A 115002-nucleotide genomic window follows, 5' to 3' on the forward strand; every position below is an offset into this window, starting at 1 on the left:
GCAGGGAAATGAGCGCTTACATTGGACGGGAAGATTACACACAAATGACGCAAGCCTCTTATATCAATATACGGTTTCTCTCTTCTGTGGCTTCGGAGGATGAAGCCGCAGAGCTTGGACGGAGCCTTATGGATGCATTTCGAGATCTTGGGAACATAGTTGCCTTTGAGGTTAAAAAGTACTGGAAAATCCCGGAATGTTATGAGTGCTCAATGGAGTTACATGCAGAAGCCATATCGGACGCGACGCTTCCAATCCTAATAGAGCGGCTAGGTCATGGTTGGGAACGCGTTAGTTCTGCGTGCTTTATTTGGAACCGCTCAGAAGAGTTCCGTTTTGCGGATGAGCGCGTAAATTGGGCTGAAGTCGAGTTCATCGAAGTATGATTGCGCGGCTCAGAGGGTTTTTTCGAAGATCCTCTTGCTCTTTATCACTGTCCTTGGGCAAGGCAATTTTTTCGACGCACAAGGTATATCGCAGAAGCTAAGCTATCCAGCCATGGGCAGGAATTGAATGCGCCGCCGGTCGGTCTGGCGAACACCGCCCGCGCTCTAACAGCCACCGGTGCAAATGGGATGGCCACCGGCACTGCATTCACGTGCTCTGATCTCGGAAAACTCTAGCCCACCTCGAGGGCACGTTGGGTAGCACTCCTGATATTCGGACAGCGCAGAACATGATCATTGATATGGAGGATGCACTTGCTACCCCAAGACCGTGAGTCCCTTATTGATACAAGCTTTCGCTTTGTAAGCTGGTTAGCAAAGAATTTTCCTAGTGTGAAAGATAGCTCTTTGCCTTCCTATTATGACTCATTTGGTGAGCTCATCCGAGAAGCTCCAACTGTGTTTTGGGGAGCGGTCGGTGGGCGAGATTATGCTGAACTTGCCACTAAATCCGCATTTGGTGAAAGTGTTCTTGATCGTGTGGTTGCAATTGTGAAAGACTCTTCGCCAGAAGTTCAAAATGAAATCCTTGTTGGTTTTGTAGAGGCGCATATGTTCCCGCGCCCTGGCTCACCATTGGCTAAGGAGATGGGTGAGGCGCTTGGCATGGATCTGAGCGGTCTATGTTGACTGCAATGCGCCACTTTTTCCGAGTTTTCGTTACGCTCATTTTGTCGGCAATAACTGCTGCGCCAATTGTGGCGTCACCTTTAGATTGGTCTCAAATTTGACCTGCTCCCCTGAAATTTCCCCGTTTTGAGGTTAGTCCGCAGTATTGAACGGATACCAGGAGGAACGCTAGCCCAAGCTGACGCAGATTTTGATGCATTGAAACTATCCAATGTTCTTACGATTGATACTGATCGTCGTATGGGAAGACTACCTCACGGAACGAAAGTAATTGTGCGTCCGAGCCACGATGGGCGACCGACCATCGAATTTCAATGGACTAACGACGCCGGGAACGTTGGTACAACTCGAGAAATTCGATATGGTGATTAATTGCAAGACTTGGACGTTATTGAGGAGTGCAATTAAAGATAAAGATCTTATATCTCCAGATCTGGTGAAGAGCCATTGCTGGAAGTTGGTTGTAATAGACGATAATAATGTAAGTGACGATGTTGTTCGCTGTCTCAGTGAGGCGCTTATGAAATTAGGTATATCTGAGTATTATTCGGTGCCGATTAATGATCTATCTTTAGAAGTTACAAAAGCGCACATTAGAAAATATAACTCTGATGATGTGAGCTGGAGTAGCTTCTTTAATTTTGACGAGAATGGCAAAGCAGATTATCTCGAAAGCTGTATTTTCTTTTCTGATCCCATTAAATTTCTTTTACTGCGAACCGGAGATGTCCGGCACATGATCTACGCAGGTCCCAGCGATTTTTTGCAGGTCGCCACGGGGATTGATATGGAAAAAATGGAAGCGGTCGCTGTGGGTTCCTATTGGCCCGACGAAAGAATCGAAAAGCTCTATAAGCCGCTCAAGCTCCTTTCGCTTCCGTCAGGTATCACCTAACTCCCTTTGCACTAAATGAGTAACCCACGGGCTATTCAGACTATGTTTCTCGAATTCCTACAAGGACGGAACCATACTGATGATCGATGATCTTCTAATGCAAGCAATCAAGAAGGCTCTCTCCGATCTTGAAATGAGGGGAGATATTGTTGTCTGCTCAGAGATTGCCGGGGGGCCTGCAAAATATCTTCATGATGCTGTGAGTGCATTTGTTCCGAATAGTGCTCTCACGTACTCAGAACTTTCCGGCATCAGATCCCTAATTTTTCACGCGGTTGATGACAAACGTTTTTTCGATTGGGAGATGCCCACCTTGACGGGTTTCAATGCTGACGGCTTCCGAAAAATTGCTGAAAAGCTGCCAACTGGATGATGATTTTTATCCCGGCTTTCATTGTGTTCCCAGTCCACTATCCAATCTACGAATAGGCCAGGATGTTGTAAGTCTCTAATCTGGCCTTCGCCGCCCGGACCCCTCCTGCTGGTGATATACACCCGACAACTGGACAATCTGTGGTTAGAGACAACACCACAGGAGATATTTTTCGCGTAGGTGGACCTGGGTATGTCTATGAATAGCCGAGTGAAAGCATACGTACGTTTGCTAGACGAAGGAATAGACGTTTGGCGTCCTTGCTATGTGCGCATGGTAAGGAAAGGGGTAGCAATAGTTCTGCCTGATGAGTATTTACCCGAAGATTTTAGTGAAGAGTGGGAGTGCAAGCCGGGAGATATTGTTTCAATAGAAATAAAAGGGGATAAAATGCGCATTTTTCCACTGTAGTTAAAATCTCTCTGGGTAATATATGCTACAAAGAGGACGCAAATCATCGATGAACTATTGGCGGGTGGTGCCAAGATCACACTGAATAGCCCCGTGTTTTCTAGACGCCCTCGGCTTTCCTTTTCTGCTGCTGACCCGCTCCCCCGAAACTTCCCCGTTTTGAGGTTAGTCCGTTTCCAATTCGCACTTTATCCAACTTCACCGCGTCGAGCTTGCCTGTTCCGGTCATATCCCCGTTGCTGGATGTAGTCGCGGAGCAGGCCCACCCGGTTGGGGCGGAAGCTTTCGGTGCCGGGCGCCAGTGAGGCGATCCGGCTGACGTGGAAGTGGCGGTAGTCTTGCCGCAGGCGGCAATGGGCGAGCAGCAGCAGCGAGGTTTCGCTGTAGGAAAGACCCATCGGCCAGATTTCCCGGGTTGTCGTCCGCTCCTGCAGGTCGCGGTAGGTGATGACCAGGCTGAACTCCTCCCAGCAGGCCTCGCGCAACAGGTCGAGATCCACCGTCACCGGCGGGCGCTTGTCCGGCTGCCGCCAGCTGCGCATCACCGTGTGCATGGCCTGGCGCGCCTGCCGGTCGGGCAGGGTGGCGATGATGCGGGCCATGGCGTTGCGGCCGGCCTTTTTCAGTGTCTCGTCGCCGATCTGGTCCAGCCCGCTTTGCGCCAGCATCAGCGCCTCGATTTCCAGCCGGGAGAAACTCTGCGGCGGCAGCACGGGATCTTCCGTCAGGGTGTAGCCGACGCCCGCGGCCCCGTCGATCAGGGCGCCGCCCGCACGCAAGGTGGCGATGTCGCGGTAGAGCTGGCGCAGGGAAACGCCTGTCTCTTCGGAAAGGCGCGCGGCGGTGACCGGTTGGGGAAGGCGCCTGAGGGTATCCATCAGACGCATCAGCCTGTCCATGCGGGCCATTTTTGCTCCTGCCGTAAATTGTCAGCAGGGGGAAGCTATACCTCTGGCATCACAAAGAAAAGGAGCTTTCCCATGTTGACGCTTTACCATTCTCCCAACAGCCGGTCTTCGGCGATCGTGACCCTGATCGAAGAGCTGGGCGCCGACGTCGAGGTGAAGGAAGTGACGGTTCGCCGGCAGGATGGCTCGGGCGGGCCGGATGCATCCAACCCGCATCCGGAAAAGAAGGTGCCCTACCTGGTGGATGGTGCCGAGGGGATCCGCGAGCGCGGCGCGATCATGCTTTATCTCACCGACAAGTTTCCCGAAGCCGGGCTTGGGCCGATCGAAGGCCAGCCGGGGCGCGGGGACTATCTGTCCTGGCTGTTCTACTATCAGGGCGTGATGGAGCCGGTCATCATCCTGAAATTCGCCCAGTTTACGCATCCGGCCGTGGAGGCGAGCCTGCGCGATTTCGACACGATGGTCGCGCGGCTGGCGGAAACACTGGAAAAGCAGCCTAACCTGCTGGGCGAAACCTATTCCGCCGTCGACCTGTTGTGCAGCGGCCCGTTCCTGTGGCTGCCGGACATGTTGCCGGACAACGAGGCGATCCGTGACTGGGTGAAGCGGTGCAGCGAACGCCCGGCCACCGTGCGGACGCTGGAGCGTGAACGCCAGGCGGCCTGAGAGGTTTTGAACCTCCGCTGACGATATGGCCTGCCGGGTTTTGCCCGGTGGGCCATATCTGTTTGCGCAGGTGTCTTGAAAACGGCCCTGAAACGGGATGAATGGCCTGCGCGGCTTTCCAGGTGGCGCCCCCCGTCCGTTTCTGCCGGCGAGGGTGAAGGTGAGGGCAAGGGCCGTCAGTCCGGCCTCGTCCGCAACTGGCCCTCATAGTCGCGCTTGCCGATGGGCACGCCGCGCGTGCGCAGGATGTCGTAGGCGGTGACGGCGTGGAAATGAAAGTTCGGCAGCAGGAAGGACAGGAGAAAGGTCTCCGATGTCAGGGGCATCGGCCTGGGGCTGATGTGAACCAGATCAAGGTCGAGAGGCCGGCCCGACCAGTCGTTTACCTCGGCAGGCGTATAGGCCTCCAAGCGTGTCACTGTCTGCGCGATCCGGTCCTGTAGAGCCGCATATGGGGCTGGTCCGACAAGCGGCGGAGGGGTGAAGGCACCCGTTCTCATTGCTTCCAGGCCCCAGACGGAAAAATTGTCGACGCACTCGATCTGAAACCAGAACTGAGCCATGTCCGGATAAAGCCGCGCGGTCGCGAAGTCGTCCGGATGGGTGCCTGTCTGCTGGCAATGGATTGCCGCCTTTTGAAGAAACCCGCTGACGGCACGTGCCGTTTGCAGGAAGGTTGGCACGCTTATGTCGTAGAGGGTGGTCGCCACGGGCTGTTTCCTGGTCATGATCCGGGTTCGAAACACGCCTTGGCGTGATCTTCAAAGGGTACGACGCGGAGGCGGATCATATCCAGGAATTTTGAGCGCAGGTGTGGAAGCCGGCATTCTGCCTCGGGCGGCAGGGTGCACTTGCTGGCTGTCTGTCGAGCACCGCGAAGAGAAAGGGTGTCTGAAGTATTTCGCCGCGCGCAGCGTATCAGCGTCTCTTGCCGAAGGTCGGCTTGCCGGCGCCGGCACTTGCGTCCTGCCGGTTGCGACGCACGGAGGTGCGCTCGTCGGCATGCGGTTCGTCCTGGTGGCGGCGCTGGAAAAAGTTGTCCGGGCTGTCGCGGCGCTCGTCGAGTTCGCTTCTCAGCGCTTCTTCGGAGCTTTTCAGCACTTGCGCGCGCTGCGCGGCAACATGCCGTTTCTCGCCGATGAACTGGACGCCGCAGCGAAGGCCTTCCTCCCAGCGGCGTTCGCAGGTGACTTCATAGTCTTCCAGGTCGATATGAAGGTCGAATTCCTTGGGCAGCATGTAGGCCTGCTCGAATTCCAGCAAAGCGCCGCCTTCGGAGATGTTGCGCACCATGCAGGGAATGGATCTCAGTCCGTTTTGAAAGACCATCTTGCCTTTCTTGAACACGCGTGCCCGCCGCTCCCGCGGCATCTGTTCGCTGGCGCTCTCATCCGCAGGTGCGTGCGGGAATGGTTTGGCGTCCGACATGGGTTTCTCGCATTCTCATGGTGTCCAAGGGCACTTTAACCCCCATTTGGGGTAAGTTTAGGCGCAAAGCCCTTGCCAATCGGTGAATCCACGTATGGATCAGTCAGGTAAAGCCCGGCATAGGACCATGTTGGGAGCAACAAAAGCTCCCTTGCGACGGTCAGAGAAACCTGAGCTTTTTGTATTCAGGCGAAAACGTGGAACACCATTCCTTGAATTGATACACTGTACCTTTCTATTTACGGGACAGCCACGCGGGCGGACAGCGCGGGGGGCAATATTTCCCGGCGCGAATTGAGGCATCAATGACTGAAGACCAGATATCTTTCTTGAACCTGCTGGCCCTGAGGGCCGGAGAGGAAATCCTCAAAATCTACGCGGAACCTTTCGAGGTCGAGAACAAGGTCGACGGGTCTCCGGTGACCAAGGCCGACGCGGCAGCCGAGGAAATCATTCTTGCGGGCCTTGCGGAAAAGTTCCCCGACATTCCGGTGGTGGCCGAAGAAGCGGTCGAAGCCGGCAAGCTGCCTGCGGCAGGTGCGCGGTACTTCCTGGTCGACCCGCTCGACGGAACCAAGGAATTCCTGAAGAAGAACGGCGAGTTCACCGTCAACATCGCCCTGATCGAGGATGGCCGCCCGGTGTTCGGCGTGGTTTCCGCGCCAGCCCTCGAAGAGATCTATTGGGGTGGGGAATTCCGGGAAAACGGCAAAACCGAAACCAGGGCGTTCAAGGGAACCATCGCGAACGGCAGCATCAGCGATGTTGCGCCCATCTCCGTTCGCACGCCTCCGGTGGACGGCATCAGCGTGCTCGCCAGCCGCTCTCATCTTTCGGAAGAAACCTCTGCCCTGATTTCACGGCTGAGTGTCGCCGAGCAGCTTAACGTCGGCTCGTCGCTGAAGCTGTGCTGGGTGGCCGCCGGCCGGGCCGATTTCTATCCCCGTCTTGCGCCCACGATGCAATGGGACATTGCCGCCGGCGATGCAGTTGTACGCGCCGCCGGCGGGGCGGTCGTTCTGGCTTCAACCGGCGAGGACTTTGTCTACCGGGTGCCGGAAAACGCCCGCAAGGACGACTTGCGGAACCCGTTTTTTCTGGCAGCCGGGTGCAGGAACCTCCTGCGGGATGTCGCGCCCGCTGCCTGACGATTTGCAAAATTGCGCGGGCGGTTGGCCCGTGACGAACGATTGATACGGCCGGTTCGCCGGCCAAACGGAAAAGCGAACATGAACATGCAATCTCACGGGATCTCGCCCGAGCGCCTCAGCAATCTGAAGCGGCTGGAAGCAGAAAGCATCCACATCATCCGCGAAGTCGCGGCCGAATTCTCCAATCCGGTGATGCTCTATTCCATCGGCAAGGACTCCGGCGTCATGCTGCACCTGGCGATGAAGGCATTCTATCCGTCCAAGCCGCCGTTTCCGCTGCTGCATGTGGATACGACCTGGAAATTCCGGGACATGATCACCTTCCGTGACGAGACCGCCGCGCGTCTCGGCATGGACCTGATCGTCCATACCAATCCGGAAGGGCTTGAAAAGAATATCGGCCCGTTTTCCCACGGCTCCTCGGTTCATACGCACATCATGAAGACCGAGGCGCTGAAACAGGCGCTGAACAAATACGGCTTCGATGCCGCCTTCGGCGGCGCGCGCCGGGACGAGGAAAAGTCGCGCGCCAAGGAGCGCGTCTTCTCCTTCCGCAATTCCAATCACGGCTGGGACCCGAAGAACCAGCGGCCGGAACTGTGGAACCTCTACAATGCCCGTGTGGCAAAGGGCGAGAGCATCCGTGCGTTTCCGCTGTCCAACTGGACCGAGCTGGATATCTGGCAGTACATCCTGACGGAAGACATCCCGATGGTGCCGCTCTATTTCGCTGCAAAGCGCCCGGTCGTGAACCGCGACGGCATGCTGATCATGGTCGACGACGACCGCATGAAACTGCAGCCCGGCGAAGAGATCGAGGAAAAGATGGTCCGCTTCCGCACGCTCGGCTGCTACCCGCTGACCGGCGCCATTGAATCGGATGCCGATACGCTGCCCGCCATTGTCCGCGAAATGCTGATTGCCCGTACATCCGAACGCCAGGGCCGCCTCATCGACAAGGATGAAAGTGCGTCGATGGAGAAGAAGAAGCGGGAAGGATATTTCTAAGATGACGATCGAGAACATTCAGGAAGCTGCAGAGACAGCCGTCACCGAATATATCCTGGCACAGGAAAGCAAGGACCAGCTCCGCTTCCTGACCTGCGGATCCGTTGACGATGGCAAGTCGACCCTGATCGGCCGCCTGCTGTACGACACCAAGCTGATCTTCGAAGACCAGTTGGCCGCGCTGGAACGCGATTCCAGAAAGCATGGCACCGTGGGAGAGGACATAGACCTGGCACTGCTGGTCGACGGTCTTGAGGCCGAGCGCGAGCAGGGCATCACCATCGACGTTGCCTACCGGTTCTTTGCGACCGAAAAGCGCAAGTTCATCGTTGCCGATACCCCGGGCCACGAACAATACACTCGCAACATGGCCACCGGCGCTTCCACCGCCGACCTTGCCGTGCTGCTGGTTGATGCCCGCAACGGCCTGATGGTCCAGACCCGTCGCCACGCGTTCATCGCGTCGCTGCTGGGCATCCGCCACGTCGTGCTGGCGATCAACAAGATCGACCTTGTCGGCTATTCTCAGGAACGATTTGAGGAAATCCGCAAGGAATTCGAGGTCTTTGCCAACGGCTTTGATTTCGAAACCCTGCAGGCAATTCCGATGTCGGCGCGCTATGGCGACAACGTCACCGGGCGCAGCGACAAGATGGACTGGTATTCCGGACCGACCCTTCTGGAGCACCTGGAGACGGTTCAGGTGGGCGAGCATGTGCTGGAAGCCCCGTTCCGCTTCCCGGTGCAGTGGGTCAACCGGCCCAACCTCGATTTCCGCGGCTATTCCGGTACGGTGGCCAGCGGCCAGGTGTCGGTTGGCGACGAACTGGTGGTTGCCGGTCCGGCAAAGCAGTCCAAAGTAAAGTTGATCATCGGCGCAAGCGGTGAAGTCAGCTCCGCCCGGGCAGGCGAGGCAGTCACCATTTCGCTGGAAGATGAAATCGACATCTCCCGCGGCGATCTTCTGACATCGACCGCACATCGCCCGGATGTTGCTGACCAGTTTGCCGCCCACGTCATCTGGATGTCCGACGAGCCGTTGCTGCCGGGCAGGCCCTATCTCCTGAAGATCGGCACTCGCACGGTGACGGCGACGGTCTCCGAGATCAAGCACAAGATCAACGTCAATACGTTCGAGCATGTGGCCGGCAAGACGCTGGCATTGAATGAAATCGCGTTCTGCAATTTCTCACTGTCCTCCGCGGTGCCGTTCGATCCCTATGAGGCCAACCACACGACCGGTTCCTTCATCCTGATCGACCGGATGAGCAACTCGACGGTTGGTGCGGGCATGGTCTGGTTTGCGCTGCGCCGGGCAAGCAACATTCACTGGCAGGCCCTCGACGTCGACAAGAACGCCCGGTCTGAAAAACTCGGTCAGAAGCCGGCAGTCCTTTGGTTCACCGGCCTCTCCGGGTCCGGCAAGTCGACCATCGCGTCGATCGTCGAAAAGAAACTGCATGTCGACGGGCGGCACACCTATACGCTCGACGGCGACAACGTCCGCCATGGCCTCAACAAGGACCTGGGCTTTACCGATGCCGACCGGGTGGAAAACATCCGCCGTGTCGGCGAGGTGGCCAAGCTCTTTGCGGACGCAGGCATGATCACGCTGGTATCCTTCATCTCGCCGTTCCGCTCGGAGCGGCAGATGGCGCGCGATCTCCTGGAAGACGGTGAGTTCATAGAGGTCTTTGTCGATACGCCCATCGAGGAATGCCGCAAACGCGACCCGAAGGGCCTTTATGCCAAGGCCGACCGGGGCGAGATCAAGAACTTCACCGGTATCGACAGCCCCTATGAAGCGCCGGAAAATCCGGAACTTCATATTCGCAACGTCGGCCGGGAACCGGAAGAAGTTGCCGAGGAGATCGTTGAATATCTGCGCAAGCGCGGGTTCCTGAACAGCTTCTCCGCCGACGGCGGCGGCATCTGACAAGAGGCCGAAAGTGACCTTGCCAGGCTGATGACCTGCCCAAGCATGCGAAAGACAGCCATCCGCGTTGCAAGGACGCGGGTGGCTTTTTCGTGTATGGGACCGATGCGATATCCCGGCCAGGCGAGCTGGAATTTCGTTCGTTAACAGGTCGTTTTTCAGAAGCTCTGTGGGCGTGTCACGCCGCGGTAATCCATTTTGTACTAGGTGTTGTGGCGTCTGTAAGTGTCGCGGTTCCAGGTGGCCAAGAGGGTTCGGGCAGACTTCGCCATTGCCCGAACCTTCGAAGCCTTTTAATAACTTGGCTGACCTACTTACGCGTTTTGTAAAATGAATTTTTGATCGAAAGGCTTTGGGCAAATCATGAAAACCGTTCTGGTGACCGGCTCTGCGGGGTTTATCGGCTTTTACCTGTGTACCCGACTGCTGAAGGACGGCTTTCGGGTGATCGGCCTCGATGCCATGACGGATTACTATGATGTCCGCCTGAAGGAACGCCGGCAGCAGATGCTGATGCAGAACGAGCATTTCAAGCCGGTGAACGACCGCGTTGAGGCGCCGGACCTGCTGATGTCCCTGTTCCGTACGGAGCGGCCGGATTTTGTCATTCATCTGGCAGCGCAGGCCGGTGTCCGCTACTCCATCGAAGCGCCGCGCTCCTACCTGGAAAGCAATATCTGCGGAACGTTCGAGCTGCTCGAGGCAGCCAGGGCCTTCCCGCCGGAACACATGCTGCTGGCGTCCACGTCGTCAGCCTATGGCGCCAACACCGAAATGCCCTATGCGGAGACCGATAAGGCTGACCACCAGATGTCGTTCTACGCGGCGACCAAGAAGGCAACAGAGTCGATGGCGCATTCCTATGCCCATCTCTACGACCTTCCGGTGACGATGTTCCGCTTCTTCACCGTCTACGGTCCCTGGGGACGGCCCGACATGGCTCTCTTCAAGTTCACCAAGGCGATCCTCGAAGGCAAGCCGATCGACGTCTATAACTACGGCGACATGAAACGGGACTTCACCTATGTGGAAGATCTCGTCGAAGGCATCCGGCTGCTGATGGACGCAGTGCCTGTTCGCCCGGCCGAGGGAGAAGGGGTGAAGGAAGGCGACAGCCTTTCACCGGTTGCTCCCTGGCGAGTGGTCAACATCGGCAACTCGACCTGCGTTCAGCTGACCGAGTTCATCGAAGCCATTGAGGTAGCTACGGGCCGGACCGCCGAACGCAATCTCATGCCGATCCAGGCCGGCGATGTTCCGGCGACATGGGCCAATGCGGATCTGCTGCAAAGCCTCACGGGGTACCGCCCGAAGACCACAGTGCAGGAAGGCGTTGCCAGGTTCGTCGAATGGTACCGGGACTATTACCGGGCGTAACGCCTGGCAGACACCGGGCGAATGTCTGGCTTCATGTGGCTCTTATGCCTGCTGCGACGCATCCTGCGGCGGCTGGCAGACATCCACCCATTCCGCACCGGTGATTTCCGCCATGCGCTCCGGCGGTATCCTGACAGCGGCATTGGTCGCGCCGGCGGCGGGAATGACCACGTCATATTCCTTCAGCGAGACATCACAGTAGACAGGCAACGGCTGGGCAAGGCCGAAAGGGCATACGCCGCCGACGGGGTGTCCCGTCAGCGTTTCCACTTCATCAAGGCCCAGCATCTTCACCTTGCCACCAAAGGTTGCTTTCGCCTTCTTGTTGTCCATGCGGGCATCGCCGCGGGCAACCACCAGAAAGATCTTGTCCTTGAGCTGAAACGACAGCGTCTTGGCAATCTGACCGGGCTCGACCCCATGTGCCTTGGCGGCAAGGTCAACCGTGGCACTGCTGTCTTCCGTCACGATGACTTCAAGTTCGGGGGCGGCACTGGCAAGGTGGTTGCGAACGCTTTCAAGGCTCATGCTGCAGGGCTTCCTTCAGGTCGGATCAAACAAGACCGGCAGGGAGGGACGCGCAAGAGCTGCGCGGGCCGGGCCATAATTTGTGCATATCAACAATTTCATTGTGCTGTAAATTAAGAAAAGATTCATGTTAATCTTAAACGGGTTTTAACCATTTACGACGTAAACGGTACTGTGTGTGGCCGATGGAAATGGGTTCCAGATGGCCATTGGTTAAGTCGTTCAAGGATTGCCGAAATGGCGAGAGCAGCTACAGCCGGAACCGAAGTTGAATCCTCTGGGGTGGAGAGGAGGAAGCAGGCTGACTATGCAGCTCATCAGGGTGGGTCTATGAATTTGCCATTTTTGGTGGCGAAAAATCTCCTGTTCTGGGGGACGATTTCGCTCAGCCTTTACGGTCTTTACGCGGTGGTTGCTGCCATCTAGGCAGCAGGTGCGTAAACCGATTGTGATTGAAAGAACCGCGTCAAGTTCGCGGTCATGTCACATCACCTGCAATCGCATATACAACCCTTCATTGCATGCGCGTCGTCGGCTTTTGCCGTCGGCGATTGCGTGAACGTGAGTTCCTTTAGCGATCTGCGTCCAGTCTGCCGCTGCCGAAGTGGTGTGCCGGGCGGAATGTCTCTGGCAGAGGAACAACAGGTTCTCTGCCGGTCATCTCCGCCACCAGAGCATCCGCTATCAGATGTGCAATCCCGAAGGATATCTTGAAGCCGCCTGTTGCCGCGAAGGCGGTGTCAAAGCCAGGCAGTCTTCCAGCCAGCGGGTCCCGCCTGTGATTGCGGGGCCGGATACCGGCCCAGTCGGAAAGAACCTCGCGGCCCTTCAATAGCGGACAAAAGGCGGTGGCGCGTTCCAGCAGTTCGGCTGAACGGACTGGAGAGGGGGCGGCGTCTTCAAAATCCCGGTCGGATGTGCTGCCAATGGCGACGGTACCGTCGTCATGCGGCACGACGTAAAGCCCGTCGCAATAGATCGCTGGCCTGTCTTCCAGTCCCTTGCCCTCCAGCACAAGGGCCTGGCCTTTCTCTCCACGTCCGATGCGTTCGCCGGTCAGCGTTTCGATCAGGTCGAAGGCCGCAAATCCACCCGAAACGACGAATTGCCGAGTCTGAATCGAGGTCTGCCCGTCGGCGAGCAGAACGGTCTGTGTTGCATCGTCATAACCGACCGCTTCAACGCCTTCCCGCAGGATGCCGTTCTGGCGGACGAAGCTGGCAAGGCTTGCCAGATAAGCCCTCGGGGAGATCCGCGCGGCAAGGGTTTCATAGACGATGCCGAAGGGAGCGGCTTTCGCGTCCAGCCAGTCAGACCGGCTTCCGGCAGGTTCAACCACATAGGAAAAGCCGGTTTCCTGAGGTTGCCAGCGCAGCTTGCTTTCTTCCGCTCGCTCCAGATGGTGCTCCAGCTTGTCGGCTGTCGTCAGCGGCAGGATGCGTCCACAGCGGTGATAGCCGCAGGGAAGCCCTGTTTGGCTTTCCAGTTGGCGGATGCGGTCTTCCAGACACAGCAGGGCCTGGAACTGGAATTCCTTCTTGGGGTTCCAGCGTGCCGGCATGTGCGGCATCAACGCCCCCAGCACACCTCCACTGGACCCGGCGCCGACGTGGCTTTTCTCCAGAACTACCACCTTCAGTCCGGCCTCGATCGCTGCCCGGGCAACAGCGAGACCGAAAATACCGGCTCCGGCAATGGCAACATCGAAAGTTTCGGCGTCGGTTGCTGCCATGGGGCGGGGTCCTTTGAGATTGATTGATCCTGCCGGCTCTCTTATGAGAACGCGTTGCAAATGGCAAAGGCTGATGGGTGCGCCCCGAAGGAAACCTCAAGATCATGTCGATCAAGGCACCGGATCTGGAATGGCTGCAGGGCGATGTGCCCCGGGCTGAAGGCTTCAACGACACGTATTTTTCCAAGGCCGGGGGGCTTGCGGAAACGCGTCATGTGTTTCTGCAAGGAAACGGCTTGCCTGGCCGCTTCGATGGCTGCGAGCGTTTCACCATTGCAGAGTTCGGCTTCGGGACAGGCCTCAATTTCCTCACCACCCTTACGGCATGGCAGGAAAGGACCAATCGGCCGGACCTGACCTTCCTGACCTTCGAACTGTTCCCGATGTCGGGAGAGCAACTGGCACGGTCCCTCGCGGCCTTTCCCGAACTGGCCCCGCTGGCAGAAGAGCTGCTGCAGGCCTGGTCGCCTGAGCCGGGTTGGAACAGCCTGAAAATTGCCGGAGCCAACCTCCAGATCGGCATTGGCGATGCGCGTGAGCTGATCGGTGAGCTGAACGCCGGAATGGCAGGTGAGGGCGAGGGAGGAGAACCGGCAATTGCCCCCATCGATGCCTGGTTTCTCGACGGTTTCAGTCCGGCTCGCAATCCGGAGCTCTGGGACGCGGACCTTCTGAAGGTGGCGGCTGACCTGACGGCCCATGGCGGAACACTGGCAACTTACACGGCTGCCGGCTGGGTTCGCCGCAATCTTCAGGCTGCCGGGTTCGAGATTGAAAAGGCTGAAGGCTTCGCCGGCAAACGCGAAATGGTGAAGGGTCGAAAACCTTGAGGTGGGCGATTGCCTCCATTTACTCCGTAACTGTCTCCAGCATCCACAAGCGGAACTTCTGCATGGCGCTGGTCTCCTCTCGCGACTTCAGCCAGGTCAGCCAGTAGCTTCCCGTCAGGACACTGGTCTGGAAAGGCTGCACGATCGCGCCGGACGCGAGGGGGCGGCTGAACATTGCTGTCGGCACCAGTGCGACGCCTGCGCCCTGCGTGACGGCTTCAACCATCGCAAGAGAACTGTCGAACATCCAGCCACGCGCCCGTGGTGGCGGCAGTTTCGCTGCCTGGAACCACATGGCCCATTCATCCAACCTGTAGGATCTCAGCAAGGGCTCGTGCACAAGGTCTGCCGGCTTGGATAGCCGGGCAGCGATTCCAGGTGAACAGATAGGCGATAGCGGGGCGTCCATCAGCTTGACCGCGTTGGTGGCATGCCAGGCCCCGTCGCCGAAGCGCAGGAAACAGTCGAGACCATCTGCCAGAATATCCGCGCGGTTGTTGTTGGTTTTCAGCCGGAGATCGATCTGCGGATGGGCCCTGGCAAAGCCGGAAAGGCGGGGCAACAGCCAGCCAGTCGCGAAAGTGGCGACGGCGCCGACTGTCAGCACCTCCCGGTAGTTGCCATCCTCGAACCGGCTGAGCGCATCGCTCATCCGCCGGAAGGCATCGCTCAGTACAGGTAACAGCGCCAGTCCTTCATCCGTCAGGGCAACGCCGCGCGGAAGGCGCTCGAACAGCGACACCTGCAACACGTCCTCCAGCGCCTTCACCTGGTGGCTGACGGCAGTCTGCGATACCCGCAGTTCCAGGCCGGCGCGTGTAAAGCTGCAGAGCCTTGCAGAGGCTTCAAAGGCTCTCAAGGCATTGAGCGGAAGTTTCGAGACGTCCATCCGGATCCAACTTAGGCCAAGTTTTACTCATGTCTAACCTCAGTATTCATCATTTGCGTTATATCTGAGGCAGCGGCACTGTCGCGGTGTCCCGAAGACGAATGGTGCGGGGGGGCGACACACCACACCGGTTCGGGCTGTTTGTATTCATCATTGGAGTTGAAGATGAAACTCTGGACACGCCGTAACGCGTTGACGCTTTCCCTTGCCTTTTTTGCCGGGTTTCCGGCGATTTCCGGATTGGCACACGCCGCCGGGTTCGATCCCGCACCACTTGAGAAAACCGTCACCGGTGCCGAGAGCCGACTGTCTGCCCGGATCGGGGTTGCGGTGCTGGATACGGAAACCGGCAAGACCTGGACCCACCGCGCCGACGAGCGTTTTCCGCTCAACAGCACCTTCAAGGCCTTTCTGTGTGCGGCCCTTCTGGAAAAGGGCGAGCAGGGAGAGGTTCAGCCGGAACGCCGCGTGAAGATCCGCTCGCAAGACCTCGTCTCCTATTCGCCGGTTACCGAGAAAAAGATCGGCTCCGGAGGAATGACCTATCTGGAACTGTGTGAAGCGGCCGTTGCGATCAGCGACAATGCGGCGGCCAATCTCGTGCTGGAAGCTGTCGGTGGACCGGCAGGACTGACGGATTACCTTCGGGGTATTGGCGACACCATCACCCGGCTGGACCGGACGGAGCCGGGTCTCAATGAAGGCCGGCCGGGCGATGCCCGTGACACCACCACCCCGGCAGCGGCAGTTGCCACGTTGCAGAAACTGGTTCTGGGCAATGCCCTTTCGTCCACCGCCAGGGCCCAGCTGACAGGCTGGCTGCTGGACAACAAGGTGGGCAACGCGACCCTGCGTGCCGGGCTGCCGGAAGAATGGCCGGTCGCCGACAAGACCGGGGCTGGGGCAAATGGCTCGCGCAACAACATTGGCGTGATCTGGCCCGACGACCGGGAGCCCGTCGTGATCGCGGTCTATATCACGCAGACCGACGCTTCCTTTGACGACCGCAACAAGGCGATTGCCGATATCGCAGCCGCACTTGCCGAAAGTCTCCACGACTGAGTTTTCTTGTCCGGGCGGATCCCTTCATTCGCCCGGGCGCCTCTGCCTCTGGAAATGTCCTGCCGCTTCCGACGGAGTCAGCCTTGTCCGTTCCAAGAACCTTGTTTGCCTTGCCGTTGGCGCTTGTCGCGGTAGCAGCCGTTTTCTCCCAAGCATCTGCCGAGGAAACACGCGAACAAAAGCGCGCCAGAAGATGCGCCTACTACCAGGAGATCGTCCGGGTGGCGTTCGAAAATGTCAGTCGTTCGCAAATGCGGCCCGGTTTCGTTGCCGAACATGATGCCTTTATTGAAGGGGGGTGTTTCGCGGCGAAAGCCGTTTGCCCGAAAACACCCGCCGAATTCGCCTTTGCCGACATTCTGACGATGATGACCGTCAGCGCAAACATGGGCAGTACCTTTACACCGTTCAGGTGCCCGGCCAGAGCAGAGGAATGAGAAGGTTCAGTTTTGGGCCTTTCCTCAGCAACAGGTGTTTCGATGCGGACCGGCCCGGAAGGGGCCGGCCCAGGGTGCTGGCGGAGGTTACGTCGCCAGCCACCTTCTGCGACCTGGGATGTCGTCTTCTGCCGTTGCGAGGTACCCCGAGCAAACGGGCCACTTCCGCAGGCAAACTGGACCCGCTGACGGATCCGGGCGAACAGCCGGTGTTGAGTAGGCTTCTGAACGCATTCGTCTTTTGGTTCACCAGCCGCCCCAGTCGGCATCCCGGCGTGGTTTATGTGGTCTGATGGATCCACGCCTATCGGGTAAGCGCATCACAAGCAGAAGGGATGCGCTTGATCCATAAACCTAAGGCACAAGTCGGGCGTGTCAAATACTGAGCTGGGAAAAGAATCGAGTCGGGCTGCCTGCAGCCCTGGCACGCCCTCAATCTCAGCGCATTTCCGGCACTGGTGTTATGGCCGCGCCAGTTTCGAACCAGCTTTTCAGGTTGTCGACCACGAGCTGACCCATGGCATTGCGGGTCGCCTGCGAGGCGGAACCGACATGCGGCAGTACGGTGACCCTTGGCAGTTTCAGAAGGGCTTCGGGCACATGCGGCTCGTTCTCGAAGACGTCGAGACCGGCACCGTAGATCGTGCCGTTTTCAAGGGCCGCGATCAATGCGGCCTCGTCGATGACGGTGCCACGGCCGATATTGATGACGATGCCATCCGGCCCGAGTGCTTCCAGCACCTCTGCATTGACCGCATGTTTCGTTTCCGCGCCACCAGGCGCCACCACCATCAGCGTGTCGCAGGCGGCAGCCAGCGCCTTCGGCGTCGCGTGATAGGGGTAGGAGACGTCGTCCTGTTTGCTGCGTCCATGGTAATGGATCTTCATGCCGAAGGCTTCGGCCCGCTTGGCAATCGCCTTGCCGATGCGCCCCAGACCAAAGATGCCGAGCGTACGTCCCTGCATGGTCGCCCCGGTAAGCCTGTAGGGCCCCTTGCTTTCCCAATTGCCCTGGCGAAGCCACTGTTCGGCCTGGCCGAATTCGCGGATGGTCATGATCATCAGCCCGACCGCCGTATCGGCAACTTCTTCCGTCAGCACATCGGGCGTATGGGTCACCATCACCTTCGCCGCCAGGCAATCGTCCGTGTTGACGTGGTCATAGCCGACACCGAAACTGGAGACGATCTCCGCGTTCGGGATTTTCGCAAGCAACTCGGCGTTGACCGGCCCGAATGCCATGGCAACCCCACGGATTTTCCCGCCGATTTCCGCCAGCAGCGCCTCCGGATTGTCGGCCTCGTAGAGCCGGTGCACGGTAAAGGCGGCATCAAGCTGCTCCTGAACGATCGGCAGCATCGGGCGGGGCATCAGAATATCGATGGAGGTCATGGCAGGTCCGGTGGGGTGATGAAGAAAGGTGAGGTGACCTTAAGGTCTTCGGTTGGGGGAGAAAAGAGCCGAATGGGCAGAGTTGGTACGCAAATTTCGTCACCCTCGAAGCGCTTTCGGCTCACTTCGTCAGTGAAACGGCGTATTCCGCCGTCATTCCGGACAAGTGAGACAGGTGTCGAGCGCCGATCCGGAATCCAGAGATATGTCGCGCCATGCGCGGCAAATTGAGTGTTCGCTTTGCTCACGCTGACACGCTGGGTTCCGGATCGGCATGCAGCGTAGCTGCACTTGTCCGGAATGACAGGGTGGGCAGGTTCTTGGGCGTAACTGCAATTCTGAATATAGCGGCCGGCGTTTAACGCGAGTGGGGCGGCGTGCTTTCTGGAAACTTTGGTAATCGGAGTCGGTCCGTAAACTGTCCAATGAAAAGGACACTTATCCCAAAGCGAGGGTGGCTGGAAGTTGGCCAAGGAAGAGGTCTAATTGCGATTGCACAGGTAATGCCTGATTGCGAGACGAACTCTACAGGCGTTCTCAGGCAAATCCCCCCATTGCCCCCAGGCGCCATTTCCCCTAAAAGACGCCGCAGAATTCCTGAGAATCCCATCAGATTTTGAAAGCGGAGAAGCGGAGCCCCATGGCGCGCCAGTTCATCTATCACATGCATGGCCTGTCCAAGGCCTATAACGACAAGAAGGTTCTCGACAACATCCATCTCTCGTTCTACCCGGACGCCAAGATCGGTATCCTGGGCCCGAACGGTGCGGGTAAGTCGACCCTTCTGAAGATCATGGCCGGTATCGACAAGGAATATACCGGTGAGGCCTGGGCGGCCGAGGGTGCGAAGGTCGGCTATCTGCCGCAGGAACCGCAGCTCGACAACACCAAGACCGTGATGGAAAACGTCATGGAAGGTGTTGCCCACAAGCAGGCAAAAATCGACCGCTACAACGAGTTGATGATGGACTACTCGGACGAAACCGCCGAGGAAGCCGCACAGCTTCAGGACGAGATTGACGCGCAGGATCTGTGGAACCTGGAAAGCCAGGTGGAAATGGCGATGGAAGCCCTGCGCTGCCCGCCATCAGATGCAGCCGTCGACAATCTTTCCGGTGGTGAGCGCCGCCGCGTCGCGCTCTGCAAGCTGCTGCTGTCCGAGCCGGACCTGCTGCTGCTGGATGAGCCGACCAACCACCTGGACGCTGAAACCGTTCACTGGCTGGAGCGTCACCTGCGTGAGTTCAAGGGCTCCGTCCTGATCATCACCCACGACCGCTACTTCCTCGACAATGTCACGGGCTGGATTCTGGAGCTCGACCGCGGTCAGGGCATCCCTTACGAAGGCAACTACTCGGTCTATCTGGAAAAGAAGACCAAGCGCATGGAGCAGGAAGGCCGCGAGAACATGGCTCGCTCCAAGGCGATTGCCCGTGAGCGCGAGTGGATGGGCATGAGCCCGAAAGGCCGTCAGACCAAGTCGAAAGCCCGTATCCGGGCCTTTGAAGACCTCTTGACCGCCCAGGAAGAGCGTCAGCCGTCCATCGAACAGATCCTCATCCCGGTTGGCGAGCGTCTCGGTGCCAACGTCATCGAAGTCGATGGTGTTTCCAAGGGCTTTGAAGACCGTCTCTTGATCGACAACCTGTCGTTCAAGCTGCCGCGCGGTGGCATCGTCGGCGTGATCGGCCCGAACGGCGCCGGCAAGACGACCCTGTTCAAGATGCTCACCGGTCAGGAAACGCCGGACAAGGGCAAGGTCGTCGTGGGCGACAGTGTGCACCTTGGCTATGTTGACCAGTCGCGCGATGCGCTCAACCCGAACAACACGGTCTGGGAAGAAATTTCCGGCGGTGCCGAGGTCATCTACCTCGACGACAAGGAAATCAACTCCCGTGCCTATTGCTCGTCCTTCAACTTCAAGGGAGCTGCCCAGCAGGCCAAGGTCGGCGACCTTTCCGGCGGTCAGCGCAACCGCGTGCATCTGGCCAAGGTCTTGAAGAAGGGCGCCAACGTTCTGCTGCTTGATGAGCCGACCAACGACCTCGACACCGAGACGCTGGCAGCTCTGGAAGACGCGTTGGAAAACTACGCCGGCTGCGCCGTTATCATCAGCCACGATCGTATGTTCCTCGACCGTCTGGCCACACACATGCTCGCCTTTGAAGGCGACAGCCATGTGGAATGGTTCGAAGGCAACTTCGAAGACTACGAAAAGGACAAGGTCCGCCGCCTTGGCGCGCATGCCGCCGACCCGCGCCGGATCAAGTACAAGCCGCTTACGCGCTAAGCGAACGGCCTGGAAGCTGAAATGGGGGGCGTGCCCCCTGTTTCCCGAATGTGCCGGCCCCGGAAACGGGCCGGCATCTTTTTTGCCCGGCGGTATAAACCGGCCACCGGCAATTTTTGTCCTTGCGAGCGGCACAAGGCATGTTCCACAGAACTCTCGTCTGTCTGTTTGCGGCCTTCGCCATCGCCGTTCTCGCCTCGTTTCTGGCGGCAGTCGGCTGGCCCGTCGATCTGCTGGCTCATTTTCAGACCCAATATGTTCTTGCCGGACTGCTGTTTGCTGCAGGGTTCGTCTTCTTCCGGAACTGGAACATGGCGGCACTGGCTATCTGCCTGTCGGTGGTCGCTCTCATGCGCATGGGCATCTTCGACAACGGACGCTTCGCCCCAACCGCCAATGCGGCAGAACCGGCGATCAGCGTCGTCACCGCAAATCTCTTCGGCAGCGCCGCAGCGCTCGGCAATCTGGTTGAGGAAAACAGCGCCCGCGGCTTCGATCTCATGATCCTCACGGAGCTGCCGGTACCTGCCGACCAAGGGCTGCTCGACCGGTTTGAAGGCATGCTGCATGTGGCCGGAACGCCCGATCAGGCGCTTGGTGGACGTCCCGCCGCAGTTATCCTCTCGCGCACTGCGCCGCACAGCGTTGAACTGATCCCTGTAGGCGGGAACCCATACGCGATTACAAAAGCGATTTACTGCGGTATGCAGGCGGAGCCCTGTGTGAGTGTCCTTGCAGTTCACACACTGCCGCCTTTCAGGCGTGACTTCTATCTGCACCAGGCGGACATCCTTCAGAAGCTTGCATCCGAAGTGTCGAGGACGCCGGGACCTGTTCTTGTTGCCGGCGACATGAACGCCGCCTCCTGGGCGCCGCTGCTGAAACGGTTTCAGGAAACGGCAGGGGTGCGCAAGGCAGTCTGCGGCAGCCGTTGGACCCCGACTTGGCTTGCCCCTGTTCCGGGCATCGGTCTCGAACTCGACCATTTTTTCGTCAGGAGCGGGCTTGCGGTCAAAAACTGCGAACTCGGACACTTCAACGGTTCCGATCACTGGCCGGTCTTTGCCGAATTTACTGTTGTCGACGGCAAGTCGTCCGACTGATCTTCGGCGGCAAGCCTGCGTCCACCCGGTCAAAGCGCCATGGACACGAGACAATGCAGTCCGCATAAAAGATTTCCATTCAGAACGTCGGGGATTTTGCCCTGAAGAGCCGGGTTCAAGTCAGACAGATGCTGCAAGCCGCTTCGGACATAAAGACAAGTCTCCTGCGCACGGATCCCGGCGGCCTGCGGCTGATGCGCGGCGTTCATCTGATGCTGACCGTGCTCGGAGCGGTCTTCCTGGCAAATGTCGTGGCAAGCTTCGTGCCCGGTCAGTCGGCCTTCAAACTGGCCGTTCTGGCAGCCGCGAGCGGCGGCCACTGCCTGATGTTCACGCCGGTTTCCACCAGAAAGGCCGAGGTCCTCGGTATCCTGAAGCTTGGCGTTCTGCTGACGACCCTGTTTGCTCTTGGCGCTGTTGTCGCCGAGATGTCGGGGAAAAGCGCCTCAACCGTTCTGCAAGGGCTCTGGATCGCCGCGATCATGCTCGGCTTTGCCATGCAGGGGCTTGGTCCCTTCTGGCAACGCGCTGGGCGCAGCATGGCGATTTGCTGGCTTTTCGTGGTCCTCGGCAACGTCGGAGGATCGCCCGGCCTCTGGCTTCCGGTCATGGCGGTGCTTGGAATGGTGACAGCGCTCGTGGTTCGCACAGGGCCCTGGCGGCCTTCGACATACCGAACCTACCTGCGGGTCGAGGCTGCAAATCGTCAGGCGATGGCAACCTATCTGAGGCAGCTGTCAGGCCGGGCGACCGGTTCGTCCGGCGATGCGGCCGTTCGGATCAGGGATCTGGCGAAGCTGCGCATGGAGCTTCAGGTCTGTGCCGATCTGCTCAGACCGGAAGGTGAGTTGCAGGGCATGTCGCCGGAAGCGGCTATCATGGTGGAACTTGCCCTGGAAGTGGTGGGCGATGCGCGCGACCAGCTGTCCCGGGACGCACGCACCCGACTGGCACAAGATGACGGCTTTGGCCGTGCGGTCGACCGGCTTGTCCATCGCCTTGAAACCGGTGAGGGCGTTCCGGAAGAGAGCGATGTCGGGGAAGGCAAAACCGGCGAAAGCGCACCTGCCGCGAGCTGGCTGCAGGCCGATGCGGCAGTAACGGCACATGACCGGTTTCAGGAATTGCGCATTGCCCAGGCTTTCAAGCGTCTGTGGCTGCTGGCGGCAAAAGACCAGCCGGTTCGCCTGAGCCTCGGTACGGATGACGACAGCCGCGAGGGCGGCTGGTTGCGGAAGCTTTCCTGGCGCTTGTCACTTCAGGCAGGTGTCGCAGCCGGGATCGGCTTTTCCCTTGGGCTCGCGTTCGATCTCAATCACGCCTATTGGGTCACGCTCACCATCATCATCGTGCTGTCGAACAGCCTCGGGGCGACACTGCTCCGAACCGCACAGCGGATAGGCGGGACGGCGGGCGGCGTTGTTCTGGCCATGCTGGTCGACCCGGCCCTGGCGGAGTTTCCGTCCGTCAGGCTGGTACTGGTTGTCATTGCCATACCCGGGGTCATCGTTTTCCTCGACCGCAATTACGCCATCGCCTCCGGTATCATCAGTTTCCTGGTGGTCATGGGGCTTCAGACGCTTGAAGGTCTGCCCATCGATGAACTCTGGTCGCGTCTCTACGACACGATGATTGGCGCAGGCGTGGGGCTTGCCGCGGCATGGCTGCTGTTTCCCAACCGCACTGGCGCAAGCTTCAAGGAGCTGGCGTCCGATTACCTCAACGCCTGCCGAAGTTGCCTGCGGGCGGAAGGCGGCAAGGCGGATACGGACCTTCAGGATCTCGCCCGGCTTCGAACGGCAGCGAGCACGCTGATCGCCACCGCCAGGTCCTATCGGATCGAGCAAGCTCCCTGGTCGTCGTTCACACGCTCCGCCAGCGACCTCAACATGCTGGTAATCGTGCTGGCCCAATACGTGGTGCTTTACCGCGAAGCCCGTTCCGACGTCACGCGGGAAACGGTGGAAGCTCAGGCCAGGTCGGGGATAGATGCGCTTGTCGCTCGCATGGACAAGCGTCTGGAAGATGAGTTCTCGGCTGTCCTGGATGGACGCCCGCGGCAGACCGTCCCGGGCCTGGAGGATGACTGGATGACAGCCATGCCCGAGGGCGCAACAGGCAATCTTGCGCTGGAAACCGGTTGGGTTGCGATGCTCTACCACGCGCGGAAAATCGTCCGATGCCTGGACGGCTTGCGCAAAGAGAAATTCCTCTCCGAGCCAACCTGAAAAGAGCCGTATCCGGTTCAAATCTCGAGCGCAGCGGATCGATCTTTCGCGCTTATGAAATCATCAATGAGTTTTGTTGGTCAGGAAGGCGCCAGCGCCCTAGCATCGCCTCTCGACAGTGACAGGAAACCCCGCATGACAGACCAGCTTCAGCTTCTTGCCAATGATTTTCGGATTACGCCTGCATTCAGGACAAGCGGCAAGGTGGAGGGCGTTTTCAGGACAGTCTCTGCGGAAGACTTCAGGACCACTGCAACGGATGCTTTGGAGATGACGTTCGAAGGCATTTCGGGAGACCGGCATGGCGGATACACCCGGAGGTCCGGTGGCCGCGAACCCTGGTATCCGCGTGGCACCGAAATGTGCAATGAGCGCCAGATATCCATCCTGTCCGCCGAGGAACTATCGTTGATTGCCACTCGCATGGAGATTGCCGAACTGAAAGCCGAATGGATCGGCGGCAACATTACCTTGTCCGGCATTCCCAACCTTACGATGGTGCCACCGCGCACCCGGCTGGTGTTCGAGGGCGGTGTGGTTATACGTGTGGACGGTGACAACAAACCCTGCCGTTTCGCAGGCGAGGCGATTGCCGAAGCCAATCCCGGCCGGGAAGGACTGGACCTGTTGTTCCCGCAAAAGGCAAAGCGCCTGCGAGGCCTTGTTGGCTATGTCGAAATCCCGGGGAAGGTTGCGGCGGGCGAGGCGGTCACCGCTCATGTTCCCGAACAGTGGATCTACGAGCGCATCTGATTTTAAGGCTCGCAGCGATGGAAACCTGTTTCCCGAGGGGCCCGATATTCTCTAGTCTGGATGCTCTGTCATAACCTTCCAACAGGAGCCTCCATGCTGCCGATCCACCACATGATCGACCAGGCGCCACAGCCGGTCGCGCCATTCTCCCATGCCGTCGAAATTGACGGCTGGGTGTTTGTAACCGGCCAGATGCCGACACTGCCGGACGATCCGGACGCCCCGCTACCGGAAGGCATAGAGGCGCAGACTGTGCGGGTGATGGAAAACCTGAAGCTCGTTCTGGGCGGCCTCGGGCTCGGCCTTGAAAACACGACTTTCATTCGTGTCTATCTGACTGAATTCAAGCGCGATTATCAGGCTATGAACGACACCTACCGGTCATTTTTCGAACCCGGAAAATTGCCGGGTCGTACCTGTATTGGCGTGTCGGGCCTTGCCGTCGATGCATTGGTCGAGATCGATTTGATCGCCCGGCGGCCGTAACGGCCGGCTACCCGCAAATCCCATCCGGGGTTGTGTGTGACGGACACGGATCCGCTTTAAGCACCGGTGTCAGTCCTCGGTTGGGGACGTATCGTCAGCTTCCAGGCGTTTCGCACATCCCCAGGAGCTCAGAACGTCATTCATTTCGTCCAGCACGAAGAACCGGGCAGCGTCACGGTCATAACCTTCGTCCAGTAACGTGTCGTAGTCGGTCAGGGCGTGCCGGACATGACTGGTAGTGGCCTGCCAAAGGGCAATGCCGGGCGGCAGATGGCGCAGGTGTCCGGCGAGCGCAATTTCGAGAATGGCTTCAGCATCTGAAAAGGGAACGCGCGGCAGCAGGACCCGCAAGGCCTTGCGCATGTCTTTTTGCCGCTTGGTGCCGCCGGTCATGAACAGGTCCCGGTTTTTCGTGGTTGAGACCGGAGAGGTAAACAAATCCCGGACGGATTAGAAGAGGTCTGGTGGAATTGGTCCGGATCGCCGGTCAGGCGCGAAAGAACTGAAAGCTGCTGGCTCCGGCAGTACCGGACAGGGGAAGCCCTGCAACCCTTCCATTTTCCCTGGCATCGGCAAGAAGGTCCTCGAAAGGCAGGGGAGCGCTGAAATGGTATCCCTGGACCAAACGGCAATGCATCGCTTCCAGAAGTTCCAACTGGTTGCTTTCTTCAACGCCTTCCACCACGCACTGCATCTTCATGGACCGGCACAGGTTGACGATGGAGGTCACGACGCCGCTCGCGATCGGGTCCTTGATACCGGCAACGAAACTGCGGTCGATCTTGACGCAGTCGATAGGCAGTCGGTGCAGGTAGCCAAGGCTGGAATAACCGGTGCCGAAGTCATCGAGCGCGAGTTTGACACCGGCATTGCGAAGAACCTGCAGACAGGTTTCAGCCGCTTCATAACTGCCGATCACGGAAGTCTCGGTAATTTCGAAGGTGATCCGCCGCGGGTCTATCGCCGCGCGGCGGATGATCTCGAGCAGCGCAGCCACTGTCTCGGCGGAGGTGACGTCATGTGCGGACAGATTGAAGGATAGCGAGAGCGTTCCGGGCAGGGCCTTGATCTGCTCGACCGCCTTTTCGAACAGCGACAGGGTCAGCCTGTGGATCAGGCCGGCGCGCTCGGCAATGGGAATGAACTTGTCGGGGGCAATCCTGCCAAGCTGCGGGTTGTCCCACCGCGCCAACGCCTCGAAGCCGACAACGAACCGTTCCGGCAACTGGACGACAGGCTGGAAATAGACCTGGAATTCGCTGGCAAGATCTGCGCTTTGAAGCGCGGCCTCGATGGCCCGTTCCGAGCGGATGCGGGCTTCATGTTCAGCCGAATAGACCGTCGTCCGGCCGCGCAGGCTGGTCTTGGAATTGTAAAGGGCGTAGTCGGACCGGTCGAACAGAACATGGGCAGAAGTGCCGGCGTCAGGATAGAACGCAATGCCGCAGGACGCGCCAACGGAAACCTGCAGTTCACCGATCCGATAGGGGCGGCTGATCAGTTCGCAAATAGACTGCCCCGTCGAGGCTGCCTCGTAGATGTCTCCGAGATAAAGGAAACCGAACTCGTCGCCGCCGAGACGGCAGATCTCGACATTCGGCAGTCCAAGGCTTTTCAGGCGCGAGCCGACTTCCATCAGCAATTGGTCGCCCAACTGGTGGCCGTAGGTGTCGTTGATGGGCTTGAACCGGTCCAGGTCGACGACGCCGACCGCAAACTGCCGGTCCGTGCCTTCCACTTCGCTGATCAGGGCTTCAAGCCGGTTGAAGAAATAGCGTCGGTTCGGCAGGTCGGTAAGCGCGTCGGTTTGGGCAAGCTTGGAGTTTTCTGCGTTGAGACGCTCCGTTTCTTTCTGTTTGGCGGCGAGGTCCGACTGCGATTCAATCAGTTTGCAGAACCCTCGATAGCCGTTCAGGAGAACCTGCAGGACAACCAGGCACACCAGGAAGATATTGAGCCCTATGGCAATGTAGACGTCCTGGTTCTGGCCGAGATAGTGCACCAGATAAGGGATCGTCACGATCACCATGACCATCAGGGCAGCCTGCGGCAAATGCATCAGGCAGAAGATACAGCCGATGACGGTGATGGCGATGAAAAGCGCCACATGACCGCGCTCCGCAGGTCCGCCATAGCCGTCCAGGCTCAGCGACCAGGCAATGTAGATGACGGACACCAGACTGCCGAGAATGACAGTCTGCCGCATCTTGCTGATCGCTTCTTGCGGTGTCGGGTCAACTTTGCGGGCGCGTATCCAGGCCACCATGCGAAAGGTCGTGATCAAGAGGATCGGCGCAAGAATTCCGACGGTCAGATAAGTCGGCGCGATATCGAAATGGGTATAGGCAACGGCAACCGCATTGACCATGAGGAGGGCATAGAGCGACGGAATCTGGGTCTTGAGCTCATTGTACTGAGCCTGTGCAATTTCCGGATGGCGAGGATCGATCATCATCCATCTCAGGAAAGCCCTGATTTTTTCCATCATTTTCTCCATTGATATTTCTTCTAATCAAAATGAGATAAAGAATTGTTATGAAGGCGACTTTCCTGACTTTGCGTCGCATTGGGGTTCTTGAAGAGTTAAAGCGCCTATAGGAAATGCTGACGCGACGGTTACGAAATATTTCAAGGCGAAAACCGTGTGATCGTGCAATCAGGCACTAAGTTGGGCCGGCGCCGGACAACGGTTCATCGCAGGATATTATAGTGACATTTCTTGCATGCTCCCGCCACGCTTGGCAAATAAACGTGGCTGCCAAGGCAGGCTTGTCGGCGGGAAATGCTCTGGTCGCTTCACAATAAGATAAGCAGACTATTTTTTTATCTTTGAAATACGCTATATAGACGGCTATGGCAGATCGTACTCGAACCCGGCTTTTGAACGCGCTGAAATCCTCCGGCCCACAGACTGCGGCAGATCTTGCCAGCGGGTTGAAGGTGACGTCAGTGGCTGTTCGCCAGCATCTGGACGGCTTGCTGCAGGACGGGCTGGTGGACTTCGATGATCAGAAAGGTTCGGTCGGCCGGCCCAAGCGGGTCTGGGACCTGACACCGGACGGGCACAAGCAGTTTCCCGACAACCATTCCAACCTGGTGCTCGGGTTGATTTCCGGTCTGAACGATATTTTCGGCGAAGAAGGTGTCGACAAGCTTATTGCTCACCGTGAAGCGCAAAGCCGGAAATCCTATTCCGAAGCGGTTGGCAAGGCACCGGATCTGCGCGGCAAGCTGGAAGTGCTTGCCGATCTGCGCAACCGGGAAGGCTACATGGCCGATCTTGTTCCCGAAGGGGCAGGCTATCTGCTGATCGAAAATCACTGTTCGATCTGTGCCGCGGCAACGGCCTGTCAGGGGTTCTGCAGGTCGGAGCTCAATCTTTTCAAGGATGTACTTGGGCCCGGTGTCTCGGTCGAACGTACCGAACATCAGCTCTCGGGCGGTCGTCGCTGTGTTTACAGGATTGAGCCCGCGGCCTGATCAGGCGTCGGTCTCAGTCGAGGAGTGTTTTGCGTGTCAATCGCCAGGCCGCTGCTTGCGCGGCTCATCGACCGGTATTTCCATCCGTTCGAAACCCACATCAAACCGCTGGAACTGCCTGTCACGCCTCTTCCGGATGAAGGGCCGCTGAAGCTGGTCTGGCATTTCGCGATGATGTTCCGCTGGCAACTGGTAATCGTTTCCTGTCTGGCGATGATCTCCTCCGGTCTGGGTCTTGCGGGCATCTGGGCGATAGCTTTCGTGGTCGACGGTGTGACCGAGGCAGGTGCGCAGGCGTTTCTGAAAGACAACCTCACCATCCTGGCCGGTTTCTTCCTCCTCTTCGTGATTATTGATCCGCTCGCCTTTCTCCTGCGCCAGACCTTTGCCTTCCAGACCGTGCGCATTCTATTGCCGGCGGCAATGCGCTGGCAGGCGCACAAGGCCGTGGAAGCCCAGGACCTGGCTTTCTTTGAGGACACATTCGCCGGTCAGGTTGCCTCCCGCATTGCCCAGGTCACCATGTCGGTCCACCGTCAGATGATGCTGTCCATCGAGACGGTTCCATTCCTGGTCATTCAGTTTGGCGGTTCGTTCCTGCTGCTTCTGGCCATGGCCTGGCCGCTGGCCATTCCGGTATTGTTCTGGATCTGCGCGAATATCCTCGTCGCCTGGTTGGCGATCCCGGCCTATCTGCAGCGCTCTGCCAAGGTGGCGGCTGCAAATTCCAAGGCCACCGGCGCGATGACCGACGTTTATTCCAACATCGCGATGGTCAAGCTGTTTGCGGCGGAAGATTCGGAAGCCGGTGCCATTCGCAAGGTTATCGGCGAAACAATCGACACCAGGCACAGTGAGAACCGGTCCTATATCCTGACCGACAGCGGCGTCTATTTTCTGAACGTGCTGCTTATCCTGGCTGTGGTGGTCATTGGTTTCTGGGGCATGATGGAGGGGTGGGTCTCGATTGGCGACTTTGTCGCCGGGCTGACCGTCACACGCTCGCTGTCCCACGCTTCATCCAGCTTCATAGGGATCGGACAGTCGATCACCAGCACGCTCGGTACGATCCGCGATGCCATGCCGATCATGACGAGCCGGCCGGCAATCATCGACCAGCCGGATGCCGGCGAGCTGAATGTCAGCGCCGGGGAAATCCGCTTCGACAACGTGTCCTTTGCCTATCAGAGCGACCGCAAGCCGGTCCTGGACAAGTTCGATTTGATCATCAAGCCGGGTGAACGTGTCGGTCTGGTTGGCCTGTCTGGCGCCGGCAAATCGACCGCTGTGTCTTTGCTGATGCGCTTGCGGGACGTGACCGAGGGCCGGATTTCGATCGACGGACAGGACGTGCGCGATGTCACCCAGGCATCTCTGCGCAGCCGGATCGGCGTTGTCACCCAGGACATCTCCCTTTTGAACCGGTCGATCCGCGACAACATTCGCTATGGCAGGCCGGAAGCCACCGACGAGGAGATCCGTGCGGTTGCCCGTGCTGCCGAAGCGCTCGATTTCATTGAGGAGCAGAAGGACAGCAAGGGCCGGACGGGGCTGGATGCCCATGTGGGCGATCGCGGTGTCAAACTCTCCGGCGGTCAGCGCCAACGTATCACGATCGCCAGGGTGCTTTTGAAAGATGCGTCGATCCTGATCCTCGACGAGGCAACCTCTGCCCTCGATAGTGAAGCCGAGCTTGCCATTCAGCAGAACCTCACCCGCATGATGGAAGGGCGCACCACGCTGGCCGTTGCCCACCGTCTGTCGACCATTGCCGCAATGGACCGGCTCGTGGTGATGGATCAGGGCCGGATTGCGGAAGAAGGTACACACCGCGAGCTGCTTGCCTCCGGTGGTCTTTACGCTGCGCTCTGGGAACGTCAATCAGGTGGTTTCCTGGCGCTCAGCGCTGCTGAATAGGGTCTGGTGAAAAGCTCCCTGCTTGCGTGAGCTTCCCACAGGCTGGTGCTTCGGGAAAATGTCAGCTTGTGTTGATTTTCCGAAATCCGGCTGACAATACTCCTCTCATGGACAAGAGAGACCGCGCCGTACTTTTTCGCGAACGCCTGTCGGATGCCTTGCGCAGCCGGGATATGAACCGATCGGATCTGGCACGCGGTGCCGGGCTCGACCGGTCGACCGTTTCCCAGCTGTTGTCGGAAGATGCACCCCGCCTGCCAAACGGGCAGGCATTGGCTGCCATTGCGACAGCGCTCAGCGTTTCTTCCGACTGGTTGCTTGGTCTTTCCACCCACCGCGGGGCCGCGGCCGAAATCCTGGATCAGGCAGTTCAGGTGGCCGAGACCGAGCGGCACCCGGTCGATGAACATCTGCTCGCCTGGTACCGCGATGCGGTCGGGGCGAAGATCCGGCATGTGCCCGCTAACCTGCCGGATGTCCTCAAGACCGAAGCTGTTCTGGCTTTCGAATACTCCGGCGAAACGTTGCGCACCGCCGACCAGGCCATAACCGGCACCAGGGATCAGAGGGCACTCCTCAGCCGGGCGGAATCCGACATGGAAATCGCCCTGTCGAAAGAGGCGCTGGAAGGTTTTGCGCGCGGGGAGGGGCTATGGCAGGGGCTTCCGGTTGACCTGCGTCGCGAACAGCTGGAGGTCATGGGGCTTACCTTGAGCGAGCTTTACCCCTCGCTACGACTGCACCTCTTCGGCGCGACCGACCGGTTCTCCGCACCTTTCACGGTCTTCGGGCAGAAATGGGCGGCACTCTACCTCGGGCAGCGCTACCTGGCGTTTTCCAACACGCGCCACGTCCAGCTCTTCTCCAGCCACTTTGACGACCTGGTTCGCCACGCGGTCATCCGCTCGCATGAGGCAGGTGATTTTGCCGTTCAACTGGCGCGCCAGCTCGACTGACGTCTGTTCGTTTTTAGCTGCAAGAAATGGTCACCTTGCAGCCATGGATATCTTGTGAGCCGCAGGCACAGCCCGGTTGGGTCGATCAGCAGCAGGCGTGCGCCTCGAGAAAGCCTGTTTCCCGGAAACCTTCACCTTGAAGGACGACGCAAGGCCCCCGCTGACGCTTTGATCCTAGGCGTGGGCGGACTTCGCGGCTTCCACCGACTTGGCTGGATGAAAGCTTTCCGCTTCGGCCATTTCCCAATAGGTCGAGTAGCCCGGAATGTTGTGCGACTTTTCCAGGAGGGCCCCCTTCTTCAACCAGGAGAGCGCGACGCTGGCCGGCATGATTTCGCGAAGACCTTCGTGCAGGTAGAAATGTTCCGGCTTGAACTCGCGCGGATGGCTGAGCCCGGCGGCGGCAGAAAAATCCCGAAGGGACTTCAGCGTGTTGCGATGAAAATTCGCGACGCGCTGTGCCTTGTCGGGAACAACCAGGGCCTGCTGGCGCTTGGGATCCTGCGTGGCGACGCCGGTGGGGCAACGATTGGTGTGGCAGCTCTGGGACTGGATGCAGCCGACTGCGAACATGAAGCCGCGCGCAGAGTTGACCCAGTCAGCGCCCAAAGCCAACGCCCCTGCAATGTCGAATGCGCTGATCAGCTTGCCGGCGGCACCGATCCGGATATCTTCGCGAAGACCCGTGCCAACCAGGCAGTTGTGTACGAAGGTCAGACCCTGGCGCAGAGGGGTTCCCAGCCTGTTGGCAAATTCCACCGGTGCGGCGCCTGTCCCGCCTTCGGCGCCGTCGACCACGATGAAATCCGGCTTGATGCCGGTCTTCAGCATGGCCTTGACGATGGCCATGAATTCCCAGCGATGACCGATGCACAGCTTGAAGCCGACCGGCTTGCCACCTGAGAGCTCCCGCAACTGAACGATGAAATGCAGCAGTTCAACCGGGGTCGAGAAAGCGGAATGAGAGGCAGGTGATATGCAGTCGGTGCCGATCGGAACGCCGCGAGCTTCGGCGATTTCTTCCGTCACTTTCGGTCCGGGCAGCACACCGCCATGACCAGGCTTGGCCCCCTGGCTCATCTTGATTTCGATCATCTTGATCTGCGGTTCGACAGCCTGCTTGGCGAACTTTTCGGCATCGAAAGTGCCATCGTCCGCGCGGCAGCCGAAATAGCCGCTGCCAAGTTCCCAGACCAGATCGCCACCACCTTGCCGGTGATAGCGCGAAACGCTGCCTTCCCCGGTGTCGTGATAGAAACCGCCTGCCTTGGCGCCCTTGTTCAAAGCCAGAATGGCATTGCCGGAGAGCGAACCGAAGCTCATGGCCGAAATGTTGTAGAGGGAAGCCGAATAAGGCTGTTTGCAGTCCGGTCCGCCAATCGTCACGCGCATGTCTTCATGGTTGTGCGGTTTGGGACAGATCGAATGGTTCACCCAGCCATAGGAAGTGTCGTAGACGTCAAGTTCTGTACCGAACGGCAGAACATCCTCGATATCCTTCGCCCGGTCATAAACCATGGAGCGCCGCTCCCGCGAAAACGGTCTGCCGTCCTGGTTGCTTTCAAAGAAATACTGGCGCAGTTCCGGCCGGATCGCTTCGAACAGGAAACGGAAATGACCGGAAACAGGATAGTTGCGCAGGATCGCATGTCGGGTCTGGCGGACATCGAGATAACCGATCGCCGAGAGCACTGCAAAAACCAGAAATGGCCAGACGAAGTAGCCGCTGAGGGCAAACGTCAGGACAAGTGCAACCAGGGCAAGTACGATACAAAGAATGAAAACGGTATAGCGGGCGGGAAACACGGACGGGTGACTCCTATTCGGCGGGCTGTCTAGTTGTGTCAGGCTGCGGCCAAAAAGGAAAGAGCGATCAACACTGTTGATCGCTCTTGCATGGAACCGATTTGAACTCAGACCATGTGGTGCACGTTCAGCTTGTTGCCGTCCAGGTCCCGAAAATAGGCGGCATAAAAGCCGTTGTCGGCGCGCTGGCCGGGCTTGCCTTCGTCCGCCGCGCCAAGCTCGATGGCTTTGCGGTAGACCGCATCGACCTGTGCCCGGTTCTGGGCGGACAATGCGACCATGACGCCATTGCCGACGGTCGCCTGTTTGCCGTCATAAGGAATATGCACGGAAAAGGCTGACGTGGTCGGCTGGTTCGCCCAGACGATGAAGTCATCGAACTCCATCAGCCGCTGTGCGCCGAGTTCAGCCAGCAATGCGTCGTAAAACGCTGCTGACCGCTTCAGGTCGTTGGTTCCCAAAGACGTATATCCGATCATGATTTTCTCCTGAAAATTGGTGTGTGCGGTGCCGGCGTGATGGATTTAGGTGTTTGCAAAAATGTTTGGAATAGGCAGATTTAAGGTGGAAGTTTTCAAATTTGAAAGAACATGATGGATTGGAACTACCTTCGAACGTTTCACGCGGTCGCCGAGACCAGCAGTCTCGGCAAGGCTGCTGAAAAGCTCGCAATCAGCCATGCCACGGCGTTCAGGCACATCCGTTCTCTGGAAGAGCAGCTTGGCTCCAGATTGTTCGAAAAGGTGAAGGGCCGTTACAGACCGACCGAGGCTGGTGCCGAAATTCTGGACCTGGCGCAGTCTGTTGTCGTTGCCATGGAGGACATCGATCGGCGAATATCCGGGGCGGATCTGGCTTTGAAGGGGCGAATTCGATTGACGGCCCCTGCAAGTTTCGCAGCCCATTTCCTTCCCGGTTATCTGCGCGACTTCAGAGCCCGGTTTCCCGACATCACCGTTGAGCTGCTGACTTCCAACGAGGAGATCAACATGTCCAGCAGGGCTGCGGAGATTGCCTTGCGGGTCACGTCATCTCCGCCCGAACACCTGATCGGACGCAAGGTCGCAGATATTCCCTGGGCCTATTTCGCAAGCCAGACCTATCTGGAGCGCAAGGACGCGCCGTCGAATTCGGCCGATCTCACAACACATGACCTGATTGGCGCAAGCGGACTGCTGTCCCAACGGCCTGGCTTCCAACAGATGGACAGGACGCATCGCGACAGGATCGCGGTTCGAAGCGATGATCTGATGACCATGGCTGCATTGGCGCGCAAGGGGTTGGGGATATGTCTCGTTCCGGTGGATGTCGCACAAGGCGGCTTGCAGAAACTGGCCCTCGCCAATGATGTACCAGCAAATGAGCTCTGGGTGCTGACCCATCCCGACCTTCGCTCTGTCGAACGGGTCGCCTGCATGACGCGGTTTCTGGCAACAGCCTTCGGGGCCGAAGCCGCGTTTTCAGATACGTAGCTTGGTTTTAGACATCATAGTCTAATCAGATCCTGTCAGCGCCGATCATCGATAGGAGCCGTTCTGCCGTACCTCGCGCACCCGGTTCGCTTGCCATGATGTCTGCCACCCGTTTGGCGCCGACACGATACACAGGGTCTTCGAGCTGCATCAGCGCCCGGGCGAGTTTCGAAGGAGTGAGCGACTTTTGCCGGATCGGTGCAGGCCCGGCTCCGATCTTGTGAACCTGGGCGCCCCAGAAAGGCTGATCGCCAAAGACGGGACAGACCAGCGAAGGTTTGCCCCAGCGCAGGGCTTCGTGGGTGGTGCCGGCACCACCGTGGTGGACGATTGCCGCGCAACGCGGGAAAAGCCAGCTGTGAGGTGCTTTATCCAGCAGGAAGACGCGGCCTGAAAGTGTCCGCGGCAGGCTTTGCCCGGACAATCCTCCCCAGCCCGTCGCCAGGATCGCACGTTGGCCGGTTTGTTCCAGGGCTGCAAGCACGGTTTCTGTCAGCTTTGCCGGGTTCCTGCTCGGCATGGAGCCAAAGCCCAGATAGATTGGCTCCGGGCCGTTTTCCAGAAACGAAGCCAGATCTTCCAGCGGAACGTAGTTCGGATCAGGTTCGGTCAGCCAATAGCCGCAGGCCCAGTTGTTCTCCGGCCAGTCTGGTGGTGTTGGCACGAGACCGCGGGAAAAAGCCTGAAGGGACAGCGGCGATCCTCCGCCGGGCATATGGCCGTCCATCAGATCGCCCGAATGGGCAGGGGCATCCTTCGTCCCCGCTTCCGCGCGGACGGCCTTTGCGAGCGGCGCGATACCCAGCCGCATCAGGGAGCGACCGATGGCAAAACTTTGCCGATTCAGGAAGGGACCGAGGTCGGGCAATCCAAAAAGCGGTAGCGGAAAGGAACCCGTTGCCGCGCTCACCGGCTGAAGCGCTGTCGGCAGGGCGGGTACGTCGAGATGACGCGCCACAAGCGTCAGGACAGTTGCCTTGAGATTGAACAGGATAAGGTCCGGTTTTTCCTGCATGCCGATCTGCCAGAGGCGCCGGGCGGCCTCCTTCTGCAGATCGATATTCTTGCGGGCTGCACGGATTTTGCCCTTCAACGTGAACAGCGCAGCCTGAATGTCCTCATTTTGCAGAAGGGCTTGATAATCGAGTGGAACCGGCCGTGACCGGGCACCGGCGGCGGTGATCATGTCATCGAAACCTTCTCCCGTCGTCACCACGACGTCGGCTCCCATCTTTGCCAGGTCGTGTGCCAAGGCAACATAGGGCTGAACGTCTCCGCGCGTGCCCAGAGAGGCAATGAGGATCTTCTTTCGGGGAGTTGGCATCAGGGCCTCGGTTCGGAAAACTGGCGGGGCTTCGGTAGGCTTCCCTCAGATGGCGGCCCGCAGCTGCAATTGCAACCGTAGCGTGGATCGCCTAAGCCAGTGCGAAGCGGCAAATGGTCCTCGGAGGAAACGATGCAAACCAGATTCGCAATTGGTACCCGCGGGCAGGGCCTTTACGAATTCACCTCGTCGGTGGCTGAATGGCTTGCAGAATCGGGTGCGGAAGACGGCTTGCTCACACTGTTCGTTCGCCACACATCCTGTTCGCTGCTGATCCAGGAGAATGCGGATCCGGATGTGCAGCGCGACCTGAAGGCGTTTTTCGAACGCCTGGTTCCGCCCGCAGATCATCCTTCCATGAATTATCTGGTGCATACCCTGGAGGGACCGGACGATATGCCTGCCCACATCAAGGCGGCGATGTTGCCGGTTTCGCTTTCCATTCCCGTCTCGGCAGGGCGCATGGCGCTTGGAACCTGGCAGGGAATTTATCTGTTCGAACATCGGACCCGAGCCCATCAGCGTCAGATCGCCGCTCATTTTCTGCCTGACAGTTAATCGGATGTTTTGTCTGCGCGATCGATGACCGTGATTGAGAAAAAAGGCGCTTTCGGAAAATTTGTGACGATTATCACATCCTGAAAAATTGAAGCCGGTAGAGTGGTTGCATGATCCGGAAATCCGTCTCCGAAAACCGGAAGTCGGTTGCGTTTCAGGGAGATAGTCAGATGCGCACCACCCTTTTCCTTGCCGCACTGTTCCTGGCTGGTCCCGCCATTGCCGATAACGACCCGAACCGCCCAACCGACAGGATCGCGGCAGACCTCGGTATAGAGGAGGCGGTCTTCATCGAGTGTTTCAAACCCGTCAATCCGGAGCCGGGCAAATATCCCAGCGGTGCCCAGCAACGGGCGAACAAGGCGCTCCTGCTGCCGTGCCTGCAAAGGGCCAACTCTGCCATCACCAATGATCGCCTGGACGCGGTCATGGACCAATACCGGCCTGAGGGCGCTTTCCGGAAAGAAGATTGTTCCCGCAAGTCCGCAAACCGGCCCGTTATGCAGCGTTGTGTCTTCCTGAAAGTCGAGTAACGGTCACTTACTTGCGAAGTGCCGGAAGACCAACCCCGGTGCTTTCAAAACCACCATCGGAAGCAATCACCTGCCCGGTGACGTAACTCGCCTGCTCGGAGCATAGAAAGGCGATTACTTCGCCAATTTCCGTTTCCGAGCCATAGCGGTTGAGCGGGATCGCGTCGTGATAGGCATCGATGATGTCCTGGCTGTGCACCGCCATCGCCAGCTTGGTGCGCACGGGGCCCGGGCAGACACAGTTGGCACGAATGCCGTATTCGCCAAGTTCCGCTGCCTGTTGCTTGGTGAGCTGGATGACGGCGGCCTTGGAGGTTCCATAGGCAACTCGCAACGTTGACGCGCGCAGGCCGGAAATGGAGGCGATGTTGACGATGGCGCCACGGGTTTTCTTCAAGGCGGGAACGACAGCTTGAGAAACCAGAAACACGCCGTCGAGATTGGTCTCCATGACCCGCCGCCACATGGCAAAATCCGTCTCCTCGATCGGGCCGAATTCGGCGACGCCGGCATTGTTCACGACGGCATCCAGCTGATCGAATTTCTGCAAGATGGCAGGGATGGTTGCCTCGACCTGCTCTGCGATGGAAACGTCACAGATAAACGGAACGGCACCTGCCAGACCTTCGGACGCAATCGCGAGTTCGTCGACATCCCGGTCAAGCATGGCAACTTGCCAGCCGCGGCTCAGCATGAGCTTTGCCGTCGCAAGGCCGATGCCCCGGGCAGCACCGGTGATGAGGATGGTTTTCTGGGTCATGGGGGGAGATCCGTTCAGGGCAGGGGAAGGGGAAGCGGGCCTGTTGAGAGGGTCAGCGCATTGAAATACAGACGCGAATGGAACCGGCATTGTCCGGCAGCGCGATATCCTTGTCGTTGATGCGGAAGGCATAGACACCGGCCGGATCGCGCGAGTTGACGGCGAGCGCGGCAAACTCCGCGAACGGCACAATGCGGCCCGCCTGATCTCGCACAAGCATCTCGCCGAAAGCGTAGGATTGGTCAAACTTGTAGCCGTAGAGCGGGCCTAGCCGGCGGGCGTCTTCGCCCGTGTAGCCACGCGGGCCGACAGCCTTGTACATGCCGGCAATCACGCTCCAGCCGCCGGAATACTGCACGCCGGTGATCTTGCCGCCGGGCAGGGACAGTTGCTGCCAGCCGCGTTTCGCCTGAACATCGATGCAATGATCGGCGGCAAATGCTTTGGACGAGAACAAGAGGGGCAGAAGCAGGCAAAGGCGAACAAGGGGCATGGGCTGATCCGAAATGAACTTGCCCCAGAAGATAACAGCCCCGCGTGCGGGTCAAGCTGTGCCCGGGAGCGCTGGTTCCGGATCACGCAAGCCTCACACAGGCTTGCCTTGCAACTATTTGCGTGAAGACCCACATCGTAGGGTGAACGATGAGGGTCGTTCCTCCCCAGACTGGCGCCGGGCTTTTACGAAAAGCTGCGGCGCCTTCTTTTTTCAACTCTTTGTCGATATGCTGACCGTGTGGGCGACAAGGTCGCCAAAACCGGAAATGTGCTCCACTGCGCTCCTGGTGGGCCGGGACGTTGTCCTGGAGAGCTGCATGTGGTGGCCCGCGCCGTCGGACGGGGACGGCGCGGGCTTTAACACCGGCCTGAAAAGGAGGGGCTCAGGACACGGTGTTAGCCGTTGCCGCCAGGATGGCAGCAATCTGGTCTTTCAGATTTAGTCTCTTCTTTTTCAGGTCTTCCAGGACATCGTCGGATGCCGGTTCCACATCTGTCTCGATGCGGTGCACTTCGCGATTGACGGTGTGATATTCATCCGCCAGCCGGGCGAAATGGGCATCACTTGTTTTCAACGCATGCAAAGTGTCTGCGGCTTCCGGAAATTCTTCATGTAACTCGTGTGGCACGTGGCTCATTCTTGCCTCCTTGTAAGAACCACAAGGTGCCGCCAACCTGTTCAATTCACCTTGAGACAGATCAATCGTGCTCGAAATTGCATCGGAGTTTTTGTGGTGGCACCGGTTTGCGCGCACGCGCGAGGCTGGAAACCTGGAAAAGCAGGCGATCGGCGCTGGAACGGGTGTCAGCCGCTGACAGGCTTGAGCTTTGCCAAGCGTCCGCTCGTCGGCATCTTTTCCTTCAAGGTCTGTTCCAGAAGGTAGAGGGAGAAGTCACGGATAGGCATCGGTTTGGCAAAGAAATAGCCCTGGGCGTAGTCCACATCTCGGTTCCTGAGGGACGCAAGCTGGTCCATCGTCTCGACACCCTCCGCACAGACTTTCATTCCATGTGCCGAAGCAATGCCGAGGATCGCCTGAACAAAGGCGCCGCGGGCCGTATCGGTGGTGCTACCGAGATCATCGACGAACATCTTGTCGATCTTCACCAGATCGGGCTTGAGCGCCTTGATCTGGGCAAGGTTGGAATAGCCGGTGCCGAAGTCGTCAATTGCGATCAGGCAGCCGATGCTGCGCAGGTATTCCAGCGATTTTGCGATGCTGGTACCGGACCGGATCCCGGTTTCCAGGATCTCGCAGCACAGGGAAAGACCGGCTTCCGTCGCCATTGCAAAAACCGGCGACTGAATAACGGACTGGATCTGTTCGTCTTCCAGGTCCGCCTGGAAGAAATTGACGGACACCTTGAAACCCGGCCGTCCCGCAAGCAGCGGTTTCAGGTCGCGCAGTGCCTTGGCGATGATGATCTCGGTAAACTCCCAGGTCAGGTTCTCCTGCTGGATTATGTTCACGAATTCATCCGGGAAAAGCTTGCCCTGGGCATCTTCGAACCGGGCCAGAACCTCACAGCCTTCGCATTTCATCGTGTCGAGCGACAAGATGGGCTGGTAGTGCGGCTCGAAACCTTTGCCGCCGTTGGCGATCGCGTGACGGATCCGCCCGGCGGGACTGTGGCGGTCACGCACGATCCGTTTCACCCGCAGGAAAACGAGCGCGCCGGTGACGATGCCGAAGACTGCAAAAATTGCGAGCAGGCCGATATTTTGCTGAACGATCCGGCTGGCAGGGATCATGGTCAGGTAACACAGCCTGACATCGCCTTCGCCGCAGGCCTGTGCGTAGACGTTGCCGAACATCGGACCGTAGTTGTCGCGGTATTGCTTCAGAAGGCCCGCGTTTCCATTGGCGTGGAACAGAACCGTGTAAGGGTCTTCAACACTCGACACATAGAACATGTCGTCGGCGGCCGTTGCCAGGTTGCCGGTCTGGTAGAATGAAACGCCGTAGCGGCCCTTCTTGATCACTGTAACGCTGTCGACACCCTCGGCCTTGTCGAAGGGCACCCTGTACCAGGTCTCTCTGCCATCGCGGAACAGTTGCGCCTTTTCAGGCGGGCCGAAATCGTGGGCAGGTTCGAAACGTCCGAAGCTCGAAGAGCAGGCGGCGTTCGTGTCGCCGTTCGGAAAAAACCAGATATTGGTAATGTGATTGTCGTTGTAGACGAGTGTGTTCAGCGTTTTCAGGTGCGCGTCGCTGCAATCGTCTTCGGGAAGTCTTTCCAGGGCTCCGTAGAGCTTGTTTCCACGGTCTATGTTGGACTGCCAGATGCCAAGAAGGTCTGCTGTCTGTTTCTGCAGTTCGCTCTGCCCGTCATAGGCGACACCGGCCCAGGCTATAAGCAACATGACGGCAACCGTCGCGAGGCCTGCAAGAGAGCCTTTTAATAGTGGGCGGGTATTGGGCGAGGTACCGTGACGAGCCATTTCATTGCCAATTATTATTCCGCCCAAGTTGCACGGTCGGGATTAAGAACAAGTCAATTGTTAGAATTAACGGCGCTTAACCCGGCAGATTAATCGGCTTTTTATGTCTTTTTAGGGTGTTTTTTGCCTGAAAAGGCCATGAGGTGTCCTCAAGTCAGGCCGAAATCAGCAATCCGGGCAGGCGCTCGATGACCCACCAGGCCGACAGGATCGCAATCCCCGACAGAGCGCCGAGCCTCAAGGGTTGCAGGGCGGGTTTAGCTGTCTTTCGCAGAAGCAGGACGATGGAGAGCGTTACGGCGAGAATGATCAGCTGGCCAAATTCGATGCCGAGATTGAATGCCAGCAGCGCGGGTATGAGGTCCGGTGCGCCCCGGCCGAGTATGTCCGCAAGAACGAAGGAAAAGCCGAGGCCGTGCAACAGGCCGATCGCGGCGAAGACGATCACCGAGCCCGACTTCCGGACCATTGCCGCGATGGCCGCATAAAGAACGGAAGCGGCAATGGCCGTCTCCACCAGCGGGATGAACCATGGCCAGGAAGGTGTTGCCCCGAGGAAGGTGGCAATCAGCGTGACTGAGTGCCCGATCGTGAAGGCGGTGACGAGGTAAATCAGTCTCCGCGTTGCCCCGACGCCCAGAGCCAGCGCAATCACCAGAAAGACGTGATCGAGGCCTTCCAGAATATGCAGGGTGCCCTGGTGGATGAAATGCAGAAACGTGCTGAGCCGGGATCCGTCGAACCGCGCAGGTTCTTCCAGTTGCCCGGGAGCCGTGGTCGAAACCGAAGGGGTGATGCGGGTATCAATCAGGTGGTTGTCGATGGCTATGCCGGGCCCCGGGATCAGGGGAGCGTACCCGGACTGCACCTGAAGGACACCGGTCGGATCGCTGCTTTCCAGCCTGAGCGCGTAGTCGATGACTGCCGTACCAAAGAGCGGGTCTTCATTCGGGAAAGCTTCGCTCAACGCGGATTGGGCGGCAACAGCTGTGTCGATGTCCTGATCAGGTCGACTGGCGTGAACCGTAAACCCGATGATCTCCACCGGCAGGGCAAGGCCCGCCTGCGAAAAGACGAGGGCGTTGCGCAGCCGGTTTTCAAAGGCAGATCGATTGCTGTCGATTGCACCGAGATCAACCCGGTAGCGCTCACCGTCCGGGTTTTGCTCCAGGCGAAGAAACGGCGAGACCAGTGGTACCTGTTCGACCTGCGAGCGACCGACGAGATCCGAGAAGACAAGCGGAGCGGGCACCCGCACATGAACTGTAAGCGTGTCACCTTCACGGGAGACCAGAAGCGTGCGCACCTTGGTACCTTCCGAAAAATGCGCGAAGGCAGGCGTGAAGTTTGTCAGCAGAAGCAAGAGGCTGAAAAGGATCATCTGCCAGCGTTTCATGACCTCTCCTTCCGGTTGTCACACCGCCTTGGTCTGCGTCCCGGCCCATGCAGTTTAGCTGTGAGGGCGTGTTGCCGGCTAATTGTCATCAGCCTCTTTTCCAAATTCATCTGTGAGACGAAATTTGCAGGTGTTTACTTGACCTTGCGTCATATATGTTTGTCACTCTCTCCTGACAGAATGCTGTCAGGAGAGGTTTGATAAGGTGATCCTCATCACAGCGCCTGAGGAGACTTTCCATGACTTTTGCACCCGATCACTTCAACGTCTGGATGGAGATTCCCGTCTCCGATCTGGACAAGGCGGTCAGCTTTTATAACGACGTTTTCAAAACGGAGCTTAGACGTGTCATCGACATGGGACCAAATGAGATCGCAATCTTTCCGACCAAGGAGCAGGGTGGGATTGCAGGTCACCTTTACCCGGGAAAACCCGCGCAGAACGGAACCGGACCAACCATTCATCTCGCCTGCCCGGACACCCTGGAAGAAACGATGGAACGGTTCGCCGCCAAGGGGGGAGAGATCATTTCCGATCCGGCTGCCATTCCGGCGGGGCGCTTTGCCTATGGCATCGACCCGGACGGAAATTCCATCGGCATGTTCGCACGCTGATTTGAGACTGACAGGATGTCGGCTTCGCAAGGAGCCGGCATCATGAGACGCGCCGACCGCCTTTTCCAGATCGTGCAATATCTGCGCGGCGGCCGGCTCGTACGGGCACGTCAGCTGTCCGAATGGCTGGAAGTATCCGAACGCACCATCTATCGCGATGTTGCCGACTTGCAGGCATCCGGCGTGCCGATCGAAGGTGCGGCTGGTGTCGGCTACATCATGCGCGATGGCTATGAACTGCCACCACTCATGTTCACCCGGGATGAAATTGTTGCTCTACTCGCCGGTGCGCGTCTGATCCGTGCCTGGGGCGGGGCCGCCATGGCCCGGGCCGCCGAAGAGGCGATGATCAAGATTGACGCTGTCCTGCCGGAAAAGATGCGGGTGCGTCAGAACGAAGTCGAGATCCACGCGTTCGCGCCAGAGATGACACCGCAAATCCGCGCTCATATCGATTTTCTGGAGGCGGCTGCCGATGGCCGCAGGCGCTTGTTCGTGGCGTATTGCGACAGCAAGGGAGAGCCGACCGATCGTACGATCCGCCCTCTCGGACTGTGGTTCTGGGGCAAGGTCTGGACGCTGGTGGCCTGGTGCGAATTGCGCCAGGACTTCCGTATGTTCCGTCTGGACCGAATTTCCGAAATGCGGGAGACGGGAGACAGGTTTGATCCGGAACCCGGCAAGACGCTGAAGGATTTCTACCGGGGCATGGAGGCGGAAAACTACGGCAACACCGGGGGGTGACGGCCTGGCCGCAGGAGAAGGGCACCGTTACCGCGTTTTTATGGCACCTGCACGATCATATCGAGCCATGTCGCAATCGCCTGCAATGCGGTTGGATCGATGGTCGTTGCTATCCGGATATACTCGTTGATACGTCCGGTTTGCGTTGGTTGGAACAGGTGATTGAGGCCAGGCAGCGTTCTGACATCCGAGAGCGGGTGGGTGAGGGCTCTTCGCATGACAGGTGAATTCTCGCTGGCGGAAACCTGCAAGTCGTGCTCACCGAAAAGGGCCAGCACCGGAATGGTCAGGCCTGCCAGCTGCTCAAGCGGATCGTGCCGCGCGTAGGCGGAGGCCCAGGGCGTCGCCCAGACGGCCAGGTTTTGCCTGATCTGGGAACCGCTCGCCCCCGAGTTCTTCAAGGCCTTCGTGATGTCCTCGCGTAATTCTGCCGGTGTTCCGGATTTCAAAAGAGCGGAGCTGATCTCATTCACCGCGCGGCTCTGTCCGGCAATGACTTCATCGGACAGGCCTTCCGCACGCCCGATATCCTGAACCTGAGTGCGCATGACATCGGGAACAAGCGGCAGGGCAGGGCCTGCAAGATAAACATGAAAGGCGGCCGGTTCGATCTGCTGCGCGATCGGCGCGAGATAGCCGCCTTCCGAGTGGCCGATGTATCCGGTTTTTTCGGAAACAACACGCGGATGAGACTTCACATAGGCAAGCGCGGCGGCTGCGTCGCTCGCGAGATCCTGCGGGGTTGCTGTCGCAAAGTCTCCCGTGCTCCGGCCCACGCCGCGGTCGTCGTAACGCAGCACGGCATAGCCGGATTTCGTCAGGTGATCTGAAAGCACGAGAAAAGGTTTGTGGCCCGCAATTTCTTCATTCTTGTCCTGTGGGCCGGAACCGGTGATGAGTACCACTGCAGGAACGCGCCCCCTCCCTTTTGGCAAGGTCAGCTCGGCATCCAGAACGGCGGTGCCGGACGCAGTTCTGATCTGGACGGTTTCAATGGGGTAGTCGCGGACCTTCGGGTCCTGTGGCCGGTCGTTCAGTCCGAAGACCGCCAGATAGCCGGCAAACGTCGCCAGAAGCAGATCAATGTTCATCGTGGTGTTCCCCTTGGCTGGAACCTGCAGGCGACTGCATTTGAGTGTCGGATTGATCCATGGGAAGAGCCGTATCGCGCGTCGGTGTCCAGCCGGGAGGTTTCATGAGCATCTTCAGAGCCTGGGCGAGGGAAGGGGCATTGAGCGCATCTGTGCCAAGACGAATGAAGTCTCGAAAGTTGATGGTGATCGGATTGGATGTGTTGAGCGGATCGGTGATCCCGTAGACAACCTTGGCACGCTCGGGTGTGTAGGTTCCAAAGAGCCGGTCCCAGACGATCAGGATGCCGCCATAGTTCTTGTCGAGATACTCCGGATTGCTGCCGTGGTGCACGCGATGATGCGACGGTGTGTTCAGAATGCTTTCAAGCCATCCGAGCCGTCTGACCTTTTCGGTATGGATCCACGATTGATAGGCCACCACGACGGCAAGTCCTGCGATCACCTGTACAGGGTCGAAGCCGACAATCACCATGGGAATGAAAAACATCCACTCGAACAGCGCTTCGGTCCAGGCCAGACGCAGAGCCGTCGTGAAGTTGAACTCAGGCGAGGAATGATGAACGCTGTGATAGGTCCAGAATAGCCGTACCCGGTGCTCGCAGCGATGCATCCAGTAGTACGTCAGATCAGCGACCACGATCGCAAGCACCCATGTCAAGCCGTTCATGGGCAGGTCCCAAAGCGCGAACGGTTCTGCAAGGAAAACGGCAATCACGAGGATCAGCCCGTATGCGGTTCGTTCCAGCAGACCGTAGACAAGACCGATAATCAGATTTGCGCCGGTTTCCGATAGCGATTGACGGTAGCCGGTAAACCGGTCCCACACGGTTTCGGAAGCCAAAACAAGAAGAAAGACCAGCGCCAGAATTTCAATACCGTTGAAGACACCAGCCGCCTCCTGAAGGCGAAGTTCCAGATCAGAATACATGACACCTCACAAAGAACGAACGTTCGTTCTTTAATTGGGCGCGCGGCCCAGGATTGCAAGACGGCAACGAACCTGAAATGAACAGAGCAGAAGAAGAAGTCGGGCTACGGTCTTTCTTCGTAGCGTCGCACAGGAGATTCCCGATGGCCGAAACCAGGCCGCAATCCACCAGCCGTCTGGAAAAATCCGCTAAGCGTCGGCAGATGATCGTCGAAACGGCTGCGGGTCTTTTTATCGAAAAGGGGTTTCACCAGACGGGCATGCGCGACATCGCGGGAAAGGCGGGGATCAGCCTCAGCAATCTCTATAATCACTTCAAGGGCAAGAACGAGATCATCGCAGCCATCTCGGAGCTGGAAACTGTCGAACTTGATCCCTTGCTGAGGCGGCTTGAAGACACGTCAAAAAATCGGATGGAAAGACTGCTGGAATTTGGGGCGGAGTATTTCGATCTCTGTTCGTCGCCGGCACATGCCGCGTTGAGCGCGGAAATCGTTGCCGAGGCCTTCAGAAATCCCGAGATCGGCGGCCTGTTCGAACAAACCCGGGCCCGGCTCGTTCAAGCGGTTGCCAACTGCCTGCCAACGTTTGAAGAAAACCCTGCCACGTCGGCCGAACTGGTTCTTGGTTTGATCGAACGCGGTGGCCAGAATGCCGTTTCCAGAGATGTTTCGACCAGAAAACAGCTCAGGCAATCCATGTTGGCTTTTGTCGAACGCGCAGTTGGCACAGAGCTGAAACACGGTTGATCAACTGCTGGCAGTGTGCTGTTGGCGCGTTTTCTGATGAACGGCAGGCTTTGGCTGTGGAGATCAGCACTGCCAGGTCAGGCTGGTTCATTGAACCTGGAAGGAATGTTCAAGGGGGTGACCACCTGAATATCGCTCGTTTCGCCGGAGGGAGACGTGCCGATGCCGTGGTATGCCAGGAGATGACGAAACGCCGTGTGCATGTCTGACTGCAGGTCGTGATGAAGCACCAGCGTCAGCTGCTCCTGCCGGAGAAGCTCGAGATTGTCCTTGTCCAGATCGTGCGCGACATAGACCCCTGGTATCTGGCCCACCTCGGACAAGGCCTGCAAAATGGCCCTGTTGCCGCCTCCCATGGAGTAGACGCCGGAAATCGGCGGAGAGGAACCCAGCTTCTCGGCGACCTCCCGCCGTGTTTCGGGATTGAGACCGCCGCCGCCGCTGGCATCCACCAATCTGCATTCCGGGCGCAGACGATCCAGTTCCTGCCTGAAACCCTCGTAGCGCTCTTCCTCGCCCTGAAAGGTGTGCTGGCTGAGCGTCGTCAGCACCGTTCCGTTTGCCGGCAGGAGCTTGTGCATGAGATAGGCTGCGGTTTTGCCGGCGCTGCGATTATCCAGGCCAACATAGGCAAGCCGCCGGGATGCGGGAAGGTCGGTAAAGACGGTGACGACAGGGATTCTGCGGTCTGCCAGTCCTGCGATCATATGCCGGACTTCCTCTGTATCGCGCACCTTGAGGCAGATGCCCTGGCTGCCTCGCTTTGCGATCCGCTGCAGAATCGCGCTGCATTCGGCTGCCGACATGGTTTCGGTGAAAGTGAACCTGGGGCGGATCGCGATCGGATGCAGGTCTGTCAGCACGCTTCCACAGGCGAGACGCACTTCTCTGCTGAACCTGTTCGGCGCTTCCATAACCACATCGAAGAAAAGCCGCCGCCCTCTGGCAGCCAGCTGACCTTCCTGTTGTTCCAGTTCTGCAATCGCATCCTCAACCCTGCGACGGGTTTGCGGGCTGACATGTGCACGCCCGTTCATCACGCGGTCAACCGTGGCAGTGCTGAGGCCTGCCTGAAGGGCGATTTCCTTGATCGGGAAGCGATGGGTCATTTGATGGATTCTTGATGGAAAATGCCGATCCGATCAAGACCGATCCTGATAGCATTGCAGCCAACAAAATCTGGGAGGGGATCATGGACAAACGGGTCGATCATCTGGCGTATTTCAACGCCACCAGCTGCGATGTCGAGGACTTCAGGCAACTCGTGTCGCAAAAACTGGACGACGGCATCGTGCCGCACGCCTACAAGGTGGTTGCCGGTATTCCCGTCTACCGGGTTGCCGATCTGGAGACCGTACTCGCAGGTAGCGAAAGCCGTAGCCGGTTGATGGCAGAGTGGGCGCAGGTTATGCGGCAGCACTCGGGTGTGCTGGTGCTGGAGGGGGCATATAAGGATGTCACCCCGATAGACCGGGCAACGCAGGTCTACAACCGGATCATCGCCGAGGAGAAAGCTGCTTCAGGCGGCGGTGCGGATCATTTTGCAGCTGCCGGCGCAAATGACCGGATCTGGAACTCACTGCAGAAACTTTGCCTGGAAGCCCCCGATGTCTTCGTGGACTATTTTGCCAATCCTGCCATCGATGCCGTCTGTGAAGCCTGGCTCGGGCCGAACTACCAGATGACGGCCCAGGTCAATCTTGTACGTCCGGGCGGCAAGGCGCAGCAGGCACATCGGGATTACCACCTTGGTTTCCAGTCTGAAGAAGACTGCGCACGTTATCCGGCTCATGTGCACGACCTGTCGCAGGTCATGACCCTGCAAGGGGCGGTGGCGCATACAGACATGCCGATTGAAAGCGGTCCCACGAAGCTCTTGCCGTTTTCACAGCTTTATCGTCCGGGCTACGCTGCCTACCGGCTGGAGGCATTCAAGGAGTTTTTCGAACAGCATTACGTGCAGATGCCATTGCGCAAGGGCGATGCGGTGTTCTTCAACCCGGCACTGTTCCACGCCGCCGGCGACAACTCCAGTGCCGATATCCAGCGCATGGCAAACCTGCTTCAGGTGTCCTCGGCCTTCGGACGCGCCATGGAAAGTGTGGACAGGGATGCCATGTGCCGGGCGCTCTATCCCGTGCTCCTGGCGAAAACCGGACAGGAAACAATGTCAGGGACCAGACTGGAAGCGGCTGTTTCCGCGTGTGCGGAAGGATATTCCTTCCCGACCAATCTGGATCGGGATCCGCCTGTAGGCGGACTGGCTCCCGAGACACAGAAGCAGCTTTTCCTCAGGGCCCTGCAGGACAGAATGCCGGCAGCCGATTTCGAAGCGGCTCTTTTGGCCCGGGCGGAGCGCCGGCAAGCCTGAAGCTTATTTCAGCGCAGGGAAGCGTAGCCGCTGCCGAAGATTTCCCGCAGCAGTTTGCGCTTCATTGCCTCGGCGTAGTCGTCATAACTGGCTGCAACCTCGACAAAGGCACCCGGACCCCTGATCACATGGGTCCGATAGTAGCGCACCGGCGCTTCATCGGCCCCTGAAATCACCAGCCCGTTGACCGTAACGTCCTGGAAATCGAAGGCCCTGTAGGCGCTTTCCGGGCCGAAACCGTCGTTGTTGATGCCATCACCGGCAACATCTATGACCTTACGAACACAAGGTGCAGGTGCCTTGCGCATCAGGGTTGCCGCATGGCCGAGTGCATAACCGAGGGCGGTTGGAAATTCGGTGTAGCCTCGTGGTGAGCGTCGCAGGGTTTCGGCCGCATTCGCAGCGCTTTGCGCATCGGAAAGATGGCTCCACCCAAGCTGGAGCAATTGCTGGTATCGGCCGCTCCATTCGAAACTTGTAACCCAGATCCCGCCAACGGCCTCGATGGCCTGAACGACGTCCGGGTCTTTCAAGGCATCTGCCAGTCCGTTGAGCTGCAAGGTGTGTTCGCGCGCATCGACGCTGGCCGAACCGTCCATCGCCAGAACCAGCGACAGGGAACACGCGGCTACAGGACCTGGCAGGAGCAGCAAGGAAAGAAAAGAGAAGAGACCAATGACCTGACGAAAAGTCTTGCGCGCCGCGCTTTGTCCGCGGTGGCAGTCGGTATGTGAGATCCAACAGCAGTCCGTCATGAACCCATTCTAGAGGATAGGGGCGACAAGGGAATGCTTTTACGACGCGCTTTTGGCTCAGAAACGATCATATTCTAGGCATAGAGCCGAGCGCAGCGGGCCAGCTGAAAGGGCGGGATCCAGCTGTTTCTGTTCCATACCGCAAATCGTTCCGGAAATGCCGCCAGTCATCAGGCAGGATGCGCAAAGGGGTGATATTGTTCGTCCGAGCCATGTTGCACTGCAAATTTTTTGGCTTAGGCTCTTGATCCTGCTGAAACATCTGGGCAGGGTTAGGGCATGTATGCATCCCATGGATTTCTGCGGTCGGACATTGGCGACGTCGATGTCGTTTATCACGACGGCATCTATCATCTGTTCCATCTGGTGCTGCCCAATCACGATTTCATCGCGCACGCCGTCAGCACGGACGGCATGACATGGCGCCGGGTCAAGAATGCACTTTTCGTCGGTGAACCGGGCGAATGGGATGATGACATGCTCTGGACGATGCATGTGACGCCCGATCCGGACCGGCAGGGCGAGTGGCGCATGTTCTACACCGGCCTTGCGCGGGCGGAATATGGCAGGGTGCAGCGGGTCGGGTTGGCGCGGTCCAAGGATCTCTACACCTGGGAACGCTGCAATCACGGCAATTATCCCCTGCAGGTGCCGGGCCCGCTTTACGAGAGCACTGTAGACGAAGGCCGGAAGTGGGTCAGTTTCCGCGATCCGTTCTTCTATGTCGACCAAGACACAGGCGAACGCCTGCTGCTGGCCTCTGCCCGTGTCAAGGAAGGGCCGGTCATACGGCGCGGCTGCGTCGGGCTCGCCCGCGAGACCAAACCGGACAAATTCACGTTCGAGCCACCTCTTTATCGGCCCGGTCTTTATGACGACGTCGAGGTGCCGAACCTGTTTCGTCTCGACGGCCGCTATTACCTGATGGGATCGATCCGCGAAGACACCAAGATCCACTACTGGTATGCGGAGACGATTGAGGGCCCATACCAGAACTTCTTCGACAACGTGATCCTGCCGACGGGCAATTATGCCGGCCGTATTTGCCGAACCAGCGACCGTTTGCTTCTGTTCAATTTCTTTTCCAAGACCGAATACGTCTACGGGCGCGAGGTCGTGAAGAAGCTGTTGCCGCCGCCGAAGGAACTGGTGACGGACAGTGCCGGCAGGCTCAAGCTGAAATCGAATTCGGACTTCAACGATCTGGTGACGCATCGCCAGGTCGTGACTGCGTCCTACCAGTGCAAGGCACTGTATTCCAACACACATGCGTCGGCGATCGATCGGCCCGACGGGCTGCATCTGAGCTGCAAGAGCGGGTACGAAGCTTTCATGCTGCCGGGCAAGCATGAGGATTTCCGCCTCAAGGCACAGCTGATGCTGGAGGGACTGGGCAAAACCGGTCTTGTGCTGAGGATGAACGACGAGGGTGACGGTTATTACCTGTCTCTGGATCTCGTCAACGGCATTGCCCAGATGCGGGCTTGGGGGGCAAACCCGACACCTGAGTTCGAACATGCCTTCCGCTACGAGCCGCTTCAGGAAGCGCATTTCAGGGGCAGCGATCATGGCCCCTGGCAGATCGAGGTTGTGGCGCACGGCCTTTATTTCGAGTTTTCCATCGATGGCTATGTGGTGTTGTCGCTGGTTGACGACAGTTTCATCGAAGGCGGTATCGGCTTCTACACCGAAAGCGCGGCCGTCTGCCTGAAGGACCTTGTGGTTGAAACATTGAGCCGTCCGGTAACGGAGCACACGGTCGAACCGGCATATTCCGTCACGCACAGGGCGCCCGATCAGGAAGGGGAGGGCCGGTGACCGGCGAGACGGGCAAGAGTGATACCTGGCTTCTGGTCAGCGACATCGATGACACCCTGACCGGTAACCGGACCGATCTGGAGCGACTTTGGCATCAGTTGAAGAACGCCAAGTCGCACCTGAAACTGGCTCTAAACTCCAGCCGACCGGCCGCCAGTGTCGACCAGACCCTTGCCGACTACTTCCCCGAAGGCTTCGAACCGGACGCGATTATCACCGGTTTGGGAACCGAAATCCGTCTGGACCGTTTCTTTCTGGAAAGCTGGCAAAGCCGGTTTATCGACTGGCCTGACGAGGAAGTTCGCAAAATCGTCCGGAAACTGGGGTATGATGCGCACGACGACAAGTTCCAGACGGACGGAAAGGCGAGCTTCGCCGTTCCGGGAAAAGACGGCGTGGACGCGATTCTTTCCGCACTCCGGGACGAGGGCATCCCGTTCAGGCACATCTATTCAGGGACCAGTGACCTGGACATTCTCGCCCCCGGCGCAGGCAAGGACACTGCCATGCGCCATCTGGCAAGCCATCTTGGCATTCCGATGGAGCGAACGATCGCTGCCGGTGATTCCGGTAATGACCTTGCGCTGTTCGAAGCAGCGGGCAAGGCAATCGCGGTCGGCAATGCCCGCCAGGAACTTCTATCAACCCTGCCGCGGCACAAGACCTATCTGGCATCCGCCCACCATGCGGCCGGCGTGCTGGAAGGGCTGACGGTAATGGGCCTGCTGCCGCAATCGGCAGTCTGATCCGGCCTTTCGAGAGGCTGCTGCCTGCTGCAACGTCGGCGGGCCGATGAGCAAAAAGAGCAAAAGAACGCCTGGGTAGATGGAGATCAAGACACACGAACAAGGTAACGACACATGAACAAGCACAATATCGGTTCCCTTCTGATGATCTCGCTGCACGGTTACGTGGCCGGATCACCGGAACTGGGTAAACCGGATACGGGCGGCCAGGTGGTCTTCGTACTGGAGCTGGCAAAACGGTTCGCGCGGCTCGGCTACAGGGTCGATGTCATGACGCGCCAGTTCGAAGACCAGCCGGCCGAGGATATCATCAATGAAAACCTGCGCGTCGTGCGCGTTCCTTTCGGAGGATCCGATTTCATCCGGAAGGAGGACATGCACGACTGGTACGGTGACTTCGTCACCAATGCGCTGGCGATGATCCGTCATCGCAAGTTGCATTATGACGTGATCAACTCTCATTACTGGGATGCAGGTGTCGCCGGCCAGAAAATCGCCGAGGAGCTGCAGGTTCCGCACATCCACACGCCGCACTCCCTCGGTTGGTGGAAAGAACACGACATGGTGGGAGCGGGTGAAGAAGAGATGGCCGGGTACCGCTTCAAGGAGCGGATCCAGAAGGAATTCGTTCTTTACCGCAACTGCGACCACATCATCGCGACGACCGAGCAGCAAACGGACCTGATCGTCGAGCAATACCAGCTGCCGCGTGAGCATATCACCATGATCCCGCCGGGCATCGACGAAGGCCGGTTTACGCCCGCAACACCGGATGTTGTCGCGGAAGCGCGCCGGAAGCACGATTTCAAGGAAACGGATATCTACGTCGTTGGCAGGGCAGCAGAAAACAAGGGCTATGACCTGATCATCGAAGCCTTGCCGAGCCTCCTGAAACTGCAGCCCGAAGCACGCCTTGTGCTTGCCGCCGGTGCCAATTCGGACAGCGACAAGGCGCTGCTCGCGCAATGGAAGGAAGTCGCTTCTTCCCTGGGCGTGTCCGATGCCATCAGCTGGCGCGGTTACGTCGAGGATGAAGATCTGGCCGATTTCTATCGTGGTCCGGGTATCTTCGCACTTCCCTCCCGCTATGAGCCTTTCGGCATGACCGCCGTGGAAGCGATGGCCTGCGGAACGCCGACTGTGGTGACGATTCACGGCGGCCTGTTCGACCAGATCGAATTTGGGCGACATGCGCTGGTGGCCGATCCCAAGCGACCAGAAGAGTTTGCGGCCATGCTGAACATGCCGATGCAATACTCCTGGATGCGCGAAACCCTCTCGGTGGAGGGCGCTCGCTTCGCACGCCGCGTGTTCGGCTGGACAGGGATCGCCCGGCGGACGCTGCAGGTGTTCGAGCAGTTCAAGGGCCGTTACGACGACCTGCAGACGGACGAAGTGGCGCTGGGCTGACAAGGCGGCGGAAGGACGCCGCCGCAAGAAGGGCAGCTGAAGAAATCCAAACAACCGGTTCAGCTTGCGTTCAGGTGAAATTGATTACACCTTGCGCATGACCTCGTGAGCAGACCGGAATCGGACACGTGAAACAGATATTTGCCCTTTTGATCCTGACATTCGCCGTCATTGCGCCGGCGCAAGCCGCTTGTTTGTCCCAGTCGCAGGCCCGTGAAGCCGTGGCCAGCGGCAAGGCCGCCCCGCTTGGGGCGGTTGCAGGGCAGGCAGGCGGTGAAATCGTCAAGGCCCAGCTTTGCCAGCAGGGTGGAGGATACGTCTATCTGTTGTCGGTCCTAAAGGGTGGCAAGGTGACAACTGTCACAGTCAACGCCAACAGGTAATTGCTAGAAGCGACATCTTCCTGCCGGCTTTCGGTTGGTTGATCTGGTTCCGACTCCATCAGTCATAAAGTTGAATTTCATGCGCATTCTTGTTGTCGAAGACGATACCGATCTGAACCGCCAGCTGGTGGCCGCCCTGGAAGAGGCCGGCTATGTGGTCGACAGTGCGACGGACGGCGAGGACGGGCATTTTCTTGGCGACACCGAGCCATATGACGCCGTGGTGCTTGACCTCGGCCTGCCGTCCCTCGACGGACTGTCCGTTCTGGAAAACTGGCGCCGCGACGGGCGCACCATGCCGGTCCTCATCCTGACTGCGCGCGACCGCTGGTCGGACAAGGTTGCGGGTATCGACGCCGGTGCCGATGATTATGTCGCAAAGCCTTTCCACATGGAGGAAGTGCTTGCCCGTGTGCGTGCGCTTGTGCGCCGGGCTGCCGGGCATGCCTCCAACGAACTCACTTGCGGTGCGGTGCGGCTGGATCTGAGATCCGGCCGGGTAACCGTGGACGGCAGCGCGGTCAAGCTGACTTCGCATGAATACCGGCTGTTGTCCTACCTGCTGCATCACCAGGGCAAGGTGATCTCCCGGACTGAATTGACCGAACATCTCTACGATCAGGATTTCGATCGTGATTCCAACACGGTGGAAGTCTTCGTCGGCCGTCTGCGCAAGAAAATCGGCTCGGACATGATCGAAACCATCCGAGGGCTCGGATACCGCCTGGGAGCGGCGAGTGACACCTGAGACCTCTGCCAACGGGGACGGCCGGCCCGTGAATCGGCCTCAGCGGTCGCTTGCCGCACGTCTGGTGTTCGTGGCGGCTGTATGGTCCACAATCACGCTCGCCATCGCCGGGGTGTTCCTGGTGAGCCTTTATGAAAGAGCGAGCGAACGGGCGTTTGACGCCCAGCTCGAGGTTCATATCAAGGCACTGATTGCCGAAATGCTGGCAACCAATGCAGATGCCAGTGCTGACCAGGCAACCGCAACCCTGACTGCGCCGACCTACCGCGGCGATCCCCGGTTCTCCCTGCCGCTGTCCGGCTGGTACTGGACGGTTCGACGCGCCGACAGCCCGTCGATCCTTTATGCATCGGAGTCGCTGGTGGGGGATCCGCTGAACACGCCGCCGATCGGGCAGGACGACGCCAACGCCGGGTTTATCGTCGGGCCGACCGGTGATGAAATTCGCGTGCTCCAGCAGAGAATTACCGTTGAAGACGCGGCCTATGTGATTGCCGTCGGCGCTGCAACGGCAGGGTTCTGGGCGGATATCTTCGAGTTTGCGCGGCTTGTGGCCATCACGCTTTGCATTGTCGGTCTCGGGCTGATTCTGGCGATCTTCCTGCAGGTGAAATTCGGCTTGCGGCCACTTGCGCGCTTGCGTGCGTCGCTTTCGGCCGTTCGACAGGGCGAGGCCGAACGCATTGACGAGGCCCTGCCGCGCGAGATCGCGCCGCTGGCGGTGGAACTCAACGCGCTCATCGTGTCGAACAAGGAAATCGTCGAGCGGGCACGCACCCACGTCGGCAACCTTGCACACGGTCTGAAGACCCCACTGTCGGTCATTTCAAACGAGGCAAGGGCGTCCGGTGGTCCCTTGGCGGACAAGGTGTCCGAACAGGCATCGATCATGTCGACCCAGATCCAGCATCATCTGGAGCGGGCCCGCATGGCGGCGCAGCGGCGGGTCATCGGTGTTTCATGCGAGACCGAGCCGGTTCTTGCCCGTCTGATCCGGGCCATGGGCAAGATCTATCAGGACAAAGGCGTTGATGTCGGTTTCGCGCAGTCCGGTCAGATCCGCTTTCGAGGCGAAAGCCAGGACCTGGAAGAAATGAGCGGCAACCTGATCGATAATGCCTGCAAATGGGCAGGTTCGAAGGTGCGGGTGCAGGTGGCGCCGTTGAACGATCCGGCCACGAACCGGGACATGTTCACGATCACGGTCGAGGATGATGGGCCCGGACTGACGCCTGAACAGCGCGCCGAAGCCATCAAGCGTGGTCGGCGTCTGGATGAAACCGTGCCGGGAACAGGTCTTGGCCTGTCGATCGTGGCAGATCTCGCTGCCCTTTACGGCGGCACCTTCGATCTTGAAAGTTCCTCGCTCGGAGGCCTGAAGGCACGTCTGGTGCTGCCGGCGCTCAGCAAGGAATAGGGGATTTACCAAACGTTCGCTTGGGCCGCCCTTGCGGGACTGTGATAGGATGTGATGCAAATAGCGGAAACAAAGACACGGTTGTGGCCAAGTTCGGCCACAAATTGAAAATAACACTGATTCATCGACCGGTTTGCGCCGGTTTCACGCCTTCTAGTGCGGTCATTTTGCGCTAGCCTTTGGAAAATGGTCAGCAATCGGATTTCAGCTGCTTCTGGTTGAAATTCGAAGAACTTGGAGCTTTCAAGAATGCGTCTTCGCGGTGCCTCGTGTCTTGCTCTTGCCTTTGCTTTGGCAGGTTGCTCCATGACGTCCGGGTCGAGAGACAGCAACACTTGGGGGTCCTTTTTCGGTGACCCGAATGCGAATGTTTCCGGCTCGGAAGCGAATACGGCCATTTCGGTGCTGGTGAACAACGAGTTCGGGGACGCGCTTGAACCGTCTGACCGCAAGGCAGCCGAAGATGCCCAGACCAGGGCCCTGCGCGCGCGGGGCCTTGGGGTTTCGGTTGCCTGGCAGAACGAGCGTACCGGCCGCAGTGGTCAAGTCCGTCCCGGACCGGTCTATTTCGTCAACGAGACCAGCTGCCGCGAGTTTACGCACGAGATGGTTCTCCAGGGCCGCACCTTGCAGGCGCGCGGCACGGCGTGTGAAACCGACCAAGGTGCCTGGCAGGTGATCGGCTGAACCAGCCGGCGCGGAAAGGGTTCAAAGGGAGACAGTGTTCTGGTGATGCTGTCCGAAGCCCTTTAAGTTCCCGGTATTTATTCTCAACACTTGCTTAAGTCTTCTAACGTTAAACTCGCGGTAACTAGGATCGCGATGTTGACGCTGTGAATGACATATTCGGACCAGCTTGAAACCAAAATCAAAACCTACTTGCGTAGTCTGAGCCCCAAGGCGGTTGAGGCTCTGGTCCGCAATTTGGAACGCGCCAAGGTTCAAAAACACGCTGATCCGCATATCCAGCTCGTTCTTGCCGCAGCCGTGGCACTCATTCGCAAACCGCAGCCGGTTGCACCGAGCATGCCGGGTGGCGCTCAGCGACGCAATCAGATCCAGCGGATGTTCTTCACACCGCTGGATGATTTTCTGATCAACGAAATGCTGCCACAGCGGCAGGAGGGCCGAATCCAGCGAGGCATTCTCGACCGTGTCTGGAACTGGCTCGGTCGTGATGTCATGGCTGCCGACATTCGCCTTGTACTGGAACAGGCCGGAAATTCTGCCGTTAGTGGTGAGCGTGTGGATGCCCTGGTGCAGGCGCTGCGCTCGCGTGCCGTGGACGCCATCGGCGATATGCTGCGCCGCGCGGAAACGTCCGACAAAGACAAACGCCGAATGGCAATCGAACTTGGCGGCGAACGCGGTATCTCCGAAGTCAGGGACATTCAGAAGATCTTTGCGGCAGAACGTTGGCTGGTGCCGTTCCTGCAGAACATACCGGATCGCATCAACGAGCATCGGTTGAAGCAGGATACTGAGGTGCTGCGTCTCGTCGACAAATGCACCGCACGATTTCCCGACCATGTTCCGGTGATCGCCGCCGCGCTGGTGGACCGCTCGGACATGCCTTCGGCCTTGTGTGCCTTCGCCGGACGTCTGGCAGGCGACCCTGACCCCAAGGCGATTGCTCGTTCGCAGTTCGCACCATTTGTTGATGTGGTCATGAGCGAGGCCGAACGCCTGCAGATCCTGGCGTTCGAACATCGCAACAACAATCCGGACCCGGTGGCCTTTTCTCAGGCGCTGTCGGAGTACCACTTGCTGGTCCGCGGCGTTGAACGTGACATGGATCTGTCGGTCACCGGCAGGTGGCACAAACGTCTGGCGGAAACCAAACGCAGCATCTCCAGTGTCGTCACCCGGGAATTGAACAGCGCCCACAGCAGTGTGCGGCGCGCCCTGCAGGTGCCGAAGTTCGACAAGGACGGCAAGCTGCAGATCGACCAGATCGCGATTGATGACGCCGTGCGTACGTTGCGCGTGGTCGCAATGGTTCGGAACGCCTCCGAGACCTTCGCCGTCAACGAGATCGGCAAAAGTACACGCCAGGCAGTCGAACAGACGCTTGAAATCCTGACCCGTTCTCTGATCACCGATCTTGGCAAATCCAAGGGACCTGCGCTGGAGGCGCAGATTGCCGCGGCCGACGTCGCCATCATGCTGTCGGAGATCTATTTCGGCACGGATTACGCCGCGCAGCTGCGCCGCAGTCGGCAATCCGCCTATGCAAAAGCGAGCAAGAACGCGGCCGATGCCAGTTCCGGCCCCAGTCCGGAACGCAAACTGGTCGCCAATGCGCTTGGCCGGCGCTGACGGTTCCCGCTAGGCCTTCGAAGTCGGCGCATTGCAAAGCCGATTGCCGCAATGGTTTTGAAGGTCTGGCCTCATTCACCGATTTGTTTGCGCCGCGACCGCCGGTCACATCCCAGCCACCTTGCTTTTGTCCGCATTGAATTGTCTATAGTGCGGCCATGGTGTTCTGGATCCTGATTGCCCTGTTGACCGGGGTTGCGACATTGTCGGTACTTATTCCCCTATCGCGCACACGGCGCCATCAGGAGGATGCACCGGCGCGTGCGGACGAAGCGGTTTATCGCGAGCAGCTTGCGGCGATCGAGACGGAACTCGAACGTGGCCTGATAGACGCCGAAGCAGCCGAGGCAGCGCGAACGGAAATCGCGCGCCGTCTACTTGCAGCCCACGACAGGGGCGACAGCAAAAAACAGGACGGCACCAAGGGGGGAAGCTTCAAGCTTGCGCAGGGGCTGGCCCTGCTGGCGGTGCCAGCCTCAGCTTTCGGACTTTATCTTGTCCTTGGCTCTCCCGATCTTCCCGACCAGCCGTTGCTCAGCCGTCTGAGCGCACCGGCGGAAGAACAATCCGTCGATCTGCTTGTTGCCCGTGTTGAACGGCATCTGGCGGAAAATCCGGAAGATGGACAAGGCTGGGCAGTCATTGCTCCGGTCTACCTGTCGCTCGGTCAGCCTCAGGCTTCTGCGAAAGCCTATTCCAATGCAATCCGCATTCTCGGGCCGAACCAGGCCTGGCTCACCGATATGGGCGAAGCCCTGACGATTGCAAACCAGGGTCTGGTTACAGCTGATGCCCGCGCCGCTTTCGAGCAGGCCGTGTCGCTGGAACCCGCAGCCGTAAAGCCACGATTCTTTCTCGCACTGGCGCTTGGCCAGGAAGGCCGCAAGGAAGACGCGATTGCCGCTTGGCAGGCTCTCCTTCAGGGTGCTGATGAGACCGCAGCCTGGGTTGGGGCCGCACGTCAGGAAATGGCCCGGCTGACAGGCGGCGCACCGGTCGGCAACAGTTTGCCGGGACCGTCCCAGGAAGAGGTTGCTGCCGCCAGCGAAATGGCCGCTGATGACCGTCAGGCCATGATCGCCGGCATGGTCGCCGGCCTTGCCGAGCGTCTGTCCACGGAAGGCGGATCGGTGGAGGAGTGGAACCGGCTGATCCGTGCCTATATGGTTCTGGGTAAGAAACAGGATGCGGAAAAGGCTCTTGAGGAGGCGCTGTCGGCATATGCGGACAAGCCGGAGGACTTGTCCATGATCAAGGACGCTGCCAGCCAGCTTGGTCTAACTGACGGTTGAGCGGCAGACCTGCCGCAGGCGGCGCAGTTGCGCCGGGGAATTGAAAATCGGACGCTTCGCTGATGACACGCAAACAAAGACGATTGACCCTTATCGGTTCGGCTGGCGCGGTTCTGGCCATTGCCCTGACGTTGATTCTGATCGCGCTGAGAAGCGAGATCGTGTTTTTCCAGAGCCCGACCGAAATCACCCAGAACGGCGTTGCGCCCGGGCAGCGGATCCGGCTCGGTGGCCTGGTCGAGGAAGGCTCGGTCGTGCGCTCCGACAATGCCGAAGTCAGCTTCCGTGTAACCGACACGGCCAATACGGTTGCCGTCACCTATAAGGGCATCCTGCCGGATCTGTTCCGGGAAGGGCAGGGCGTGGTGACCGAGGGGATCGTCGGTTCGGACGGAGTTTTCGTTGCGGACAGTGTGCTGGCCAAGCACGATGAGAACTACATTCCCAAGGAAGTGGCCGAAGCGCTGAAGGCGCAGGGACACTGGCAAGGTGAAGAGGGCAACGCGAACTGATTATCGCAGTGCCGGTGAGGAAGAGGAACGGACATGATTGTCGAATTCGGACACTACGCACTTGTGCTGGCCTTCGCGCTGACACTTGTCCAATCCGTTCTGCCGATCTGGGGGGCGCTCCAGAAGGATGAACGCCTGATGGCGGTGGCGCCGCCGGTTTCGGTGATGCTCTTTCTCCTGGTCCTTCTGTCCTTTGTGGTGCTGACGGGTGCTTATCTCAATTCCGATTTCTCGGTGCTGAACGTTGTCGAGAACAGCCATTCGGCAAAACCCCTGCTCTACAAGTTCACCGGCGTATGGGGAAACCACGAAGGCTCGATGCTTCTGTGGGTTCTGATCCTGGTTTTCTTCGGTGCTCTTGTTGGCGTCTTCGGGGGCAACCTGCCGGCCGACCTGAGAGCGGTGACATTGTCCGTCCAGGGCTGGGTTACCGCAGGTTTTGTCCTGTTCCTGCTGGCAACGTCCAACCCTTTTACCCGGATTGCAAATCCTCCGCTGGAAGGGTCTGACCTGAACCCGATCCTGCAGGACATCGGCCTCGCCATTCACCCGCCTCTGCTTTACGTAGGGTATGTCGGCTTCTCCATCACATTCTCCTTTGCGGTGGCTGCACTTATCCTCGGCCGTATCGATGCGGCCTGGGCACGATGGGTGCGGCCCTGGACACTGCTTGCCTGGTGCTTTCTCACGCTCGGCATCGCGATGGGCTCCTACTGGGCCTACTACGAACTTGGCTGGGGTGGCTGGTGGTTCTGGGACCCGGTCGAAAATGCCAGCTTCATGCCCTGGCTTGCGGGCACGGCTCTGCTGCACTCGGCAATCGTCATGGAAAAGCGCGAGGCGCTGAAGGTCTGGACGGTGCTGCTGGCGATCTTCACCTTTTCGCTGTCGCTTCTCGGCACCTTCCTGGTGCGTTCAGGCGTCCTGACGTCGGTTCATGCCTTTGCCACCGACCCGGCCCGCGGCGTCTTCATTCTCGGCCTTCTGTGCATCTTCATCGGCGGATCGCTCAGCCTTTACGCCTGGCGTGCACCGATGTTGAAGCAGGGGGGGCTGTTCGCACCCATCAGCCGGGAAGGCGGTCTGGTGCTGAACAACCTGTTCCTGACCGCTGCCTGTGCAGCCGTCTTTGTCGGCACGCTCTATCCGCTGGTGCTTGATGCCGTCACTGGCGAGAAGATTTCAGTCGGTGCACCGTTCTTCAACCTGACGTTCGGTCCCCTGATGGTGCCGCTGCTCCTGGCAGTGCCTTTCGGTCCGATCCTGTCCTGGAAACGGGCTGATCTTGGGGCGGCCTGCCAGCGGCTTTATGCGGCTTTCGGTCTCGCCCTGTTGCTGACACTGGTCACTTACTGGGCCTGGGGCATGGACAAGGTGCTGGCGCCGCTTGGTGTTGGGCTGGCGGTCTGGGTCATGGCGGGTGCAATTTCCGAAATCGTGACCCGTGTCAAATTCTTCGAAATAGGCTTCAAGCGCGGGTTTGCCCGTCTTGTTGGCCTGCCGGGATCTGCCTGGGGAACGGCCACTGCCCATTTCGGCATCGGCCTTACTGTCCTCGGTATTGTCACGGCTTCCGCGTTTCAGGAAGAACGTGTCCTCACAATGCGTCCAGGCGATGTTGTCGAACTTGCCGGATACCAGATGACCTTCGAAGGCGCCGCACCGCGCCGCGGTCCGAACTACACTGAAGAAGTCGGTCACTTCTCCATCCGTCAGGGTGGAACCCTGGTGGCCGAGCTTGACCCCTCCAAGCGCATTTACACGGCGCGCCAGATGCCGACAACGGAAGCCGGTATCTATACGACAGGGTTTTCGCAGGTCTATCTCTCGCTCGGTGAAGGGCGCGGCGATGGCGCTGTCGACGTGCGCGTCTATTTCAAGCCGCTGATCACCCTGATCTGGATTGGCTGTGTGATCATGTCCCTCGGTGCGGTGTTCTCCATTGCAGACAGGCGGCTGCGCGTGGGGGCTCCGAAACCGGCCCGCAAACGTCAGCAAAGTGTGGCAGCGGCGGAGTGACCGGATGATACAGCGTCTATTCCTTGCCCTGCTGCTCTGTGTGAGCCTGCTTGCCGGACCGGCTCTTGCCGTTGCGCCCGACGAAGTTCTGGACGATCCGGTACTGGAAGGCCGTGCCCGGGCACTGTCAGCGGGACTGCGCTGCATGGTCTGTCAGAACCAGTCCATCGATGACAGCGACGCGCCGCTGGCCAAGGATCTGCGCGTCCTGGTACGCGAGCGACTGGTCGCCGGCGACAGTGACGAGCAGGTGATCGATTACCTTGTGTCCCGCTATGGCGAATTCGTACTGCTGAAGCCTCGCTTCGCCTGGCATACCATCGTTCTGTGGGCCGCGGGCCCCGTTGCCCTCATTGCGGGTCTGATTGCGATTGTTGCAGCCCTGCGCAAGCGTGCTCGCAATCGTGCTGCTGCCAATGATGTCTCCGCTCCCAAGCTGACCGCGGAAGAGGAGCGTAGGCTGCAGGCGCTGCTGGACAAGGCCGACTGACACTTCCGGCCGTTCGTTTTCGGTCTCACCAGCTGCATACCGTTCAAGATCTGCGGTCACTGTGTTCACACCAATGCGTGACTTGCATGACGGGCAGGTGTGCTTACCTGTGGCCGAGTGACCGCAAGGAGGCAGAAGAATGGGACAGCATCCGCTGAAACTGGAATTTGACGGCGCGCACGACGCAAGTCTGGCGGCCCGGCTGGATCTGCCGTCTGGCAAGATCAGGGCTTTCGCCCTGTTCGCGCACTGCTTTACCTGCTCCAAGGATATCGCTGCCGCCCGCCACGTTGCCAGTGCGCTCTCACAAGAGGGGATTGCCGTGCTCCGGTTCGATTTCACCGGCCTCGGCGGCAGCGGCGGCGATTTCGCCTCAACCGGATTTTCCTCCAACGTCGAAGACCTGAAGCGGGCGGCAGATTATCTGCGCCGCAACTATCAGGCTCCACAGCTCCTGATCGGCCATTCGCTCGGCGGGGCCGCGGTTCTGTCCGTTGCCGCCGACATTCCCGAAGTGCGGGCCGTCGTGACGATTGGCGCTCCCTCCGACGCGGATCACGTGATCCGAAGCTTCAAGGGAGTGGAAGAAACGATCCGCAAGCAGGGCGAAGGAGAAGTTTCTCTCGAAGGGCGCAACTTTACCATTCGCAAGGAGTTCCTGGACGATCTGGAAGCCCAGTCGGTTCGTGACAAGGTCGCGGGTCTCGGCAAGGCGCTTCTCGTGATGCATGCCCCGCTCGACGAGGTTGTCGGTATCGACAACGCCACCAGCATTTTCGTTGCCGCAAAGCATCCCAAGAGCTTCGTGTCGCTCGATACGGCCGACCATCTTCTTTCAAAGAGCCAGGACGCGGCCTATGCGGCACGTGTGATTGCCGGTTGGGTCGGGCGTTATCTCGATCCGGTAGCGGAACAGGCCGGCGACGAAGCGAAGGATGATGTTGAGGTGGTGGAGACCGGCCAGGGCAAGTTTCAGGTCATGGTCACGAGCGGCGTACACCGGATGATTGCCGACGAACCCAAGGATGTCGGTGGGTTCGACAGCGGCCCGTCGCCCTATGGATATCTGTCCGCCGCACTCGGGGCCTGCACGGTCATGACGTTGCGCATGTATGCTGAACGCAAGGGGCTGGATATCGAACGGATCGGCACTCGTGTTCTGCACGGGAAGGTGCACGCGGCCGATTGTGAAGAGTGTTCGGAAAGCGTGAAGTCGCGGAACGGCAAGATCGACCGGTTCGAGCGCTTGATCACGCTGGAAGGCAACCTTGACGAAGCAACGCGGACCAGGCTCCTGGAGATCGCCGACAAATGTCCTGTCCATCGCACGCTGGAAGCGGGCGCTGCGGTGGTGACTCGGGATGTGTCGCCCGGCAAAGCGGAGGCGTAATTTGACGGGAAGCGGGGAGGCGGCCTCAGGCCGCCTGGCCTTCCAGGGTCTGCAGACGGATCTTCATGAAGGACAGCAGACGGCGCGCGTCACGGTCTGACAGCGACTGGTAGTCGTTGGCCCAGTTTTCCGCGGTCGACTGCGGCTGCTTGTTGTGCATCGCCCGGGCCTTGCACAGCGCATTGTAGTCCGCGTTTTCCACGCCCATGGCACGGCAAAGAACCGCCACACCGGTGGAATCGTAACGCACCATGACATTGGTGACGTATTTCTGCTCCAGCCCGGCCATTTCCGCCAGCAGGAAGCAGATGTCGAACAGGTTGTTGGACAGCGACAGCTGCGTGATCGCCTTGCTGAGCGAACGTTGCCCGGCCCGAATTTCCTTCAAGGTGACCTTCGCATTGATACGGGTCGCCTTGCGTTCCAGCTTCGAGCTGGCAACAACCTTGCTGGCCTTGTGGAAGAGATCCTGGATCAGGGTTTCGTTTTCCTTGCGCAGCTGGCGGATCTTCGCCTGCTGAGCCTCAGGCATCTGGTTGATCAGTTTGTCGTAGTCGGACTCGGTAATGTCCGCGCGCTCCATCATGGCGTCGCGGATTTTCTCGTCTTTTTCCGCCAGCTTGATCAGCAGGCGAGAGCCCCATTCGGAAAATTCCGCGCCGGAGTTGGCGGCAACAGATTGCTTGACCGGGTTCTCACCGCGTTCCAGCAGGACATCGGTTACATTGGCCTCAAGATGCTGGCGTTTCGAGATCGCCAGCAGGTGCCCCTGACCCATGGTCTTGGCCAGCCGCAGGATATCCTCGGTCTTGAGCGCATTGGAGGACGTCAGCATCGGCCTGGCGATGTCGATCTCTTCTCGGGCAAGCTCATAGGCGACCTTGTTGGACGTGTCGTCTATCGGCGCCAACTGTTCGGATATCGCTTTCTTCTGTTCAGGCTCCATGGTGGGAAGCATGCTTTCCAGCACCGTGTTGAACAGGGCGATTTCTTCTGTCTGGTAGCTGTTCGCGCCACGCACAAAAAGCTCGGTAACGTGTTCCACCAGTTGGTGGCGTTTTTCCGGGGTGCTTTCCTGAGCGAGATTGAGAAGGTCGTTGAGCATCTTTTAGCTGTCCGTTTTTCTTGCAACAGGACTACCGCAGAGACAGTTTACAACTGTCTAAAGCGCAGGATAAAAAAAGGATAAATCTATCGCGCCATCCGTATTAATTACAGGATAAGGCTGACATTTTGCGCGCTTATGCGTGCCTCAAGCGTGTTTACTTTATTTGATAAAGTCTCTGGGAGACCCTGCACGGATTTGCATTAGGTAACTACTGGTTGAAGCAAGTGTCATTTTCCCGGTTCAACTTCCAAAGGCCCGGTGTCCAGAACGACCTTGTCCATTGGCACATCCCAGGGCATTGGAAAGATGGAGTTGAGACTGCAGAACGCGAACCCGATCCCGATGGTCAGCGGTTTGGCCGGCAGCGATGCCAGCGTGCGGTCGTAGTAGCCGCCACCATTGCCGAGGCGATAAAAGTGGGCGTCGACACCAACCAGGGGGGCGATCACGACCTCGGGCACCTGCGATGGGCCTTCTTCGGGAACGTGAATGTTCCAGAGGCCTCGCACCATCTTGCAGCCTGGCTGCCACGGGCGAAAGACCAGCGGGGTCTGCTTTTCGAGAACGACGGGTAGAAGAACTGTCCTGCCCGAGTTGCAAAGCTCCTGCATCAGGGGGCGAAGGTCCGGTTCTCCACGGATTGGCCAATAGAGCGAGATCCTCTGATAGTCGACTGCTTCAAGGACGGGGCGAAGCTGATCGATCAGCGCAGCGGTCTTTGCCGCCCGCTCCGTGCTGGTCAGTCCCTTCCGCTTTTCATAGAGGCGGCTGCGCTCAGATTTGCGGAACCGGCTGACATCGCGAAAGGTCTCCTGATCAACGACAAATCCACCCACCAGCATGTCGGCGTAGCAGACAGGGTCTCCCGGCAGGTCGTCATCTTGGCTCATTCAGGAAAATTCCCTTCGCGTCCCTGTGCTTTTACCGCGTCAGGCGGCCTTTCTGTCCGTTGCGGGCCAGACCAGGGCCTCAAGCAGGAGTGAGCGGGTCAGAAAACCTTCGAACACTCCCTCCTGGCATACCGGAACATGATCCAGATTATCGCGAACCATCACATGCAGGGCATCACCAAGCGGCAGGGTGCCGTCGAAAGACGTCACCGGAGCATGCAGGAGGTCTCGAGCGAGGGGAGGGGCGAAGTTCGATCCGTCACCGGAGCCTTTGCTCAGGACGCGCAGAAGGTCGCGCTGGTTGATGAGACCGGCAAGATGGCCGTCAGCATTCACGACTGCGACTTTGGATGTTTCGGATTGCTGCAGTTTGCTGAGGATTTCCTGTAGAGACGCGTCTGGAGCAACATGAAGGTGTTCCAGGGCGATCGCATCTGCACAGGCTACCCCTTCGAAGGGAGGCTGTATCAACTCTGCCTCGACAGCGGCCACAAGCCGGGCAAGATCGACAGCACCGAGGTTGGTCGACTGGTGAAATTTCGACAGCAGATCCGACAGATTTTCCTCGGTCAGGCCAAGCCGTCGCATTGGTGGCGGCCCGCTTTGCGAAAGGCTTGTCCGGAACGGATATTTCCGACCGGAGAAACGATGAAACACCAGGCCGGATGCCACCAGTACACAAGTCATCACGGCTGTATTGAAGACGATCATCAGCGCGCCTGTTTCTGTCAGAAGCTCAGGCGACAAGCCAATCAGCAAGGCGACAGCTCCGCCAGGCGGATGCAGAGCCCGGCCGAGCATCATTGCGGCAAACGCAAGCGCGACAGCCAGAACCGGCGCGGTTTCCAACGGCAGCAAGGCAAGCGCCACCACACCACACACCGCCGACAAGGTGTTTCCCAGAATTGCGGACCAAGGCTGTGCAAGCGGGCTGTTTGGTACGGCAAACACCAGTACGGCAGACGCACCAAGAGGCGCCATCAGAAACAGCGGCAGGCCGCCATATGCATGCATCAACCACACCATCAGGGCGCATGCGCCGATACCGACAGCGCCGCCCGCCATGGCCAGAAACGCTTCGGTTGGTTGCGGCCAAGGCAACGCCGGGGCGAACGCGGTTCTGAAGGTCGGTTTGGGATCGATGTGCATGAAGTCGCCTGAAAAATATGCAATTGCACAAGTTCTAGGCGAAAAATCTGGAATTGACTTGGATTTTGAAACTCAATTTTCGCCCTGTCGCGAAACGGATTTTCGCACTTGGGTCGGGGCGATCAGGCAGCCTTCTCGTGTTTGGCTGCTTTCAGCCTGATTTTCATGAGCGCCAGAAGTCGGCGGGCATCGGTGTCATCGAGCATGTGGTAGTTCGTCAGCCACTTGCTGCCGGTGCTTTCGGGAAACTTCAGATGCTTGCATCGTTCCTTGCACACGGCCTGGAATTCCATCGCGCCGATACCGGTGGCCCGGCAGACAGTGGCGATGCCGGTGGAATCGAACCGGACCATGAGATTGTGGACATATTTCATGTCGAGGCCGGAGAAGAACGAGAGCAAGGCGACTGCATCGAGAAGATTGTGTTCCTGGGCCAGCTGGTAGACCGCCTTGTTCAGGGTCGTCTTGCCGAGACGGATGCCCATCAGCCACGCCTTCGGGCTGATCTTGGATTGCTTTTTCACCAGTTCCGCACCGGCAGCGACTTCACCGTCGTCACGGAACAGATCTTCCAGCAGCTCCTCGTTCGACTTGCGCAAGTGCCGGATGCGATCACCAAGCTGCTTGGGCATGTCCTTCACCAGGCTTTCGAACACCGGCATGGTGATCTCGGCGCCGAGGTTGGCGGCCAGCGTGTGTTTGACATCCCTGCTGCCGCGCTTGATCAGGATATTGCTGATATCGTTGCTGACGTGGTCGCGCTTGGCGAGGGCCAGAAGGTAACCCTGGTCCTTGGTTTCCGCGATCTTGCGCAGATCTTCCTCGCGAAGCGACTTGGAGCGTTCCAGCACTGCCTGGGCCACAGGCAGGTCGTCGCTGGCCATTGCCGCGGCAAGCTTGGAGGACATTGACGGCACATCTGCAAGACGTTCGGACATCTTGCGCTTGGCGTCGTGAGCAAGGGAATCGTAGACGCCCTCGAGCATGTTGTTCAGAAGATGCGTCTCTTCGGAGCCGGGGTCGTCTGCGCGGGCAACAAGCAGGCCTGTCACGTGCTCGGCAAGCTCGTGTTTTTTCTCTGAAGAACTGTCCCTGGCAAGCTTAAGAAGCGAGTCGCTCATGTCCGTACCCTATCGGCATAAGTTTCGCCAAATTTCCTTTATAACCTGTGAAAACCACCAAGTGCTTTGTTGCAATAAGGTGATTTCGGCACTGTTGACCTTCCGGCACCGATGGGTCATTCCACGCGCATGAACGCAACCTTGATGCCGATCCTCTATTCTTTCCGCCGCTGCCCCTATGCCATCAGGGCAAGGCTCTCGATTGCCGCAAGTGGCGAGCAGGTCGAATTGCGGGAAATCGTCCTGAGGGACAAGGCACCCGAATTTCTGGAAACTTCTCCCTCGGCAACGGTACCCTGCCTGAAAACCGGTGAAACGGTGATCGATGAAAGCCTCGACATCATGCTCTGGGCGCTTGACCGGTCCGACCCGGAAAACTGGCTGGAGCCGGAAAAAGGCGATCTCGATGCCATGCTGGAATTGATCGGCGTTTGCGACGGCCCGTTCAAAAGCCATCTGGATCGCTACAAGTACGATACGAGATATCCGGACACTGACAGGGAAACAGAGCAAGCCGGTGCTGCGGAGTTCCTATGGCATCTGGACAGCCGTCTCGCCGCTACGCCCTGGCTTTTCGGCGGCAAGGCCTCGCTGGCCGACTTTGCGATCCTGCCTTTCGTTCGTCAGTTCGCCAACTCGGACCGCAGCTGGTTCGACAGCCAGGAGTGGACGTCGCTGAAAGCCTGGCTGGAAGCCTTCGAAGTGTCGCCCCGGTTCCAATCCGTGATGCCGAAATGGAACCGATGGCAGGCGGGCGATACACCGGTCGTCTTCCCCTGACAGGCGAATCGAACCCATCATAACGCGAAGCAAAGAACACTCTGCCTGGGTCGCTGGCCGGCGGTTTCATGCTTCCTGCACTCGGTTTTCACTTCTGTGCATGTTCGGGACGGAAAAAACCGTTGCCACTTGTGCCCCGATCGTGGCGGTTTTCCTCACGTTTTCTGTCATTTCTTCCAACCTTACAAAACCGTAATGCCGCCGACAGGCGCCTGTAAGACTGGTTCACCTACTTTCACTTTCGAACCTGGAGCGCTTTCCCCGCAAGCAGTCCAGGAAATGGTTTTCAAACCTTATCTCGAAAGAGGAAGACAACATGCAAAACAGTCGCTCAGTTTCTCCCCTGCGCTCCCGTCGCGCCAAACTGCTGGCAGGCGTCGTCGCGCTCGGCGCAGCCGGACTTCTGACGGCACAGACCATTGTTCCGAGCCAGTTGGCTCTGGCTGATGCTGTCCGTGTCGATACCGCGGCTCCGCTGGACTTCTCCCACGTCGTCACTGCCGTCAGCCCGGCGGTTGTCAGCGTTCAGGTCAAGCAGGCCGCAGAACCGCGCATGATGAACTTCGGTGGTGGCAACGACAATTTCGAAGACTTCTTCAAGGGCCTGCCTGATGGCCATCCGTTCCAGCGCTTCTTCCGCGAGTTCGGTGGCAAAGGTGGCGGTGACCAGCAACAAAATCAGCGCCGTGCCCCGCGCCAGTATGGCATTTCCCAGGGCTCCGGCTTCTTCATCTCTGATGACGGTTACCTCGTCACCAACCATCACGTGATCGAAAACGGGACCGAGTTCACCGTGATCGACCGTGACGGCAAGGAATATGACGCCAAGCTGATCGGCGCCGACAAACGGACGGATCTGGCCCTTCTGAAAGTCGAAAGCGACGAAACGTTCACCTATGTCGATTTCGCCAAGGAGGCACCGCAGGTCGGCGAATGGACTGTCGCTATCGGTAACCCGTTCGGTCTCGGCGGCTCCGTCACGGCTGGTATCGTCTCGGCACGTGGCCGCGACATCGGCGCCGGCCCTTATGACGACTTCATCCAGATTGATGCTCCGGTCAACCGTGGCAACTCCGGTGGTCCGGCCTTCAACATGCATGGCGAAGTCATTGGTGTGAATGCGGCGATCTTCTCGCCGTCCGGTGGCAACGTCGGTATCGCCTTCGCAATTCCGGCTTCGACCGCGCAGGATGTCATCATGGAGCTGAAGGACGACGGCACCGTCGTTCGCGGCTGGTTGGGCGTTCAAATTCAGAACGTCACGGATGACATCGCGGAGAGCCTTGGCCTCGAAGAGGCCCGCGGCGCCATCGTCGCGGAAGCGCAGGAAAACAGCCCGGCACAGAAGGCTGGCCTGCGCTCGGGCGACACCATCCTTGCCGTTGACGGCACTGAAGTGAAGGGCCCGCGCGAGCTGTCCAAGATCATTGCGGCTTACGAGCCCGACAGCCAGGTGGACATCACGGTCTGGCGTGACGGCCAGAAAGAGGACGTCACCGTAACACTGGGCCGCCTGCAGGATCAGGAACAGGTTGCAGCCGTTCAGCCGGAGGCCGGTGAAAGCAAGACCAGCCTGGATGATCTCGGCCTGGTCCTGACGACGAAAGCCGAAGCTGGCCTGGAAGGTGACGGCGTGGTTATTGCCGAAATCGACCCGGAAAGCCCGGCAGCCGAAAAACGCCTCAACACCGGTGACGTGATCCTGGAAGTGGCCGGCATGAAGGTCAACAGCCCGTCCGATGTGCTGAAGGCGCTGGACAAGGCGGAAAAGGATGGCCGCAAGGCAGTTCTCTTCCGGGTTGAAAGCAACAACACGACACGGTTCGTGGCCCTGCCCATGAACCTCGCCTGATCAGGGGCCGGTTCTGCCCCGAACCGGACCTGTGAGGCAAGACCGGCCTGCCCTCTGCCCCCAAACCCCGACGGGCCGGTCATTGCCAAGGGTTTATCTGCTAAACCCTGACTGACTGGCGGCGGCGACTCTCACATCCATCGCCGCCGTCAGCCATTTTCTTTAGGGCCAACTCAAGCTAAAAGGATGAGATGTTGAGGATTCTTGTCATTGAAGACGACCCGGAAGCTGCAAGCTACCTCGTCAAGGGTTTGAGTGAACTGGGCCACACCGCCGACCAGGCTGCCGATGGGCGGACCGGGCTGGATATGGCCCTCGACAGGGACTACGACATCCTCATTGTTGACCGCATGCTGCCGAAGATGGACGGCCTTTCGGTCATTCAGGACCTGCGCCGGGAAGGTAATCACACACCGGTGCTGATCCTCTCGGCGCTCGGTCAGGTCGATGACCGCGTCAAGGGCCTGAAGGCCGGTGGCGACGACTACCTGCCCAAGCCTTACGCCTTTACCGAACTTCAAGCCCGCATAGAGGCACTGGCACGACGCCCCAAGTCAGCCAGCCAGATTGAGACCACCTATACCGTCGGCGACCTGACGCTGGACCGGATGGCGCATTCGTGCCGCCGCGGCGAAACGGAAATCCCGCTGCAGCCGCGTGAATTCCGCCTTCTGGAATATCTCATGCAGAACGCCGGTCAGGTGGTGACCCGTACGATGTTGCTCGAAAACGTCTGGGAATATCACTTCGATCCGCAGACCAACGTGATCGACGTCCATATCTCCCGTCTGCGCGGCAAGATCGACAAGGGTTTCGAAACACCACTTCTGCACACCATCCGGGGTGCCGGATATACGATCCGTGACGCGGCTCACTAGGTTTACCAGAACCACAGCCTTCAAGCTGTCGCTGCTCTACATTGCCGTCTTCACGGTGATGTCCGGTGTGCTGCTGTTCTATATTGCGGACAACACGGACAACCTGATGTCCGAGCAGGTGGTTCAATCCGTCGATTCAGAACTGAAAACCCTTGCCGACGTCTATGTGCGCGGCGGTGTTCGCGATCTTGTCGAAACCATCGACAGGCGGTCCCGCCACCCGGATGCCAGCCTTTATCTCCTCGTCGATTTCGCCGGCAATGCGCTTGTCGGGAATATTGCCCGCCTGCCGACCACCGTTCTCGAAGAAGCCGATGGTGGATTGCGCCGGGTTCGTTACACGCGCCTTGGCCAGGATGCAGAGGACGTAGAGCGGCAGGCCATGGTGCGCACGTTTGAGCTTCGCGGCGGCTTCCGTCTGCTGGTTGGGCGTGACCTGGGTGACCAGCTCAGGTTCTCCAACCTTCTGGCCAACGCCTTGCGCCTGTGGCTGGTCGTCGTGGTGGTCATGGCCGCGATCACCTGGCTGTTTGTCAGCCGCAGGGTGATGAAGCGCATCGACGAGATTTCCGCCACCAGTCGCACGATCATGCAGGGCGAGCTCTCCGGCCGTCTGCCCGTTGCGGGCAATGACGACGAATTCGATCGCCTGGCGATCAATCTCAACACGATGCTCGACCGGATCGAACTGCTGATGCAGTCGATGAAGGATGTGACAGACAACATCGCCCATGACCTGAAGACGCCTCTGACGCGCCTGCAGACCCGGATCGAAAATGCCTTGCGGGAAGCCAAGGGGGAGGAGGGCTACCGCGGTGCCCTGGAAGCGACACTGGAGGAATCCGACCAGCTCCTGAGGATATTCAACGCGCTGCTGCGTATTGCGCGTGTTGAATCCATGGCACCGGCCTCCGTCATGGAGCCGACCGATCTCAACAAGCTGGTTGCCGAAGTTGCCGAACTTTACGAGCCGTTGGTTGAAGATGAGGGCGGCAAGCTTGAAACCGATTTGCCAGAAGGGCTGAAGGCAGACTGTAATCGCGACCTCATCAGCCAGGTACTGGTGAATCTCATTGAGAATGCACTGAAATACGGTCGTCCTGAAACTGGCGACCTGCTAATTCGCCTTGGCGGGCGGGAGGAGGACGGCCGCATCGTCCTCAGCGTCACCGACAATGGCCCCGGCATTCCGGAAAAGGACCAGGACCGGGTGAAGGAACGTTTCGTTCGGCTGGAGGAAAGCCGTTCCGAACCTGGAACAGGCCTTGGATTGAGTCTTGTCAAGGCGGTTGCCCGCTTGCATGGCGGAGACTTGCGCTTCATGAATGAGAACCCGGGGCTGAGCGCCCGGATCGATCTCAAGCCGGTGAAACCGGACAGCAGCAGGAGCGGGCATGAACAAGGCGGCACAGCCGGGCAAACGGGAGAAGGGAACTGACCAGGACGGTGGCGCGGGCGTTCTGGCCGACCGGATCGCGGTGGTCCCAACGGCACCGGATCCCGATCATGCAGCCCTGTTCCTGAAAGATCTTCTGGCTCATGCCGAAGCCGGCGAGGCCCTCAACGCTCTTCTGCACGAAAAACCGGACCTGGAAGGTTTCCTGATCGGGGTCATTGGAAACTCGCCCTATCTGCGCGATCTGATGCTTGCCGATCCACCGCGTCTCCTTCGCTTGCTGCAGGAAGCGCCGGAAAGCCGTCTTGAAAACCTGCTGTCTGCCGCCCGAGAAGCGCGGGCGGAGGACGAGGCCGGTATCATGCGGACCTTGCGCCACTTCAAACACGATCTCGCCTTGACGCTTGGCCTCGCAGATATCTCCGGTGCGATCGGTCTGAACCGCGTTACCGGTGCCCTGGCCGGGTTTGCCGACGCCGCGCTGACAGCGGCAATCAGGTTCTGCCTCGGCGATCTGGTCCGTCTGAACAAGTTCGCACCTCATGACTTGGAGAAGCCGGAAGTCGATAGCGGCCTCATCGTCCTTGCCATGGGCAAGCACGGCGCAAACGAGCTGAACTATTCGTCCGATATCGATCTGATCGTTCTTTACGACCCGGCCAAGGCGCCCATGGCGGGTACAGCGGAAGCTCCGGTGGAATTCGTTCGACTGACGCGGCGCCTGGTCAAGATCATGCAGGACCGGACCGCGGACGGTTACGTCTTCCGTACGGATCTTCGCCTGCGCCCCGATCCCGGTGCGACCCCGCTTGCCATGTCGGTGCCCGCTGCGCTGGTCTATTACGAATCCCTGGGGCAGAACTGGGAACGGGCGGCGCTTATCAAGGCGCGGCCTTGCGCGGGCGACATTCCCGCCGGCGAATCCTTCCTGCATGAAATCGTGCCGTTCATCTGGCGCAAGTACCTGGACTTTGCAGCCATTGCAGACGTGCAGTCGATCAAGCGCCAGATCCATATGCACAAGGGCCACGGGGCCATTGCGGTTGCCGGGCATAACGTCAAGCTCGGCCGTGGCGGCATCCGGGAAGTGGAGTTCTTCGTCCAGACCCAGCAGCTGATCGCGGGTGGCCGCAACCCGGCCCTTCGCGGACGTCGCACACTCGACATGCTGGACGCTCTGGTGGATGCAGACTGGATCAAGGGCAAGACACGCGACGAAATGGCCGCCGCCTACCGGTTCCTGCGCAATGTCGAGCATCGCATCCAGATGCTGAACGACGAGCAGACCCAGCTTCTGCCGAAGGATGAAGACGGCATGAAGCGGGTTTCCGCGCTGATGGGTTACGACACGCTTGCAGCCTTTGAAACGGCACTGCTCGACCACTTGCGAACGGTTCAGCACCACTATGCCGAACTGTTCGAAGATGAACCGGCACTGTCGTCCGAGCTGGGCAATCTGGTCTTTACCGGCGATGACCACGATCCCGGTACCCTGGAGACGCTTGCCGGTCTTGGTTTCAAGCAGCCTGCGGAAGCTGCCGCGATCGTCAAGGCCTGGCATTTCGGCCGCTATCCGTGCACCCGTTCGACCAAGGCGCGCGAGCGGCTGACCGAAATGCATCCTGCGCTTCTCAGTGCGCTGGCGGCCACGGACAACGCAGACGCTGCCCTGCGGGCGTTCGACAACTTTCTGGCCAAGCTTCCAGCGGGCGTGCAGCTGTTCTCGCTGCTGAGGTCCAATCCACAGCTCCTGACGTTGCTGGCAACCACCATGGGCGCTGCGCCACGCATGGCCGAAACGGTTTCCAAGCGGGTTCATGTGTTGGATGCAGTCCTCGATCCGGCGTTTTTCGGCGCCATGCCGAGCGTCGAGGAGTTCCGCGCCGGGCTCGACAGAACCCTGTCTCAGGCCCGCTTTTATGAGGAAGCACTGGACAGGGCGCGGATATTTACCCAGGAGCAGCAGTTCCTGATCGGTCTGCGGATGATTTCAGATACCTTGTCCGCCGACCGGGTAGGGTTTGCACTGGCACGGCTGGCCGAAGTTGTCGTCGACCGGATCCTGAAGCAGGTGATCGTGCATGTCGGCGAAAGCAACGGCACGGTGCCGGGGGGCAATATCGCGGTCCTGGCGATGGGCAAGCTTGGGGGGCGCGAAATGACGGCAGCCTCCGATCTGGACCTGATTCTTCTTTACGAAGCTCCGGAAGACGTCAAGCAGTCTGATGGCAAGCGGCCACTTGCGATCACCCAGTATTACACCCGTCTGACCCAGCGACTGGTCACGGCCCTCAGCGCACCGACGGCCGAAGGCTCGCTTTACGAGGTTGATTTCCGGCTTCGTCCGTCCGGCAATGCAGGTCCGCTCGCGACCAATCTCGACGGCTTCATAGCCTATCAGCAGAAAGAGGCCTGGACCTGGGAGCATATGGCTCTGACGCGTGGACGGGTGATTGCGTCCACGACGCCTGAGTTCAAGCAGAAGATCGTCGACAGCATCTGTGGCACGTTGGTGCAGACGCGTGATCTGACGAAGCTGGCCGACGATGTTCGCACCATGCGTGCCCGGATCGAGAAGGAAAAAGGCACCAAGGATGTCTGGGATCTGAAACAGGTGGCCGGCGGTCTGGTCGATATCGAGTTTCTTGCCCAGTTTCTGCAGCTTGCACACGCTCAGGAAAACCCGGAAATCCTGGCGCAAAGCACGGAGCAGGCTTTGGAACTGGCCCGCGACGCCGGCTTCCTGACCCTGGGCGACGCAGGGCTGTTGCTGGAAGCTCTCAGGCTTTACCATCGTCTGACCCAGGTGTTGCGGCTGGCTCTTTCCGGCAAGTTCGTGCCGGCAGAAGCACCCCGCGGGGTGCTGGATCTCCTGGTTCAGGCCTCCGGCAGTCCGACGTTCACCCGGTTGGAAGCAGAGCTCGCAGACCTTCAGGTGAAGGTGCGCGAGACGTTTGTGCGGCTGATTGGCGAGGTTGAAACGGTCAACACTTGACCCGGATTGCCAAGCTGTTTCCATTGGGATAGGGAAGGACCGCGCCGGCGGCCGATTTCAAATCATTCGCGCTCTCTTGAGCGAACCCTTTCCCATACTCTGAGAAACCTCATGACTTATTCATTCGACGAAACGGTCCGTCGTCCGGACCGGAGCGACCGTATTGCGCTGGCCGGCAACCGTGTGTTTGCTTGGTCTGAATGGGGCCCGGTCACAGGCACTCCGGTTCTGTTTCTGACAGGCGCCGGCATGGCCGGCACACTTGGCTTTGGCCTGGAACATCTCGAAAAGCTAAACCTTCGATTGATTGCACCGGACAGGCCTGGCCTCGGCGCTTCATCGCCCGATCCTGACAAGTCACTGGCAAGTGTCGCGCGTGACGTTGGCGAACTTGTTGCGAACCTTGGCCTTGTCAGCATCCCAGTGGTCGCCTTTTCGCAAGGAGCGCCCTTTGCTTTCGCCGCTGCAGCGTCGGGAACTGCAAGCTCCCTTGCGATCGTCTCCGGTCAGGATGAACTCTACCGTCCGGAATTCGCTGATGGTTTGCCGGATCAGGTGAGGGATATGACCCGGCATGCACAGGAAGACCCGGCAGGGTTTTCTGCCATGCTTGAAGGCTTCGCCGAGCCGGATGGCTTCTACGACCTGGTACTGTCGATGAGCTCACCGGAAGACCGGTCGGTATATGGCGTCGAACCTTTCGCCGCGGCCTACAGGCACGCCCTTCGGGAAGGCTTCAGGCAGGGACCGAAAGGATACGTCCTTGATACGCTCGCAGCGCTCAGGCCCTGGAGTATCGACCTTGGCATGATCAACTGCCCGGTCTCGCTTTGGTACGGCGGCAAGGATGGCAGCCCGGTTCATTCACCGGACTTCGGTCTTTCACTCGCAGGCAGATTGCCCAATGCAAGCCGCCGGTTTTTTCCGGAGGAAGGCGGCGCATTGCTGTGGACCCGATCGCTCGACATCCTGAGCGAGCTGGCAACAACAAGCGGCAACGACTGATCTGCTGTGCTTTAGGGCTACGGACAACCTGGCTCGCCTGGAGGGTAAAGCCCTTCAGGCGGCTTCCTTGTCCGCAAGCGGCAAGGTGAAGCTGACAGTGGTGCCTTTCTTGACTTCCGACTTGATTGCCAGCGCTCCACCATGAAGTTCAACCAGCGAGCGGGCGATGGCTAGACCGAGGCCCGAGCCCTGGTGGGTCTTGGTGAACTGGTTTTCCACCTGCACGAAGGGTTGAGCGAGGCGTTCTATATCGCGCTCCGAAATTCCGATGCCTGTGTCGATCACTTCGAAATGCAGCTTGTCTCCGCGCGGCCGTGCCCTGAGCGTAACGGTGCCATTGTCCGGCGTGAACTTCACCGCATTGGCCAGCAGGTTCAGCAGGATCTGTTTGAGCGCCCGCTTGTCTGCGTGCACCGAGACGTTTTCAACGACATCGGTGGTGACGGTGATGTTCTTCTCGGTCGCAGCTCCCGTGACGATCCGGCTGGCATCTTCGGCCGACTCCGACGCATTGACCGTTTCGGTCTCGATACTCATGCGACCGGCTTCGATCTTGGACATGTCGAGGATGTCGTTGATCACGTTCAGCAGGTAAGTGCCGGAAGAATAGATATCCTTGCAGTAGTCGGAATACCTGTCGGTGCCGACGGGGCCGAACATTTCCTGCGTCATGATGTCGGAGAAGCCGATGATGGCGTTGAGCGGCGTTCTCAGTTCATGAGATATATTGGCCAGGAATTCGGACTTGGCCTTGTTGGCGGCTTCCGCCCGGGTTTTCTCTTCCTGGTACTTCTCTGCCATTTCCACCAGCTGCCGGGCCTGAACCTCAAGGGTCTGGCGGGACTTCTGGAGATCGGAAACGGTTGCCCTAAGCCGCTTTTCGGAGTCGATCAGCTTTTCTTCGTGTTTCTTGAGCGGGGTAATGTCGGTCCCGACAGACACGAAACCGCCGTCTTTGGTGCGCCGCTCGGAAATCTGCAGCCAACGACCGTCTTCCAGTTGCGCTTCGTAGGAGCCATCAGGAGCGCCGCCACGCTGGCGAAGAGTGACCGGTTGCGGTGCTACTTCGGCATTGGAGGCAGCTGCCATCACGTCCTTGTAGGGTGTGCCAGGCTTGATCACGGCGTTCGGCAGGCTGTGCAGCGACTGATAGTTGGAATTGCAGATCACAAGCTCGTTTCGGGCATTCCACAGAACGAAAGCTTCCGAGATTGTCTCGATCGCATCACGTAGGCGAAGATCTGCCATACGGCTTTGTTCGGCAAGCTCGTGCTGCTCGGTAATGTCGATGCAGATACCGATGAGGTGCGGCTCGGCACGGCCGGGTTCCGACTGGATTTCACCGCGGGCGCGAAGCCAAATCCAGCTTCCGTCGGCGTGGCGCATGCGGAAGGTCTCATCGACCAGGGTTTCACCGCTTTCCAGCAGGTGCTCGGCAAGGCCCAGAAGGTCGATGTCATCGGGATGGGTGATGTCTGCGACATCGGCAAAGCTGAGAATATCGTCCTTGGGTTCGCGTCCGAGCAGCTCGTACAGCGAAGACGACCAGAACATTCTGCCGCGTGACAGATCCCAGTCGAACAGTCCGCAACGGCCGTGGGTGAGGGCGGTGTCGATGCGGGCACGGGTTGCCGCATACATGTCGTCGGCCGCTTCCGCGCGGGTCGCCTGACTGAAGAAGCCGTAGATGACCGCAAGCAGCACCAGCGAAGTTCCGACGAAGAGCGTCACATTTGCCGAAAGGTCATCCCGCCACTGGCTGAAGATCTCGTTTTCCGGCTGCAGCACCGCCACCATTCCGAGGCGGCCGTCGAGGTGATGAACCGTTGCGAGAACCTGTTCTTGGCCCCGGCCTGTACCAAGGTTGGTGGCAACCGGCATCACGCCGGCACGGGCGCCAAACACCATGAGCGGCTGTGACGGGCCGAGCAGGTCGCTGATCGGCCGGCTTTCAAGCGATGGCTGGAGCGGTGCCGAGGCAACGATGGTGCCGGATTGGTCCGCAACGAGATAAATGCGGCCTTTGCTGGTCGCCCCTGTGGGCAGACTGTCGGCAAGGATACGTTTCAACGTCGTCCGGTAGCCCGTTTCAGGCAGATCGTTTTCCGACGACATCAGGCCGCTGGCGACGACAGTTGCCATCAGGCTGAGCGTAACCTGGGCGTTTTCCTGGGTCCGGGTGTAATCGCTGACAAGGTCGCCGGTGCGGAACAGGGCGAGTATGACGATGAAGATGATGGCGAGGCCGGGAATGAGGCGTCGCATCAGGCTATCGGAGCGGGCCAGGCTTTCGGCCAGAGCGCCGAGGAGGGTGCGCAGAGGCAGGCGTTTTGTGCCTGCGTCTGTCTCCCACTCAGACTCCTTCTCGCCGCGCCGCGCAGATGCGTCGCCAGCTAATGCTCTCGCCATAGGAAGTGTGCCTCAAAAACCGCCGCGTCGGGGGTGCCCCGAATCACTTCCATTTGAATCAAAACGTCTGTTTTTGTCCAGACCCGTCAAAGAATAAAATGGTTAACGCAAATCCGGATTTTCCGTTCTTTCGTTAACCTTTCTCAGTATTGCAGACTACTGCAAGGTTCTGTCGACGATGTCACGGCTGTCTCTCGACAGATTTTCGCATGCTGAAATCCTCAAGAGGGCAGATTCAGCAAGGGCACTTCTTTGTGGGTCAAGTGCGCGCCACGAGCGGAAGCTCGTCAGAAGTCTCGATGCCACTTGTGGATTTCGCTTGTCGATCTCCAGAACTGATTCGGCGATCAGTTCAAATCCGGCACCATCCATCCGGGCAAATTGTGTCGGGTTGCCGGTGGCAAAGGATTGCAGCAGCGAGCGGACACGGTTTGGGTTGCCGGCATCGTAGGATGGGTCCGACATCAATGCCTTGACCCGGTCCAGCGTTTCGTTGCCGGGTGCGGTGGCCTGGGTCATGAACCACTTGTCCATGGCCAGAGAGCTGTCCGTGTGCCGCTCGCGGTAAGCTGCAAGCGCTTCCTCTTCACGTGGCATATGGTCGTGTACCAGAAGGGTGAGGGCCGCGAGGCGGTCAGTCATGTTGTCGGCAGAGGCAAACCGCGACCAGACCAGGTCAGTCGCATCGGCTGCGCCGGAGACTGCGTAATAATGCAGGCAACGGTTTGCGAGCGCTCGTTTTCCGGCTGCCTGCGCATCCGGAGAAAAGGTCCCACCTGCGGACTGGACGGTAATGAACGGGACGAGGGAAGATGCGATGCGGGCGGCAACTGCGCGCCGCAGCATCTGACGGGCCGTGTGAATGGCGTCCGGGTTGACGTCCTTGCCGATTTCCTGTGCGACATCCGCTTCGCTGGGCAATGTGAGTGCCTGCGCACGCAGGGCTTCATCCAGCTGGGTTTCACCCAGAACAGACGCGAACACACCGATGACGTCTTCGGACGGCGTGCCTTCCGAGCCGTCACGGACCAGATCGGCAAGCCTCACAAGGTCCTGCATCGCCAACGTCTGCACCGCCTGCCATCGATTGAACGGGTCCCGATCCTGTGCTGCCTGAAACAGGAGTTCCTCGGAATGCAGGGGCTGGTTCAGACGAACGGGTGCGGAGAAACCGCGCAGGAGAGACAGAACGGGAGCGGCGGCGACATTGTGGAAGACGACGTCTTGGTGAGCCTTGTCGAGCACAAGCACATCGCCGGCGACGTTGGCACCCTCCACGGAGCCTGTTTCCATGTCCTCGCCATTCGGGCCGATCAACCCGAAACGAAGCGGGATGACTGCCGGTTTGCTGGACTTCTGGCCGGCAATGGGCGGGATTTCCTGGGACAATGAAACGGTGAAGGACTTGCGGTCGGGATCATATTCCGTTTCCACCGACACGACTGGTGTTCCTGCCTGCTCGTACCAGAGCGAAAACTGTTCAAGATCGGTGGACGATGCTTCCTCGAAGCAGGAAAGGAATGCCTCGATTGTGGTTGCTTCGCCGTCATGGCGGTCGAAATAGAGGTCCAGTCCGGCCCGGAACTTCTGTTCGCCCAAAAGCGTCTGCAGCATGCGAACAACCTCGGCGCCTTTTTCATAGACAGTCGCCGTATAGAAGTTATTGATTTCATGATAGGTTCGCGGACGCACGGGGTGTGCGAGCGGGCCTGCATCCTCCGGAAACTGATGCGACTTCAGCAAGCGCACATCGGCAATGCGCTTGACCGCGCGCGAGCGCATGTCGGACGAAAACTCCTGGTCGCGGAACACCGTCAGGCCTTCCTTCAGGCACAGCTGGAACCAGTCCCGGCAGGTGATGCGGTTTCCGGTCCAGTTGTGGAAGTATTCGTGTGCGATCACGGCTTCAATATTGGCATAATCCTGGTCGGTTGCCGTTTCCGGGTCGGCCAGAACGTACTTGTCGTTGAAGATATTGAGGCCCTTGTTTTCCATCGCGCCCATGTTGAAGTCCGACACGGCGACGATGTTGAACACCTCCAGATCGTATTCGCGGCCAAACACTTCCTCGTCCCAGCGCATGGACCTCTTCAGGGAATCCATGGCCCAGTCACACAGGCTCTCCTTGCCATGCTCGACGTAGATGTTGAGTGCGACCTCCTTGCCGGACATGGTGGTGAACGTGTCCGGAACTTCGGCGAGATCGCCCGCTACCAGTGCGAACAGATAGGCCGGTTTGGGGTGCGGGTCGTGCCACACGGCATAATGCCTGCCGGTGCCGTCGATATCCCCTGTCTCCGTCAGATTGCCGTTGGCCAGGAGAACGGGGCAGTCTTTCTTCGAGGCCTCCAGACGTGTCGTGTAAACGGCAAGGACATCCGGTCGGTCCAGAAAATAGGTAATCCTGCGAAAGCCCTCGGCCTCGCATTGGGTGCAATAGGTTGCCGAGGAGCGGTAGAGCCCCATCAGCTTCGTGTTCGCGTCCGGATCGAGTTCGGTCACGAGTGTCAGCTCGAACGGATCGGCAGGCGGTGAGGCAAGTTCGAGACGATCGGCTGTCGCTGCATAGGCAGTCTCGGCAAGCGCTTCGCCGTTCAGCTTGATGCCCGCAAGTGACAATTCGTCACCATCCAGCACAAGCGGGGCGCCGGCCTCTGTTCCCGGTTGCCTGCTGACCTCAAGCGTCGCGGTCACGCGGGTTGCGCCCGGGGCGAGTTCAACGTTCAGGGCGACCTTGTCGATGCGATAAAGTGGCGGTTGATAGTCTTCCAGCCGTATGGCCGGCGCCGTTTCTGAACGCATCGAATTCTCCTGCTGATGTTAGGCGCAATTGCCCGCCTGTGCCTGGCCGAAAGGCCCTTTTTGGAGGCCGCAACCGCACCCTCATGGAAATGTGAGGATGAGCTAAGGCGTTAGCATGATCGCAGATTACGGCAAAGTCCTGTTTGACCTTCCGCAAGGGCTGGTATTCCGTCAGCCTTTGATAACACCTAAATACGGACGGGAGGTTTTGACGGCAGCCGGGGCATTGTCTATGTCAGGAGCGTCGTAAGTTGCAGGGAATTTTTTAATGAGCCGTTTGGACAGTTTTATTCGTCGAATGACATCCCAGAAAACATTGCTCGAATTTCTGGTCGACAAGGTCAACGAAGTCGACGGACCTATCCTGGAACTCGGGTTGGGCAATGGCAGAACCTATGACCACTTGCGCGAGATTTATCCGAACAAGGAAATTTTCGTATTCGATTTCGCCATGGACTGCCACCCGAGCTGCGCTCCGGACGCGCATCACATGATCCTCGGCAACATTCGCGACACGCTTGTTTTCTGCGGGCCGCGGATCGGGGCGAAGGCGTCGTTCGCCCATATCGACATCGGTTCGGCTGATCCTACAAATGACCTTGCGACAGCTTCCTGGCTGGCTCCTTCAATAGATGCCCACATGGCCGTTGGCGGAATTATCCTGTGCGCGCTCGAACTCAACCTGCCGAATTACGAGACCCTGAAAAAGCCGGATGGCATTCACCGGGGTCGCTATCATATCTATCGCAAGACATCAGAAGCCTGACCGTCGGCACTATTCAGGAAGAGACACATGACCGCGCCGCTCAAAGGCATCAAGGTTGTCGAACTGGCCCGCATTCTGGCCGGGCCCTGGACGGGCCAGACCCTAGCGGACCTGGGGGCAGACGTCATCAAGGTGGAAAGCCCGCAAGGCGATGATACCCGGGGCTGGGGACCGCCATTCGTCAAGGACGAGGCGGGCGCGGACCGGGATGCCGCCTATTTTCATGCCTGTAACCGCGGCAAGCGTTCCATTGCGGTCGACTTTCGCACACAGGAAGGTCAGGACCTCGTTCGCCGCCTGGTGGCGGATGCTGACATTCTGGTCGAGAACTTCAAGGTCGGTGGGCTCGCCAAATACGGCCTCGACTACGACAGCCTTTCCAAGGTCAATCCGAAGCTGATCTATTGTTCGATCACCGGGTTCGGCCAAGACGGGCCCTACGCTCATCGGGCCGGCTATGATTTCATGATCCAGGGCATGGGCGGCATCATGGATCTGACCGGGGACCCGGAAGGCGACCCGCAGAAAATCGGGGTGGCGTTCGCGGATATCTTTACCGGGCTTTACGGTGTCATCGGCGTTCTTGCCGCCTTGCGCCGCCGCGACGAAACCGGCGAAGGCGAATGGGTCGACATGGCATTGCTCGATGCACAGGTCGGTGTGCTGGCCAATCAGGCGCTCAATTACTTTGTTTCGGGCAAGGCGCCGAAACGACTGGGCAATGCGCATCCCAACATCGTTCCCTATCAGGTCTTTCCGGCCAGCGACGGGCATCTGATCATCGCGGTTGGCAATGATGGCCAGTTCAGGCGCCTTTGTGCTGTTCTTGGCCTGCCGGAACTTGCCGACAATCCCCGCTACGCCACCAACGCAGCGCGGGTTGCCGCCCGCTCGGACCTTGTGCCGATCCTGACGGCGGAAACGTCGACGAGAGCCCGCGACGATCTCCTGGCCGCGCTTGAAGGCGAGGGTGTTCCGGCCGGACCGATCAATTCCGTGGAAGATGTCTTCAACGACAAACAGGTGTTGCACCGGGATATGAAGGTCGACCTGCCGGCGACCGGTGTCGAAGGCGGCTCCGTTGCCTCCGTCCGCACGCCCATCAGGTTTCGGAACGGGACACTCGTGCTGGACCGCGCCGCACCGGCACTTGGCGAGCACACGGAAGAAATCCTGAAGGAACTGGGCATCACGTCTGACCCGAACTCCTGAACGAAGAAAGCACTGCCATGAGCACCCCGGATTACCTCAAGGTCTCCGATAGCGAAGTTCTGTCCAATTCCTGGGGAACGCTGACCCGCCACCGGATCGAGTACAGGCGCCGGGACGGCGACTGGCAGGAGCAGGTGCGTGAAGTCTACGACAGAGGGCATGGCGCAACCTGCCTGCTCTACGATCCGGAACGCAATTGCGTGCTGCTGACGCGCCAGTTCCGGCTGCCAGTCTGGGCTGCCGGCCGAGACCCGATGTTGATCGAAGCACCCGCCGGTCTTCTGGAAGGTGCGCATCCGGAGGATCGCATGCGGGCGGAGCTGATCGAGGAAACAGGATTTGAGGTTTCGGACCTGGAACATCTCTTCGATGCTTTCAGCAGTCCGGGATCCGTAACCGAATATGTGGCATTCTTCCGCGGGACATACCATCTGAAGGACAAGGTCGCCGAAGGTGGCGGTAAGGAAACCGAGGGCGAAGATATCGAGGTGATGCACGTTCCCCTCGACCAGGCGCTCGAGATGATCCGCTCCGGTGAAATCATGGACGCAAAAACCATTATCTTGCTGCAGGAACTGGCCCTGCGTCGATTGACCGGCTAAAGGCAAAAGACATCGCGGTGGCAGTCCTTTGCGGTGGAAAGTCGAAAGCTTGCCTTAATTTGACGGAAACCGTCATGCAGGTAAGCTGCCTGTTCGCAACAAGGGTCACCGCCCAATGAAAATATCGAAACGCACCGGCCGGCGCATAATGCTGCCCCTGACGACTATCGTCGGGCTGGGGTTCGGTGCGTTTGTTGCGATTGCGATCGGTCTTGTGCTGGGCTTGTCTGTCTCGGCCAACTTTCGCAACACGTTTTCCCTGCTGAACGACAAGACGATCCTGAGCACCCAGGCGCTCGAGACGCAGTTGCGGACGCATTTCGTGTCTGTCGAAAACGCGATCATCGGCCTGAAGCCCTATTTCGACGACGGCACGCTCGGCTTCGACGATACGGAAAGGACGCTGCAGGATCTCTCGATCGCGCTGAAATCCAATCACGACATCACCACACTGGTGGTGACTTCGACCGACAGAAGCAAGCTGGGGATCTATCGGGCACCGACCGGCAAACTGTGGCGGATTGAAACCGACGCACCGCCACCCGGCATGAACATGCAGGAAATGCCGCAATTGAGCGCCGACAGTCCGCCGACCTGGGGCCCGCTCGTCAAACACGAGGTCGGTCTTTTCGCGAATGTTTCGGTGCCGTTGGTGCGGGACGGCAAGGTTGCCGGCATGCTGACGGCTGCGACGTCCATGGAAGAACTTGCCCACATCGTTTCTGCGCAGGACGAGGGCGGCGACAACACCGTCTTCATCATCGCGGACGGCGATCAGGTGATCCTGCATTCGGACGCTCCCTGGCTCCAGACCGGCGGCAGCATTCAGGACAAGTTGCCGGGCTCCTGGCAGACCATCGGCGACCCCGTTCTGGCTGCCATGGTAAATGAAGAAAAGCTGGACGAATTCAAGAAAGCCGCGGAACTCGGCATCGACGTCTCCACCGTTGATGCAAACAACGAAGAATATATCGTCATGAAGGCCCAGCTGGATGGTTTCAGCGACCGGCCCTGGACTGTCGGGCAGTATTACCTCAGCGCGACGGTCTCCCGGGAGCTGCGGCGTCTTGCGGGTTCCATGTTCGTCGGCTTCGGCGCGTTGGTTGTGTCGGTGCTGATCGCATTCTGGATGGGGCGGCGCGTCGCCCGCCCGTTACGGTACCTTGCAGTTCAGTCCAAGCGTATCGGCAGCCTGTCTCTTAACGAAGTAGAGCCCCTGCCGCGCAGCCGCGTTGCGGAGATCGATCAGGTGGCGCTCGCCTTCAATTCCATGGTTGAAGGCCTCAAGGCGATGAACACCTATGTGCCGCGCTCGCTCTTCATCAAGCTGATGCGATTGGGAGGCGGGAATGCTGCACAGGCGCGTGGTGCCGAACTCACGATCCTCTTTACCGATATTGTCGGGTTCACGGCCTTGTCCGAGCACCTGAGTGCGGAAGAAACCGCCAGCCTGCTGAATGACCATTTCGCCATCCTGGTCGAGGCTGTCGAAGGCGAGGGCGGCACGGTCGACAAATTCCTGGGGGATGGCATGCTGGCCTTCTGGGGCGCGCCTGATGCCCGCCCGGACCATGCGGAGGCTGCTGTCAGAACCGCACGCCGGATTGCAGCCGCGCTGCATCAGTCGAATCTGAACGCGGTCACCCAGGGGCGTCCGCAGATGGCGCTTCGGATCGGTATTCACACCGGCCCGGCGGTTGTCGGCAATGTCGGCGCGCTTGATCGCTGGAACTATACCGTTGTCGGCGACACCGTGAACGCGGCCGAACGCCTGCAGACGCTTGGCAAGGAAGTTCCCGAAAACCCGGAAGTCGTCATCCTGGCGAGTGCGGACACCGTTGCGCATCTGCCTGGTGAGCGGCACCAGCGGCCGGTCGGCGCGCATCACTTGCGCGGCCGAAGCGGGCAGATGGAAGTCTATTGGCTCGATCCCTTTCCGCAGTCAAAGCCTGTACACAGGCCCGTGGAGCGGCCGGTGTCTGCCGCGGAGTGATTCCTTCCGGACCGTTGGATCGCCCGCCAGGCTTCCAGCTAGTCTGTTTCGTGTTCAGATGAACGCAGAAAAAAAGAATTCGGGTTCGTTCGACAATTGCAGTTTAACGTTCGGTTGCACCCGTTAATCGAGTGGCGGAACGGGTCTGCTCTTGCAAACTGTGACGAACATCACAGTTTGTTTTCATGAATCCTGCATTGCTATCCACTGGCGAATTTGGTTGTCTTTCAAATGCAATGAGGGCTTAGTAAGCCTCTGTCAGACAATCCTTGCCTGGGAGGAAATGCGCGGTGAATGTTCTCTCGATTGAGGGACTGACGGTTGATTTTAATACGGCGGAAGGTCAGGTCCGGGCGGTCGACAATGTGTCATTTGTCGTACCCGAGAACCGGACTGTCGCGCTGGTGGGCGAATCCGGGTCGGGCAAGACGGTCATATCGCAGACGATCATGGGTCTTCTGCCCCAGGCTGCATCCATTACATCCGGGAAAGTGATCCTGGCGGATCCGACCGGCGCGGAGCCGCCTGTCGATATCGCTGCGCTTGAGCGCAAGGGACCGCAGATGCGGCACCTGCGCGGCAACCGGGTTGCGATCATTTTCCAGGAGCCGATGACGTCGCTGTCGCCGCTGTATACCATCGGCGACCAGATCGGCGAAGCCGCACTTCTTCACCGCAATGTTTCCAGCGCCGAGGCACGCGAACTGACGAAGACCATGCTGAGCCTGGTCCAGTTCCCCGATCCCGAGCGCGCTCTCGACACCTATCCGTTCGAACTCTCAGGCGGGCTGCGCCAGCGCGCGATGATCGCGATGGCCATGATCTGCCGCCCCGCGCTGCTGATCGCGGACGAGCCTACCACCGCGCTCGACGTCACAATTCAGGCGGAAATCCTGAAACTCATTCGCGAAGTTCAGGCCGAACTGCGCATGTCCGTCCTTATGATCACCCACGACTTTGGCGTGGTCGCCAACATGGCCGATGAAATCGCGGTGATCTATCATGGCCGCATCATGGAAAAGGGCACTGCGCAGCAGCTCTTCTCCAATCCCAAGCACGACTATCTGAAGGCTCTGCTCAACGCGGTCCCGAGCTTCCACATGGACCGGGACGAGCGGCTGGTGCCGATCCGGCCCATCAAGGTCCGCTCGGAGGAACTGACGGCCAATCGCCCGCATTGCGATGTCAAGCCGGGCGAGCCCCTGGTCGAAATGCGCGATGTCACCAAACGGTTCACCTTGCGCAAGGGGTCTTTCCTTGGTGGCAAGGTCAAGACCATGACCGCGCTAGACAGCATCAACCTGACGATCCGCCGCGGCGAGTGTCTCGGTCTCGTAGGGGAATCGGGTTCCGGCAAGACCACCGCGGCAAAGGCCATCCTGAGGGCAATCGGTATCGAGGGCGGCAATGTCCTCTACAATCGCGGCAAGGGGCTGGAAGACATCTCCAAGCTCAAGGGCGCGGAACTGATGGACTATCGCCGCCGCGTGCAGCTTATTTTCCAGGACCCGTTCTCCTCGCTCAACCCGCGCATGACCATCAACGACACACTGATGGAACCTCTTGAGGTGCACGGCATCGGCACCCCTCAGGAGCGGGCCGAGCGCGCACGCAATCTGATGAACCTGGTGGGGCTCGACCCGCGTTTCCTGCGCCGCTATCCGCATTCGTTCTCCGGCGGTCAGCGCCAGCGCATCGGGATCGCTCGAGCTCTCGCGCTGAACCCGGAATTCCTGTTGTGCGACGAACCGACCTCGGCGCTCGACGTCTCGGTACAGGCGCAGATCCTGAACCTTCTGCAGGATCTCAAGCGCGACCTGAACCTGACCTATCTCTTTGTCAGCCACAACCTGGCTGTCGTCGACTATGTTGCCGACCGGATCGCGGTCATGTGCCGTGGACGACTGGTTGAGATGGGCGAAACACGAACTGTCGTCGGCAATCCGCTGCACCCATACACGAAAGCACTGCTTTCGGCCGTGCCCGAGCCGGACCTGTCGGCACCACTGGATTTTGCCGCCCTAGATGCCAACAGAGCATCGGAGCCGCAATCTTGGCCGGAACCTTTCCGATTGACCGATGGCCAGGCGCCGTCGCTGGTGGAAATGGAACCGGATCACTTTGTCTGCGCACCTGGCCTGAAGAATGCCGGGGCGCTTGAGGGGACTGCAGCATGAAGTTTTTGAATTCCGTAAGGGCCGGTCTTTTCCTGACCGTCGCTCTGATAGCGGGGCCACTGGCCGCGTTGGAGCTGAAGGAAACACCGGGCCTTGATCCGTCTCTGCCACCTGTGGCGGAACGGGTTCCCTCCGACCCTCTGATCGTTGATCTTGAAGCCAAGGGTCGAACCGTCGGCAAGCCGGGAGGCAAGATCGACACCCTGATCGGCCGGGCAAAGGATGTCCGACTGATCAACGTTTGGGGCTATGCCCGCCTCGTTGGCTACAACGAGCAACTGGAACTGGTTCCCGATATCCTGGCGAACGTCGATGTTGAAGATGGCCGCATTTTCACGCTTCACACGCGCGCCGGCCACAAGTGGTCTGATGGCCATCCCTTCGGTGCCGAGGATTTCCGCTACTTTTTCGAGGACATTGTCAGCAACGAAAGCCTGACCCCGTCAGGTCTGCCGCCGTACCTGCTGGCCAACGGCAAAGGCCCCAAGTTCGAGGTCCTGGACGAAACCACCGTCCGCTTTACCTGGGATACGCCGAACCCGCTGTTCCTGCCGGAACTGGCAAAGTCCCGTCCGCCGTTCATCTATCGGCCAGCCCACTATCTGAAGCAGTTCCACGAGAAATACGGCGATCCTGATGTGATCGCCAAGGAAGCTGCAAAGGTGAAGGCGCGGGACTGGGCACCGCTCCATAACAAAAAAGACGACATGTACAACGCGCAGAACGTCGACATGCCGTCGTTGCAGCCTTGGGTGCGCAACCGCGATGACAGCGACCTGCGCTTCGTTCTGGAACGCAATCCATACTATCACCGGGTCGACAGCACCGGTCAGCAGCTTCCATATGTCGACGAAATCATCATGACGGTTGCCGACGGCAAGCTGATCCCGGCCAAGGCACAGGCTGGTGAAAGCAACCTGCAGGCACGTAACCTCAACTTCGCCGACATTACCGTCCTGAAGAAGGGCGAAAAGGACAATGACTATGTCACCGCGCTCTGGTCCAACACCAAGGGTGCGGAGATCTCGATCCTGCCGAACCTGACGGTCAAGGATCCGGTCTGGCGTGAACTGATGCGCAACACGAAGTTCCGTCATGCCCTGTCGCTCGGGATCGACCGCAACCTGCTCAACCGGGTCCTGTTCTTCGGGCTGGGAACACCGGGCAACGACACGGTTCTGGCGTCCAGCCCGCTTTACAAGGCCGAGTTCACCACCAAGTGGGCGGAATACGATCCGGAACAGGCGAACGCGCTTCTGGACGAAATCGGCCTCACCAAGCGCAACGGAAACGGCATTCGTCTGATGTCCGATGGCCGTCCGCTGGAAATTATCGTGGAGACCGCTGGCGAGGAACAAGTCCAGGATGACGCCCTGGAGCTGGTCAAGGAAATGTGGAAAGAGATCGGCGTCGCTCTGTTTGCCAAGCCGAGCCAGCGTGACAACATGCGCGAGCGCGCCATCACCGGTGACCTGCTGATGTCTGTCTGGTCCGGCTTCGAGAACGGCATTCCGACGTCCGAAATGCCGCCGGAAGACTTTGCTCCTGTGCGTGGCGACGCGTTTTCGTGGCACAAGTGGGGTGACTACTTCGAAACCCAGGGTGAGGGCGGCGAAAAACCCGACTGGGCCCCGGCCGAGCGTCTGATGGAACTCTATACCGCATGGTTGAGCTCCAGAACGCCGGAAGAGCGCACCGAGATCTGGGAAGAAATGCTCCAGATCCATGCCGACGAAACCATTCATATCGGTCTGGTTTCCGGCGTTCGTCAGCCGGTGGTGATCAAGAACGTCGAAAACGTACCGCTTGAAGGTATCTACGGCTGGGATCCCGGCGCCCATTTCGGAATTCACCGCATGGATGAATTCTACATGGCCAAGTAAACCGCAGTTCCGCTTGTTTTCCGGTCCGGCTGGTTCTGACACCAACCGGCCGGGGAAACTGCCAGAGATATCGTTCGGTTCGGAAGATTATCCGAACCGAACGCTTTAAAGGCGACGGGCTGACTTGATCCGGCCTGTTCCGCCAGACGTTTTTCCGGGGACTGACTCTTGGTTGAAAAACGTCATACTATCGAAACCGAATTTGACTTTAAGTGCAGAAATCAGAGCCTGATTTGCGCAAAGTGCCGGGGCTGAGGGGAGTTTAGGTGCTCTATTACATTGTCCGACGTATTTTGATGATGGGTCCCACCTTGCTGGTGATCAGTCTGCTGACTTTCTTCATCATCGAGTTGCCGTCCGGTGATTACATTTCCAACCAGATTGCTGCCCTGAAGTCCTCCGGTGAAAGTTCCTCGGTTGCCAAGCTCGAGTTCCTGAGAAAGGAATTCTCTCTCGATCGTCCCTTCATGGAGCGCTACCTCATCTGGGTCGGCCTCTGGCCGGGACCTCACGGTTTCGACGGGTTGATCCAGGGCAACTGGGGCTGGTCGTTCGAATTCGACAAGCCGGTGGAGCAGGTCATAGGACCGACACTTCCCTTGACCGTGGTCCTGAACTTCGCGACGATCCTGTTTGTCTACGTGGTGTCGTTCCCCATCGGTATTTTCTCTGCAACGCGTCAGTATTCCTGGGGGGACTACGGGTTCACTTTCCTGGGCTATATCGGTCTTGCCACCCCAAACTTTCTGCTTGCGCTCATTCTGCTATATTTCTTCAATCGCTGGTTCGGCCTGTCCGTCGGTGGCCTGATGGATCCTCAGTACATCGATCAGCCCTGGAGCTTCGACAAGGCAATGTCGGTGCTGGCGCATCTGATCGTGCCCACCATCGTGATCGGGACCTCCGGCACGGCGGCCATGATCCGGCGCCTGCGCGCCAACCTGCTTGACGAGCTTCACAAGCAATATGTCACCACGGGCCGGGCGAAGGGGCTGAAGGAAAACCACCTGCTGGTCAAATATCCCCTGCGCATGGCCATCAACCCGTTCATCGCCGACATCGGCAACCTGATCCCGTCGCTTGTTTCTGGCTCGGTGATCGTTTCGGTGGTGATGAGCCTTCCGACAGTCGGGCCGGTTCTTGTGTCCGCGTTACAATCGCAAGACCAGTTCCTGTCAGGGTTCATTCTGCTGTTCGTTGCCATGTTGACGCTGATCGGCATGCTGATCTCCGATCTGTTGCTGGCAGTTCTCGATCCGCGCATTCGTCTTGGCGGGAGGGCCTCGTCATGACCATGGACGTGAAGAACACGCCCACGCGCGAAGTCGAGCATTACGTCGATCCGACGCCGTTCAACCCGGCAGTCACCGAGGAGATGACCGCCGAGCAGGAGCGCTTCTACCAGGCTTCCCAATGGAAGATCATGTGGTGGAAATTCAAGCGCCACAAAATAGCGGTCTGGTCAGGCGTGGTCCTGATCCTGTTCTACCTGTGCGTTCCCTTTGCCGAAGTAATTGCGCCCTATGGCGCTAACAGCCGCGACAGCATGCATCTTTATGCTCCGCCGCAACCGATCCACTTGTTTCACGAAGGCAAGCTCGTCGGCCCGTTCGTCTACGGCATGACCTCGGAAATCGACATGGAAACCCTGCAATGGGTGTTCAAAGACGATCCGAATAATGTCCAGCCGCTCCGCTTCTTCTGCAGCGGCGCAAAATACAAGTTCTGGGGGCTTTGGGACGCGTCCTTCCACCTTGTGTGCCCGGCGGAAGGCGGCACGATGTTCCTGTTCGGAACGGACCGGCTTGGCCGCGATCAGTTCTCGGGACTGGTCTACGGGGCTCGGTTGTCACTCACTGTCGGTCTGATCGGCGTCGTGATCTCAATTGTTCTAGGGCTCTTCTTTGGTGGGATCGCCGGCTATTTCGGCGGCTGGATCGACAGTCTGATCCAGCGGGCGATCGAGATCCTGCGCTCTCTTCCCGAGCTGCCTCTGTGGATGGCGCTCTCTGCGGCGCTGCCTGTCACCTGGAGCCCCGTCTGGATCTATTTCGGCCTGACGATCATCCTTGGTCTGCTGGATTGGCCAGGACTAGCGCGTGCCGTCAGGTCGAAGCTTCTGTCCCTGCGTGAAGAGGAATACGCCAAGGCGGCGGTCCTGATGGGGGCTAAGCCGAAGCGCGTGATCACGCGGCATCTGCTGCCGGGCTTCACAAGCCACATCATCGCGTCGGCGACGCTGTCGATCCCGTCCATGATCCTGGGTGAGACTGCGCTGTCCTATCTTAACCTCGGTCTGCGTCGGCCGGCGGTTTCCTGGGGTGTTCTCTTGAACGAAGCGCAGAACATTTCGGTGGTGACCGTCTATCCCTGGCTGATGGCTCCGGTGTTGCCGATCATCATTGTCGTCCTGGCGTTCAATTTCCTTGGCGATGGTTTGCGCGACGCGGCAGATCCCTATAAGTGATGCATCTGAAATCTGAAGAACCGGCGGGCCGTTCTGGCCCGTCTTGCTGTTAGGAAGTCACAATGTCGAAGAATGCCACCACCGCCGCTGGCTGGGACGAGGAATATGAAGCCGGTCGCTGGGCCTTCCTGCGCTCGCTTCCTGAAAGTGGTCGATATGGCATCATCGGCATGTGGCTGAGCCTGACCGGCTCCATGGATGACGTTCTCGACATCGGCTGCGGCGAAGGCCTGCTCTACGAGCGTTTGCAGCCCATGGGCGTTAAGCGCTATGTCGGCATGGATCTTTCACCGGCTTCCCTGCAGATCGCCAATGTCGACCCGGCCATCGCCAGCCTGCGGGCAGGCGACATGCACACTTTCGAAGCGCAGGAAGGCGAAACGTTCTCCGCCATTGTCTTCAACGAGGTTCTTCACTTCGCGGATGATCCGGCTGCCGTTGTAGCCCGCTACGTCCCGTTCCTGAAGGAAAACGGTGTTATCGCGCTGTCGATGTATTCACCGAAAAAGCCGGAGTCAGGTGCAAACAAGCTGATCAACAAGCTCTGGGAAGCAACCGACGATACCAGCAAGTGGGAAGTGCTTGATGACTATCGTCTCGTCTCCGACAAGAAAGGCGTCACCTGGCGCATGCGCCTGGTGAAGCCGGTGCGATAAGCACCGGAGAGCCCGAAAATCAGCATTGAATATGGCGAACACAGTCCTGCTTCCTCGGTCTGAGGAAGCAGGACTGTTTTGATTCCAGGGGGGGCGGCGTGCTCAGGCAGCGGCTCCCCCGTTCCTGGAGTGCACTTGGTGATCCTCCTCGGGAGGACGATTTGCCCAGTGACAGGTGATCAACCCGGAAGCACGACAATCGTGGACTTGCCGCCCTTGTTCCGAAGGGCGTGCACATCGGCAAGGTCCGGGTCGCGATGCCAGGCCTTGGCGGCATCGGACGTGGGGAAGGACAGCAGGGCAACCATGTTCGGGGCATCGATAGCCGCTTCCAGGACCAGCGGTTCGGGATCCGCCGCAATGACGCTGCCGCCATGGCGGGCGAGAGCGTCTGCAGCTTTTTCACGATAGGCGCCGAGCGCTTCGCGATCCGTCACCGTGATCATGGCAATCGCTTGAATGGACATCTCTTAGTCTCCTTTGCTTGAGATGCCGGAAACCTATCGCAGAGGCAGCTTGCGAAAAATTCTTCAAATTCGTAACCGAACTGTGCAAAAATGCACATGCCATGTATAGCTGGGATGATCTGAAATTCGTGCTCGCCATTGCCAATGCCGGCAGCCTGACAAAGGCCGCCCGCAGCCTTGGTGTAACGCATTCGACTGTGTCGCGGCGGCTGTCGGCGCTGGAAGAGGAAATCGGCGCACGTCTGTTCGACCGTCTTCCGGAAGGGTTCACGCCGACCACCGCCGGCGAAGAGGCGGTTGAAGCCGCCCGCCGGATGGAATTGGAAGTGCTTGCGCTGGACATGCGCATTGCCGCCAAGGATGCCGAACTCGAAGGCCCGCTGCGTGTCACGGCAGCACAGCTGATTTTCCAGGTGCAACTGGCCGAGATTGTCGCGCGCTTCAAGGAGCGGCACCCGGGCATCGACGTCACCATGAATGCGGCCAACGAAATTCTGAGCCTGCACCGGCGCGAGGCCGATATCGCGGTGCGTGTCACCGACAAGCCCGATGAAAGCCTGTTTGGCCGTCTTGCTACAGGCCAGAACCGCTGTTTCTACGTGTCGCGAGACTTTGCCCGCCGATACCGGGACGCGGCGCTCGAAACGGTCACATCGCAGGCAGTGCCTTTCATCGCCTTCAAATGGTGGGGCAACAAGGTGCCGAAGGAAATGCGCGATCGGTACCCCAATGGCGAGGTGGCAACGGTCACCGACGACATGATCACGATGCATGCGGCCGTACGGGCCGGCATGGGCATCGGCCGTTTGCCCTGCTTTCTGGGGGATCCTGATCCCGACTTGATCCGCCTGCCGGGCGTCGAACCGAGCCGTTACTTCGATATCTGGATCCTGACCCATCCGGACCTGAAGAACGTCGCCAGGGTCCGAACCTTTCTTCGCTTTGCGGCCGACGCCTTCAAGGAAAAGAGCAGTCTCTACCTCGGGAATTGAGTGACGTTGCCAGCTGTCAGAGCCAGCGGCGAACGCGCGCGCAATAGTCGAGATACTCCTGACCGAACAGGCGCTTCAGATGCTCTTCTTCAGGCCTGATCTGGAATTCGGTCAGGTACCAGACAAAAGCCGGAACGACGGCGAAAACCGTCGCTGTGCCGAGGTAGATGCCGAATGCCAGCAGCAGCAAAACGTCGGCGACATACATCGGGTTGCGCGACACCCTGTAGAAACCTCGGGTCACCAGAGTTCTGGCTTTATCCGGCGTTATGGGGTTGAAGGTCGTTCCCGCCATGACAAAGCGAAAAAGCGCGTGTCCGCCAATTGCCAGTCCGGCGATGAGGAACACCGCGGCGATCGAAGTCTGACCTGAAAAGGTGAGGTTCAGCGCCGGGAACAGCCTGGCGCCTGCATACAGCAGAAGCAGTCCGATGCCGACGACGACAGGAGGCGGAAGCAACAGGCGCATGGTCGTCCTCAGGACCTCTGAAGAACGATTGGTGCGCCGTGCGGCGTGGCCCTGGCCGCGTCGTCCCAGGCCTTGCGCAGGTCTGCAAGTTGTCCGGCTGCGGCAATGTTCTTGGCTGTGAGCAAACCTTCGAAGGCCGCCAGCCAACGGTCGTAATAGCCTTCGGTCTCGCCGCTTCCGTCGCCATCCTTGGCAAGCTCGGCGCCCAGAGCTTCAGCCCATTCGCCCCAGGTAAACACTCCGGCTTCATGGGCTTTCACGGTCATGGCGAAAACCCTGGCTTCCCAGGGAGCACCGAACACCGGCCCGCCGTCTTCATCCAGCGGCAGGCGCGGCGTTTCGAGAAACTTATCGGGCAAGGTCAAGATAGGGCTCCCAGAGATCGATACGCAGGGAAAGCTTGGGATCGCTGTCAGGACCCCAGATGTCGGTCCCCTTGAAGAGGACACCATAAAGCCAGGTCGGCTGTTCGCCTTCGCCGTGCGCGTTGGTATCCGGAAACACATGAACGCCGTGAATGGCCTCGATCGTGCCGACAGCATCGCGGGCATAGCGGGGAAGGCGAGTGTGGTGTTCTGGGTTCATGCGCCGCGTGTGGACCTTGTCACCGACGCGGAAACGGGCGGGCTGATGTTCCTCTCGGTCGACCGGTGCACCCTTGGCCAGAATTCCGGCAACAGCGTCTGCCGCGAGCACGCGCTTGACCGGCTTCGCGGCTTCAAGTTTCCGGCCTTGTTTCAGTTCCTCTTCCGTAACGAGGCCATTGGCCAGCACAAGTTTTTCAAGCCCCCTGGTCCAGATCTCGTAATAGCTGGAGGTCAGGTAGGTAACTTGCGGCAAGGATTCGCGGGCAAAGCGCGAGGCATCAAGCGTCCAGGAGCCGGTTGCGCCCATGGCCAGCGTTACCGCAAACGCGCGTTCTTCCCATTTGGCATGGAAGTTGGGTTCGTTTTCTTCCAGTTCGATGGGGCCAAAGCCCATCTGTCCGCCAAGATCCTGGGCGCCGTTCATGCCGCATCCTCCAGTTCGGAAGGATCGAGCGCCAGGCCGGTACCAATCATGCTGTTGCGGGTGACGAGATCTGCCAGACGTTCCTCGCTCCATCCGTCTGTTCCCGCAGGGCGTTTGGGGATCACCAGATAGCGGATTTCAGCCGTCGAATCCCAGACGCGAACTTCGGTATCATCCGGCAGCTTTACGCCAAATTCATCCAGAACACCTCGCGGGTCGCGCACGGCGCGGGACCGATAGGGAGCGGACTTGTACCAGACAGGCGGCAAGCCCAGTACTGTCCAGGGATAACAGGAGCACAGTGTACAAACGACCATGTTGTGGGTCTGGTCGGTATTCTCGACCGCCACCATGTGTTCACCCTGACGGCCAGTGAAACCGAACTCGGCGATCGCTGAGGTCGCGTCTTGCAGGAGCCGGTCCCGGTAGTCTGCATCCGCCCAGGCCCGCGCAACAACGCGGGCGCCGTTCTTGGGGCCGATCTTGGTTTCGTAAGTCTCGATCAATTCGTCCAGGGCAGGGGGATCGATATATCCCTTTTCCGTCAGCAGCGTTTCCAAAGCGCGTACACGCAGCTCTATCTCGCTCAATTCGGAATGGTCGTGATCGTGGGAATGATCGTGCTCGTGAGCGGACATGGAAAGCTCCTCGCTGGCAGGTACCTCATATGAGAACGCAGGTCATGGCCTGTCAATTCCAACACGAGGTTGATCGCCTGATTTTGAGAAGGGTCTGTCATCCCGGATCGGTGTTCGACCTGGTCGCATTTGTCCGGGGTGACGGTGTTGCGTGGATTGGTTGTCAAATTAGTTACGAATGTAACCAATTTGACTTAGATCAAGGCGGGTGGGCTGCGGAGCTATATGGTTACATATGTAACTAATTTGGAGGAGCTGTCCCATGAAAATCGAGCAGATGCATCACGTCGCCTATCGTTGCAAGGACGCCAAAGAAACCGTGGAATGGTACGGCAAGATGCTGAACATGGATTTTGTTCTGGCGATCGCCGAAGATCATGTGCCCTCCACCCACGATCCCGATCCTTACATGCACGTCTTCCTGGATGCCGGAAACGGCAACGTCCTGGCGTTCTTCGAACTGCCGACCAAACCCGAAATGGGGTTTGACCCGAATACGCCGCGCTGGGTGCAGCATATCGCCTTCAAGGTGAAGGATCGGGACGAGCTGATTGCGTTCAAGGACCACCTGGAAAAGAACGGTGTCGAGGTTCTGGGCGTGACCGACCACTCAATCTTCCACTCCATCTATTTCTTCGACCCCAACGGTCACCGTGTCGAACTGGCTTGCCCGGATCCCGAAGAAGACCAGCTTCTGGCTCGTCTGGACGAGGTCAAGTGGCAGATGCTGGAAGAATGGTCGAAAACCAAAAGGGCCCCGAAACACGCTGAATGGCTGCACGCCAAAGAGCTGGCCGATGTGTGAGCAAGACACATGCCGCCAGTGCGGCAAATGCCGTTCGATCGATGCCGCCTTGGCGGATCTGGGAGGAAAGCCCGATGTTTCAGACCTATCAATATCCGCAATACAGTTATCGTCAGTCGGTGGAGCAGCAGACAGGTACGGTCAAGCGCCACAAGGTGGTGGTGATCGGAGCTGGGCCGATCGGACTGACGGCTGCGCTTGATTTCGCCCAGCGGGGCATCCCCACCGTCGTTCTGGACGACAACAACACCGTTTCCATTGGCTCGCGCGCAGTCTGTTACGCCAAGCGACCGCTGGAGATCTGGGACAGGCTCGGCTGCGCCACACGCATGATCGACAAGGGTATCGAATGGAAGATCGGCAAGGTCTTCTTCCGCGACGACCTTGCCTACACATTCGACCTTCTGCCGGAAGACGGCCACAAGATCCCGGCCTTCATCAACCTCCAGCAATATTATCTGGAGGAATACATGGTCGACGAGGCTCAGAAATCGAACCTCATAGACCTGCGTTGGAAGCACAAGCTCCTGAATCTGCAACAGGGGGACGATCATGTCGTACTGACCGTCGAAACGCCTGACGGCGTCTTCAAGATGGAAGCAGACTGGGTAGTTGCCTGCGATGGTGCTAACTCCGACACACGCAAGATGGTCGGGGCAGGCTTTTCCGGCCAGTTCTTCCAGGATCGGTTCCTGATCGCCGACATCATCATGAAGGCCGATTTTCCGACCGAACGCTGGTTCTGGTTCGACCCGCCGTTCCACCGGGGGCAGTCTGCTCTTCTGCACAAGCAGTGCGACGATGTCTGGCGGCTGGATTTTCAGCTTGGCTGGGAGGCCGATCCGGAAGAAGAGAAAAAGCCGGAAAACATCATTCCACGCGTCAAGGCGATGCTGGGAGAGGACAAGGAGTTCGAGCTGGAATGGGCCTCTGTCTACCAGTTCGCCTGCCGGCGGATCGATAACTTCCGTTATGGCCGGGTACTGTTCGCGGGCGATGCTGCCCATCAGGTTTCACCCTTCGGCGCGCGCGGCGCCAACACCGGCGTGCAGGACATCGACAATCTGGGCTGGAAGCTGAAACTGGTGCTGGACGGAGACGCCCCGGAAAGTCTGATCGACAGCTACCACACGGAGCGAGCCTTCGCGGCGGACGACAACCTGCTGAACTCGACCAGGTCCACCGATTTCATCACACCGAAAAACGAGGCCTCTCGCAGGTTCCGGGACGCGGTTCTGGATCTTTCCGAGGTGACCGACTTTGCCAAGCCGCTGGTCAACTCCGGACGTCTGTCGGCGCCCACACCTTATGTCGAAAGCACGCTCAACACGGCCGACGAATCCAGTTTCGCAGGCAAGATGTCCCCGGGCACGTGCTGTGCGGACGCACCTGTGAACGTGAACGGTGAGGCGGCCTGGTTCCTCAACCAGATCGGCGACGGGTTCACCTTGCTTGTCTTTGGCGATGAAGCCGCAACAGATGTGTCTGCCGGCAACGTCAAGGCCCGGGTCTTGCGTGTGGGCAAGGACCTGCAGGACAAGGACGGAACCCTTGCAGCCCGCTACGACGCGGCTCCCGGCACGGTCTACCTGATCCGCCCGGACCAGCATGTTGCCGCTCGTTGGCGCTATTTCAACGACAACAAGGTGGAAGCCGCCTTGAAAACTGCGATGGGAGGCGCATGAACCATGCCCCTGAATCTGAAGCTGAACCTGACACGAAACCTTCCCGATCCGGACGGCTTCTATGAGTATCTGGTCTCCAGTCAGCGCCATATGAGTGACGAGGAAGCAAACTGCATGAATGCCAGGCTGATCCTCATCCTCGCCAACCAGATCGGCGATCCGGATGTCCTCAAAGCCGCCATCGACTTTGCGGCCAATCCGAAGGCGGCAAAGAAAAGGGAAGCAGCCTGAGCAGAAGGGGATGGAGCACATGTGGTTCACGCTCCAGTGGCTGTTGTCCGAATGGCTTCAAAACCCTTGATTTTCTGCAATGTCGAGCATGAGGAACCTGTCATCCCAGCGAAGGCCGGGATCCAGTAATCTGCTGACCCCGCCGTGGTTTTCAGCCGGGTCTCGCGGATACCGGGTCCCGGTCTTGCCGCTTGTGCGGCAAACCGGGACGACAAGGAAAAAGATCGGAAGCAGGCGCCTTTCACTCACACCCTGAGCCGCGCCATCGCAAAGGCGTCGACAAACGACCCGGAGCGGAAGGCAAAGTCCTTGTGGGTGCCTTCGATCTCGAAGCCAAGTGTCTGATAGAGCCTGACGGCGGCTTCGTTGTCGGTGAAGACCGTCAGTTCCAGGCGGCGGATGTTCATCCAGTTGTCCGCTATTTCGATCAGCTCTGTCAGCATCGCCCGGCCGATCCCGCGTCCGGTGTAATCGTCGTGTACGCCCATGCCCAGACTGGCCGCATGTCCGCGCCGTCCGGCGGAACGGGCAAAACCGGCGGCGGCGACCAGCGTCCCGCCCAAAATGCCGACAAGGGACACCTTGTCCGGAGAGGACTGGTTCACACGGGCCTCGACGTCCTTGCGCCTGGGATAGGGCAGGCGCAAGGTACCTGCCCGGAACTTCGGCAGACCTTGCAGGACGGTCAAACCGTCCACGTCGTCCGGTGTTTCGGCGCGTATACTCAGGCCTTCGGGCCAGCTACCTGGCCTGGAGACCGGTGCAAATTCCGCGGGGATGTCTGAAATGCTCATTTTGCTCTCATTCGTTGGATCGAGAGAGCAGGCATCTGACAAACCCTGCTCTTCGAAGCAGGGTTGCGATGCGATCCGGCTAGATGTCTTCAGCCAACAGTGATCCCCTCGCGTCCCCTGCGGGAACGACGTTATGCACCACGGTTAGATGAAGGGTCGCGCGATTGATCATGCCTCACAATCTTATGTTGTGCGCTGTCTGTCAATTGACGGCATAAGATCTCGTCTGGGGGAATCTCCGCCAAGCCGTTTTGCAAACGAAATGCCTGACGTCACACTGGGAGCATCGATCATGACATTGGAGGCCGGGGTGAAAATCGGGCTGGGCGGAGGGTGCCATTGGTGCACGGAGGCCGTCTTTCAGGCAATTGCTGGCATTTCGAAGGTGGAACAGGGCTTCATCCGCTCCGATCCGCCAGAAAATGCCTGGTCAGAAGCGGTGGTGGTGACCTTCGATCCAGTCGTGCTGCCGCTGGAGGTCCTGCTCGAGATCCATCTGCGTACCCACTCCAGCACCTCCCACCACAAGATGCGCGGCAAGTATCGCAGTGCCGTCTACGTTTATGACGCCGGTACAGGTGTGAAGGTCGGAAGGCTGATGCGCGCCTTGCAGCAGCGCTTTGACGAACCGCTAGTGACGCGGGTAATGACGCTTGCCGAGTTCAAGGCCTCGGACGAACAGTTCCGGAACTACTATGCCAAGGGACCGGAACGCCCGTTCTGCAAGACCTATATCGACCCGAAGCTCGCCCTCCTGCGCAAACAATTTGCTGCTGCTCTGAAGCCGGAACGACTGGAAGCCGCGGAATAGACGAAGACTTTAAACAGGTCTGATTTTTGTCTCTCAGGGATGAGGATGCGGAAAGCCGTGGCGCTCGGTGAGGGCGGCGAGGATCGCGTCCTTGTCATTGATGAAGCCGCCTTCGGAGAGCACCAGCACAGGCAGGGACTGATTGTCTTCCCCCAGAAGTTCGGCCACTTCCCTGCGCGGTTTCGGCCAGGCAATGCGGCGAACGTCAAGCCGGTCCGCAAGCTCCGGAAACGAGGCGAGCACGCCTTCCATGAGCGCGCAATGCCAGCAATGAAGGTCTTGCCGGGATAGGCGGGGTCTTCGAATCCAGGGGCGAGTATGTAGAGCGTGTCTTTCATGCCTTGGGCCTTTGCGTCGACTCACCGGATTTGGATCTGGCGCAGCTATGCGGCAGACCAGCCCAAGCTGCAAGCTCCTGATCCATTCTGGTAAGGCAGACCATCTGGCAGGAGTAGGTCACCCCTAAAAGGCCACCCAGGGCGACCGCAGAGAGTAGACCCCGGATCTGCGCGGTGCTTGGCCGGGGAGACGCATAACTTTTGCTCGTCTGGCGCCTCTCGCCTCAGACAGAGGCTCTCACCCGAACGGCCAGGAACCGTTCTCGCCAAAGAGGCTTTTCACGTCCGGCCATTCAGCGCCTTCATGATGAGCGGCGATCTCCAGAAAGATCTCCAGAAACTCGAAGCAGCCGTCGTCATGCACCAGATGGTGCGTCAGGAGGCCAACCGGCTCGGTGCCGGTGTTGCGCCTTCGGGTAAGCTGCAGGTCGAAACGCAGGCGCGCGCTTTCCCAGCCGATGAAGCGCACCTGCTTTTTCCATTTCAGGATGTCGATGTGCGACTGGAGTTGATGCGCCCGCGGAAAGTTGTGCCAGGTGAAGGTCGAAAGACCCGACAGGCCGATACCGGGCAGGCGGCGGGAGATTTCAGGATCGATCCGGTTCCAGGGCGGCACCATGGCCTTCACGAACTTGTCGCCAAAGAGTTCCCACAGGCGGTCATGACCTGCCTTGAGCTCGGCCATCAGGTCGTCCGGATCCCGCCGGGAACCAAGCTCGGCTGCTTTTTCGCCGAGGTCCTTCCGTTGGAAATTCTTGTGCTGCCAGCCGTGTTGCAGAACCAGCGCATGTGGTTCATCGGCGAACCGTTCTGCAAGGGCTTTCGTCGCCATCTTGGGGATGACCGCGAAAGCCAGATCGACCGTGTGGGTGTTGGCAAGCGACAACATGCGTTCAAGAGCTGGTGTCGGTTCGATAGCGTCGTCATCGCGCCACCAGAAGCGGACCTTGCGGTCGCGTTCGGCAAACCAGTCGAGATGATCGGTAAGCTCCTGCCGGAAGCGCTGCGGGTCAGTGGTCATGACATCCGGTCTTTCAGGTCTTGAAGCAGGACACGGGCGCTTTCCTCCGCACCACCCAGGCGGACGCTGTGCTTGCTGCGCGGAAGAGCCAGCGCATCGTCAATGGCAGCGGCAAGCCGCTCCGGTGTGAGGTCTGCTTCCGGCGTAACGATTGCCCGTCCGTGGCCGGCAAGCGCTTCCGCGCGTTGTGTCTGTTCGGTCTCGTTGATCTGGGCAAAGGGCACGAAGACAGCCGGAACACCAGCCTGAAGAATGTCGAGCACGGTGTTGTAGCCTGCCTGGCTGACGGAAAGGCGCGCCCGTTTCAAAAGGTCCGGAAAGTCGCGCCGGGCGCGCTCTACAATGACGCCATCCACCGCGCTTTGCCGGTAAATGGCAAAGGCGTCGTCGGAAATGTCGTGACCGATCAGCACCCGCCACCGCGTGTCTTCCGCGCGGCGCGACAGCGGTCTGGCTTCCAGTGCCGCCGACAGCAGGCTTTCGGCAACAGCACCGCCACCGCAGGAAATGATCACCTCGTCCTCGCCGTCCGGTCCTTCCACAGCAGGCCGTGGATCACCGCCGACATAACCGGTGTAGCGAACCAGATGGTCGACCTCCTCGGCAAAGGGGAAACTGTCTGCAAGGCGGATGAAGTCCGGATCGGAATGGATCAGGATCCGGTCGTAGAATTTCAGCGCCTGGTCCGCCATCAAGCGTTCTTTCCAGAGCTGCTTCTTGCGCACCAGAATGTCGCGAATGGATGTGGCAATCAGCGGGACCTTGCTGCTTGCCTTGGCGGTTTCCAGAAGAGGGGCCAGTTCGAAGTCAAGCTGGCGACGACCGAAGGGGTAGGTCTCGGTCAGGAGCAGGTCGAAGTCGTCGGCCTCAAGAACTTGAATCGATGCTTTAACGCGGGCGATTTTCCAAGCATCGTCAATATCTTCATTGTCCAAAGTCACAAGACGCTTGAAGGTCGCGTCCGGACTTCTGCAGGCTGGCAGTTCGACGATCTTCAGTGATCCGGTGTCGAGTGTCGGCGGTATTGTGTTGCCGCTGGCAAGTGTCACCTCAACGCCTTCGGCGGCCAGTGCCTTGCCGATGGCCGCGGCGCGCACGACATGGCCTGTCCCGAGCAGATGCTGAACATGTATGAGGGCCTTGAAGCTCATGCGTCTTTCGTCTCCCGGCGGCTCAAGTGGTTCCGCATGGCCTTTTCGGCAAGTGCTTCCAGCCGGGCAGCGCCTGCCGAAAGCGTATGGAAATGAAGGATGTGGTGGCGGGCTGCCAGGCCAAGCCTGTCCACAAGCGCCGGTTCCCGCATGGCTCGGCTGAGGTTGGCGGCAAGCGCGGATACATCGCCCTCGGGGGACAGCAATCCCGTTTCGCCATCACGGACAATGTCGGGAACACCGAAGGTGTCACCGGCAATCACGCCGACGCCTGCTGCCTGCGCTTCCAGAAACACGAGACCAAATGCTTCCCGGATTGCGGGCCAGACGAAAAGGTCGTGCCGCGCGTATTGGGCTGGCAGGTCGTCACCGGCAAGGGCGCCGAGCCAGGTGATCCGTTCGGGTGGAAACAGGGCAAGGACCTGCTCGCGCATCGGGCCGTCGCCGATGAGCGTCAAATGCCAGGGCAGGTCCCGAAGTTCGACCAGTGCCGCGGCAAGCACTTCGTAAGAGCGCTGCTTGTCACCTTCGCGCATCATGCCCACGGAGAGCAGTTTCAAAGGACTTGCCGCAAGCGGCTTGGCATTGGTCGATGCGGCGAGAAAGGGATCGGCATCCAGAAACGGCAGAAGGACCGACAGGCAACGATGCGGCACGACCGCCGCAAGGCATTCGGCATCAGCGTTGTGGATGGCGGCAACGGCATCAGCGCGCTTCAAGGCTTCATCCGCGGCAGCAAACCCGAAGGTCCAGTCGCCCTGCTGCCGTTTCGGAGCACGGCTGGCTTCAACGATCGCATAGGGAAGGTCGAACCGGTCGGCAAGCGCCGGGCCGATCCAGTCCGGCGCCTTGTGATAGAGATGATAGGTCAGGAACAGATCCGGCCGGTAGCCTGATTGTTGCCAGTCGGCGCTTATCCGGTCTGCCTCTGCCAGCGCCTCATTCCGTACCTCTGACTGAATGTCGTCGCTGCCATCCTTGCGCCAGGACCTGAAACGGCTGGCAATCGTCACTTCGTGCCCCAGACTTTCCAGAGCCTTCACGATCAACCGTCCCATGGTCCGGTCGCCGGACGGGACCGGATGATCCAGGGGTTTCATCGGGGCAGTGAAGGCAATTTTCATGGTTTTCCTGGCGTTCTGCCTAAAGGACTTTGCGGAACTTGTCTGCAAGGCGGTCGAGGCCGGGGTCTGTCGAGAACGTTGTTCTAACCCTCTTGGCCGCGGCAAGGCCGAGACCGTGACGGGTCTCGGGGGCGGTAATAAGGCGCTGCATGGCCTCGGCCAGTTCCTTTGGTGCGCCAGGGGTAACAAGCACACCGGTTTCACCGTCGAGGATCAGTTCGGGTATCGCCGAAACCTTGGTGGACAGGCAGCAGATGCCCATGGACTGGGCTTCCATCAGGACATTGGGCAGGCCGTCGCGGTCACCGGATTTCGCGAGCTTCGATGGCAGGACGAAGAGATCAGCCTCGCGGCAGGTGGCGATCACCTCCTCGCGTGGCTGTGCCCCCCGCCAGGTGATCCTGTCCGACAGTCCAAGCGCATCCGCCTGTGCCTTCAGGTGCTCGGAAAGGTCTCCGCCGCCGATATGGGTGAAGTGCCAGTTGAGAGCGGCAGGTAGCTTTGCAAGAGCATCCAGAAGGTCGTCATAGCCTTTCTTTTCCACGGCACGGCCAACGGAAACCAGACGCACGGGCTCACCGCTGCCATCACGCGTCGTGGCTTTGGTCTTGGGCTCCGGAAAGCCGGAAAAGTCGAGGCCGTGATAAAGCAGCTCGATCTTGTCCGGATCCTCGGCAAGGCCTTTCAGGTGTTCGGCATTGACCGCGGTACAGGTCACGCCCCAGGCCGCATCGTTGATCTTGGTTTTCAGGTCCCAGTCGGGGCTGGTCCAGATGTCCTTGGCGTGTGCGGAGAAAGACCATTTGCGGCCGGATAGATGCGCGGCATATCGCGAGGCGGAGCAGGGGGTGTGCAGATAGTGGGTGTAGATCCAGGTCACGTCTTCCGGCAGTTCATGGGCGAAGACGCAACCCTGAGCCCACCTGCGTCGCCGGTCGGCGTTGGGTTGATGCTCGAAATCGGCATCGAACAGAGCCTTGGCAGCCTCGAAGGTCGGCTGTTTCTCCGCCCAGCGTTTGGCGCGGGCAACCCGGGCCGGGTCGTCTTTCACGTATTCCGGCAGATACATGACTTCTGCTGAAATCTGCCGGTGCAGATCGTGAATGTACGGGTCGTACGGCTTGCGCAGGGCAACGATCAGGATCTCGATACCTCGCCGCTCCAGACCAAGCATTTCCTGGGCGATAAAGGTTTCGGACAGGCGAGGATAGCCTTTGACCACAACGGCGATACGGGACATCGGTCAGCCCTTGAAAGAATGCGATTTGCGGGTGGCGATGGTCAGAAGTTGACCAGCTTCCGGCTGGCTGCCTGCTGTTCGTCGAAGATTTCTCCAACGCGGTTGGAGATGATATCCAGACCGCCAAGCAGGTTGTCGACGCCGGCTGCCGAAGGCGAAGCCATGCCCGGAAGTTCGGACAACGCCGCAGCCATCAGGTCAGGATCCGGATACTGGTCGATCGGCAACACCTTCAAGAGGCCGCTTTGTTCGGCCCGCTCAGCCCGGATGGCCTGTTCCCGGCGCGGAATGACACGCGGTACCATCAGGGTTGGCTTGTCGAAGGACAGGATCTCGCAGAACGTATTGTAGCCCCCCATGCCGACAATGGCAGTGGCATTGGCAAGATAGGGTTCGATCTGCGGTGTGAAACGGATGATCTCGACGTCGCGCAGGTGTTCGGCGCGCTCGCTGAACTGGGTTGCGGCGGCCGCCGGCATGAAGGGGCCAAGCACGATCAGGGCCGGGAAAAGCGGACGCTGCCGGGCTTCGTAGGCGCGCATCACCCAGTCGACCATTTCAACGCCATCGCCGCCGCCGCCTGGCGTCACCAGGATATAGGGTTCTTCGTCAAACGGCGCGGGTGCGGGATTTTCGAGCGCCGATTTCGGCAGCTCACGGCGCAGGTAACCGGTATAGCGCAGCTTGTCGCGCACCGATTGCGGCAGGTCGATGCCTTCCAGCGGATCACAGATATCTTCCGGTCCGTAAATCCAGATCTCGTCGTAAAGGTCGCGCAGGGCCGGATAGACGTTCTTGCGGTCCCACTCTTCCTTCAGCACCTTCGGGTCGTCCATGACATCGCGCAGGCCGAGTACGAGCTGGGTGTCGGTATCCTTCAGGGCTTCCAGCGTCCGCAGCACTTCCCCACGCAGGCCAAGCGGTTCCTTGTCGACGATGAAGATGTCCGGATCGAACACCTTGGCAGTGTGTTCGATGATCGATGACCTGATCGCAAGCGTCTGGTCGATGTTGATATGCAGCGACAACGGCGTGTACTCGCCGTTGCGCAGCTTGATCACGCCGGGAATGCGAACGAAATCGACACGGGAGCGAAACTCGAAACTGCCGATGATCGGGGAGCCGGACAGGATCAGGACAGACAGCGTATCGAAGTCCCCGACCAGGGATTGCGCAATGGCCCGGCAGCGTCTGAGATGGCCCAACCCGAAGGAATCGTGGCTGTAAATGAGGATCTTCGGCGTCTTGGAACTCATACTGCCCCTAAATTTGTAAAACTGCCCCGAAAGGCTTATGTCTCAATTGATTGGCCCTTGTCACGTGCGGATATTTCTTGACAGGGGACTTTCGACAAGGAACGGTCTGCGGACCTCTTTAAAGCGGTTGTGGCAAATGTTAATCCCGGCTGGCGCAACTAACTCGGATCGCTAATATACCAAATATGATCTGCTTGCACATATTTGATCCTTGTCTGTTTGGATGAGCTTATGGAAAAGAGCCTTTTCGGTTTTATTTGGAAATACAGCGCCAGACAGCAAATCTTCATTCTCATGGTCACCGTACTCACATACCCGGTGGTCTATGTCCTTCTCGAACTGCCAAAACTGATTGTCAATGATGCCGTCCAGGGAGACAATTTTCCGCGGACGATCCTTGGCGTCGATTTCGATCAAGTTCCATATCTTCTTCTTCTGTGTTTTGCCTTCCTGTTTCTGGTCGTCGTTTCGAACGGGCTGAAATTCTACCTCAACGTCTACAAGGGACGTCTCGGCGAACGCATGCTCCGGCGCCTGCGGTTCGAGCTGTTCCAGCGGGTGCTTCGCTTCCGCTTGCCGCATTTCAGAAAGGTCAGTTCAGGCGAAATCATTCCGATGATCACGTCGGAAGTGGAGGATGTCGGCGGTTACATTGGTGAAGCCTTTGCGTTGCCTGCCTACCAGGGCGGCATGCTGATCGTTCAGATCGGCTTCATCTTCATGCAGGACCCGCTACTGGGACTTGCTGCCATCAGTTCCTATCCCATCCAGGGCTATGTGATCCCGCTTTTGCAGCGCAAGGTGGTGCTGTTGTCCCGGCAGCGGGTGCGCAACATCCGCGTCATTGCCGACAAGGTTGGCGAGAGCATCACGGGCGTTGCCGAAATCCATGCCAACGACGCGGCGGCCTGGCATTCGGCGGATATCTCCGACCGCCTCTACGAGAACTTCAAGATCCGGTATGACATCTTCAACCGGAAATTCCTGATCAAGTTCCTGAACAACTTCATGAATCAGCTGACGCCGTTCTTCTTCTACCTGATCGGCGGGTATCTGGTCATTCAGGGCAATCTGAGCATCGGTGCCCTGCTGGCGGTCATCGCGGCCTACAAGGATCTGGCTGGCCCCTGGAAAGAGCTGCTTTCCTTCTACCAGATGACTGCGGACGTCAGCGTCAAGTATCAGACTGTTGTCGAAAACTTCGACCCGTCGGATATCTATGACAAGGAGCGCCTGACCTCGGACGATACGGTCGACCTTTCCGGCGACGTCAAGCTCGAGAATGTCAATTTCTCCGGCGGTGCGGCCGGGCAGGAGGTTGTCGACGTTTCGCTGACCGTTCCCTCCGGCAGTGCTTGCGCGATTGTCGGTCCGGACGGATCCGGAAGGTCGGAGGTCCTGCAGCTTGCCGCCGGGCTCGTTGCGGCCGTCTCCGGCAAGGTCTGCATCGGCAGCCACGATCTCGACAAGCTGACGGACGCCACTCTCGGCCGGCAAATCGCTTATGTCGGCGGGGCAGTGCATGTCTGGACGGGAACGATCCGGGACAACCTCTATTACGGTTTGCGCCACCGACCGCTCGTTCCGCCCCAGCGGGAGGGGGAAAGCCTGAAGAACTACAAGCGGCGGCTTGCCGAAGCCAAGGAAACACGCAACCCAACGTATGACCTTGCTGCCGATTGGGACGATTTCGCTGCTGCGGGTGTCGGTAACGAGAAAGAACTCGACACTAGGGCGCTTGAACTGCTCGAGACCGTCAAGATCGACAAGGACATCTATCGGCTCGGTCTGCAGTCGCGGTTCGATCCGACCATGGACGATGGCTTTGCCGACAAGATACTGAACGTGCGCAAGGCACTCGCCGAGCGCATTGCCCACGAACCCGAACTTGGTGGCCTGGTCGAGCTGTGGCATCGCGATCGCTTCAATGCGAGTGCCAGCCTAGCGGACAACCTGTTCTTTGCCGTGCCGGCCGATCCGGAAATCACCATGGACCAGGTGCCGGACCTCGATGAGGTCAAGGCCTTCCTGGCGGAAACGGGCTTCGATCAGAAGCTTCAGCAAATCGGCCTCAAGATTGCCGAAACCATGCTGGAACTGTTCTCCAATGTTTCCGGCGACAGCGGTCTGCTCGGCGCTTACTCCTTCATCACGCTGGATGAGATTCCGGATTTCGAGCGCATCGTCCGCATCGCCAAGTCCGATCAGCCACGCCCGGGCCTGACAGACGCCGATCGGTCACGTCTGACCGGGTTGGCCTTCAAGCTGGTCCCCGCCCGGCATCGTCTGGGTGTCATGACCGACGAATTGAAGCGCGATATCATCAGCGCCCGCCAGACGTTCCTGGAAGAGGTCGTCAAGAACAGCGACAACTTCGTTGCCTTTGATCCGGATGTCTATCTGCCGCCGCTGACCATCGAGGACAACCTCCTGTTCGGGCGTGCACGCGTCGACCGCCGGGATGCCCGGCGGCGTATCGACGATGTTATCCGCACCATTGTCGAGGAAACCGGTTTGCGGCGCCCGATCATCTATGCGGGCTTCGGATATCACGTCGGTGTGTCGGGTTCTCGCTTGTCTGCCGGCCAGCGCCGCAAGATCGCACTGGTCCGCGGTCTTCTGAAAAACGCAAAAATCACCATATTGGACGATATCGCCACCGGTATGACGGACGAGGACAAGACGCTTCGCGAAGGCTTGAGGCAAATCCTGTCCGGCAAAACATTCCTGTTCGGCACGTCCAATGCCGAAATAGCAGCTGAATTCGATCAGCGCTTCATTCTGGATCAAGGACGGCTTTCAGAAAAAGGGTAAGACGGTGGGTGTGACAATAGGTGGGCAACCGGTCTGCGGAGACCGGCCGGGCGATTCGGTTCGGTCGGAACGAAAAAACAACGGGCGCGGGAGAAGAAGATGACACTTGAAACCGAAGTCGAGGCACTCCGTAAGGTGCCATTGTTCCGCGGGATCGACGAGACCAAGCTGAGGCTTCTGGCCTTCATCAGTGATCGGACCGAGTACCCATCCGGCGAACGTCTTTGCTCCCAGGGAGAAGAAGGTGATTGCGCCTTCATCATCCTGTCCGGCGATGCGGATGTTCTGGTCGACACGCCTGAGGGCGAAAAAAAGGTAGCGCAGGTTTCGGAAAATTCAATTGTTGGCGAAATCGCTATTCTGTGCGACGTACCAAGAACCGCGACACTGGTCGCAGCGAATGACATGGATGTTCTCACTGTTTCGAAAGACGATTTCTTGAAACTATTGAAAGAATTTCCGGATATCTCGCTGGAGGTGATGCGGACACTGGCGCTGCGGCTTGAACGGACGACCCGGGATCTTGCCGACGCACGTCGAGGGGCTGCCAGCGGTTAGGGAGTAACACGTGGCTGAGGAATTTTCGCTTCGTTGCTGGGGCGTCAGAGGGTCCACCCCGACGCCGGGGTCGAGCACACTCCGCTATGGCGGCGAAACGTCGTGTTTCGAGATCCGGGCCGGCGACGCACTGGTTCTGGTCGATTGCGGTTCCGGCGCTCGAAACCTGGGCGTGGAAATCTGCGGGTGCAAGACACGAACCTTCGATTTGCTCTTCACCCACACCCATCTCGACCACATCTGCGGTCTTCCTTTTTTCAAACCTGCCTATGATCCGAGCTTCTCCGTCACTGCCTGGGCCGGACACTTTCAGGACGAAACCAGCCTCGTTGACATCGTCAGCCGGATCATGTCGCCGCCGATCTTTCCAGTGGCGGCCAAGACGTTGAAGGCGGTCGAGTTCAAGTCCTTTAATGCCGGCGACCTGATCCCGCGTACCGATGATCTTGTCATCCGCACCACGCGGCTTAACCACCCCGGCGGAGCGTGTGGTTACCGCTTCGAATTTAAGGGCAAATCGATTTGCATCATCACGGATCACGAACATGGCGATCCGGAAATTGATGCAGCACTACCTGATTTCGTGCGCAACTCCGACGTCATGATCTATGACGCCATGTTCACTGACGACGAATACGACACCTACAAGGGCTGGGGACACTCCACCTGGCAGAAGGCTGTCGAGCTGGCAAAGGCCGGCAACGTAAAGACCCCCGTTCTCTTCCATCATGATCCGCGCAGGTCCGACGACGAGCTCGATGAAATAGGTCTCGCCGCTCAAAACGCTTATCCCGGAACACTGGTCGCCAGCGAAGGCATGACCTTGAAGCCGTAAGCACCGCCCTGCCAGACAAGCCTCGTTTCAATAATAAAAAAAGGGCGGCTCAAATAGCCGCCCAAAAAATCAATAAGGCTTAAAAATAGATCGATCGCCGGTTGCTGGAATGCGGGAATCCCGAGATTGCCGCCGGAAAACAAACGCTTGTGACTTGAAATGCCGTCACTCGTGCCTGCCGGATACGATCAATAGTTGTTTACAGGGTGTAGGAAATACTTGCATGGTCCATTTGGACTATAAATATGTATTTTCCGCAGCTGGGGAAGGGCGGATGGTTGGCCAGTATTTGGACCTGTGCCGGCCTCTGCAGACTGGCGTGATGACGAAATGGTCGGAATTTGATCAATGTTAAAGCGCTGCCTCCGGTTTTTGCATATCTATTGAGGTGGAGCTTCGCGAGGCGGAGCGCGCTTATCGGCAGCTGAAGCGTCAATCTGGTCTGCCCGATTTCGTTTACTGGCCTGATGCCGCAAGAACTCCCGGGGGGAAGGGTTGGCTGTCGCAGCAGAAGAATTGATTAGGCTGTCGAACCTTGCTGTATCGGCGGCACTGGATCCTGGGCGGTGGCAGGTTTTTCTCGACACGCTGAGCTGCAGCCTTGGCACGCGCGTATGCACGCAGCTGATCGGCTACGACGACCTGACCAAAGCCACACCGCTCACCTTTTCGTCAGGATACGACCCGTACATTCTGGAACTCTACGACGAGCACTACGCGGACAAGAACCCGTTTGCTGCCAACTTTGCCACGTGCAAGGTGGGAGATGTCGTATCAACCCATCAGCTGTGCCGACCCGAAACGCTGAAAAAGACCCAGTTCTACGCCGATCTTTTGTTGCCGCTTGAAGATATTACCGGTGGCGGCGGTTCGATGCTGGCGCTGGATGGCGATCGCATGTTCCTGCTCGGTGGCAACATGCGCTCGAAAGATCGCGACAAATACGAAGACGACTGGCTTCGGCTGTGTGCTCAACTCGCCCCGGTCATCCGTCAGTCACTGGAAATCAATCGGACCATCTCCGGACTGACCTTCGAGAAATGGGCTGCTGAACAGCATCTCATGGGATCTGGGACGGCGATTTTAGTGATCGATACCGCGATGCGGATCCACTATGCCTGCGCGGAGGCGCAAAAGCTCCTGGCCTCAGGCTCTCTTGTCGGTTGTGGTTTCGACAGGCGTCTGCATTTCCGGTCCGAAGAGGATCAAGGCAGGTTCGCTGGCTTCGTGCAGCTTCAGTCCATGAGTGGTTACGATGTGTTTCGGAACTGGCAGGCAACGGATGGCAGAGGCAGGAACTGGACCTGTCGCTCAATAGGTTTGCAACTGGGGGATCTGGACAAGACGCCCTTCGGTGTTTTCATGAACAAGGCGGTCTCTGCGGTACTTCTGGCAGTCAGGCCCGAAGCCGGCAGCGATACGTTCCTGGCTCAAATGCAGAAGAAGCTTGGTCTCAGCCCGGCAGAAGCGGCAACTGTCCTGAAGCTCGCAGATGGCCGGACACCGGCGGAAATAGCCCAGGACCGTGAGATCAGCATTTATACCGTGCGCAACCAGATCAAGGCAGCGCTTTCCAAGACCGGGTCGCGACGTCAAGCCGAACTTGTGCGCAGTATTGAGCAATTGCGTTTGCAAGGCAGCCGGTAAGGGCCTGCTCACGTCCACTCACTTTACCGCGGGGTCGCTTGCGCAATTCGCGGTGCCGGTGGAAAATCCGCGCACGAGCAACGTCTTATCGGCGGCGAGATGACCACCATATCCCAGACACTGCGTTACATCCTGCAAGGCGGACCTCCGGATACCGGCATTCCGGAACGGGTCAGGGCCGAAATCCGTGCCCGAGAAGCGTCCTCCGAGCGCCTGATAGGCTGGGTCCAGCTTGGGCTCGTGCTGTTTTTCTCACTGCTTTACGCCATTGCACCAAGGGCTGAGGGATCGGCCGGTTTCAACTTCGTGCCTATTGCCCTTGCAGCCTACTTTCTGTTCACCGTCCTTCGGCTTGTGCTGTCGTACAGGTTTGAATTGCCGCGTTGGTATCTATTTGTGTCGATCGGTGTCGACATGACCCTCCTGGTCGGGTTGATCTTTTCGTTTCACATTCAATACGGCCAGCATCCGACGTTCTATCTGAAGACCCCAACCTTGATGTATGTCTTCCTCTTCATCGGTCTAAGGGCTTTGCGGTTCGATCCTCGCTTCGTATTGACCACAGGCCTTGTGGCGGTCACTGGCTGGCTCGGACTGGTGTTTTATGCGGTGTTCGCAGACATGGACCACATGCGCGTCACCCGTAACTATGTCGACTACCTGACGGGCAACACCATCCTGATTGGTGCCGAGCTGGACAAGACCATGGTTATCCTGGCCGTGACGGTCATTCTGTCCGTTGCCCTCTACAGGGGACGGTCGATGCTGTTCGAGGCTTCGAAAGATCACGCGGCTGCAATGGATCTGAGCCGCTTCTTCTCGCCGGAAGTTGCGGCCTCAATCACCGGAGCGGACACGGAGTTGCAGGCCGGCGAAGGAAGCCTGCGCGATGCCGCCATTCTTTATGCCGACATCCGTTCCTTTACGTCCACCTCCGCCACTCTGCCACCGGAAACTGTGCTGGCGGTCCTGGCCGAGTACCAGAACCTGGCGGTTGATGTGATCGTTGAGGAAGGAGGACGGGTAGACAAGTTTCTGGGTGACGGCATCCTGGCAACCTTCGGCGCTGTCTA

At 58.9% G+C, this 115002-nt stretch carries 103 protein-coding genes and 1 pseudogene (1 of these 104 only partly in view); 65 read left to right on the forward strand and 39 right to left on the reverse strand.

Annotated elements, in window-relative coordinates:
* The 4 genes from Q666_RS66600 to Q666_RS58015 all read left to right on the forward strand — a co-directional run.
* Positions 1–386, forward strand: a 386-nt coding sequence (locus Q666_RS66600) for a hypothetical protein (protein ID WP_035909629.1), incomplete at its 5' end; no start/stop codon positions are given.
* A gap of 315 nt (positions 387–701) precedes the next feature.
* Entirely contained in the window at positions 702–1076 is a 375-nt protein-coding gene (locus tag Q666_RS66085) for a hypothetical protein (RefSeq protein ID WP_152511467.1), read from the forward strand.
* A gap of 289 nt (positions 1077–1365) precedes the next feature.
* Positions 1366–1971 carry a hypothetical protein gene (locus Q666_RS66090; protein ID WP_152511466.1) on the forward strand — a complete coding sequence of 202 codons (606 nt, stop codon included), beginning with the start codon at positions 1366–1368 and terminating at the stop codon, positions 1969–1971.
* A gap of 79 nt (positions 1972–2050) precedes the next feature.
* Positions 2051–2344 carry a hypothetical protein gene (locus tag Q666_RS58015; RefSeq protein ID WP_022997886.1) on the forward strand — a complete coding sequence of 98 codons (294 nt, stop codon included), beginning with the start codon at positions 2051–2053 and terminating at the stop codon, positions 2342–2344.
* A gap of 599 nt (positions 2345–2943) precedes the next feature.
* On the opposite strand, the gene Q666_RS58020 is transcribed toward Q666_RS58015, so the two are convergent.
* Positions 2944–3663 (reverse strand): YafY family protein, encoded by a 720-nt coding sequence (locus tag Q666_RS58020; protein ID WP_022997885.1) that lies wholly within the window; start codon positions 3661–3663, stop codon positions 2944–2946.
* A 72-nt stretch (positions 3664–3735) separates the two neighbouring features.
* Here Q666_RS58020 and Q666_RS58025 point away from each other — a divergent pair, with 72 nt between their 5' ends.
* Positions 3736–4332, forward strand: coding sequence for a glutathione S-transferase family protein (locus tag Q666_RS58025; protein ID WP_022997884.1), 597 nt, complete (start codon positions 3736–3738; stop codon positions 4330–4332).
* Positions 4333–4508: 176 nt separating this feature from the next.
* On the opposite strand, the gene Q666_RS58030 is transcribed toward Q666_RS58025, so the two are convergent.
* Complete coding sequence (locus Q666_RS58030; protein WP_031268147.1) at positions 4509–5042, reverse strand: DUF1993 domain-containing protein; 534 nt, start codon at positions 5040–5042, stop codon at positions 4509–4511.
* Between the two features lie 208 nt (positions 5043–5250).
* Positions 5251–5760, reverse strand: a complete 510-nt coding sequence (locus Q666_RS65180) for a PilZ domain-containing protein (RefSeq protein WP_022997882.1) — start codon at positions 5758–5760, stop codon at positions 5251–5253.
* A gap of 305 nt (positions 5761–6065) precedes the next feature.
* On the opposite strand from Q666_RS65180, the gene cysQ reads away from it, so the two are divergent.
* The 4 genes from cysQ to Q666_RS58055 all read left to right on the forward strand — a co-directional run bounded on the left by cysQ (position 6066) and on the right by Q666_RS58055 (position 11232).
* The gene (gene cysQ / locus Q666_RS58040; protein ID WP_022997881.1) at positions 6066–6908 is read left to right on the forward strand and encodes a 3'(2'),5'-bisphosphate nucleotidase CysQ; all 843 of its coding nucleotides are present in this window, start codon (positions 6066–6068) and stop codon (positions 6906–6908) included.
* An 81-nt stretch (positions 6909–6989) separates the two neighbouring features.
* Positions 6990–7919 (forward strand): sulfate adenylyltransferase subunit CysD, encoded by a 930-nt coding sequence (gene cysD, locus Q666_RS58045; protein WP_022997880.1) that lies wholly within the window; start codon positions 6990–6992, stop codon positions 7917–7919.
* Position 7920: 1 nt separating this feature from the next.
* Positions 7921–9855: a sulfate adenylyltransferase subunit CysN gene (gene cysN, locus Q666_RS58050; RefSeq protein ID WP_022997879.1), complete on the forward strand. Its 1935-nt coding sequence runs from the start codon at positions 7921–7923 to the stop codon at positions 9853–9855.
* A gap of 363 nt (positions 9856–10218) precedes the next feature.
* The gene (locus Q666_RS58055; protein WP_022997878.1) at positions 10219–11232 is read left to right on the forward strand and encodes an NAD-dependent epimerase/dehydratase family protein; all 1014 of its coding nucleotides are present in this window, start codon (positions 10219–10221) and stop codon (positions 11230–11232) included.
* A 42-nt stretch (positions 11233–11274) separates the two neighbouring features.
* Here Q666_RS58055 and Q666_RS58060 read toward each other — a convergent pair whose 3' ends face one another.
* Together Q666_RS58060 and Q666_RS58070 are read right to left on the reverse strand one after the other, a co-directional pair.
* The gene (locus tag Q666_RS58060; protein ID WP_022997877.1) at positions 11275–11760 is read right to left on the reverse strand and encodes a YbaK/EbsC family protein; all 486 of its coding nucleotides are present in this window, start codon (positions 11758–11760) and stop codon (positions 11275–11277) included.
* Positions 11761–12331: 571 nt separating this feature from the next.
* Positions 12332–13492, reverse strand: coding sequence for an FAD-binding oxidoreductase (locus Q666_RS58070; protein WP_022997875.1), 1161 nt, complete (start codon positions 13490–13492; stop codon positions 12332–12334).
* 104 nt (positions 13493–13596) lie between these two features.
* On the opposite strand from Q666_RS58070, the gene mnmD reads away from it, so the two are divergent.
* Positions 13597–14322: a tRNA (5-methylaminomethyl-2-thiouridine)(34)-methyltransferase MnmD gene (gene mnmD / locus Q666_RS58075; RefSeq protein WP_031268144.1), complete on the forward strand. Its 726-nt coding sequence runs from the start codon at positions 13597–13599 to the stop codon at positions 14320–14322.
* Positions 14323–14341: 19 nt separating this feature from the next.
* Here mnmD and Q666_RS58080 read toward each other — a convergent pair whose 3' ends face one another.
* Entirely contained in the window at positions 14342–15211 is an 870-nt protein-coding gene (locus tag Q666_RS58080; RefSeq protein WP_022997873.1) for a LysR family transcriptional regulator, read from the reverse strand.
* A 165-nt stretch (positions 15212–15376) separates the two neighbouring features.
* Between Q666_RS58080 and bla the strand changes: the two genes are divergently transcribed.
* Both bla and Q666_RS58090 read left to right on the forward strand, forming a co-directional pair.
* Positions 15377–16273 (forward strand): class A beta-lactamase, encoded by an 897-nt coding sequence (gene bla / locus Q666_RS58085; protein ID WP_022997872.1) that lies wholly within the window; start codon positions 15377–15379, stop codon positions 16271–16273.
* Positions 16274–16356: 83 nt separating this feature from the next.
* On the forward strand, positions 16357–16710 hold the full coding sequence (locus tag Q666_RS58090; RefSeq protein ID WP_152533439.1) for a hypothetical protein: 354 nt from the start codon (positions 16357–16359) through the stop codon (positions 16708–16710).
* 438 nt (positions 16711–17148) lie between these two features.
* Here Q666_RS58090 and Q666_RS58095 read toward each other — a convergent pair whose 3' ends face one another.
* Positions 17149–18102, reverse strand: coding sequence for a 2-hydroxyacid dehydrogenase (locus Q666_RS58095; RefSeq protein WP_022997870.1), 954 nt, complete (start codon positions 18100–18102; stop codon positions 17149–17151).
* A 640-nt stretch (positions 18103–18742) separates the two neighbouring features.
* Here Q666_RS58095 and ettA point away from each other — a divergent pair.
* From ettA to Q666_RS58120, 5 genes are all read left to right on the forward strand, one after another.
* On the forward strand, positions 18743–20392 hold the full coding sequence (gene ettA / locus Q666_RS58100) for an energy-dependent translational throttle protein EttA (protein WP_022997869.1): 1650 nt from the start codon (positions 18743–18745) through the stop codon (positions 20390–20392).
* A gap of 140 nt (positions 20393–20532) precedes the next feature.
* Positions 20533–21495, forward strand: a complete 963-nt coding sequence (locus Q666_RS58105; RefSeq protein ID WP_022997868.1) for an endonuclease/exonuclease/phosphatase family protein — start codon at positions 20533–20535, stop codon at positions 21493–21495.
* A gap of 128 nt (positions 21496–21623) precedes the next feature.
* The gene (locus tag Q666_RS58110) at positions 21624–23723 is read left to right on the forward strand and encodes an FUSC family protein (RefSeq protein ID WP_022997867.1); all 2100 of its coding nucleotides are present in this window, start codon (positions 21624–21626) and stop codon (positions 23721–23723) included.
* A 135-nt stretch (positions 23724–23858) separates the two neighbouring features.
* The gene (locus tag Q666_RS58115) at positions 23859–24476 is read left to right on the forward strand and encodes an MOSC domain-containing protein (protein WP_031268139.1); all 618 of its coding nucleotides are present in this window, start codon (positions 23859–23861) and stop codon (positions 24474–24476) included.
* A gap of 93 nt (positions 24477–24569) precedes the next feature.
* Positions 24570–24962 carry a RidA family protein gene (locus Q666_RS58120; RefSeq protein WP_022997865.1) on the forward strand — a complete coding sequence of 131 codons (393 nt, stop codon included), beginning with the start codon at positions 24570–24572 and terminating at the stop codon, positions 24960–24962.
* 69 nt (positions 24963–25031) lie between these two features.
* Here the strand turns inward: Q666_RS58120 and Q666_RS58125 are convergent, their stop codons facing one another.
* Both Q666_RS58125 and Q666_RS58130 read right to left on the reverse strand, forming a co-directional pair.
* Positions 25032–25355: a DUF2293 domain-containing protein gene (locus tag Q666_RS58125; RefSeq protein WP_031268137.1), complete on the reverse strand. Its 324-nt coding sequence runs from the start codon at positions 25353–25355 to the stop codon at positions 25032–25034.
* 94 nt (positions 25356–25449) lie between these two features.
* The gene (locus Q666_RS58130) at positions 25450–27447 is read right to left on the reverse strand and encodes an EAL domain-containing protein (protein ID WP_208993775.1); all 1998 of its coding nucleotides are present in this window, start codon (positions 27445–27447) and stop codon (positions 25450–25452) included.
* A gap of 368 nt (positions 27448–27815) precedes the next feature.
* Between Q666_RS58130 and Q666_RS58135 the strand changes: the two genes are divergently transcribed.
* From Q666_RS58135 to Q666_RS58145, 3 genes are all read left to right on the forward strand, one after another.
* Positions 27816–28442, forward strand: a complete 627-nt coding sequence (locus Q666_RS58135) for a metalloregulator ArsR/SmtB family transcription factor (protein ID WP_022997862.1) — start codon at positions 27816–27818, stop codon at positions 28440–28442.
* 33 nt (positions 28443–28475) lie between these two features.
* On the forward strand, positions 28476–30359 hold the full coding sequence (locus Q666_RS58140; RefSeq protein WP_022997861.1) for an ABC transporter ATP-binding protein: 1884 nt from the start codon (positions 28476–28478) through the stop codon (positions 30357–30359).
* A 107-nt stretch (positions 30360–30466) separates the two neighbouring features.
* On the forward strand, positions 30467–31315 hold the full coding sequence (locus tag Q666_RS58145) for a helix-turn-helix transcriptional regulator (protein ID WP_022997860.1): 849 nt from the start codon (positions 30467–30469) through the stop codon (positions 31313–31315).
* A 174-nt stretch (positions 31316–31489) separates the two neighbouring features.
* Here the strand turns inward: Q666_RS58145 and Q666_RS58150 are convergent, their stop codons facing one another.
* Positions 31490–33121, reverse strand: a complete 1632-nt coding sequence (locus tag Q666_RS58150; RefSeq protein WP_022997859.1) for an FMN-binding glutamate synthase family protein — start codon at positions 33119–33121, stop codon at positions 31490–31492.
* A 107-nt stretch (positions 33122–33228) separates the two neighbouring features.
* Positions 33229–33600 (reverse strand): VOC family protein, encoded by a 372-nt coding sequence (locus Q666_RS58155; RefSeq protein ID WP_022997858.1) that lies wholly within the window; start codon positions 33598–33600, stop codon positions 33229–33231.
* 111 nt (positions 33601–33711) lie between these two features.
* Here Q666_RS58155 and Q666_RS58160 point away from each other — a divergent pair, with 111 nt between their 5' ends.
* The gene (locus Q666_RS58160) at positions 33712–34593 is read left to right on the forward strand and encodes a LysR family transcriptional regulator (RefSeq protein WP_022997857.1); all 882 of its coding nucleotides are present in this window, start codon (positions 33712–33714) and stop codon (positions 34591–34593) included.
* A 25-nt stretch (positions 34594–34618) separates the two neighbouring features.
* Here the strand turns inward: Q666_RS58160 and Q666_RS58165 are convergent, their stop codons facing one another.
* Positions 34619–35917: a glycosyltransferase gene (locus tag Q666_RS58165; RefSeq protein ID WP_022997856.1), complete on the reverse strand. Its 1299-nt coding sequence runs from the start codon at positions 35915–35917 to the stop codon at positions 34619–34621.
* A 132-nt stretch (positions 35918–36049) separates the two neighbouring features.
* On the opposite strand from Q666_RS58165, the gene Q666_RS58170 reads away from it, so the two are divergent.
* Both Q666_RS58170 and Q666_RS65725 read left to right on the forward strand, forming a co-directional pair.
* Positions 36050–36475, forward strand: a complete 426-nt coding sequence (locus Q666_RS58170; protein WP_031268134.1) for a secondary thiamine-phosphate synthase enzyme YjbQ — start codon at positions 36050–36052, stop codon at positions 36473–36475.
* Between the two features lie 170 nt (positions 36476–36645).
* Complete coding sequence (locus Q666_RS65725; protein WP_081713368.1) at positions 36646–37008, forward strand: hypothetical protein; 363 nt, start codon at positions 36646–36648, stop codon at positions 37006–37008.
* 7 nt (positions 37009–37015) lie between these two features.
* Here the strand turns inward: Q666_RS65725 and Q666_RS58180 are convergent, their stop codons facing one another.
* The 5 genes from Q666_RS58180 to Q666_RS65190 all read right to left on the reverse strand — a co-directional run bounded on the left by Q666_RS58180 (position 37016) and on the right by Q666_RS65190 (position 42102).
* Positions 37016–37768 (reverse strand): SDR family oxidoreductase, encoded by a 753-nt coding sequence (locus Q666_RS58180; protein ID WP_022997853.1) that lies wholly within the window; start codon positions 37766–37768, stop codon positions 37016–37018.
* A 52-nt stretch (positions 37769–37820) separates the two neighbouring features.
* On the reverse strand, positions 37821–38261 hold the full coding sequence (locus Q666_RS58185) for a hypothetical protein (RefSeq protein ID WP_022997852.1): 441 nt from the start codon (positions 38259–38261) through the stop codon (positions 37821–37823).
* Between the two features lie 385 nt (positions 38262–38646).
* Positions 38647–38901, reverse strand: coding sequence for a YdcH family protein (locus Q666_RS0134010; protein WP_031268132.1), 255 nt, complete (start codon positions 38899–38901; stop codon positions 38647–38649).
* Between the two features lie 167 nt (positions 38902–39068).
* Positions 39069–40628 (reverse strand): EAL domain-containing protein, encoded by a 1560-nt coding sequence (locus Q666_RS65185; RefSeq protein ID WP_022997849.1) that lies wholly within the window; start codon positions 40626–40628, stop codon positions 39069–39071.
* A 232-nt stretch (positions 40629–40860) separates the two neighbouring features.
* Positions 40861–42102, reverse strand: a complete 1242-nt coding sequence (locus tag Q666_RS65190; RefSeq protein ID WP_023014601.1) for a HupE/UreJ family protein — start codon at positions 42100–42102, stop codon at positions 40861–40863.
* A gap of 239 nt (positions 42103–42341) precedes the next feature.
* Here Q666_RS65190 and Q666_RS58190 point away from each other — a divergent pair, with 239 nt between their 5' ends.
* Both Q666_RS58190 and Q666_RS58195 read left to right on the forward strand, forming a co-directional pair.
* The gene (locus Q666_RS58190; protein ID WP_022997847.1) at positions 42342–42716 is read left to right on the forward strand and encodes a VOC family protein; all 375 of its coding nucleotides are present in this window, start codon (positions 42342–42344) and stop codon (positions 42714–42716) included.
* Positions 42717–42758: 42 nt separating this feature from the next.
* A complete protein-coding gene (locus Q666_RS58195; protein ID WP_031268126.1) occupies positions 42759–43460 on the forward strand; it encodes a YafY family protein in 702 nt (233 codons plus the stop codon).
* A 38-nt stretch (positions 43461–43498) separates the two neighbouring features.
* Here Q666_RS58195 and Q666_RS58200 read toward each other — a convergent pair whose 3' ends face one another.
* Together Q666_RS58200 and Q666_RS58205 are read right to left on the reverse strand one after the other, a co-directional pair.
* Positions 43499–44551: an alpha/beta fold hydrolase gene (locus tag Q666_RS58200; protein ID WP_022997845.1), complete on the reverse strand. Its 1053-nt coding sequence runs from the start codon at positions 44549–44551 to the stop codon at positions 43499–43501.
* Positions 44541–45482: a sterol desaturase family protein gene (locus Q666_RS58205; protein ID WP_022997844.1), complete on the reverse strand. Its 942-nt coding sequence runs from the start codon at positions 45480–45482 to the stop codon at positions 44541–44543. Before Q666_RS58205 ends, Q666_RS58200 begins: the two co-directional genes overlap by 11 nt.
* 143 nt (positions 45483–45625) lie before the next feature.
* Here Q666_RS58205 and Q666_RS0134025 point away from each other — a divergent pair, with 143 nt between their 5' ends.
* Positions 45626–46231 carry a TetR/AcrR family transcriptional regulator gene (locus Q666_RS0134025; RefSeq protein ID WP_022997843.1) on the forward strand — a complete coding sequence of 202 codons (606 nt, stop codon included), beginning with the start codon at positions 45626–45628 and terminating at the stop codon, positions 46229–46231.
* A gap of 77 nt (positions 46232–46308) precedes the next feature.
* Here Q666_RS0134025 and Q666_RS58210 read toward each other — a convergent pair whose 3' ends face one another.
* Positions 46309–47340 (reverse strand): LacI family DNA-binding transcriptional regulator, encoded by a 1032-nt coding sequence (locus Q666_RS58210; protein WP_022997842.1) that lies wholly within the window; start codon positions 47338–47340, stop codon positions 46309–46311.
* An 83-nt stretch (positions 47341–47423) separates the two neighbouring features.
* Here Q666_RS58210 and Q666_RS58215 point away from each other — a divergent pair, with 83 nt between their 5' ends.
* On the forward strand, positions 47424–48602 hold the full coding sequence (locus tag Q666_RS58215) for a phytanoyl-CoA dioxygenase family protein (protein ID WP_031268122.1): 1179 nt from the start codon (positions 47424–47426) through the stop codon (positions 48600–48602).
* A gap of 8 nt (positions 48603–48610) precedes the next feature.
* On the opposite strand, the gene Q666_RS58220 is transcribed toward Q666_RS58215, so the two are convergent.
* Positions 48611–49357 carry a DUF1194 domain-containing protein gene (locus Q666_RS58220; protein ID WP_022997840.1) on the reverse strand — a complete coding sequence of 249 codons (747 nt, stop codon included), beginning with the start codon at positions 49355–49357 and terminating at the stop codon, positions 48611–48613.
* A gap of 279 nt (positions 49358–49636) precedes the next feature.
* Between Q666_RS58220 and Q666_RS58225 the strand changes: the two genes are divergently transcribed.
* From Q666_RS58225 to Q666_RS58285, 13 genes are all read left to right on the forward strand, one after another.
* A complete protein-coding gene (locus tag Q666_RS58225) occupies positions 49637–51175 on the forward strand; it encodes a glycosyhydrolase (protein WP_022997839.1) in 1539 nt (512 codons plus the stop codon).
* Positions 51172–51921, forward strand: a complete 750-nt coding sequence (locus Q666_RS58230; RefSeq protein ID WP_022997838.1) for an HAD-IIB family hydrolase — start codon at positions 51172–51174, stop codon at positions 51919–51921. Before Q666_RS58225 ends, Q666_RS58230 begins: the two co-directional genes overlap by 4 nt.
* A 114-nt stretch (positions 51922–52035) precedes the next feature.
* Entirely contained in the window at positions 52036–53331 is a 1296-nt protein-coding gene (locus Q666_RS58235) for a glycosyltransferase (RefSeq protein ID WP_022997837.1), read from the forward strand.
* 128 nt (positions 53332–53459) lie between these two features.
* Positions 53460–53714: a PepSY domain-containing protein gene (locus Q666_RS58240; protein ID WP_022997836.1), complete on the forward strand. Its 255-nt coding sequence runs from the start codon at positions 53460–53462 to the stop codon at positions 53712–53714.
* Between the two features lie 79 nt (positions 53715–53793).
* On the forward strand, positions 53794–54462 hold the full coding sequence (locus tag Q666_RS58245) for a response regulator transcription factor (RefSeq protein WP_022997835.1): 669 nt from the start codon (positions 53794–53796) through the stop codon (positions 54460–54462).
* A gap of 28 nt (positions 54463–54490) precedes the next feature.
* Entirely contained in the window at positions 54491–55879 is a 1389-nt protein-coding gene (locus Q666_RS58250) for an ATP-binding protein (RefSeq protein ID WP_031268116.1), read from the forward strand.
* 249 nt (positions 55880–56128) lie between these two features.
* Entirely contained in the window at positions 56129–56566 is a 438-nt protein-coding gene (locus tag Q666_RS58255; RefSeq protein ID WP_022997833.1) for an RT0821/Lpp0805 family surface protein, read from the forward strand.
* 150 nt (positions 56567–56716) lie between these two features.
* Positions 56717–58198 (forward strand): hypothetical protein, encoded by a 1482-nt coding sequence (locus Q666_RS58260; RefSeq protein ID WP_022997832.1) that lies wholly within the window; start codon positions 56717–56719, stop codon positions 58196–58198.
* 158 nt (positions 58199–58356) lie between these two features.
* On the forward strand, positions 58357–59490 hold the full coding sequence (ccmI, locus tag Q666_RS58265; RefSeq protein ID WP_022997831.1) for a c-type cytochrome biogenesis protein CcmI: 1134 nt from the start codon (positions 58357–58359) through the stop codon (positions 59488–59490).
* 62 nt (positions 59491–59552) lie between these two features.
* Positions 59553–60002 (forward strand): cytochrome c maturation protein CcmE, encoded by a 450-nt coding sequence (gene ccmE / locus Q666_RS58270; protein WP_023014602.1) that lies wholly within the window; start codon positions 59553–59555, stop codon positions 60000–60002.
* Between the two features lie 33 nt (positions 60003–60035).
* Positions 60036–62021 carry a heme lyase CcmF/NrfE family subunit gene (locus Q666_RS58275; protein WP_022997829.1) on the forward strand — a complete coding sequence of 662 codons (1986 nt, stop codon included), beginning with the start codon at positions 60036–60038 and terminating at the stop codon, positions 62019–62021.
* 4 nt (positions 62022–62025) lie between these two features.
* Positions 62026–62511 (forward strand): cytochrome c-type biogenesis protein, encoded by a 486-nt coding sequence (locus Q666_RS58280; RefSeq protein ID WP_031268113.1) that lies wholly within the window; start codon positions 62026–62028, stop codon positions 62509–62511.
* Between the two features lie 139 nt (positions 62512–62650).
* Positions 62651–63901, forward strand: a complete 1251-nt coding sequence (locus Q666_RS58285) for a bifunctional alpha/beta hydrolase/OsmC family protein (protein ID WP_022997827.1) — start codon at positions 62651–62653, stop codon at positions 63899–63901.
* A gap of 25 nt (positions 63902–63926) precedes the next feature.
* Here Q666_RS58285 and Q666_RS58290 read toward each other — a convergent pair whose 3' ends face one another.
* From Q666_RS58290 to Q666_RS58305, 4 genes are all read right to left on the reverse strand, one after another.
* Positions 63927–65006 carry a DUF2336 domain-containing protein gene (locus Q666_RS58290; RefSeq protein WP_022997826.1) on the reverse strand — a complete coding sequence of 360 codons (1080 nt, stop codon included), beginning with the start codon at positions 65004–65006 and terminating at the stop codon, positions 63927–63929.
* Positions 65007–65236: 230 nt separating this feature from the next.
* Positions 65237–65899 (reverse strand): 5-formyltetrahydrofolate cyclo-ligase, encoded by a 663-nt coding sequence (locus Q666_RS58295; protein WP_022997825.1) that lies wholly within the window; start codon positions 65897–65899, stop codon positions 65237–65239.
* Between the two features lie 39 nt (positions 65900–65938).
* Complete coding sequence (locus tag Q666_RS58300; protein ID WP_022997824.1) at positions 65939–67048, reverse strand: HPP family protein; 1110 nt, start codon at positions 67046–67048, stop codon at positions 65939–65941.
* 122 nt (positions 67049–67170) lie between these two features.
* Positions 67171–68169, reverse strand: a complete 999-nt coding sequence (locus Q666_RS58305) for a DUF2336 domain-containing protein (protein WP_022997823.1) — start codon at positions 68167–68169, stop codon at positions 67171–67173.
* A 129-nt stretch (positions 68170–68298) separates the two neighbouring features.
* Between Q666_RS58305 and Q666_RS58310 the strand changes: the two genes are divergently transcribed.
* The 6 genes from Q666_RS58310 (at position 68299) to Q666_RS58335 (ending at position 77075) form a co-directional block, all read left to right on the forward strand.
* Entirely contained in the window at positions 68299–68949 is a 651-nt protein-coding gene (locus Q666_RS58310) for a glutathione S-transferase (protein ID WP_031268110.1), read from the forward strand.
* 316 nt (positions 68950–69265) lie between these two features.
* Complete coding sequence (locus tag Q666_RS58315; protein WP_022997820.1) at positions 69266–70801, forward strand: Do family serine endopeptidase; 1536 nt, start codon at positions 69266–69268, stop codon at positions 70799–70801.
* A gap of 191 nt (positions 70802–70992) precedes the next feature.
* Entirely contained in the window at positions 70993–71679 is a 687-nt protein-coding gene (locus tag Q666_RS58320; RefSeq protein WP_022997819.1) for a response regulator transcription factor, read from the forward strand.
* Positions 71663–73117: a HAMP domain-containing sensor histidine kinase gene (locus tag Q666_RS58325; RefSeq protein WP_022997818.1), complete on the forward strand. Its 1455-nt coding sequence runs from the start codon at positions 71663–71665 to the stop codon at positions 73115–73117. Before Q666_RS58320 ends, Q666_RS58325 begins: the two co-directional genes overlap by 17 nt.
* Positions 73074–76070 (forward strand): bifunctional [glutamine synthetase] adenylyltransferase/[glutamine synthetase]-adenylyl-L-tyrosine phosphorylase, encoded by a 2997-nt coding sequence (locus Q666_RS58330; RefSeq protein WP_022997817.1) that lies wholly within the window; start codon positions 73074–73076, stop codon positions 76068–76070. The genes Q666_RS58325 and Q666_RS58330 overlap by 44 nt, the downstream gene beginning before the upstream one ends.
* Before the next feature lie 111 nt (positions 76071–76181).
* The gene (locus tag Q666_RS58335) at positions 76182–77075 is read left to right on the forward strand and encodes an alpha/beta hydrolase (RefSeq protein ID WP_022997816.1); all 894 of its coding nucleotides are present in this window, start codon (positions 76182–76184) and stop codon (positions 77073–77075) included.
* Between the two features lie 54 nt (positions 77076–77129).
* On the opposite strand, the gene Q666_RS58340 is transcribed toward Q666_RS58335, so the two are convergent.
* Positions 77130–79484: a PAS domain-containing sensor histidine kinase gene (locus tag Q666_RS58340; RefSeq protein WP_022997815.1), complete on the reverse strand. Its 2355-nt coding sequence runs from the start codon at positions 79482–79484 to the stop codon at positions 77130–77132.
* Between the two features lie 156 nt (positions 79485–79640).
* A complete protein-coding gene (pepN, locus tag Q666_RS58345) occupies positions 79641–82286 on the reverse strand; it encodes an aminopeptidase N (protein WP_022997814.1) in 2646 nt (881 codons plus the stop codon).
* Between the two features lie 268 nt (positions 82287–82554).
* On the opposite strand from pepN, the gene Q666_RS58350 reads away from it, so the two are divergent.
* The 9 genes from Q666_RS58350 to Q666_RS58390 all read left to right on the forward strand — a co-directional run bounded on the left by Q666_RS58350 (position 82555) and on the right by Q666_RS58390 (position 94042).
* Entirely contained in the window at positions 82555–83052 is a 498-nt protein-coding gene (locus tag Q666_RS58350) for a class I SAM-dependent methyltransferase (RefSeq protein ID WP_031268106.1), read from the forward strand.
* A gap of 27 nt (positions 83053–83079) precedes the next feature.
* Positions 83080–84264 (forward strand): CaiB/BaiF CoA-transferase family protein, encoded by a 1185-nt coding sequence (locus Q666_RS58355; RefSeq protein ID WP_022997812.1) that lies wholly within the window; start codon positions 83080–83082, stop codon positions 84262–84264.
* A 17-nt stretch (positions 84265–84281) separates the two neighbouring features.
* On the forward strand, positions 84282–84866 hold the full coding sequence (locus Q666_RS58360; protein ID WP_022997811.1) for an NUDIX domain-containing protein: 585 nt from the start codon (positions 84282–84284) through the stop codon (positions 84864–84866).
* A gap of 115 nt (positions 84867–84981) precedes the next feature.
* Positions 84982–86859, forward strand: a complete 1878-nt coding sequence (locus Q666_RS58365; RefSeq protein ID WP_031268104.1) for an adenylate/guanylate cyclase domain-containing protein — start codon at positions 84982–84984, stop codon at positions 86857–86859.
* Between the two features lie 290 nt (positions 86860–87149).
* Positions 87150–89036: an ABC transporter ATP-binding protein gene (locus tag Q666_RS58370; RefSeq protein WP_022997809.1), complete on the forward strand. Its 1887-nt coding sequence runs from the start codon at positions 87150–87152 to the stop codon at positions 89034–89036.
* Positions 89033–90919 carry an ABC transporter substrate-binding protein gene (locus Q666_RS58375; protein ID WP_022997808.1) on the forward strand — a complete coding sequence of 629 codons (1887 nt, stop codon included), beginning with the start codon at positions 89033–89035 and terminating at the stop codon, positions 90917–90919. The genes Q666_RS58370 and Q666_RS58375 overlap by 4 nt, the downstream gene beginning before the upstream one ends.
* Positions 90920–91185: 266 nt before the next feature.
* Positions 91186–92211 carry an ABC transporter permease gene (locus tag Q666_RS58380; protein ID WP_031268102.1) on the forward strand — a complete coding sequence of 342 codons (1026 nt, stop codon included), beginning with the start codon at positions 91186–91188 and terminating at the stop codon, positions 92209–92211.
* Positions 92208–93386 carry an ABC transporter permease gene (locus tag Q666_RS58385; protein ID WP_022997806.1) on the forward strand — a complete coding sequence of 393 codons (1179 nt, stop codon included), beginning with the start codon at positions 92208–92210 and terminating at the stop codon, positions 93384–93386. Before Q666_RS58380 ends, Q666_RS58385 begins: the two co-directional genes overlap by 4 nt.
* Before the next feature lie 62 nt (positions 93387–93448).
* Complete coding sequence (locus Q666_RS58390) at positions 93449–94042, forward strand: class I SAM-dependent methyltransferase (protein ID WP_022997805.1); 594 nt, start codon at positions 93449–93451, stop codon at positions 94040–94042.
* Between the two features lie 179 nt (positions 94043–94221).
* Here Q666_RS58390 and Q666_RS58395 read toward each other — a convergent pair whose 3' ends face one another.
* Positions 94222–94509: a DUF1330 domain-containing protein gene (locus Q666_RS58395; protein ID WP_022997804.1), complete on the reverse strand. Its 288-nt coding sequence runs from the start codon at positions 94507–94509 to the stop codon at positions 94222–94224.
* Between the two features lie 101 nt (positions 94510–94610).
* On the opposite strand from Q666_RS58395, the gene Q666_RS58400 reads away from it, so the two are divergent.
* Positions 94611–95501, forward strand: a complete 891-nt coding sequence (locus Q666_RS58400) for a LysR family transcriptional regulator (RefSeq protein WP_022997803.1) — start codon at positions 94611–94613, stop codon at positions 95499–95501.
* A 16-nt stretch (positions 95502–95517) separates the two neighbouring features.
* Here the strand turns inward: Q666_RS58400 and Q666_RS58405 are convergent, their stop codons facing one another.
* Genes Q666_RS58405 through nthA form a run of 4 tightly spaced genes read right to left on the reverse strand, consistent with a single transcriptional unit; the run spans position 95518 to position 97619 of the window.
* Positions 95518–95970, reverse strand: a complete 453-nt coding sequence (locus Q666_RS58405; RefSeq protein WP_022997802.1) for an isoprenylcysteine carboxylmethyltransferase family protein — start codon at positions 95968–95970, stop codon at positions 95518–95520.
* Between the two features lie 8 nt (positions 95971–95978).
* Positions 95979–96329: a nitrile hydratase accessory protein gene (locus Q666_RS58410; RefSeq protein WP_031268099.1), complete on the reverse strand. Its 351-nt coding sequence runs from the start codon at positions 96327–96329 to the stop codon at positions 95979–95981.
* Positions 96319–96981 carry a nitrile hydratase subunit beta gene (nthB, locus tag Q666_RS58415; RefSeq protein ID WP_022997800.1) on the reverse strand — a complete coding sequence of 221 codons (663 nt, stop codon included), beginning with the start codon at positions 96979–96981 and terminating at the stop codon, positions 96319–96321. Before nthB ends, Q666_RS58410 begins: the two co-directional genes overlap by 11 nt.
* Positions 96978–97619, reverse strand: a complete 642-nt coding sequence (gene nthA, locus Q666_RS58420; RefSeq protein WP_022997799.1) for a nitrile hydratase subunit alpha — start codon at positions 97617–97619, stop codon at positions 96978–96980. The genes nthB and nthA overlap by 4 nt, the downstream gene beginning before the upstream one ends.
* A 262-nt stretch (positions 97620–97881) precedes the next feature.
* On the opposite strand from nthA, the gene Q666_RS58425 reads away from it, so the two are divergent.
* The 3 genes from Q666_RS58425 (at position 97882) to Q666_RS58435 (ending at position 100340) form a co-directional block, all read left to right on the forward strand.
* Positions 97882–98424, forward strand: a complete 543-nt coding sequence (locus tag Q666_RS58425) for a VOC family protein (RefSeq protein WP_022997798.1) — start codon at positions 97882–97884, stop codon at positions 98422–98424.
* A 74-nt stretch (positions 98425–98498) separates the two neighbouring features.
* On the forward strand, positions 98499–100109 hold the full coding sequence (locus Q666_RS58430) for an FAD-dependent oxidoreductase (protein ID WP_031268098.1): 1611 nt from the start codon (positions 98499–98501) through the stop codon (positions 100107–100109).
* Between the two features lie 3 nt (positions 100110–100112).
* Positions 100113–100340 (forward strand): DUF2783 domain-containing protein, encoded by a 228-nt coding sequence (locus tag Q666_RS58435; RefSeq protein ID WP_022997796.1) that lies wholly within the window; start codon positions 100113–100115, stop codon positions 100338–100340.
* 245 nt (positions 100341–100585) lie between these two features.
* On the opposite strand, the gene Q666_RS58445 is transcribed toward Q666_RS58435, so the two are convergent.
* Positions 100586–101134: a GNAT family N-acetyltransferase gene (locus Q666_RS58445; RefSeq protein ID WP_022997794.1), complete on the reverse strand. Its 549-nt coding sequence runs from the start codon at positions 101132–101134 to the stop codon at positions 100586–100588.
* A 262-nt stretch (positions 101135–101396) separates the two neighbouring features.
* Between Q666_RS58445 and Q666_RS58450 the strand changes: the two genes are divergently transcribed.
* The gene (locus tag Q666_RS58450) at positions 101397–101945 is read left to right on the forward strand and encodes a peptide-methionine (S)-S-oxide reductase (protein WP_022997793.1); all 549 of its coding nucleotides are present in this window, start codon (positions 101397–101399) and stop codon (positions 101943–101945) included.
* A gap of 33 nt (positions 101946–101978) precedes the next feature.
* Here the strand turns inward: Q666_RS58450 and Q666_RS58455 are convergent.
* From Q666_RS58455 to Q666_RS58480, 6 genes and pseudogenes are all read right to left on the reverse strand, one after another.
* A pseudogene (locus Q666_RS58455) lies at positions 101979–102283 on the reverse strand (DUF3088 domain-containing protein).
* A 238-nt stretch (positions 102284–102521) separates the two neighbouring features.
* A complete protein-coding gene (locus tag Q666_RS58460) occupies positions 102522–103304 on the reverse strand; it encodes a polysaccharide deacetylase family protein (protein WP_022997791.1) in 783 nt (260 codons plus the stop codon).
* Positions 103301–104455, reverse strand: a complete 1155-nt coding sequence (locus tag Q666_RS58465) for a glycosyltransferase (RefSeq protein ID WP_022997790.1) — start codon at positions 104453–104455, stop codon at positions 103301–103303. The genes Q666_RS58460 and Q666_RS58465 overlap by 4 nt, the downstream gene beginning before the upstream one ends.
* Positions 104452–105579: a glycosyltransferase family 4 protein gene (locus tag Q666_RS58470; RefSeq protein ID WP_022997789.1), complete on the reverse strand. Its 1128-nt coding sequence runs from the start codon at positions 105577–105579 to the stop codon at positions 104452–104454. Before Q666_RS58470 ends, Q666_RS58465 begins: the two co-directional genes overlap by 4 nt.
* Before the next feature lie 19 nt (positions 105580–105598).
* The gene (locus Q666_RS58475; protein ID WP_022997788.1) at positions 105599–106819 is read right to left on the reverse strand and encodes a glycosyltransferase family 4 protein; all 1221 of its coding nucleotides are present in this window, start codon (positions 106817–106819) and stop codon (positions 105599–105601) included.
* A 41-nt stretch (positions 106820–106860) separates the two neighbouring features.
* On the reverse strand, positions 106861–108075 hold the full coding sequence (locus tag Q666_RS58480; RefSeq protein ID WP_022997787.1) for a glycosyltransferase: 1215 nt from the start codon (positions 108073–108075) through the stop codon (positions 106861–106863).
* A 231-nt stretch (positions 108076–108306) separates the two neighbouring features.
* Between Q666_RS58480 and Q666_RS58485 the strand changes: the two genes are divergently transcribed.
* From Q666_RS58485 to Q666_RS58500, 5 genes are all read left to right on the forward strand, one after another.
* A complete protein-coding gene (locus Q666_RS58485) occupies positions 108307–110889 on the forward strand; it encodes an ABC transporter ATP-binding protein/permease (RefSeq protein ID WP_022997786.1) in 2583 nt (860 codons plus the stop codon).
* A 99-nt stretch (positions 110890–110988) separates the two neighbouring features.
* Positions 110989–111447 (forward strand): Crp/Fnr family transcriptional regulator, encoded by a 459-nt coding sequence (locus Q666_RS58490; RefSeq protein WP_006931293.1) that lies wholly within the window; start codon positions 110989–110991, stop codon positions 111445–111447.
* Between the two features lie 10 nt (positions 111448–111457).
* Entirely contained in the window at positions 111458–112282 is an 825-nt protein-coding gene (locus tag Q666_RS58495) for an MBL fold metallo-hydrolase (protein ID WP_022997784.1), read from the forward strand.
* Positions 112283–112777: 495 nt separating this feature from the next.
* Positions 112778–113929 carry a helix-turn-helix transcriptional regulator gene (locus tag Q666_RS65195; RefSeq protein ID WP_022997783.1) on the forward strand — a complete coding sequence of 384 codons (1152 nt, stop codon included), beginning with the start codon at positions 112778–112780 and terminating at the stop codon, positions 113927–113929.
* A 99-nt stretch (positions 113930–114028) separates the two neighbouring features.
* On the forward strand, positions 114029–115002 hold the 5' portion of the coding sequence (locus Q666_RS58500) for an adenylate/guanylate cyclase domain-containing protein (protein WP_022997782.1). It continues 382 nt past the right edge of the window; only the first 974 of its 1356 coding nucleotides appear in the window; it begins with the start codon at positions 114029–114031; the stop codon falls past the right edge of the window.

The organism is Labrenzia sp. C1B70 (assembly GCF_000475395.1).
Lineage (GTDB): Bacteria > Pseudomonadota > Alphaproteobacteria > Rhizobiales > Stappiaceae > Roseibium > Roseibium algicola.

Coding starts and splice junctions, on each gene's coding strand:
- Q666_RS66090 (WP_152511466.1), top strand. CDS start 1,366: ATGGGCGACCGACCATCGAATTTCAATGGACTAACGACGCCGGGAACG.
- Q666_RS58015 (WP_022997886.1), top strand. CDS start 2,051: ATGATCGATGATCTTCTAATGCAAGCAATCAAGAAGGCTCTCTCCGAT.
- Q666_RS58020 (WP_022997885.1), bottom strand. CDS start 3,663: ATGGCCCGCATGGACAGGCTGATGCGTCTGATGGATACCCTCAGGCGC.
- Q666_RS58025 (WP_022997884.1), top strand. CDS start 3,736: ATGTTGACGCTTTACCATTCTCCCAACAGCCGGTCTTCGGCGATCGTG.
- Q666_RS65180 (WP_022997882.1), bottom strand. CDS start 5,760: ATGTCGGACGCCAAACCATTCCCGCACGCACCTGCGGATGAGAGCGCC.
- cysQ (WP_022997881.1), top strand. CDS start 6,066: ATGACTGAAGACCAGATATCTTTCTTGAACCTGCTGGCCCTGAGGGCC.
- cysD (WP_022997880.1), top strand. CDS start 6,990: ATGAACATGCAATCTCACGGGATCTCGCCCGAGCGCCTCAGCAATCTG.
- cysN (WP_022997879.1), top strand. CDS start 7,921: ATGACGATCGAGAACATTCAGGAAGCTGCAGAGACAGCCGTCACCGAA.
- Q666_RS58055 (WP_022997878.1), top strand. CDS start 10,219: ATGAAAACCGTTCTGGTGACCGGCTCTGCGGGGTTTATCGGCTTTTAC.
- Q666_RS58060 (WP_022997877.1), bottom strand. CDS start 11,760: ATGAGCCTTGAAAGCGTTCGCAACCACCTTGCCAGTGCCGCCCCCGAA.
- Q666_RS58070 (WP_022997875.1), bottom strand. CDS start 13,492: ATGGCAGCAACCGACGCCGAAACTTTCGATGTTGCCATTGCCGGAGCC.
- mnmD (WP_031268144.1), top strand. CDS start 13,597: ATGTCGATCAAGGCACCGGATCTGGAATGGCTGCAGGGCGATGTGCCC.
- Q666_RS58080 (WP_022997873.1), bottom strand. CDS start 15,211: ATGGACGTCTCGAAACTTCCGCTCAATGCCTTGAGAGCCTTTGAAGCC.
- bla (WP_022997872.1), top strand. CDS start 15,377: ATGAAACTCTGGACACGCCGTAACGCGTTGACGCTTTCCCTTGCCTTT.
- Q666_RS58095 (WP_022997870.1), bottom strand. CDS start 18,102: ATGACCTCCATCGATATTCTGATGCCCCGCCCGATGCTGCCGATCGTT.
- ettA (WP_022997869.1), top strand. CDS start 18,743: ATGGCGCGCCAGTTCATCTATCACATGCATGGCCTGTCCAAGGCCTAT.
- Q666_RS58105 (WP_022997868.1), top strand. CDS start 20,533: ATGTTCCACAGAACTCTCGTCTGTCTGTTTGCGGCCTTCGCCATCGCC.
- Q666_RS58110 (WP_022997867.1), top strand. CDS start 21,624: ATGCTGCAAGCCGCTTCGGACATAAAGACAAGTCTCCTGCGCACGGAT.
- Q666_RS58115 (WP_031268139.1), top strand. CDS start 23,859: ATGACAGACCAGCTTCAGCTTCTTGCCAATGATTTTCGGATTACGCCT.
- Q666_RS58120 (WP_022997865.1), top strand. CDS start 24,570: ATGCTGCCGATCCACCACATGATCGACCAGGCGCCACAGCCGGTCGCG.
- Q666_RS58125 (WP_031268137.1), bottom strand. CDS start 25,355: ATGACCGGCGGCACCAAGCGGCAAAAAGACATGCGCAAGGCCTTGCGG.
- Q666_RS58130 (WP_208993775.1), bottom strand. CDS start 27,447: ATGGAAAAAATCAGGGCTTTCCTGAGATGGATGATGATCGATCCTCGC.
- Q666_RS58135 (WP_022997862.1), top strand. CDS start 27,816: ATGGCAGATCGTACTCGAACCCGGCTTTTGAACGCGCTGAAATCCTCC.
- Q666_RS58145 (WP_022997860.1), top strand. CDS start 30,467: ATGGACAAGAGAGACCGCGCCGTACTTTTTCGCGAACGCCTGTCGGAT.
- Q666_RS58155 (WP_022997858.1), bottom strand. CDS start 33,600: ATGATCGGATATACGTCTTTGGGAACCAACGACCTGAAGCGGTCAGCA.
- Q666_RS58160 (WP_022997857.1), top strand. CDS start 33,712: ATGATGGATTGGAACTACCTTCGAACGTTTCACGCGGTCGCCGAGACC.
- Q666_RS58165 (WP_022997856.1), bottom strand. CDS start 35,917: ATGCCAACTCCCCGAAAGAAGATCCTCATTGCCTCTCTGGGCACGCGC.
- Q666_RS58170 (WP_031268134.1), top strand. CDS start 36,050: ATGCAAACCAGATTCGCAATTGGTACCCGCGGGCAGGGCCTTTACGAA.
- Q666_RS65725 (WP_081713368.1), top strand. CDS start 36,646: ATGCGCACCACCCTTTTCCTTGCCGCACTGTTCCTGGCTGGTCCCGCC.
- Q666_RS58180 (WP_022997853.1), bottom strand. CDS start 37,768: ATGACCCAGAAAACCATCCTCATCACCGGTGCTGCCCGGGGCATCGGC.
- Q666_RS58185 (WP_022997852.1), bottom strand. CDS start 38,261: ATGCCCCTTGTTCGCCTTTGCCTGCTTCTGCCCCTCTTGTTCTCGTCC.
- Q666_RS0134010 (WP_031268132.1), bottom strand. CDS start 38,901: ATGAGCCACGTGCCACACGAGTTACATGAAGAATTTCCGGAAGCCGCA.
- Q666_RS65185 (WP_022997849.1), bottom strand. CDS start 40,628: ATGTTGCTTATAGCCTGGGCCGGTGTCGCCTATGACGGGCAGAGCGAA.
- Q666_RS65190 (WP_023014601.1), bottom strand. CDS start 42,102: ATGAAACGCTGGCAGATGATCCTTTTCAGCCTCTTGCTTCTGCTGACA.
- Q666_RS58190 (WP_022997847.1), top strand. CDS start 42,342: ATGACTTTTGCACCCGATCACTTCAACGTCTGGATGGAGATTCCCGTC.
- Q666_RS58195 (WP_031268126.1), top strand. CDS start 42,759: ATGAGACGCGCCGACCGCCTTTTCCAGATCGTGCAATATCTGCGCGGC.
- Q666_RS58200 (WP_022997845.1), bottom strand. CDS start 44,551: ATGAACATTGATCTGCTTCTGGCGACGTTTGCCGGCTATCTGGCGGTC.
- Q666_RS58205 (WP_022997844.1), bottom strand. CDS start 45,482: ATGTATTCTGATCTGGAACTTCGCCTTCAGGAGGCGGCTGGTGTCTTC.
- Q666_RS0134025 (WP_022997843.1), top strand. CDS start 45,626: ATGGCCGAAACCAGGCCGCAATCCACCAGCCGTCTGGAAAAATCCGCT.
- Q666_RS58210 (WP_022997842.1), bottom strand. CDS start 47,340: ATGACCCATCGCTTCCCGATCAAGGAAATCGCCCTTCAGGCAGGCCTC.
- Q666_RS58215 (WP_031268122.1), top strand. CDS start 47,424: ATGGACAAACGGGTCGATCATCTGGCGTATTTCAACGCCACCAGCTGC.
- Q666_RS58220 (WP_022997840.1), bottom strand. CDS start 49,357: ATGACGGACTGCTGTTGGATCTCACATACCGACTGCCACCGCGGACAA.
- Q666_RS58225 (WP_022997839.1), top strand. CDS start 49,637: ATGTATGCATCCCATGGATTTCTGCGGTCGGACATTGGCGACGTCGAT.
- Q666_RS58235 (WP_022997837.1), top strand. CDS start 52,036: ATGAACAAGCACAATATCGGTTCCCTTCTGATGATCTCGCTGCACGGT.
- Q666_RS58245 (WP_022997835.1), top strand. CDS start 53,794: ATGCGCATTCTTGTTGTCGAAGACGATACCGATCTGAACCGCCAGCTG.
- Q666_RS58255 (WP_022997833.1), top strand. CDS start 56,129: ATGCGTCTTCGCGGTGCCTCGTGTCTTGCTCTTGCCTTTGCTTTGGCA.
- Q666_RS58260 (WP_022997832.1), top strand. CDS start 56,717: ATGACATATTCGGACCAGCTTGAAACCAAAATCAAAACCTACTTGCGT.
- ccmI (WP_022997831.1), top strand. CDS start 58,357: ATGGTGTTCTGGATCCTGATTGCCCTGTTGACCGGGGTTGCGACATTG.
- ccmE (WP_023014602.1), top strand. CDS start 59,553: ATGACACGCAAACAAAGACGATTGACCCTTATCGGTTCGGCTGGCGCG.
- Q666_RS58275 (WP_022997829.1), top strand. CDS start 60,036: ATGATTGTCGAATTCGGACACTACGCACTTGTGCTGGCCTTCGCGCTG.
- Q666_RS58280 (WP_031268113.1), top strand. CDS start 62,026: ATGATACAGCGTCTATTCCTTGCCCTGCTGCTCTGTGTGAGCCTGCTT.
- Q666_RS58285 (WP_022997827.1), top strand. CDS start 62,651: ATGGGACAGCATCCGCTGAAACTGGAATTTGACGGCGCGCACGACGCA.
- Q666_RS58290 (WP_022997826.1), bottom strand. CDS start 65,006: ATGCTCAACGACCTTCTCAATCTCGCTCAGGAAAGCACCCCGGAAAAA.
- Q666_RS58295 (WP_022997825.1), bottom strand. CDS start 65,899: ATGAGCCAAGATGACGACCTGCCGGGAGACCCTGTCTGCTACGCCGAC.
- Q666_RS58300 (WP_022997824.1), bottom strand. CDS start 67,048: ATGCACATCGATCCCAAACCGACCTTCAGAACCGCGTTCGCCCCGGCG.
- Q666_RS58305 (WP_022997823.1), bottom strand. CDS start 68,169: ATGAGCGACTCGCTTCTTAAGCTTGCCAGGGACAGTTCTTCAGAGAAA.
- Q666_RS58310 (WP_031268110.1), top strand. CDS start 68,299: ATGAACGCAACCTTGATGCCGATCCTCTATTCTTTCCGCCGCTGCCCC.
- Q666_RS58315 (WP_022997820.1), top strand. CDS start 69,266: ATGCAAAACAGTCGCTCAGTTTCTCCCCTGCGCTCCCGTCGCGCCAAA.
- Q666_RS58320 (WP_022997819.1), top strand. CDS start 70,993: ATGTTGAGGATTCTTGTCATTGAAGACGACCCGGAAGCTGCAAGCTAC.
- Q666_RS58330 (WP_022997817.1), top strand. CDS start 73,074: ATGAACAAGGCGGCACAGCCGGGCAAACGGGAGAAGGGAACTGACCAG.
- Q666_RS58335 (WP_022997816.1), top strand. CDS start 76,182: ATGACTTATTCATTCGACGAAACGGTCCGTCGTCCGGACCGGAGCGAC.
- Q666_RS58340 (WP_022997815.1), bottom strand. CDS start 79,484: ATGGCGAGAGCATTAGCTGGCGACGCATCTGCGCGGCGCGGCGAGAAG.
- pepN (WP_022997814.1), bottom strand. CDS start 82,286: ATGCGTTCAGAAACGGCGCCGGCCATACGGCTGGAAGACTATCAACCG.
- Q666_RS58350 (WP_031268106.1), top strand. CDS start 82,555: ATGAGCCGTTTGGACAGTTTTATTCGTCGAATGACATCCCAGAAAACA.
- Q666_RS58355 (WP_022997812.1), top strand. CDS start 83,080: ATGACCGCGCCGCTCAAAGGCATCAAGGTTGTCGAACTGGCCCGCATT.
- Q666_RS58360 (WP_022997811.1), top strand. CDS start 84,282: ATGAGCACCCCGGATTACCTCAAGGTCTCCGATAGCGAAGTTCTGTCC.
- Q666_RS58365 (WP_031268104.1), top strand. CDS start 84,982: ATGAAAATATCGAAACGCACCGGCCGGCGCATAATGCTGCCCCTGACG.
- Q666_RS58375 (WP_022997808.1), top strand. CDS start 89,033: ATGAAGTTTTTGAATTCCGTAAGGGCCGGTCTTTTCCTGACCGTCGCT.
- Q666_RS58385 (WP_022997806.1), top strand. CDS start 92,208: ATGACCATGGACGTGAAGAACACGCCCACGCGCGAAGTCGAGCATTAC.
- Q666_RS58390 (WP_022997805.1), top strand. CDS start 93,449: ATGTCGAAGAATGCCACCACCGCCGCTGGCTGGGACGAGGAATATGAA.
- Q666_RS58395 (WP_022997804.1), bottom strand. CDS start 94,509: ATGTCCATTCAAGCGATTGCCATGATCACGGTGACGGATCGCGAAGCG.
- Q666_RS58400 (WP_022997803.1), top strand. CDS start 94,611: ATGTATAGCTGGGATGATCTGAAATTCGTGCTCGCCATTGCCAATGCC.
- Q666_RS58405 (WP_022997802.1), bottom strand. CDS start 95,970: ATGCGCCTGTTGCTTCCGCCTCCTGTCGTCGTCGGCATCGGACTGCTT.
- nthB (WP_022997800.1), bottom strand. CDS start 96,981: ATGAACGGCGCCCAGGATCTTGGCGGACAGATGGGCTTTGGCCCCATC.
- nthA (WP_022997799.1), bottom strand. CDS start 97,619: ATGTCCGCTCACGAGCACGATCATTCCCACGATCACGACCATTCCGAA.
- Q666_RS58425 (WP_022997798.1), top strand. CDS start 97,882: ATGAAAATCGAGCAGATGCATCACGTCGCCTATCGTTGCAAGGACGCC.
- Q666_RS58430 (WP_031268098.1), top strand. CDS start 98,499: ATGTTTCAGACCTATCAATATCCGCAATACAGTTATCGTCAGTCGGTG.
- Q666_RS58435 (WP_022997796.1), top strand. CDS start 100,113: ATGCCCCTGAATCTGAAGCTGAACCTGACACGAAACCTTCCCGATCCG.
- Q666_RS58445 (WP_022997794.1), bottom strand. CDS start 101,134: ATGAGCATTTCAGACATCCCCGCGGAATTTGCACCGGTCTCCAGGCCA.
- Q666_RS58450 (WP_022997793.1), top strand. CDS start 101,397: ATGCCTGACGTCACACTGGGAGCATCGATCATGACATTGGAGGCCGGG.
- Q666_RS58460 (WP_022997791.1), bottom strand. CDS start 103,304: ATGACCACTGACCCGCAGCGCTTCCGGCAGGAGCTTACCGATCATCTC.
- Q666_RS58465 (WP_022997790.1), bottom strand. CDS start 104,455: ATGAGCTTCAAGGCCCTCATACATGTTCAGCATCTGCTCGGGACAGGC.
- Q666_RS58470 (WP_022997789.1), bottom strand. CDS start 105,579: ATGAAAATTGCCTTCACTGCCCCGATGAAACCCCTGGATCATCCGGTC.
- Q666_RS58475 (WP_022997788.1), bottom strand. CDS start 106,819: ATGTCCCGTATCGCCGTTGTGGTCAAAGGCTATCCTCGCCTGTCCGAA.
- Q666_RS58480 (WP_022997787.1), bottom strand. CDS start 108,075: ATGAGTTCCAAGACGCCGAAGATCCTCATTTACAGCCACGATTCCTTC.
- Q666_RS58485 (WP_022997786.1), top strand. CDS start 108,307: ATGGAAAAGAGCCTTTTCGGTTTTATTTGGAAATACAGCGCCAGACAG.
- Q666_RS58490 (WP_006931293.1), top strand. CDS start 110,989: ATGACACTTGAAACCGAAGTCGAGGCACTCCGTAAGGTGCCATTGTTC.